Source organism: Bacillus sp. F19, from assembly GCA_023823795.1.
In the GTDB taxonomy this organism is placed as follows: domain Bacteria; phylum Bacillota; class Bacilli; order Bacillales; family Bacillaceae; genus Bacillus_P.
On the sequence record CP085711.1, the window covers coordinates 1 to 115,343 of the forward strand.

The 115,343-nt window shown below is 38.0% G+C and carries 80 protein-coding genes and 8 pseudogenes; 75 read left to right on the top strand and 13 right to left on the bottom strand.

Annotation, left to right across the window (positions count from 1 at the left end; all coding sequences use genetic code 11):
- On the top strand, positions 1-582 hold the full coding sequence (locus tag LIT25_26050) for a DUF4256 domain-containing protein (GenBank protein ID USK36612.1): 582 nt from the start codon (positions 1-3) through the stop codon (positions 580-582).
- Positions 583-801: 219 nt separating this feature from the next.
- Here LIT25_26050 and LIT25_26055 read toward each other — a convergent pair whose 3' ends face one another.
- The gene (locus LIT25_26055; GenBank protein USK36613.1) at positions 802-2,721 is read right to left on the bottom strand and encodes an acetyltransferase; all 1,920 of its coding nucleotides are present in this window, start codon (positions 2,719-2,721) and stop codon (positions 802-804) included.
- 368 nt (positions 2,722-3,089) lie between these two features.
- Between LIT25_26055 and LIT25_26060 the strand changes: the two genes are divergently transcribed.
- The 6 genes from LIT25_26060 (at position 3,090) to LIT25_26085 (ending at position 9,069) form a co-directional block, all read left to right on the top strand.
- Positions 3,090-3,587 (top strand): RNA polymerase sigma factor, encoded by a 498-nt coding sequence (locus LIT25_26060; GenBank protein ID USK36614.1) that lies wholly within the window; start codon positions 3,090-3,092, stop codon positions 3,585-3,587.
- Positions 3,587-4,444 carry a DUF3298 and DUF4163 domain-containing protein gene (locus tag LIT25_26065; protein ID USK36615.1) on the top strand — a complete coding sequence of 286 codons (858 nt, stop codon included), beginning with the start codon at positions 3,587-3,589 and terminating at the stop codon, positions 4,442-4,444. Before LIT25_26060 ends, LIT25_26065 begins: the two co-directional genes overlap by 1 nt.
- A gap of 784 nt (positions 4,445-5,228) precedes the next feature.
- Positions 5,229-7,844, top strand: coding sequence for a phosphoenolpyruvate synthase (ppsA, locus tag LIT25_26070; GenBank protein ID USK36616.1), 2,616 nt, complete (start codon positions 5,229-5,231; stop codon positions 7,842-7,844).
- Positions 7,845-7,976: 132 nt separating this feature from the next.
- The gene (locus LIT25_26075) at positions 7,977-8,204 is read left to right on the top strand and encodes a hypothetical protein (protein USK36617.1); all 228 of its coding nucleotides are present in this window, start codon (positions 7,977-7,979) and stop codon (positions 8,202-8,204) included.
- A 160-nt stretch (positions 8,205-8,364) separates the two neighbouring features.
- Positions 8,365-8,490 carry a TfoX/Sxy family protein gene (locus LIT25_26080; protein USK36618.1) on the top strand — a complete coding sequence of 42 codons (126 nt, stop codon included), beginning with the start codon at positions 8,365-8,367 and terminating at the stop codon, positions 8,488-8,490.
- Between the two features lie 408 nt (positions 8,491-8,898).
- The gene (locus LIT25_26085) at positions 8,899-9,069 is read left to right on the top strand and encodes a hypothetical protein (protein ID USK36619.1); all 171 of its coding nucleotides are present in this window, start codon (positions 8,899-8,901) and stop codon (positions 9,067-9,069) included.
- Between the two features lie 370 nt (positions 9,070-9,439).
- Here LIT25_26085 and LIT25_26090 read toward each other — a convergent pair.
- Positions 9,440-10,590 (bottom strand): IS3 family transposase gene (locus LIT25_26090; protein USK36620.1). Its coding sequence is split into 2 segments (ribosomal slippage): positions 9,440-10,353 and positions 10,353-10,590, totalling 1,152 coding nucleotides; the frame shifts between segments, so codons are not numbered across the junction.
- A gap of 611 nt (positions 10,591-11,201) precedes the next feature.
- Positions 11,202-12,158, bottom strand: coding sequence for a DUF6528 family protein (locus LIT25_26095; GenBank protein ID USK36766.1), 957 nt, complete (start codon positions 12,156-12,158; stop codon positions 11,202-11,204).
- Positions 12,159-12,553: 395 nt separating this feature from the next.
- Between LIT25_26095 and LIT25_26100 the strand changes: the two are divergent.
- The 5 genes and pseudogenes from LIT25_26100 to LIT25_26120 all read left to right on the top strand — a co-directional run bounded on the left by LIT25_26100 (position 12,554) and on the right by LIT25_26120 (position 15,619).
- Positions 12,554-13,068, top strand: a pseudogene (locus LIT25_26100) (MerR family transcriptional regulator).
- Entirely contained in the window at positions 13,068-13,529 is a 462-nt protein-coding gene (locus LIT25_26105) for an SRPBCC family protein (protein ID USK36621.1), read from the top strand. Before LIT25_26100 ends, LIT25_26105 begins: the two are co-directional and overlap by 1 nt.
- A 46-nt stretch (positions 13,530-13,575) precedes the next feature.
- Complete coding sequence (locus tag LIT25_26110; protein ID USK36622.1) at positions 13,576-14,049, top strand: SRPBCC family protein; 474 nt, start codon at positions 13,576-13,578, stop codon at positions 14,047-14,049.
- Between the two features lie 370 nt (positions 14,050-14,419).
- Positions 14,420-14,503: pseudogene (locus tag LIT25_26115) on the top strand (DinB family protein).
- 495 nt (positions 14,504-14,998) lie between these two features.
- The gene (locus tag LIT25_26120; GenBank protein USK36623.1) at positions 14,999-15,619 is read left to right on the top strand and encodes a class I SAM-dependent methyltransferase; all 621 of its coding nucleotides are present in this window, start codon (positions 14,999-15,001) and stop codon (positions 15,617-15,619) included.
- A gap of 377 nt (positions 15,620-15,996) precedes the next feature.
- Here the strand turns inward: LIT25_26120 and LIT25_26125 are convergent.
- Positions 15,997-16,276: pseudogene (locus LIT25_26125) on the bottom strand (recombinase family protein).
- A gap of 190 nt (positions 16,277-16,466) precedes the next feature.
- Between LIT25_26125 and LIT25_26130 the strand changes: the two are divergent.
- The 3 genes from LIT25_26130 to LIT25_26140 all read left to right on the top strand — a co-directional run bounded on the left by LIT25_26130 (position 16,467) and on the right by LIT25_26140 (position 18,661).
- Positions 16,467-17,696, top strand: coding sequence for an aminopeptidase (locus LIT25_26130; GenBank protein USK36624.1), 1,230 nt, complete (start codon positions 16,467-16,469; stop codon positions 17,694-17,696).
- A 250-nt stretch (positions 17,697-17,946) separates the two neighbouring features.
- Positions 17,947-18,324, top strand: coding sequence for an enoyl-CoA hydratase (locus tag LIT25_26135; protein ID USK36625.1), 378 nt, complete (start codon positions 17,947-17,949; stop codon positions 18,322-18,324).
- Between the two features lie 190 nt (positions 18,325-18,514).
- Positions 18,515-18,661: a hypothetical protein gene (locus tag LIT25_26140; protein ID USK36626.1), complete on the top strand. Its 147-nt coding sequence runs from the start codon at positions 18,515-18,517 to the stop codon at positions 18,659-18,661.
- A gap of 127 nt (positions 18,662-18,788) precedes the next feature.
- Here LIT25_26140 and LIT25_26145 read toward each other — a convergent pair whose 3' ends face one another.
- Entirely contained in the window at positions 18,789-20,030 is a 1,242-nt protein-coding gene (locus tag LIT25_26145; protein ID USK36767.1) for a chloride channel protein, read from the bottom strand.
- Between the two features lie 1,248 nt (positions 20,031-21,278).
- Here LIT25_26145 and LIT25_26150 point away from each other — a divergent pair.
- The 3 genes and pseudogenes from LIT25_26150 (at position 21,279) to fabZ (ending at position 24,479) form a co-directional block, all read left to right on the top strand.
- Complete coding sequence (locus LIT25_26150) at positions 21,279-22,979, top strand: pyruvate oxidase (protein ID USK36627.1); 1,701 nt, start codon at positions 21,279-21,281, stop codon at positions 22,977-22,979.
- A gap of 648 nt (positions 22,980-23,627) precedes the next feature.
- Positions 23,628-23,798: pseudogene (locus LIT25_26155) on the top strand (amino acid permease).
- A gap of 255 nt (positions 23,799-24,053) precedes the next feature.
- On the top strand, positions 24,054-24,479 hold the full coding sequence (fabZ, locus tag LIT25_26160) for a 3-hydroxyacyl-ACP dehydratase FabZ (GenBank protein ID USK36768.1): 426 nt from the start codon (positions 24,054-24,056) through the stop codon (positions 24,477-24,479).
- A gap of 759 nt (positions 24,480-25,238) precedes the next feature.
- Here fabZ and LIT25_26165 read toward each other — a convergent pair.
- Together LIT25_26165 and LIT25_26170 are read right to left on the bottom strand one after the other, a co-directional pair.
- Positions 25,239-26,366, bottom strand: a complete 1,128-nt coding sequence (locus LIT25_26165; GenBank protein ID USK36628.1) for an IS110 family transposase — start codon at positions 26,364-26,366, stop codon at positions 25,239-25,241.
- A 406-nt stretch (positions 26,367-26,772) separates the two neighbouring features.
- Positions 26,773-27,285, bottom strand: a complete 513-nt coding sequence (locus LIT25_26170; GenBank protein ID USK36629.1) for a DUF3189 family protein — start codon at positions 27,283-27,285, stop codon at positions 26,773-26,775.
- 427 nt (positions 27,286-27,712) lie between these two features.
- On the opposite strand from LIT25_26170, the gene LIT25_26175 reads away from it, so the two are divergent.
- The 5 genes from LIT25_26175 to LIT25_26195 all read left to right on the top strand — a co-directional run bounded on the left by LIT25_26175 (position 27,713) and on the right by LIT25_26195 (position 32,938).
- Entirely contained in the window at positions 27,713-27,991 is a 279-nt protein-coding gene (locus LIT25_26175) for a hypothetical protein (protein USK36630.1), read from the top strand.
- Positions 27,992-28,714: 723 nt separating this feature from the next.
- A complete protein-coding gene (locus LIT25_26180) occupies positions 28,715-29,248 on the top strand; it encodes a YhcN/YlaJ family sporulation lipoprotein (GenBank protein ID USK36631.1) in 534 nt (177 codons plus the stop codon).
- Between the two features lie 383 nt (positions 29,249-29,631).
- On the top strand, positions 29,632-30,717 hold the full coding sequence (locus tag LIT25_26185) for an endospore germination permease (GenBank protein ID USK36632.1): 1,086 nt from the start codon (positions 29,632-29,634) through the stop codon (positions 30,715-30,717).
- A 296-nt stretch (positions 30,718-31,013) separates the two neighbouring features.
- Positions 31,014-31,262 carry a LytTR family transcriptional regulator DNA-binding domain-containing protein gene (locus LIT25_26190; GenBank protein ID USK36633.1) on the top strand — a complete coding sequence of 83 codons (249 nt, stop codon included), beginning with the start codon at positions 31,014-31,016 and terminating at the stop codon, positions 31,260-31,262.
- Positions 31,263-31,534: 272 nt separating this feature from the next.
- Positions 31,535-32,938, top strand: coding sequence for an IS4 family transposase (locus LIT25_26195; protein USK36634.1), 1,404 nt, complete (start codon positions 31,535-31,537; stop codon positions 32,936-32,938).
- A 159-nt stretch (positions 32,939-33,097) separates the two neighbouring features.
- Here LIT25_26195 and LIT25_26200 read toward each other — a convergent pair whose 3' ends face one another.
- Positions 33,098-33,808 carry a DUF421 domain-containing protein gene (locus LIT25_26200; protein USK36635.1) on the bottom strand — a complete coding sequence of 237 codons (711 nt, stop codon included), beginning with the start codon at positions 33,806-33,808 and terminating at the stop codon, positions 33,098-33,100.
- 33 nt (positions 33,809-33,841) lie between these two features.
- Here LIT25_26200 and LIT25_26205 point away from each other — a divergent pair.
- The 4 genes and pseudogenes from LIT25_26205 to LIT25_26220 all read left to right on the top strand — a co-directional run bounded on the left by LIT25_26205 (position 33,842) and on the right by LIT25_26220 (position 35,954).
- Positions 33,842-34,063: pseudogene (locus tag LIT25_26205) on the top strand (DUF2238 domain-containing protein).
- A 204-nt stretch (positions 34,064-34,267) separates the two neighbouring features.
- Complete coding sequence (locus LIT25_26210) at positions 34,268-35,128, top strand: substrate-binding domain-containing protein (protein ID USK36636.1); 861 nt, start codon at positions 34,268-34,270, stop codon at positions 35,126-35,128.
- Entirely contained in the window at positions 35,109-35,435 is a 327-nt protein-coding gene (locus tag LIT25_26215; GenBank protein USK36637.1) for a hypothetical protein, read from the top strand. The genes LIT25_26210 and LIT25_26215 overlap by 20 nt, the downstream gene beginning before the upstream one ends.
- Before the next feature lie 47 nt (positions 35,436-35,482).
- A pseudogene (locus LIT25_26220) lies at positions 35,483-35,954 on the top strand (DDE-type integrase/transposase/recombinase).
- An 87-nt stretch (positions 35,955-36,041) separates the two neighbouring features.
- Here LIT25_26220 and LIT25_26225 read toward each other — a convergent pair.
- The gene (locus LIT25_26225; GenBank protein ID USK36638.1) at positions 36,042-37,286 is read right to left on the bottom strand and encodes a helix-turn-helix domain-containing protein; all 1,245 of its coding nucleotides are present in this window, start codon (positions 37,284-37,286) and stop codon (positions 36,042-36,044) included.
- Between the two features lie 770 nt (positions 37,287-38,056).
- On the opposite strand from LIT25_26225, the gene LIT25_26230 reads away from it, so the two are divergent.
- The 12 genes from LIT25_26230 (at position 38,057) to LIT25_26285 (ending at position 59,991) form a co-directional block, all read left to right on the top strand.
- Positions 38,057-38,590: a hypothetical protein gene (locus LIT25_26230; GenBank protein USK36639.1), complete on the top strand. Its 534-nt coding sequence runs from the start codon at positions 38,057-38,059 to the stop codon at positions 38,588-38,590.
- A gap of 116 nt (positions 38,591-38,706) precedes the next feature.
- A complete protein-coding gene (locus tag LIT25_26235) occupies positions 38,707-45,474 on the top strand; it encodes a S8 family serine peptidase (GenBank protein ID USK36640.1) in 6,768 nt (2,255 codons plus the stop codon).
- A 464-nt stretch (positions 45,475-45,938) separates the two neighbouring features.
- Positions 45,939-46,496 (top strand): S8 family serine peptidase, encoded by a 558-nt coding sequence (locus tag LIT25_26240; GenBank protein USK36641.1) that lies wholly within the window; start codon positions 45,939-45,941, stop codon positions 46,494-46,496.
- A gap of 635 nt (positions 46,497-47,131) precedes the next feature.
- A complete protein-coding gene (radC, locus tag LIT25_26245; GenBank protein ID USK36642.1) occupies positions 47,132-47,584 on the top strand; it encodes a DNA repair protein RadC in 453 nt (150 codons plus the stop codon).
- Between the two features lie 205 nt (positions 47,585-47,789).
- The gene (locus tag LIT25_26250; GenBank protein ID USK36643.1) at positions 47,790-48,308 is read left to right on the top strand and encodes a hypothetical protein; all 519 of its coding nucleotides are present in this window, start codon (positions 47,790-47,792) and stop codon (positions 48,306-48,308) included.
- A gap of 208 nt (positions 48,309-48,516) precedes the next feature.
- A complete protein-coding gene (locus LIT25_26255; protein USK36644.1) occupies positions 48,517-49,518 on the top strand; it encodes a sugar-binding protein in 1,002 nt (333 codons plus the stop codon).
- The gene (locus LIT25_26260) at positions 49,499-50,947 is read left to right on the top strand and encodes a histidine kinase (GenBank protein ID USK36645.1); all 1,449 of its coding nucleotides are present in this window, start codon (positions 49,499-49,501) and stop codon (positions 50,945-50,947) included. The genes LIT25_26255 and LIT25_26260 overlap by 20 nt, the downstream gene beginning before the upstream one ends.
- Complete coding sequence (locus LIT25_26265) at positions 50,928-52,343, top strand: response regulator (GenBank protein ID USK36646.1); 1,416 nt, start codon at positions 50,928-50,930, stop codon at positions 52,341-52,343. Before LIT25_26260 ends, LIT25_26265 begins: the two co-directional genes overlap by 20 nt.
- A 156-nt stretch (positions 52,344-52,499) precedes the next feature.
- Positions 52,500-53,777, top strand: a complete 1,278-nt coding sequence (locus LIT25_26270; protein ID USK36647.1) for an ABC transporter substrate-binding protein — start codon at positions 52,500-52,502, stop codon at positions 53,775-53,777.
- Between the two features lie 66 nt (positions 53,778-53,843).
- Entirely contained in the window at positions 53,844-54,824 is a 981-nt protein-coding gene (locus LIT25_26275; GenBank protein ID USK36648.1) for a sugar ABC transporter permease, read from the top strand.
- The gene (locus tag LIT25_26280; GenBank protein USK36649.1) at positions 54,821-55,642 is read left to right on the top strand and encodes a carbohydrate ABC transporter permease; all 822 of its coding nucleotides are present in this window, start codon (positions 54,821-54,823) and stop codon (positions 55,640-55,642) included. Before LIT25_26275 ends, LIT25_26280 begins: the two co-directional genes overlap by 4 nt.
- A gap of 689 nt (positions 55,643-56,331) precedes the next feature.
- The gene (locus LIT25_26285) at positions 56,332-59,991 is read left to right on the top strand and encodes a glycoside hydrolase family 92 protein (GenBank protein USK36650.1); all 3,660 of its coding nucleotides are present in this window, start codon (positions 56,332-56,334) and stop codon (positions 59,989-59,991) included.
- Between the two features lie 536 nt (positions 59,992-60,527).
- Here the strand turns inward: LIT25_26285 and LIT25_26290 are convergent.
- Positions 60,528-61,538, bottom strand: coding sequence for a LacI family transcriptional regulator (locus LIT25_26290; protein USK36651.1), 1,011 nt, complete (start codon positions 61,536-61,538; stop codon positions 60,528-60,530).
- Positions 61,539-61,976: 438 nt separating this feature from the next.
- Between LIT25_26290 and LIT25_26295 the strand changes: the two genes are divergently transcribed.
- The 17 genes and pseudogenes from LIT25_26295 to LIT25_26375 all read left to right on the top strand — a co-directional run bounded on the left by LIT25_26295 (position 61,977) and on the right by LIT25_26375 (position 83,827).
- Positions 61,977-65,507, top strand: a complete 3,531-nt coding sequence (locus LIT25_26295) for a glycoside hydrolase N-terminal domain-containing protein (GenBank protein ID USK36652.1) — start codon at positions 61,977-61,979, stop codon at positions 65,505-65,507.
- 214 nt (positions 65,508-65,721) lie between these two features.
- Positions 65,722-68,268: a discoidin domain-containing protein gene (locus LIT25_26300; protein ID USK36653.1), complete on the top strand. Its 2,547-nt coding sequence runs from the start codon at positions 65,722-65,724 to the stop codon at positions 68,266-68,268.
- A gap of 639 nt (positions 68,269-68,907) precedes the next feature.
- Positions 68,908-70,410, top strand: coding sequence for a sugar ABC transporter ATP-binding protein (locus LIT25_26305; protein USK36654.1), 1,503 nt, complete (start codon positions 68,908-68,910; stop codon positions 70,408-70,410).
- Positions 70,411-70,438: 28 nt separating this feature from the next.
- Positions 70,439-71,428 carry an ABC transporter permease gene (locus LIT25_26310; protein USK36655.1) on the top strand — a complete coding sequence of 330 codons (990 nt, stop codon included), beginning with the start codon at positions 70,439-70,441 and terminating at the stop codon, positions 71,426-71,428.
- Positions 71,429-71,496: 68 nt separating this feature from the next.
- Positions 71,497-72,483 carry an ABC transporter substrate-binding protein gene (locus LIT25_26315; GenBank protein USK36656.1) on the top strand — a complete coding sequence of 329 codons (987 nt, stop codon included), beginning with the start codon at positions 71,497-71,499 and terminating at the stop codon, positions 72,481-72,483.
- Positions 72,484-72,561: 78 nt separating this feature from the next.
- Positions 72,562-73,392 (top strand): amidohydrolase family protein, encoded by an 831-nt coding sequence (locus LIT25_26320; protein USK36657.1) that lies wholly within the window; start codon positions 72,562-72,564, stop codon positions 73,390-73,392.
- A gap of 35 nt (positions 73,393-73,427) precedes the next feature.
- Positions 73,428-74,240, top strand: coding sequence for an SDR family oxidoreductase (locus LIT25_26325; GenBank protein ID USK36658.1), 813 nt, complete (start codon positions 73,428-73,430; stop codon positions 74,238-74,240).
- A gap of 16 nt (positions 74,241-74,256) precedes the next feature.
- A complete protein-coding gene (locus tag LIT25_26330) occupies positions 74,257-74,592 on the top strand; it encodes a UxaA family hydrolase (protein ID USK36659.1) in 336 nt (111 codons plus the stop codon).
- Complete coding sequence (locus tag LIT25_26335) at positions 74,589-75,749, top strand: UxaA family hydrolase (GenBank protein USK36660.1); 1,161 nt, start codon at positions 74,589-74,591, stop codon at positions 75,747-75,749. Before LIT25_26330 ends, LIT25_26335 begins: the two co-directional genes overlap by 4 nt.
- Positions 75,750-75,797: 48 nt before the next feature.
- Positions 75,798-76,571, top strand: a complete 774-nt coding sequence (locus LIT25_26340; GenBank protein ID USK36661.1) for a glucose 1-dehydrogenase — start codon at positions 75,798-75,800, stop codon at positions 76,569-76,571.
- Between the two features lie 37 nt (positions 76,572-76,608).
- Positions 76,609-77,538, top strand: coding sequence for a fumarylacetoacetate hydrolase family protein (locus tag LIT25_26345; GenBank protein USK36662.1), 930 nt, complete (start codon positions 76,609-76,611; stop codon positions 77,536-77,538).
- 113 nt (positions 77,539-77,651) lie between these two features.
- Positions 77,652-78,083 (top strand): L-fucose mutarotase, encoded by a 432-nt coding sequence (gene fucU, locus LIT25_26350; GenBank protein USK36663.1) that lies wholly within the window; start codon positions 77,652-77,654, stop codon positions 78,081-78,083.
- Between the two features lie 119 nt (positions 78,084-78,202).
- Positions 78,203-78,906 (top strand): annotated as a pseudogene (locus LIT25_26355) (fumarylacetoacetate hydrolase family protein).
- Positions 78,907-79,902: 996 nt separating this feature from the next.
- Positions 79,903-81,270, top strand: coding sequence for a beta-propeller fold lactonase family protein (locus LIT25_26360; GenBank protein USK36664.1), 1,368 nt, complete (start codon positions 79,903-79,905; stop codon positions 81,268-81,270).
- A gap of 567 nt (positions 81,271-81,837) precedes the next feature.
- Positions 81,838-82,020, top strand: coding sequence for a hypothetical protein (locus LIT25_26365; protein USK36665.1), 183 nt, complete (start codon positions 81,838-81,840; stop codon positions 82,018-82,020).
- Between the two features lie 178 nt (positions 82,021-82,198).
- Positions 82,199-83,431 (top strand): NO-inducible flavohemoprotein, encoded by a 1,233-nt coding sequence (gene hmpA / locus LIT25_26370; GenBank protein USK36666.1) that lies wholly within the window; start codon positions 82,199-82,201, stop codon positions 83,429-83,431.
- Between the two features lie 166 nt (positions 83,432-83,597).
- Positions 83,598-83,827: pseudogene (locus tag LIT25_26375) on the top strand (phospholipase D-like domain-containing protein).
- Positions 83,828-84,084: 257 nt separating this feature from the next.
- Here LIT25_26375 and LIT25_26380 read toward each other — a convergent pair.
- Positions 84,085-84,735 (bottom strand): 2OG-Fe(II) oxygenase, encoded by a 651-nt coding sequence (locus LIT25_26380; protein USK36667.1) that lies wholly within the window; start codon positions 84,733-84,735, stop codon positions 84,085-84,087.
- Between the two features lie 481 nt (positions 84,736-85,216).
- Between LIT25_26380 and LIT25_26385 the strand changes: the two genes are divergently transcribed.
- The 5 genes from LIT25_26385 (at position 85,217) to LIT25_26405 (ending at position 93,200) form a co-directional block, all read left to right on the top strand.
- Entirely contained in the window at positions 85,217-89,275 is a 4,059-nt protein-coding gene (locus LIT25_26385; GenBank protein ID USK36668.1) for a S8 family serine peptidase, read from the top strand.
- A gap of 387 nt (positions 89,276-89,662) precedes the next feature.
- Positions 89,663-90,838 carry an 8-amino-7-oxononanoate synthase gene (gene bioF, locus LIT25_26390; protein USK36769.1) on the top strand — a complete coding sequence of 392 codons (1,176 nt, stop codon included), beginning with the start codon at positions 89,663-89,665 and terminating at the stop codon, positions 90,836-90,838.
- Entirely contained in the window at positions 90,838-91,578 is a 741-nt protein-coding gene (locus LIT25_26395; protein ID USK36669.1) for an alpha/beta hydrolase, read from the top strand. Before bioF ends, LIT25_26395 begins: the two co-directional genes overlap by 1 nt.
- Positions 91,571-92,386, top strand: a complete 816-nt coding sequence (gene bioC / locus LIT25_26400) for a malonyl-ACP O-methyltransferase BioC (GenBank protein ID USK36670.1) — start codon at positions 91,571-91,573, stop codon at positions 92,384-92,386. Before LIT25_26395 ends, bioC begins: the two co-directional genes overlap by 8 nt.
- Before the next feature lie 262 nt (positions 92,387-92,648).
- A complete protein-coding gene (locus tag LIT25_26405) occupies positions 92,649-93,200 on the top strand; it encodes a dihydrofolate reductase family protein (protein ID USK36671.1) in 552 nt (183 codons plus the stop codon).
- Positions 93,201-93,728: 528 nt separating this feature from the next.
- Here LIT25_26405 and LIT25_26410 read toward each other — a convergent pair.
- A complete protein-coding gene (locus LIT25_26410) occupies positions 93,729-95,342 on the bottom strand; it encodes an alkaline phosphatase D family protein (GenBank protein ID USK36672.1) in 1,614 nt (537 codons plus the stop codon).
- A 565-nt stretch (positions 95,343-95,907) separates the two neighbouring features.
- Here LIT25_26410 and LIT25_26415 point away from each other — a divergent pair.
- From LIT25_26415 to LIT25_26450, 8 genes are all read left to right on the top strand, one after another.
- Positions 95,908-96,771, top strand: coding sequence for a hypothetical protein (locus LIT25_26415; GenBank protein ID USK36673.1), 864 nt, complete (start codon positions 95,908-95,910; stop codon positions 96,769-96,771).
- A gap of 38 nt (positions 96,772-96,809) precedes the next feature.
- Positions 96,810-97,829, top strand: coding sequence for a hypothetical protein (locus LIT25_26420; protein USK36674.1), 1,020 nt, complete (start codon positions 96,810-96,812; stop codon positions 97,827-97,829).
- A 276-nt stretch (positions 97,830-98,105) separates the two neighbouring features.
- Positions 98,106-98,654 (top strand): DinB family protein, encoded by a 549-nt coding sequence (locus LIT25_26425; protein ID USK36770.1) that lies wholly within the window; start codon positions 98,106-98,108, stop codon positions 98,652-98,654.
- 287 nt (positions 98,655-98,941) lie between these two features.
- Positions 98,942-99,724 (top strand): DeoR/GlpR family DNA-binding transcription regulator, encoded by a 783-nt coding sequence (locus LIT25_26430; GenBank protein USK36675.1) that lies wholly within the window; start codon positions 98,942-98,944, stop codon positions 99,722-99,724.
- 324 nt (positions 99,725-100,048) lie between these two features.
- The gene (locus tag LIT25_26435) at positions 100,049-100,213 is read left to right on the top strand and encodes a hypothetical protein (GenBank protein USK36676.1); all 165 of its coding nucleotides are present in this window, start codon (positions 100,049-100,051) and stop codon (positions 100,211-100,213) included.
- Positions 100,195-103,563, top strand: coding sequence for a metallophosphoesterase (locus LIT25_26440; protein ID USK36677.1), 3,369 nt, complete (start codon positions 100,195-100,197; stop codon positions 103,561-103,563). Before LIT25_26435 ends, LIT25_26440 begins: the two co-directional genes overlap by 19 nt.
- A 409-nt stretch (positions 103,564-103,972) precedes the next feature.
- Positions 103,973-104,932, top strand: a complete 960-nt coding sequence (locus LIT25_26445; protein ID USK36678.1) for an L-lactate dehydrogenase — start codon at positions 103,973-103,975, stop codon at positions 104,930-104,932.
- 28 nt (positions 104,933-104,960) lie between these two features.
- Entirely contained in the window at positions 104,961-106,586 is a 1,626-nt protein-coding gene (locus LIT25_26450) for an L-lactate permease (protein ID USK36679.1), read from the top strand.
- A gap of 16 nt (positions 106,587-106,602) precedes the next feature.
- Here LIT25_26450 and LIT25_26455 read toward each other — a convergent pair whose 3' ends face one another.
- Entirely contained in the window at positions 106,603-106,812 is a 210-nt protein-coding gene (locus LIT25_26455; GenBank protein ID USK36771.1) for a hypothetical protein, read from the bottom strand.
- Between the two features lie 1,178 nt (positions 106,813-107,990).
- Here LIT25_26455 and LIT25_26460 point away from each other — a divergent pair.
- The 6 genes from LIT25_26460 (at position 107,991) to LIT25_26485 (ending at position 115,134) form a co-directional block, all read left to right on the top strand.
- Complete coding sequence (locus tag LIT25_26460) at positions 107,991-109,394, top strand: hypothetical protein (protein USK36680.1); 1,404 nt, start codon at positions 107,991-107,993, stop codon at positions 109,392-109,394.
- A gap of 355 nt (positions 109,395-109,749) precedes the next feature.
- The gene (locus LIT25_26465; protein USK36681.1) at positions 109,750-110,496 is read left to right on the top strand and encodes a GntR family transcriptional regulator; all 747 of its coding nucleotides are present in this window, start codon (positions 109,750-109,752) and stop codon (positions 110,494-110,496) included.
- A 153-nt stretch (positions 110,497-110,649) separates the two neighbouring features.
- Positions 110,650-110,874, top strand: a complete 225-nt coding sequence (locus tag LIT25_26470) for a hypothetical protein (GenBank protein USK36682.1) — start codon at positions 110,650-110,652, stop codon at positions 110,872-110,874.
- A complete protein-coding gene (locus tag LIT25_26475) occupies positions 110,874-110,960 on the top strand; it encodes a hypothetical protein (protein USK36772.1) in 87 nt (28 codons plus the stop codon). Before LIT25_26470 ends, LIT25_26475 begins: the two co-directional genes overlap by 1 nt.
- A gap of 463 nt (positions 110,961-111,423) precedes the next feature.
- A complete protein-coding gene (locus LIT25_26480; GenBank protein USK36683.1) occupies positions 111,424-114,627 on the top strand; it encodes a carbohydrate-binding protein in 3,204 nt (1,067 codons plus the stop codon).
- Positions 114,628-114,642: 15 nt separating this feature from the next.
- The gene (locus LIT25_26485; GenBank protein USK36684.1) at positions 114,643-115,134 is read left to right on the top strand and encodes a hypothetical protein; all 492 of its coding nucleotides are present in this window, start codon (positions 114,643-114,645) and stop codon (positions 115,132-115,134) included.
- Positions 115,135-115,343: the final 209 nt, after the last annotated feature.

Here is a 115,343-nt window from a genome sequence, read left to right on the forward strand (position 1 = left end):
ATGACAAAGAGAAGTAACATCAGCAATAAAAAGGAGTTGTCACTAGAACAACGTGAAGAATTACTCAGAGCATTGAAAGCCCGTTTTGAGAAAAACATGCACCGCCATAAAGGTCTTGAATGGGCTAAAATCCAAGCAAAGCTGGATGCTAATACTGAAAAACTGTGGTCGCTCAATGAAATGGAAAGAACTGGAGGTGAACCGGATGTTGTTGGTCATGATAAAAAGAATGGCGAATACATTTTTTATGATTGTTCAGCGGAAAGTCCTAAAGGTCGCAGAAGTGTTTGTTACGACCGTGAAGGGTTGGAGTCAAGAAAAAAACATAAACCAGAAAATAACGCTATTGATATGGCAACTGCCATGGGCATTGAACTATTAACGGAAGAACAATATCGAGCGTTGCAGAAACTTGAAAATTTCGATATGAAAACGTCGAGTTGGGTGCAAACACCCTCTGATATTAGAGAACTCGGAGGTGCCCTTTTTTGCGATTGTCGCTTCGGGCACGTCTTCGTGTATCACAATGGAGCAGAATCCTACTATGCCGCCAGGGGTTTTCGTGGCTCGCTAAGGGTCTAAATTTTGCACAGACAGCTAAATTTGAATTTGAGAACGGATCACCTAAGGAAAAGCTTTAATTTCATTCTTCAACTATCGGGCGCTTTAATTAAATAAGGATTATAGAAATGATCAAATTTATAAAAGAATGATTCAATTGAATATATTAAGAGCATGTTTTGTTTTCAAAACACGCTCTTTCTTTTTGTTCAGGTTTATTAGTATCAATTTGATCAACCATTATTCTAAAGCTATATGAATGATGGATTGGTTGATGAGGTCTGTTAAGGTTTCAATTCCTTTTGGCAACAAATGGACACCGTCTTCTGCAAAATATTCTGGGTGGTCAATAGCTTCGGAATGCCAATCAACCAACGTAACATTCTCATACTCTTGAGATTTTTTATATAATGCTTGATTCACTTTGCCTTCCCATGAGCGCGGTACACGTGTATTGACTAAATAAATATGAGCCTGCGAGAAAGCACTGAGTAATGTGTCCATTTGATGATTAGTAAAATAACCATTTGTTCCCAGTTGAATGATGACTGCTTTATCCGGATGATTAAAATCTGCATAACCAGGGGCTAACTTGATAGCTTGTGAAACTTGTCTTCCAATTTTTGCATCAATCGTTATGTCAGGAAATAATTTTTGCAAGCTTGGAGCAATATCTATCATAACAGAATCTCCAATGGCCAGTATTCCCGTATACGGTTGATTTAGAGGTATATCATTTGTATCATTTTTCTCCTTTTGGGGTGTTTCTTTGTTCTGTTCGGTTCCTGGTTTAAATTCTTCGCCATGATCTTGATCGGAAGGATTTTTCTCAGATGCAGTGCTTTCCTGATTCGTATCGGTATCTTTACTGCCAGAAGACGCTTCACCATTTATTTTTACTTTAGCTGGATATGACGCCATTGCATCCTTTTGTTCTTCACCTTTTACCACACCCGTGATCCCGGTAATAAACACCAGAAGGACTAAAGGGATGAGCCCCGTTAATATTTTTCTGCCAAAAGAAAAGCTTCTCCACTTTATCCTATTGATGACAAAGCACCTCAGAAAAAATGATCGGAATCCATGTTTTCGAATCGGCATTTCAATAATACGATAAGACAGTTCCGCAATGATGAATGTAATGGCTAGTTGCAAACCGACACGCCAGTATGCAGGATTTCCTATTTCATAACCGGGAGTGCTCAACACGATCACTGGGTAATGCCAAAGGTAGATTCCGTAAGATCTTGTACCTATCCAGCGTAGAGGTTTCCAGGCGAGTAATTTCCCTAAAAAGCTTGCCGGATGACAAACACAAGCGATCAGGATCGCAGAATTCATACAAATCAGTAACATGCCTCCGTTGTACAAAAACACCTGATATTCATCTACAAACAATACGCAAAAAATGAAGATGACCAATGAAATGATACTTGTTATATTCAGTGAATTGTGAAGCTTGACAGAAAGCTTTTTGGACGAGAGTCTCTTCATTGGCCAAACAAGAGCCAACCAGCAGCCAATTAACAGTTCAAATGAACGGGTATCGGTTCCATAGTAAACACGACTCGGATCTGTCCCGGGTTCATAGAGCAGACCCATTAACATGGCAGAACAGATTGCACCGCTAAAGACATAAATCGCAAACTTGCTTTGCTTATTACATATGTAAAGACCAATTGCCAACACAATCGGCCAAATGATATAAAATTGCTCCTCTATTGCTAATGACCATAAATTCTTCAATGGTGAAGGGGAGCTAAAACTATCAAAATATGAAACTTCATGAAAGATAAACCACCAATTGCTTGTATAAAAAATAGAAGAGATTGCATCTCCTCTTACAGTATGAAGAAGTTCTCTGTTAAATAACGTCACCCAAACGATAGTAACCAAAATCATGAAATAGGCTGCCGGAAGTAGACGCTGCATCCGTCCAATCCAAAAATCACGCAAATTAATTGTAAATCGCTGTCCTTGTGCCGGCAACATGATAGACGTGATTAAGTATCCTGATAAAACAAAAAAGATATTTACTCCGAGGAACCCTCCTCTAGCCCAACTGAAGTTAAGATGGTAAGCAATAACAAATAGTACAGCTAAAGCTCTAAGTCCATCCAATCCATGGATATAACGGTGATTTTGTGTATTGCCTGACATAGTTTATTCCTCCAATAATCTGTACTGCTCCTCATGGTTGTCATGGTATTTAAAATTATGGGAGAGGAGCAAAAATCATTCCCATGAATAGACGTGACCATCCAATCATTTAGTTTCATAAAAATAGATAAAAAAATAATAATAACATACATTATTTTTTTGAAAGCAAACTTTATTATATTATTCAACATAGTTTGTTTAAAGAAATAGAATAGGGTGGTCTAATTGTCAAACCCAGAATTAAATTATTTTTAAGGTGGTCCGAATTCTGAAATATGCGAATGAAACTTTTTAATGACGTTTCTTCGTCTAAACTTCGAACAGCTTATAAAAATAAAGTATTTTGCAAAAAGGGGCTCTTTGAACTAATGAAGAAAAAAGATGTGAATGAACTATTCGTCACCTGTATAAATGATCACAAAGAGGATTTTTATCGTTTGGCGTTCAGTTATGTAAAAAATCAAGAGGATGCATTGGATATCGTCCAGGAATCAATAAAAAAAGCACTTATTTCTATTGAAACGATTCAAAAATCTGGATCGATCAAAAGTTGGTTTTATAAAATTGTCGTTCGTACGTCGATTGATTTTTTAAGAAAACAAAAGAAAATCACCTTTGTGGATGATCAAACGATTGAATTTTTAAGTCATGGAAAAATAGATGCATACAATGACATTGATCTTTTCAATGCTTTGAATGAATTACCCACTCAGTACAAAACCGTTATTATTCTTCGCTTTTTTGAAGATTTAAAATTGGAGGAAATCTCGGAAATTATGGATGAAAATATTAATACAGTGAAAACACGGCTTTACAGGGGATTAAAATTATTACGCATCATCATTACTGAGGAGGAATTAATATAATGGACAAGAAATTGGAAGCTTTAAGAAAAGAATATAAGAATACACCTATCCCAGATGAATTGGATTTCATCGTGAAAAAAGCCCTCAAGCAAAAAAAGAAAAGAAATGTGAACATGATGCAGCGTCTTGTTGGGGTCGGAGCAGCGGTGCTGATATTCATCACAGGAGTTAATGCGAGTCCAAACCTTGCAAATGCCTTATCAGAAGTGCCTATTGTTGGCTCGCTCGTTAAGGTGTTGACTTTTACAGAATTTAAAGTAGATGAGGGAACAGCCAAAACGGAAATAAAAGTACCTGCGATTACGAACATGGAAAATAAAACATTAGAATCCACCTTGAACAAAAAATACCTGGAAGCAAGTAAAAAACTGTACAATGATTTTATGGCGAAAATAGAGGAAGTAAAGAAGAATGGCGGAGGTCATTTGGGTGTAGAAAGCGGTTATGATGTCAAAACCGACAATGATCAAATTCTTGCTGTGGGCAGATATGTTGTAAGCACGGTGAATTCTTACTCAGAATATACCTATGATACGATCGACAAGAAACATGAACTTTTGATAACCTTGCCGAGTTTATTTAAAGATGATAGCTATATGAACCTGATAAACGAAAATATAAAGGAACAGATGAGGCGTCAAATGGAAAGAGACCCCGACAAGTTTTATTGGTTGGATGATGAAATGGGCTTTAAAACCATTGCCAAAGACCAAAGCTTTTATATTAACGATATAGGAAAACTTGTTATCGTATTTAATAAATACGAAGTCGCGCCAGGCTATATGGGCGTTTGTGAATTTACCATTCCGACCGATGTGATTGCCAATGTATTAGCCAGTAAAGAATATATCAAATAGCAGAATTATAACAAAAAATCAGGGTTTGATGCCCTGATTTTTCGTTAGTTAGGACAAATTAAAGGGCGCAATTCTTAAACAAGGAACTGTACCTTTTTTATCGTAATGAATTACTTATTACATATTTGACTGAAACTATGACAAAAAAAATAATCTGTTCATGCAAAGTATTAAAAGCGTCGTCTAAACAGTTCAGGATAAAATAAAACTAGACCGTCTGAATCCACCTCAATAATGGATTCAAATGGGGTAAAGTTTTCATTCCAATAAGAAGTAAATGTTTAATTTAACTATTCAACAATCGGGCGCTTTAAAGAGGTAACGAAAAAAGCCCAATTTCTTAATATTAATACTAAGAAATTGGGCTTTTTAATATTGGAATTTCTTAACGTTGTAAATCCGTATTTTCCTGACGCTACACTAGATGATTGGATATTTGGATATCATTTTTTGTGAGTCATTTGTCTTGTAAAATGGGGTTTTTCTTCCTTTGAATTTGCAACAATTATGGTCGTGTAAATACATTGATAAAAATGAGAAACTGTGGTATATTTATATAGTTACACCGATTATTTATTTTTTTATAAATTATCCCTATTTTAATTATACATCATAAAATCCTTTTCAGTCAACCCCTATTTTTATTTTTTTAAAGGAGTGTTTGACATGAACAAGGAACTTCGCCAGAAGCAAGAACGAGTGAACAGCGTAATTGGTTGATCAGATGAACAATTTTTGTCATATGATTCGTCTTGGTATTGAGCGATAAATGGGAGGGAAAGAAATGAAACCATATGTACTAGAGTTTCGGGAGATCGATAAAACGAGACAAATGGTGGTCGGTGGCAAAGGGATAAATTTGGGCGAATGTTCGAGGATTGAAGGAATACTTGTACCAGAGGGATTTTGTGTTACCACTGAGGCATATAAAAGAGTCACTGGGAAAAATGAGGAGCTTCATCAATTACTGGATCAACTAGCAGTTCAAAAAGTGGATGAACGAGAAAGAATTAGTGAAATTAGCAGGAAGATTCGTGAGCTGATTGAGGGGATCGAGATCGAGAAGGGGATCGAAGAAGATATCGATCGATGTCTCTTAACTTTTGGCTTCGAGCATGCATATGCTGTTCGTTCAAGTGCTACAGCCGAGGATCTTCCATTTGCCTCCTTTGCTGGTCAACAGGATACCTATCTAAACATCAAAGGAAAAGATGCAATATTGCGACACATCAGTAAATGTTGGGCTTCCCTATTTACTGATCGCGCAGTAATTTACCGAATCCAAAACGGATTTGATCACAGTCAAGTTTACCTATCCGTTATCATTCAAAGGATGATTTTTCCACAAGCTTCCGGAATACTATTTACAGCTGATCCAGTTACCTCAAACCGAAAGGTGCTGTCGATCGATGCTAGCTTTGGACTGGGTGAGGCGCTTGTCTCTGGCTTAGTGTCTGCGGACAATTATAAAGTGCGGGAAGATAAAATCGTCGATAAGATGATAGCAACCAAAAAATTGGCTATCTATGGACTAAAAGAAGGCGGAACAGAGACACAGCAGATCGATCCTGATCAGCAAAAGACTCAAACACTTACTGAACAACAAATTTTACAACTAGCACGCATAGGAAGACAGATCGAAGCTTATTTTGGTTGCCCACAAGATATCGAATGGTGTTTGGTTGATGATACATTTTATATTGTCCAGAGTCGGCCAATCACTACTTTATACCCGATCCCTGAAGCGAATGATGAAGAAAATCACGTTTACGTATCTGTCGGTCATCAACAAATGATGACCGATCCCATGAAACCACTGGGATTGTCTTTTTTCCTGTTAACAACAAATGCACCCATGCGTAAAGCTGGTGGAAGGTTATTTGTTGATATCACGCATAATCTGGCTTCGCCTGTCAGCAGAAAAACGATAATAGATACCTTGGGAAAATCCGATCCGCTCATAAAAGACGCACTCATGACCATCGTAGAGCGAGAAGATTTTATAAAATCGTCACCAGATGGTAAAAAAGTACCGGGTCCCAGTAAAAGCAATAAAGGTATATCGTCTTCGGGTTTTCAAGCACAAATCGAAAACGATCCGACAATCGTTTCTGATTTGATTAAGACTAGTCAAACATCGATAGAAGAGTTAAAACAAAACATCCAAACGAAATCAGGAGCGGATTTATTTGATTTTATTCTAGAAGATATCCAGCAATTAAAGAAGATTTTATTTGACCCACAAGGTTTTGGTGTGATTATGGCTGCTATGGATGCTTCATCATGGATCAATGAAAAAATGAACAAATGGTTAGGTGAAAAAAACGTAGCAGATAAGCTTTCTCAATCTGTACCAAACAATATTACTTCGGAAATGGGTCTGGCGCTATTGGATGTCGCAGATGTGATTCGTCCTTATCCAGAATTAATTGAATATTTACAACATGTAAAAGATGATAACTTTTTGGATGAACTGATTAAGTTTGATGGTGGACAGGAAACCCAAGACGCTATCTATGCTTATCTCAACAAATACGGAATGCGATGTGCTGGAGAAATCGATATTACTAAAACTCGTTGGAGTGAAAAACCAACTACACTTGTCCACATGATTCTCAATAACATCAAAGAATTTGAGCCTAATTCTGGCAATCGGAAATTTGAGCAAGGGCGACAGGAAGCTTGGAAAAAAGAACAAGAGTTATTAGATCGATTGAAGCAATTACCGGATGGTAAACGAAAAGCCAAAGAGACAAAACGAATGATCAGCCTAATACGGAATTTCATCGGTTATCGTGAATATCCAAAATACTTCATGATTAATCGCTACTTCGTTTATAAGCAGGCTTTACTGAAAGAAGCCGAACAACTCGTACAAGCCAGCGTTATTCATGAAAAAGAAGATATATACTATCTCACTTTTGAAGAACTTCACGAAGTCGTACGTACAAACAAACTGGATTACCAGATCATCAGCAAACGAAAAGACGAATACAAATTATATGAAAAACTAACTCCCCCACGTGTTATCACGTCTGATGGTGAAATTATTGCTGGTGAGTACAAACGAGAAAATCTCCCAGCCGAAGCTATTTTAGGTCTGCCTGTTTCTTCCGGAGTTATAGAGGGACGAGCACGTGTCATCTTAAACATGGAAGATACTGATTTAGAAGATGGAGATATATTAGTCACCTCCTTTACTGACCCTGGCTGGACACCATTATTTGTATCCATAAAAGGTCTAGTCACCGAAGTTGGTGGACTGATGACCCATGGAGCAGTTATCGCACGTGAATATGGCTTACCAGCAGTTGTCGGTGTGGAAAATGCTACGAAGATGATCAAGGATGGACAAAGGATCAGGGTGAATGGAACAGAAGGGTATATAGAAATACTATAATTCTTTACATTTAAATCATAAAAGAAGAGAATGCGAATTAGGAGAATCATTGACATCATGGTGCTTTACGGTCTATGTTAAGAACCCTGTCACTAGGACATATAAGGGGGAAGTGACTGAAGATCGATATTAATGTCTGTTAAGATTATCTTGAAATCGAGTCTTCTGTTAAAGGGCGCGTTTATTGAAGAACGCGTCTTTATTGATCCTGGTTGGACGCCATTATTTACTTCAGTGGTTGGACTCATAACAGAAGTCGGTGGAATGATTACTCACGGCTCCGTGGTTGCACGTGAATACGGTATTCCAGCAGTTGTTGGAATCGAAAAAGCAACGGAAATTATTAAAGATGGTGAATAAATACGAGTGGATGGAACTAATGGCTTCGTGCAAATATTGGACGGTGGTTCAAGTGAATAAATCAGTTATCTTTTTGGGGTTGCGTTAGACAGAATAACAGGAGTCGTTTGGTCACCAAATATTCTGGTTCTTCAAATAGGAAGAAGGAGAGTGATTGAACATGGATATTCAAGACGCAGTGAATATCGGGCATCGATTAGGGTCAGATTTACGGCAGGCCGGAATCAAGACTTTTGAAGAGCTTCAAAAAATAGGATTTCGTGAAGCATGTCGTTACGGGCTGTAGCGCCAGATAGAGACTGCACCCATTCGCTGCTTGCATTAGCAGGAGCAATTGAGGGTGTCCGTTGGACCCAGCTCCCGGTCGAAGTACGCAAGAGAGTAAAAATAGACGCGCTTAATGGGAATTTTGGAAAGCGATAATACATTGTTTTCATACATTCCACCCTCCAAATCAAAAGGTTGGCTCGGTTATGAAGAATAAAATTTATCATATGCCAGGGCAGCAGTATTATAATGTGGCAAAAGAGGAAGAGATGTTTTGTAGTAAGGAAGAGGCACAAAAAGCCGGGTATAGGCCTAGTAAGCGATAAAAGTATGAAAAACGCTTAGATTCGTTCAAGCGTTTTTTTATCGGAGTTTTCTAATAAAATCATGGCGAAATTCCAATACTAATAAAAAAGAGGTGATTTTAGTGGGAAAATGGAATAAACAGGCGGCATCGAATAATAATTTGCCATCAAACACAATCCGGTCATCTGAACTCCTGTTAGGTAAAAAAGCAGACCATGAATTTTCAGAGGAGCTGTCCGATGGCGCAGAAAGAAATCGAAACATTCAGACACTTAATAACAGTCCTAAATAGAAAAAGCTGATGCAACGGTGGCGATGAAATAATCGTCACCATGAACTTATTTTTGATGGCACAGTACATGATAAAGACACTTCGCTTCCAATTGGAATACCACTAATCTCATGTATTACTCTTTATGGCAAAATTAGAAAACTTAGTGAAAAGGATATCGATATTAAGGTTAAGTTAAGACATCTTGGCTACGGTACCTCTATTAATATAGGATGCATTCCCAAAGTGTGTTTATAAATTCTTATTAGAAGAATTTCCAGTCGGGCCACATATAAAATGCCTTATAAATAATATAGTTTATTAAATTATGACATTCATAGAGTGTCTTTTTGGATTTGAGTCAATATTTTGGACACTAAAAAGTTAAATCTTAAGCTGTATTCCTAATTCGATCTTCAATGGCTTGTGGGGTTTGATAGCCTAAGCTGCTGTGAATTCTTTTTCGGTTATACCAACCTTCAATGAATTGGAACATTGCTAATTTAGCTGTTTGATAGTCTAGATATTGTACGTGGTTGACTTCTTCCTTTTTTAATAAAGCATGAAAGGATTCAATACAGGCATTATCGTACGGGCAACCTTTCTGACTAAAGGATTGCTTAATATGATGGTTTTGGATATGTTGAGTAAACTCACTGCTTGTATATTGTGAGCCAAGATCTGTATGAAGAACTAAGCCCTCCGAGGGCTTTTGTGAAATGTGTGCGTTATTGAAAGCTTTTATGACCAGTTCTGTCGTCATTGAACGAGAAAATGAATACCCTACTATTTTCTTAGAATGAAGGTCCAATACCGAAGCTAAATAACACCATCCGTCTTTTAACGTGTGGATATACGTAATATCTGCTACCCATTTCTCATTAATGGTCTGAGTAGTGAAGTCTCGTTTTAGCAAATTATCCAATTGAATAACCTTTTCTATAGATGTATAGGGACGGTATTTTTTCTTAGTAATAGATCGAATTCTTGCCTTGCTCATTAAACGTTGAACACGCTTTAGACTTAGGGAAAACCCTTTGGTTAATAAGCTTTCATGAATCTTTGGAGCCCCATATCGTCCCTTGCTTTCCAGGTAAATGAGATGAATTTCCTTCGTGAGTTCTTGGTTTTCCTGTTCGCGATTTGATACGACTATTTGAAGGGACTGATAATGGCTGCTTCTTGGGATTTCTAGTATTTCACACATCCTCTGTACGGGGTATTGTTTCTTGTGTTCCTCAATAAATTCGGTAAGATCTGTCTCGGTTACTTTTTCGCGAATATGGCCATAGCCTTTTTTAAGATTTCAACTTCTTGCTTTAACCGAAGGTTTTCCTTCTGTATGGCGGCTAATTCCTTTGGAGTCATGGACTCTTCCCCTAAACCGATTGGAGTAAATTCTTTAACCCATTTATAAATGGTAACTTCTGATACGCCATATTCGCCGCTTAATTCTCTGACCGAATCACCCGAGTGATAAAGATCTACTATAGTCTTCTTGAATTCATTATTATATTTTTTACCTGTATTCTTACGTTCCAAGACGGACACATCCTCTCAAAAATCATTGTAAGGACTTAACTAAAAAGTGTCCATGAAACTATACTAACTCCATTTTTTATGTTTATTTTTTGATTAATTGTTCTTTGTAAAGTAATGGCAGTTAATTGAAGTTTATTACTCTATAAATAAACCATAATTAACAAATTAGATTTTCTCCTAATGAAATGGGTAACTTTAATTAGACAGACTTCCTCTTGTTCAACTAATGCATAAATGCACAAAAATGAACCTCCCTATAAAAGGAAAGTCCCTGGAATTGAATAATATATTTCATAATAAAAACCTCATTTAGATGCGTTACGGTAAAGCGTATCACAAGTTAAGCAAATAACAGCTTATGTATTTCCTTGTTATTCAGCAATCGGGCTCTATTATGCAATAACTAGATCAGATTTATACGACTTTATTGTTATATTTTTAAGTGTAGTGAAGTATTAATTTTAACCCCGTCCTGAAATCAGAACGGGGTTATGCATGTTTAAGGTTCTAAAATTAGATAACTTTATTGTCACTTTTCACAAATTCCTTCTTAACTGCTTCAGACTCCCTTTGTAATTATTTTGGTACCGACTGACAGCTTCGACTTGAACTTACTGATAATTTGGATTCCAGATACGCGCCTTATAAAAAGAACCACCCTTTAGTACACGCTTGTCTGATGGCAAGTAAAAATCAACGGTATCTGTAGTCCAGGAATATTTCGTGCCTGCCCTAGGCACTGCCAATACGACCTGACCTGAAGGCTGATTGCCTATGCTTTTGACAGATTTGCGACTAATCTCGCTGGCTCCCTCGTAATCTTCTAACCAAGCATTAGTCGACTTGCTGTATTGATAGACTTTCGTGTTCGAAGTTACCCACATTTTATCGGTGTCTCCATATACGGGAGACAAGTCATGCCCACCGAAAGTTGGAATACTGCTCCTGCTAATCTCTTCCAGTTGTGGATCTTCAGGTGTGCCTTTCACTTTGAGTGAAACCAAGTAGAGGTCACCCAACGCCCACAGTACTTCCCGTTCTGGATCCCATAATACGCCATGTGCACCTTGAAGATAATACTCGGTATACTTGGAAGAATCCGGTCCTTGTGAAGCAGTATAGACCCTAACAAAGTTCCCGTGACTTGATGCAGCAGCAATGTTTCCATCCGGCAACAGCTCCGCGGCATGCGGGTTGCCTCCTACATTGTGTCCCCATACCCGTTTTCCTGAAGGATATTTCACCATCGCTACCAATCCAGCTGAATCCGTCACAAGCATATATTTTCCGCCATTTTCCCCTTTACGGAGCTTTACACCGCTTGGTGTTCCCCATGCTGACGTCAGTTCTTCGAATCCGTTTTCTATAGTCGGAGCCCAAGACCATTTCAAGGCGTTTTTGTCGTTCCAATCACTCTTTTTCGTGTCGAAAACGAGAATTTGATCAGATTCTTGATCCGTAACCGCTACCCAATAATCGCTTTGCTTGTTATCCTCGGCATAAGCTTGTCCATAATTGGCACCGGACATGACCACTGATATACTTATCACTACCGCTACAACCAACACCAACTTTTTCCAATAATTGATCAACCATCATCTCTCCCTTTTCCTATTATGCTTTTATTTGGTATTCTCCCTGATGATACTCCGCCTTTGTTAAACGCATGTAAATACAGTCTAAATAATTTACAAATTCTGATTTTTCGAAGTAGCTGCAAACGAATTGAGCTACCGAGGACTTGAGTTTAAGAACGGGGGATATGCGGCAACTCCTTTTCATATTCAACAATAGGGCCATTTTCTTGAATAAGACTTCCAATCAAAAGTGAAAAATGGGATTTAGACTATAATTTTCTGATATTTCGAATTTCTAATATAAAAATAAAAAAACACTTGAACCTTACGTCGCGTAATGGGGTATCGTAAAGTTACCGGTAAAAATAATCGCGCGAAATGAGAGGATGACCATTAGACGCACAAAATATTGGAAAGTTGGAGATCTAGCAAAATTAACTGGATTAACGATTCGAACGTTACGATATTATGATCAAATCTGTTTGTTTCGCCATCCGGATATTCTGAATTCGGACACAGGTTGTATGTCGAAAATGACATTCTACGTTTACAGCAAATTCTTACGTTAAAAGACCTGGGTTTATCGCTCGACGAGATTAAATCTATTCTGGCTGATGACGATTACGATCCATTCGAAGTTGTTAAACTCCAGATAGATCGCCTTAAAGAAAACATCAGAAACCAGCAGAAGCTTTTAAAAGAATTACAAAATGTATCAAGCCTTATGCGAATGGAAGAACCTGTGACGGTTGAAGATTTTACACAACTATTAAGAATGATGAAAAAGAATCATGAAAACTATTTCACTGAACGGCGGAGAAGTATGGAACGCCACTTCGACCTGCTTGGGAACTTCCTTATCAAGCATCCTAATCAACCAGACCAGAGGAGGAAAAAATAATGAAGAAACGCTTTGTAACTCACGATACTTTTACGATTGAAAAGAATTATAATGTTTCACCTGAACGAGTGTTCACAGCCTGGTTGGACTCTGAAGAAAAGGCCCAGTGGTTTCAAAAGGCTGAGGAATTTGATTTTCGAGTCGACGGACGTGAGCGTAATATAGGTGGACCTCCAGGGGGACCAGTATTCACCCAAGATGCACGGTATTTAGAAATCGTTCCTGACCAGCGTATCGTCTATTCCTACACGATGGATATGGATGAAACACGGGTATCCGTATCCGTAACAACGGTAGAATTCAAGCCTGCAGAAGACGGGACCCAGTTGATTTTCACAGAGCAGGGTGCTTTTCTCGACGGTCATGATTCACCAGCCGATCGTTTACACGGAACGAAATTTTTGCTAGACAAACTTGGCGAGTATCTACAGAAAGAGTCAACAGTGGAGAAAAATCAATGACGAATGCTATGCAAGTCAAAGTCAAATTCATTTAAGAGGGGTGGACATGAACCAAAACAACGCAACAAACAAAATCGCAACGCAAGTAGGTGAACGCGAGATTGTGATCACCCGCGTATTTGATGCTCCACGCGATCTTGTGTTTGATGCCTGGACGAAAGAGGAGCACCTGTCGAAGTGGTGGGGACCTCGAGGTTTTACGACGACTTTTCAGAAGTTTGATATGAAACCGGGCGGTACATGGCAGTTTATCATGCACGGTCCTGATGGCGTTGATTATCCCAATACCAACGTCTTTGTCGCGGTCGTTAAACCCGAGCGAATCGTCATCAAACATGCTGTGTTTCCCCATTTTCTGGCGACAGCAATCTTTGAGGATCTGGATGGTATGACCAAACTCACTTATAGCACAGTTTTTGAAGAAAATGCCGCTGTATTCGATAAGGTGAAAACATATGCCGTCCCAGGTGCCGAACAGACCATGGATCGTCTTGAGGAGCATCTGGCAAGTATGTCTTAAAAGTAAGAGGCCAGCCTCGTATGGATGCCCCCGGTATCAGCTCGCTATAAAACGTCGATAAAACTTGACGTCTGGATGCTTCGGTAGTTGGTATCTTGTATCTGGGGTACCGCCAGGGTACCGCCAGCAAAACGCGGATTTACAACGTTAAGGATATTCCAGCATTAAAAATCCCAATCTCTCAGTGATATAAATGAGAAATTGGGATTTAATTATTCAACAAATGCGCCTAGTATTGGAAGTGTTAAAGAATATAAATTATCAAACCAACAAGTTAAAGATATTTCTAACTTAATAGCACTACATGGAACCGGCTGGGGGCTATTAGTAGCATTAGCAAAAAAATTCGCAAAAAGTCCTACATTAAATTCATCATAGAGGACAAATGACAATTCTTATGCGTCAGGCAGGTTTAGTTGTTCCAGGTCTTTATGGTCCATCAAAAGAGGAGTGAACTCAGATAGGCATGGAAGCAAATTAATTGAGGGTAACTAATAAAACAGGTATACAGTTCTTTTTTTGTTTAACTATTAGGTAGCATTCCTTTTAGAAAGAATAAGTAATTTTAACATTAATGGTAATGATCTTCAGCAATCGGGCGCTTATATCCTTTTTAATAGAATAAAAGGTTGAGTTAATCACCTAATTTTGAAATAATTGGTATTAAGCAATCGGCCATATAATGGAGTAAAAAATTAATCGTATTATATTGTTTATGTCGCTTTTATATACATATCCTACAAATCAGAACAGGATTTATCGGATTTCTGAATGATTATCTTGATATTATTCCATTATACCAGATAATATAAGTCAATACTTTTGTCTTAAAATAGTTTGAAAGGTCATGCTATTTTAAATGTAGGCAAGACAAAGAGGCTTGAGAAAACTCGAATGATTTTATAAAAAAACAACCATAATAAAAATAGGGATAAAAGGTGTGTAGCTAATGAACAAAGATAAGATCATTAGAACTTTTGATAAACAAGCAAAAATATATGAAAAGAGAAGAAGAAAACGGTCAGAAAGAAAATGGCGAGAAAAATTACTCTCATCTGCAAGAGGGAAAGTGCTGGAGGTAGCTGTTGGTGCGGGAGCAAACTTTCATTTTTATCCTCAAGGAGTAGAAGTGACAGCAATTGACTTCAGTGAGGGAATGTTAAAGAAAGCAAAAGAAGCTGCGATTGAAGAAGGTATAGAAGCCCAATTTATCCTTTCTGATGTTGAATCCCTTTCGTTTGAGGATAATTCATTTGATACGGTTATCTCTACATTATCGCTGTGTGGATATGAAGATCCTATGAAAATATTAAATTCATTTAATAAGTGGTGTAAACCTGACGGACAAATTCTTTTATTAGAACATGGAAAAAGCTCAAACTCTATGATTGGATACTTTCAAACGATGCTTAATCCACTTAATAGAAAGGTCGCAGGCTGCTATTTAAATCGTGATATGCTTCACATCGTTGAACACTCTAACATTCACATTGAGAGGATGGAACATTATCTGACTGGTGCGGTTCATTTAGTTTGGGCAAAACCGAATAAGCATATTTCAATACAATGATGTTATGGAAACATTGAACATAATGAAAAGAAATTAAGGCATTACACTGTAGTAATCATAACTGCTCAATAAAGAATAATTAGAGTTGTATTTGAACGAAAGGCTAGTAAGTTGTTATTCCATAAACAAGTGAAAGGATAATCCAACAGCTAGGTCTGGAACCGATAGGGAATTGATGTGTTTATTCAAGAATCGGGCGATTATCCAAAACAATGGATAGCGCCTTATTTAATGTAATAAAGTATAGAGTAAATCCTTTGATTTTGAGATGAATAATTTTCAAATAGGGGCAAAGGGAGCTAAGCTACGATATACCGCAAAGTAGCCTACAAAAAATGTATACATCTAAACCTCGCTGAATTCAACGAGGTTCTTCGTTAGCTGCTTTGGTTCACTTTTCGATATAAGGTCATTCGGGAAATTCCGGCTTTTTCAGTCGCTTCAGAGATCGTGGCTCCTTGATTAATTAGATATAGAGCATAATCAACCTTCTCTTGATCCACTTTAGGTCTTCCTAATGTTTTTCCTCGTCTTTTGGCTGCTACAATACCCTCTCTTGTTCTCTCAGCAATTAGATCTCGTTCAAACTGTGCAATTCCTGCAAATTAAAGTGAATAACATTTTTCCATGCGCGGACTTTGTATCGAGCCAAGCTTCGCATTTTTGTTAAGTAAGAAGCATGAGGCACCTGTTGGATTAAATTAAAGTTTGATCAAAGTTATTACGCTAACGGGTGAAGGTTATTTCAAGAAGGATGTATGCCACTTTTGTCGAAATTCAAACAATAGAGAAACAATTAAATGGTATTTAAGTGAAATAATCAATAGGTTACATAAGGGGTGTTCAAATGAAAGATTTCTATATAAATTTAGATAGGTACGCTGAATTGGCAGTTAAGGTTGGAGTTAACATCCAAAAAGGGCAGACGCTGGTTATTAAAACTACACTCAACTCAATTGAATTGGTTCGGTTAATTGTTAATAAAGCCTATGAGGCTGGAGCAGGAGACGTTGTAGTGGACTGGAGAGACGATATTGTTGATAGAATGCGTTTTGAGATGGCAAATGAAGAGGTATTTAAAACCTTATCATACTGGTATGCTAGAGAGAAAGAAGAACTAGCTGAAAAAGGAGCAGCTTTTATGCATATCGACTCTTCAAGCCCCGATTTTTTAAAGGGTATTCCAGTAGAAAGAGTTTCAAATTTTAATAAGGCTAAGGGAAAAGCAATGTATCCATATAGTCGATATGTACAGAAAGATAAGATTAGCTGGACGATGATAGCCAGTCCATCTGCTGATTGGGCTGCGAAAGTGTTCCCTGATGCTCCGAAAGAAAAACAGGTTGATTTATTATGGGATGCAATTTTTAGAGCAACTCGCTCAAATTTAGAGGATCCTGTTAAAGCATGGAAAGAACATGTTGAAAACCTACAAGAAAAAACTACTTATCTAAATAAAAAACGATATAAAATGTTGGTTTATGAAGCACCCGGTACTGAACTAACCGTGGAGCTTCCAAAAGGGCATGTCTGGATTGGAGCAAGGAACATAAACCCAGAAGGAATTGAGTTTATCTCAAATATCCCGGTTGAGGAAGTTTATACTGCTCCTCTTAAGACGGGTGTAAATGGATATGTCACCAGCACTAAGCCTCTTAGTTATGGTGGTAATATTATTGACGATTTCACTCTTACCTTTGAAAATGGAAGGATTATTAGTGTTGAGGCTAAAAAGGGGGAGGAGATTTTGAAAAACCTCATTGCAACTGATGAAGGATCTTCTTATCTCGGTGAAGTGGCCCTTGTTCCCTTTAACTCACCTATTTCTCAGTCAAATGTTTTGTTCTTTAAAACGCTATTTGATGAAAATGCTTCGAACCACCTTGCTATTGGCAGCCCATATTCAATTTGTCTTGAAGGTGGTAAAACAATGACCTCAGAGGAGCTTGTGAAGAATGGGTTCAATGAGAGTACAACACATGTTGATTTTATGATTGGTTCTGCTGATATGGACATCGACGGTATAACTTCTGACGGAACAAGAGAAGCAATTTTCCGTAAAGGAAACTGGGCATAGGTAACAATCAACACCTAGTTTAGAAATTTCTTATGGAACTAAAGGGTGTGACAATTGAAGATGTTTACAGATGGTATGAACTATTATGCATCTATATTAGATGAATAATATTGATGTAACGGGGATGATTGTTCAATTAGTTCAGTCTCTTTTTTACTAACAGGGCAGGGTAGATTAATATGGTTTTTATTGTTGTAATATTCACATTGTTATTAACCATACAGTATAAAACATTCAGGGGGAGATTTATATGCCATTAAAAGTAGGAGATATAATTACGTTTGAACGGACTTTTACAGTAAGGGATGTTGAATTATTTACTGAGATTTCAGGTGATGAAGGGATTCATCATATAACCCCAGATGAACAGGGAAGACTTGTAATTCAAGGGTTATTAACGGCAACTCTGCCAACAAAAGTAGCTGGAGATAATAACGTACTGGCTCGTAGTACGAATTTTGAGTTTTTAAGACCTGTGTTTACGGGAGATACAATAATATGTGAAGTTAAAATTGAAAAATACGAAATGCAAGAAAATAATAGAACAGCTTTTATTGCATCCTTTTTATGTAAAAATCAGAATGAAAAAGAAGTATTGAAAGGGGATGTTTCAGGAGTAATACTTTAAATTCTTTAAACTTTCTTCAACTAGTGCGTTAGTGAAAGAAGAATTTAGTCATTTTAGGGCTGAAGCCAACTTTTAGTTATTCCATTAAAGGGCGCTTATCCAGTATGGAGAGACCCAGTTAAGTGAGACAAGGAAAAAGCACCCCCTGAAACGTATTAGTAAACTAAACGATTTTGGAGGTGTTTTTCTTATGGGGAAAATAGTTCATTACCCTGAAGAAATTAACAAAATTTCAATATTGATTGTTGAAGACGATACAGATATAAGTAATATGATTTGTGATTTATTGGAGCAAAATGAATATGGCTCAAAGACTGCTTACTCATTGGGCACCTGAATGAGGTACTCAAACAGCTCACATGACAACTTCACGACCTCAAAACGGCTGAATGAAGTACTCAAAATACCGATTTAACAGTTTCTTTACTGTGTTGTTAAATTAATAGCAACTGCTTTTTATCCAGCTATTCTGCATTTGCGACAGAATCGTTATTTATTCGCATATGATTAGGGAGTGGAAACGCACTACCAATGAACGCTGCGCCAAGCATTGGTAATAATAAATTAATTGGGAAGAACATCAGTAATAATACTATAGCGGCGATTGGTTTCTGTAATGCGTAGCTTAAAATAGCGGTCGTCACAAGCGCTACAGAAGCAGTTGCATCCAACGGTACGACAGTAGCGATGGCATATCCGATACTTATACCAGCAAATATAATCGGAAAAAGATGTCCACCACGCCAGCCTGTAGTTAAACAAAATGCCGTTGTACATAATTTTAAAATGCCCACAATAAGCAGCAGCCAAAATGATATTTCTGTCCACTCATGCACTAATTCTTCTATTTCGTGAGCTCCTGAAAACATTGTATATGGGAATAAAGTTCCTACAATCCCTAAAAGAATACCACCTATAATCCCTAATGTCAGTTTATATTCTTTAAAAGGATGCACCACTTTTTCCAATATATATTCTATTTTGAAATAAAAATAACCTAAACCAGCTCCTATACAAACAAGGGGAAGAAAGGCAATCCACTCATTGAGTGCAAAAGTCCCTTTCTCGAAATTAACAATAAAGGATCCACGATTATCTAACTTACTAAGCCATATAAAAACAAGAAAACCAGCAAAAGTAGTAGCAAGATATAAATTAGTCTTATTTCTTTTAGAAATTTCAGCAATTCGGTCTTTTTCATTTTCATTTGGGGCTAAGTAACCAAATAGCGGAGCATTAAAAATAACGCTTAAAGTAGCACCTATCCCGGCTTCTGTTAGTTCTCGTACTCCTTTTAAAGTAAATGTAAAGCGATCCCCGATCCACGTACAAAGTCCACCTATAATCCCAACGAGTGCTGCTTCCGGTCCTAGGCTTGCGCCAAATATTAAAGCGATCATAGCCGTTAACGTAGATTGATGCACAAAACGGTACTCAATTCTACCTGTCTCCTTAAATTCAGACATTACCTCTGGCATTAAACGCGGGTATGTACCTAAGTACTTCTGTGCCAGTCCGATAAGAATACCACCAATCGTTGTTACACAAATTGTGTAATAAGTTGGTGATGCTAATTCTTCAGGTACATAGTCCCAAATAAACCAAATCCCAACATTTACTAAAGATAAAAATAACCAGGCCGTAGCACCAACTATAGAACCTAGAAACATACCGTACATGATGAATAAATAGTGCCTGCCTCTCATAATAGTCACTCTTTATGCCTCCTTCATATTCTGTTATAAAAAAATTAGGGATTCTGATACGAAAATAATTGGATAAATAATTCAATATATGAATATTATCTTTTAAAGAGAACTATTTATTCGAAAAATATTCCTTAAATCCCACCTTCATTGTTAAACCTTTCTAACTTTACATCTTTTTTTTATATAATACTAGATTCAAATAAACTGAAATTCCAATAAAGGAAAACGTTTTAGGCACTCGTATATATTGTCTAAAACGTCTTAATAAATGTATCTTTGAGGTGTTGTTAATAAATAAACAAACAAGACCATGTAAATGTAATTATACTACTATGAATGTGTAAATAGGAGCATATCAATAATCATATTTATTAGATTTTGGATGCATAACCTCTTCTATCCCTTTTTCTATTACCATTCTAGCGAAAAGGTAGTATACTATGTTTTTTAGATAAGGAATTTGGGTGGGGGATACAAGGTGAGTAAGATAAAAGTAGAAAACATCTCTTCACCAAACTTCATGGAAATATATGAATTTGTGAAAATGCACATTTAGTAATCTTGTGTAAAAAAGACAGTCTATGCCCTCGCTGACGGGGGCTTTGCGCTCTCGTTTAGTCACAGTAGAATCTCCTTTTATCGTTGTTTACGTTAGTCTACTTGACCTTAAAATAATTGTCTAACTTAGTGTAGCCGATTCATGATAAAACGGTGGAAGAAGAGAGTTTCTGCACCCAGGCCGAGTATATAGCTGCCGGTTACAGAAATCAATAAGATAGAAATTGCTAGGTAACTTTGAATGAAGGTTTTTTGAAGGTATCAGAAAAGGAGTTCTTGCTGATTAATTTTTGCTGGATAGTCGCAAATGACTATCCACTTTTTTGTTGATGTTTATGTTTTTTTAAAGCGGTCTTTTCTATTTTTCAGTAACGTCTAATATTCATCGATTTGTGAAAAATGATTACAATTCTTAAGGCTGCTTGTTTCACCATCATTTTATTTTGACATCCACAATGTCATAAAAGTTCAGTCTTATCTCAGCATCTAGTTCATCTTGAATGACCACTTTTTTTGCGTAGCGGAGTTTAGCCTTATTTCTAGTGACTCTTAATAAAATTGTATGCAGATTCGTTCTGGGTATTTTTAGAATAATTTATAGTCAATAACCCTAATGCCTCATAAATAAATGATTTTATAACATATTGGAAACAATACCAACTAGTAAAACAGCTAGGAGGTATATTTATGTTTAGAGCATCTGCGGGTGACTATATGATGGATCTTTTGATAGATTGGGGAGTAGATCATATATATGGAATGCCAGGGGACTCGATAAATACTTTAATTGAGTCCATAAGAAAGGTAAAAGACCAAATAAATTTTATACAGGTTAGGCACGAAGAAGCTGGCGCATTAGCAGCAGCAGCCTATGCAAAATTAACAGGTAAGCTGGGTGTGTGTATGGGGATTGCTGGACCTGGTGCAATCCATTTATTAAATGGACTTTATGATGCAAAACTAGATAAAGCTCCAGTTTTAGCCATTGTAGGACAAGTAGAAACAGATTTAATGGGAACAGATTTCTTTCAGGAAATCGATTTGGCCAACCTGTTTAAGGATGTTGCCGTATACAGTCAAATGGTTATGTCAGCTGAACAACTCCCAGCTGTATTAAATCAGGCAATAAGAACAGCTTATGATAAAAAAGGCGTCTCCGTTCTTATCATTCCTGATGATATACCAAAGTTTGAAGTTGAGAGACATGCTCGACAAACAAGTTCTTTTTATGTTCAGCCAAATATACTTCCTCAAGAAAAAGATGTAAAGAAAGCAATTGAAATCTTAAATGAAGCAAAACGACCTGTTATTTTAGCAGGAAAAGGAGCTAGAGGTGCAAGTCAATCTCTCCTTACATTTGCTGAAAAAATGAAAGCGCCAATTGTTCTTAGTCTACCCGGTAAAGGTGTTATTCCAGATGAACATCCTTTTTGTTTAGGAGGACTTGGGTTAATTGGTACCAAACCAGCAACTTTGGCAATGGAAGAAGCTGATACGTTAATTATGATTGGCACATCTTTCCCATTTACAGGATATCTACCTAAAAATGCAAAAACCATACAGTTAGACAATGACCCATCTCAGATCGGAAAACGTTATGCCGTTGATGTTGGACTTGCAGGTGATTCTTATCAAACTTTACATAATCTCATTACCTTGGTTGAAAATCATAATGATGGTTCATTTCTTAATGAATGTCAGGCAAATTTAAATGAGTGGCGGCAAAAATTACATGAGCAGGAACAAGACGATTCTATACCAATTAAACCTCAGCGTGTCATTCGTGCCCTGCAGAAAGTTGCGGATGATGATGCCATTCTTTCAGTCGATGTAGGGAATGTTACTGTATGGATGGCTCGCCATTTCAACATGTTAAATCAAAGGTTTGTCATCTCAAGCTGGCTAGCAACATTAGGGTGCGGCTTACCTGGAGCAATTGCTGGAAAGATCGCTTATCCGGATAAACAGGTATTTGCAATTTGTGGGGATGGCGGTTTCCAAATGATGATGAATGACTTTGTCACCGCTGTAAAATATGATCTTCCACTAGTAGTAATTGTTCTTAATAATCATAAAATTGCAATGATTAAATTCGAACAGGAAGTTATGGGCAATGCTGAATTTGGTACCGATTTACATAACCCAGATTTTGCCCGATATGCTGATATTTGCGGAGGAATAGGATATCATGTAGAACACCCAGAGGAATTACTACCTGTATTGAAAAAAGCGATATCTGCAAATAAACCATGTATTGTTGATGTTATTGTGGATGCAAGTGAAGCACCATTACCTGCAAAAGTAACATTTGGACAGGCCAAAGGTTATGCCCGTCACATGCTAAAAGAATTGTTTCAGGAAGGAACAATCCATAAGCCACCACTCTAAAACCAAAAAAGAGAGAAACATACAAAAGAGCTCCTTCCTTTTTGATTTCCATAAGATAAAAATATAAGTAGTCCATCTTCTCTATGTAGATGGCCACTGTAACAAAACGGGGTAAAACCAAATTTCAACAGGGAAAAGATAAAACCTTGTCAAAAGGCTGTTGGAAAGAAGTATTTAACGGCCGCATAAAAAGGATATAAGCATATAACCTATCCATATATACAATAGTCTAAAACTGAGTAGCAATTGAATTAGTCATTTACTAAGAGTGAAAAGAAGCTATATGGAAAGTTTCCATTTAGCTTCTAATTTACTTATTTATGTTGCTTTTATTTTTGATTTGTTTTGCATATAGGGGTAGTGACAGGTGTGACAGGGTGAAACAAAAAAGGAGCATTCTTTACTCCTGTTTCCCCCATGTATGCTACTTTGCGGTCTATGACACGAACCCTGTCACTACCCCTAAGATAAGCTAACAATGTTAAATATGTTGTTTTTAACTTTATTGTATACAACAACATATATATCATCATATGTGTTGTTGTATTTGTATGTTTTTAGTACCGCGGTTGGCCTAAGCCCATCGTCTCTTTTAGGGGACGATGGGCTTTTTTGTATACTTGCACCAAAGATTAGGAGGCTAAATGTATGAGTAACAAACAAGGAAGTTTAATACGAACCATGACATCACTCCATATTATGATGATGGCGCTGGGAGGAGCTATAGGTGCAGGGTTATTTAAAGGAAGCAGCACAGCCATCGATATGGCAGGCCCGGCAGTAATTATTGCGTATCTGGTTGGAGGAATCATATTGCTTTTAGTTTGTTTTGCATTTTAAAATTCATAGTAGGGCTTCCTCCTTAAGACTTTGAGTCAGATTGGACTATATACTCGTATCTTACTGAGGGGCTCTACTTTTTTCAAACCTGATATTTAACGATCTACAGGAATGCTAACGAAGCACTTTAGTAAAAGAAGATGATAAGTTTTAGTACCAACTAATAATACCAGGTGTTAAAATGAGGTAGATATATTTTAATAAAATATAATATTGGTAATGGGGGCTTTAATGTTGTTTGATACTCAAAAAATTAAAGATATTATTAAACATCGCTATCCATTTCTTTTAGTGGATAGAATTCTAGAATTAGATGAGGGAAAAAGAGCAGTTGGTACTAAAAATGTGACAGCTAATGAAGCTTTTTTAAATGGGCATTTTCCTGATTATCCAGTTATGCCAGGTGTGTTAATTGTAGAAGCTTTAGCTCAAGTAAGTGCAGTTGTAATGCTTACGAAAGAAGGAAATCAAGGGCGATTGGGGCTTTTAGCAGGAATAGATAAATGTCGTTTTAAACAGCTAGTAAGACCAGGAGATCAACTCCGTCTTGAAGTTGAAATCACTCGTTTAAAAGGTCCTATCGGGAAAGGAAAAGGTATCGCCACTGTTGATGGAGAATTAGTTTGCGAGACAGAACTAATATTTGCATTTGGTGATTAACCTACCGATTGAATCCAAAATAGTTAACTTTGGTTTTTCAACAAACGTGGACGTTTTTTGAAAAGAGTACATATTTTATATGCATTTTTCTAAGTCTTTTTTTAAAAGCCAAAAATCCCTGTTTATCGAACCAAAACAGGGATTTTTCTACTTACAATAATGATCGCTAGTTTCTTTAAGCACTACACTACGTTTAAAAAATAATAAAGTTGTTTAAAAAACGCCAGTCATGCAATTCAACGATCGGGCCATATTCTGGAGTAGAAAAGCAATTAGGTGGTTCATCTCGAAATGTATGTTATTCCATTGATATGAACGAAACTGTCAACCCACCACACACAAATGTTTTTAAATGGTGTTTGATTCAGCAATGAATAGAGTTATTCCTTGTTCAACTTACAAACCAAATATCCTTTCGGATTTAGCTTGTCAAGGGCGCACTTTCCCTTGATAAGCTAAATCCGAAATGGGTACAATCCTAAAAGTTGAATAAGGAAAACCTTAAAAACTTGGCACGAAGGCAAAAACGTTGACGGTGGTATACAAACTGATATGCGTGGGTTGGGTACCACATTTCACTACATCCGTCACGGAGCTGCCTCTGACTAAAGGCGCACGTTCGGTTCTTAGAACCTAGTGCATAATGGAACATGAGGGTTCTCCTTCCCGGGAGTTTGCCTTCGAGCCAAATCTTCAATTTTCAATCACAAAGATATTATTCGATAAAAAATTTATAACATAGTTTAATTTTTAATCTACTTAAGCAACATTCAAATCAATTACTTGCTTATCCTCAATGGCACAACCGATAGCCCAAATAAATCCAAGTAATTCTCTGGCAACAGCAACAACAGCTACTTTTCCGCCTTTTCCTTTAGCAGAGATGCGATGATATTTCATATGAAGACGGTGTTGAGCCTTCCAAGCAATACGTTTTGCCTCTGGATCTTGACCTTCTTGACGTTTAAGCAATTCTCCTTTAAGAGATGGCCGATGGCGATAAGACCAACAAACTTCTACTATTGAACGACGAATTTGGGAGTTTCCGGTTTTAGTAATTGAACCTTGCCAACGACTAGATCCACTCGAGTATTCTTTAGGGACGAGACCAGCATATGACATCAGTTGTCTTGGATTTGAAAAGCGAGAGAATTGTCCAATTTCAGCTACTAATGTAACAGCAGTTACTTCTGCGACTCCTCTTAATGTTTGGAGCGCTTGAATGACGGGAGCATGTTCACTTTGAATGGCTTCTTCATGTATTTGAGCTTCTAGTCGTTTCATACGCTCCTCAACTTCATAAATGGCATGGAGATATTCTTGAAAAACAATACGCTGAGAAGCTCTTTCAAATGTTAATCGTTTTAACCATTCACGATGTTTTACGGACCAATTTCGAACTCCTTGCGGAGGACGTATTTCATGGCGAAGTAAGAGGTGAACAAGTCTCTGGCGAGAACTTTGTAAATCCTCTCGAGCATCATGACGAGCACGGATTAAATCTCTCAATGCTTCATGATCTTCATCTGGAACCCATACAGAAGTAAGCTCTCCAGCACGAAGTAGCTGAGCTAATCTAGTAGAATCCCTTTTATCTGTTTTGACGCGATCGCCCGAACGCTTTGGGATAAGAGAGGGTGCAACAACCATACATTCAATGTCCATAGATAGAAGTAATCGATAAATTCCATACCCAGTAGGTCCTGCTTCATAACAAACAAGTAGATTTTCATGATTTCCTAACTTTTTCATTAGTTTGCGAATATCTTCTGGTTTATTTTGAATAGTTCCATGAAATCTAGGTTCACCACGGCCAGGGTCAGCAATCGCAACAGCAATAGTATCTTTAGATACGTCTAAACCAACAAATTTTTGAACATCCTTCATAATAACGGCTCCTTTTCGTGTGTAGCTCTACACTCGGTTTTTTATTTTGGTAGTAACATTATGACCAAGTGCAACCTACGTTAAGCGATGGGAGCCGTTTCGTTCATTATGACTAAAGTGCAGTTTAACGGAGTAAGCGGATTCAGAAGTTATTCCACATAAAGGCCATATTCTTGAATAAAAAAAGGAATTATTAGGAGGTAAATTTGAAATTAAAAAGGATGTTACTTAGTTCAGTTAATGGATGATGTTCAGTTGAACATTGATATGCATTTGACCCTTCATTAGAAGGGGTGTGGGCCACGAAAAAAATAATTTCGTCTAGAACGAGGTGTGGAAACCTTTCCACTATAAGTTTTAAAAAGATTTGCTATGTATGGAAATCTTTTTTTACTATATTGTAGTATTACTTAAACATTTCATTTTCTAAAATAATCACGTTTTCATTGAAAGGAGTTTTACCAACGTGTTTCGTGTTTTCAACTAACCGAAAAACATTATCACAGCATTGTTTGGCACCTTTTACTAATAACGGTACACCTATAAAATCAATTTTCAATCCTCTAGAGAAAAATCCCCCAAATGACATAACAATTGGAACAGTTGGTGATGTATTTGAGAAAACTATTTTTTCATTAATATGAAATTTATTTTGTAGTAGTAAAGTCAATTCTTTTAATGCTGGAACAACAAGCTTGTCTCTTTTCCGTCCAATTGTATACACAGAGTTGCCATCTTCATCGTTCCCGTGAAAAATAAGTTTTCCAAAATCCTCTTTCGTTAGTTGGTTGAAATATTTTACATTTAATATTTCTTCCGAAGTCAGTGTTCTTTCTGATTGAGGTAATTGTTTTAAATGATATGCGGCAGCCAAAGCCGTGGTATGTGTACCACCATAATCATTATAAATATAAATCATAGGAAATCATCCTTTATTATTTTATCTATTTTTATTATGAGTATTATTCCTTTAACGATTCGGTTTTCGTAAACTAATTTTGAAAGAGTTTAAAGACTTTGGAGTCCTAATATATCCCCTTTATGTCCCTATGGTGGGCTGACAGAGAAATTCCAAAATTCAGTGTTTTTTAGTGTTTTTACGATACATTATAGGACGGCTTTCCTCGTTACTTAAAGAAAAAAAGTAAATAATACATAGCGAGAAACGAATTTGGATAGTTAGTTTGCAAACCCTTTTGTACGGAACCTTATTTACAGGTTGGAAAAAATGTAAATAAATCCCTTTGTAGCTATAGGTAGTTGATAAGAAGGTCGTAAAATAACCTAATATATTATCTCGGTAGTTCTTGATGAACATCTATTTCACTTGTAGCAGACACCTCACTGTGTTCAAAAGTTGGGAAGGCAAAGCAGCTATTCAATTTCTAAAGTTAGAATCCTTGCCACATGAACTTGTAGAGTATACGGATGAAGAGCTCTTACTTTACCTAAGACAAGTGGTAAAACGCAGTATAGGCTTGAAGAAGATACGAGCACTTAAAGAAGCAGCCAATCGTTCGATTGGTATTCGACAAGGGTCAAATATGGCGAAATTAGAGATGAGAGCTTTACTAGAGAAGTATGAATTTATTCAATTAAAATTTGATCTATTTGCCTGTATATAACTTTTATAATCTATAAATCAATAAATCAATAAATAAATAAAAAACAAAAAGATGGTAATATTGGCATCTCGGGAAGATAAAAAAGAACTCATTATCGAAAATGCTGTAGGTGTCCGTTTATTGCGTCCTTATTTCATACTTAAAGATCGCACCTTATATGGAAAAAGGTGTTTTTCCTTTATTGGGATACTTCTGACGAACTAGAACAAGACAAGAACTCCAATAATTAATGACCATAAAAAGGACATTTTTCCTCCTCCTTTTAATTTTTAAAAGCATAATCGTATAAGTCTTCAAGCATTTCTTAATATATTGCTTTTATGAAGCTTATTTATTCTGCCGTTACTGTATATTTCCCTCCGTATTAAAAATTATCCGACATAGAAAGGCGAATAAAAGATGCAAATAAAAGAATTATTTTTAGAATAACAAGGTACTTTTTTGTTAGTAGCCAACACGAGCTAAACCCCACATATTGATTACAAATAGTTATTATAGTGATTAAAATACAGCGTTTTTTTTCGATGTTTGCCTTAGCTTGATGGGCATGTGGTAGGACCCCTGTAAGATCAGAAACAGCAATTATTGAAATAAAATTAATTTCGTTTATTCCCCGTGAAAACTAGGGCAGTATCCATAGCGATTATAAAGTTCTTTTTTTATGAATATTCCCGGAAATTCAGCAGATAGTACTAGGGTATATACTTTAAAGGAGTGACTAACATGAAATACACATTTTTAACAAGCGCCTTGATTGCTCTATTCCTAACCGGCTGCGGGGTAAGTGATAATAATGATAATGGAAAAAATGTAGGAATGAATACTCGAAGCGATAAAAATAATGCCATGGACAATACCTTGAATGTAAATGACAGAAACGGGGACAACAATTACAATACCAGGCAATTAAGCAATGGTGACGATGATAATAAAATGCGCGTGGCTGATGAAGTAGCAAATCGGCTAGAGGACATGGAGGATGTAGACGGTGCCTCTGTCATTATTACAGATAATAACGCATATGTCGCCGTGAATCTGACAAATGACAAGAACCTGACAAATGACTTAGAAAAGAGAATTGTTGATCATGTAAAAAAACATGATGAAGGTGTAGACAACGTTTATGTCTCTGCGAATCCTGACTTTGTTAAAAGTATGAATGAATATGCCAACGATATTCAAAATGGAAAGCCGATTGGCGGACTATTTGATGAGTTTGGTGATATGGTACAAAGAATGTTCCCGGATGCCAAATAAAAGAGCTTAAAATCTCTGTTTATAATCGACTTGAGCTCATATTGCATAGGTTCACTATCGGATCAATATCGATACAAATTGATAAAACTGGGTCTCTCCACTACATATTACAGAAAGAATAGCGTTTTTTTTGTTTTTGGGGTAATGATTTACCCTAGCTTGATGGGCATGTGGCGGTACCCCTATAATACGAAAGGGCGCGTTTCCATAGGACGTGTCCTTTTAATTTGATCCATTTTATGGAATACTGCTTATTTAGCTATAGGGTATATTGTGTAATATAGTATTAAACAATTCTATTTAGGAAAATATTAAAAGATAAGAATTAATTAAAAGCCTAATATTGACTGGATTATTAATGTTAAATACGGAAGGAATAAAAAATGTTGGAAAAAGGTAAAATATCACCTCGTCAATTTTCAATACTGGTAACTTTCTTTACGGTAGGTGGGAGCATCTTATTTGTCCCAACTTTGACTTTCTATGCAAAACAAGATGCATGGATTGCATATCTACTTGGGGCAGGAATTGGACTATTGTTTGTATTATTAAATAATACCCTTGGCAGTATTTTTCCTAATATGACCATAGCGGAATATAGCGAAGTTATCTTAGGGAAATGGCTTGGGAAAATCGTTTCTTTACTGTATTTTATTTATTTTTTCATTATCTGTGTTCATTTTCTTAGACAGATGGGGAATTTTCTAACAACCCACATTTTGAATGAAACTCCGATTGTAACAATCCATATTATCTTTTTCATTGTTGTTATCATGGGTGTCCGTCTTGGACTTGAAACTTTAGCACGGGGATCTGAAATTTTTCTTCCTTGGATTACATTGCTTTTTTTTGTTTTCATTGTTTCTCTTGTTCCTCAGATGAAGTTTAATCATTTACAGCCTTTATTAGAAAATAAATTATTATACACTGTTTACTTATCGATCGATTCTCCTTACACGCAACTAGTAACATTCTTAATGATATTCCCTTATGTTAACCAAATAAAAAAAGCTGAAAAATCCTTTTACTTTGGAACACTGAGTGGGTTCATTATTTTATTTTTAATATTAATAGTATCTATATTAGTTCTTGGAGCCGATCATTCAGCAAGGCAAATTTACCCAAGCTATTCTCTAGCAAAAAAAATCAATGTAGGGAATTTTATACAACGAATTGAAGCAGTGATAATGATCATTTGGTTAGTAACGTTATATTACAAGGTAACTATTATCTTTTATGCAGCAACTTTATGTCTTGGGCAAATATTAAAATTAAAGGATCATCGCCCTCTGACTTTTCCTCTAGGAATGGTTATTGTTGTCTATTCAATTGTATCTTATCCGAATATAATTTCTTATAGTGAGTTTGCTAATACTACATTGGGACCTTTAACTATTACTTTTGGACTGATTCTGCCACTGTTATTATTAGTAATTGGTAAATATCGATTTAGTTGGAAACACCAATAATGTTTAGAGACAAAATAAACAAATGTTAAACAGCGATTTAAATTGAGGACACAATAAGTTTGCTCACTACTGTTATGGAAAAATGATTGTATGTAATAAAGATAGTAAATAAATCAATATTCCGCAATATCTGCCAGTACAAGTTGTGATTTTTCCCAGAAAAGGGTGGGTTAGTTAAAGAAGAATTAAGTAATTTTAGGATTCCAGGTCATATTTTAGTTATTCCATTATAGGGGTCCAGGTATCTTTCCGAGAAAAACATACGCTAAGGTTTTGTTCAGAAAACCAGGTTTTACTTGGAAGGTGCTGAACCCATAAATTGTAATGATAATTTAGGGGTATTAGAGCAAGTCTTAGGTTCCAAAGGGTTTTACAGAACTCATCAGTCTTACCTTGTGCCATTAAGCAAGATTGAGGAAATTCTACCTGATAACTACATGAAATCATATAACTTAAAACTGAAAAATTGTCCTGCAAAAATTGAGGTTAGCAGGACCAAGTATAAGGAACTGAAGAAAGAATTACAGAAAATACTCTACAATTAAAAGGGTTTGTCCAATAATTTAATTTATTGGACAAACCCCATCGCCATCAAGTTAAGAAATGCATTCTTCCCCAAAACGAAAAAAATGAGCTAAATTCTATAAATAACTGTAGAGATATAAAATTTTCGTTTTGGGGATATTTCAAAATCTTAGCTTGATGGGTATGTGGGCGGTACCCCATCGCTATCAAGCTAACAAAACAAAATACCCCCTAAAATGAAAAAAATACGCTATTCTTTCTGTAGACTCATAGGAAAGGATGGCGTTTTTGTATGTCTATTTCTGTATCTGATGAATTACAACTATTTGCTCAAGAAATTCAAAACTTCTTATCTCCAAATTTCTTACGAGATCTTGCTAGAGATGTTGTTTTTGTACAACGAACCAGTAAGTACCAAGCAAAAGATTTAGTCGCTTTATGTGTATGGATGAGTCAAAATGTCGCTAAAACCTCTTTAACTCAGTTATGTAGCTGTTTAGAAGCATCAACAGAAGTGCTCATCAGTCCTGAGGGACTGAATCAACGATTTAATGCCACAGCCGTGCAATTTCTACAACAAGTGTTAGCCGAACTTCTCAACCAAAAGTTATCTTCAACTAAGCTGCTCACTTCTCCATACACTTCTATTTTCAAGCGTATTCGTATCCTAGATTCAACTGCATTTCAACTTCACGATGTATTTTCATCTGTTTATCCAGGTGCAGGAGGATGCAGTCATACAGCGGGGGTGAAGATTCAGCTTGAGTATGATCTATTAAGTGGACAGTTCCTACATATTCATACAGGTCCAGGTAAACAACATGATCGAACCTATGGTTCTCTGTGTGTCCCAACTGTGACAGCGAATGATTTATGTATCCGTGATTTAGGTTATTTTCACTTGAAAGATCTTCAACATATACAAGATAAAAAGGCTTACTATATCTCTCGTATTAAATCAAATACACGTATTTATCAAAAAAATCCCAACCCTGATTATTTTCAAGATGGAAGAATCAAGAAAGGTACAGAGTATATACAGATAGATATGGAGGTCTTAATGAACTCACTTCAACCAGGACAAACATGCGAAATATCCGACGCTTATGTAGGAATGACTGATAAAGTACCAACTCGTGTGATTGTTCATCGGCTAACAAAAGAACAACAACAAAAACGATTACAAGATCAAACTGTAAGAGAAAAAAAGAAAGGAATGAAGTATTCTCCTCGTAGTAAACGACTCAGTGGTATCAATGTATATATGACAAACACTCCTACAGATATTGTCCCGATGGGACAAGTACATGATTGGTACTCTTTACGTTGGCAAATCGAAATTTTATTTAAAACGTGGAAATCATTCTTTCAAATTCATCAGTGTAAAAAGATAAAACCAGAAAGATGGGAGTGCCATTTGTATGGACAATTGATTGCCATTCTACTCTGTTCTTCTATCATGTTTCAAATGCGGCAATTACTTCTTATGAAAAAGAAACGAGAACTGAGTGAGTATAAGGCCCTTCTTTTCCAAGCTATACAGAAAGACACCCAAGAGCTATCAAAGGTTCTACTTCGCCTGTTCAACCTCCTACAGCAAAACGGGCGAAAATCTCATCGATATGAGAAGAAAACAGTCTTTGATATATTAGGTGTCGTTTACAATTGTACCATGTCTGATAATCAAGCGGCTTAATTCAAAAAAGGAAACCCGTTAGGGTTTATTTCGTATGCAAATCTTTAAAGCATCTACATATAGACTTTCAAAAAAAGAAACAATCTTGCTTATCATTGACGTTACATGAGCTTAGCTTGATAGCGATGTGGGCGGTACCCCTAAAAGATAATAATCGTCTCATTCTTGATCAATTGGAGACTGCAAATGGTCATTATATGTATCAAGGTAAAGTTGTCCATTTGCACCTAAAACTCCATAGGTCACGTCGTTTACCCACAAATTGCGCTTCTTTAACTCTTTCTCTAGCCACGAGAGAGTAATTTTATTCTCCTTCAAATTTTTATCAATGATTTTTCCATCCATAATTAATTCAATAGGAAGCCTGTATTCTGGACTGGACGCGATCCATAAATCTTGTCTTGTCACGGTACGATACTGAGGCTTTTTCAATAAAGTTAATGTTCCGTTGATTTCAAGAATAGCAAAAAGAACCTCCTCAATATCAAATACATTTTTTTCTCGTAGTTCTTGATTTAAGTAATCTAAGGTATAACGCATCTTTTTCATGTTATGTTCTAATATTTTTCCATTCTGAATGACAATGGTTGGATCTCCAGCAAAAAACTTACGAGCCTTTTGGCTTTTTAAGCACATATAGGCAATAAGAAAAGTCATACCAACAAAGATACCGAAAGAAAGCAAGAGATGGTAGGCTTTAATATGAATATTAAACGCTAAATTCGCTACAATTGCACCCATTGTGATAGCTATAACGAAATCAAAATAGGTCATTTGAGCAAGAGTTTGTTTACCTAAAAAACGGGTAGTAATTATCAAAATAAAAAATGCTCCGAACGTACGAAGGATGATTTCAATATAATCAGGCATATTCTTCCTCCAGATGAGTCAACTATTTCTTATATCATTATAGTCAGGGTCTTTTTTTATAAACATCCGTTTTTTTGCATACAACTAGAAATATGGTCAGTTATAAATCCAGCAGGATACTTGAACTGGGCATTGGAGGTTAGTCCTGCCATTGTCGGACTAATCATCGTAATTGCAACATACAGTAAACTTCGCCTTACTACTCTCTCTTATATCATTATTGCCATTCTAACGATTTTGATGTTTGTCGGCGGCCTTTAGATTAGCCAAAGGAAGGTCAATTATTCTAGTTATCCAAATATCGAATCTGTATTTTTAAATATCCGAAGTCTAATAAAGAATGCGTCTAGTTTCATTTACATTTAGTAGAATATGGCGCTAATTGACCTTGAATTGAAAGAACGGTGTTTGTATGGCTTTTCAAGGGAATAGAGCAAATAACCATTTTGTAGGTGTTCCTTGAATAGAATAGAAAGCTTGCACTATTCATCTGGAAAGGCATTATCATTGATGAACGGCCACTATTTAAATAAACGTTTGTTTAAAACTAGAAAGCCTTATAAAGCACAGTTCATTGAACAGTTAAAGTTTATGGATAAGACTATTACTGGTAAGGTAGATGGAATCATCATTCAAGGGATTGCTCATTCGAATTTTAACCAGCTCACAAACAAAGCATTCGAAAGGGGGATAGAGATTGTGACTGTTGATACGGATGTCGCTGACAGTGAGCGGAAGGCATTTGTCGGTTCGGATAATTATATGGCAGGAGTACAGGCAGGGAGCGCTAAGATCGAGGACACAAAGGGAGATCAATATGTCGGAATTGTAACAGGAAGATTCGACGCTTTGAACCAACAGCTTCGAATAAAAGGGTTCAAGGATGCAATTAAAAAGGAAAACCGTATAAAACTGGTTGATATTGAAGTATCCAATATTACAAAGAGCGGTGCACTGCAAGCTACATACGATTTATTAAAGAAGCACCCTCATATAAATGCTTTTTATGGGACTAGTGCTCTTGATGGTTCGGGGATTGCCCAAGAAGTGGTCAATCAGTTTAACTTAAAGCAGAGGACGTATATTATTGGTTTTGATATTTTGCCGCAAACACTTCTTCTATTGGAAGAAGGCTCTATAGATGCATCTGTTGTCCAATACCCATATGAAATGGGATATCAATCAGTTGAAGCATTGCTTCATTTGAAAAATGAAGATGAAAGTAAAACACTACATCACACCCTGACTAAGGTAATCCGCCCTACCGACATTCAAGACTTCTATGAGAAGGGAACTGTATATGAAAACCATACGAAGTAAGCTGCTCCTTTCCTTTTTTGCCTTTGTTGTTTTATTCAATGTAGTGTCTGTTACTATTTATTTTAGCAGTCGATCTTTCTTGTTAGAGTATGATGCAAGTTTCGAACGTTTTTTATTAATGAATCAAATTTCGCAAGATTCAAATCTTCTATATGTAAAAACCAATGCTTATGTGGTTGAGAAAAATCAAACTTCCATACAGGAGTTTCATAAGGTCCGTCATTTATTAGAAAGTAGCATAATAAAGCTGGAGACGAATAAAAATGGTTCTGGTGCAAAAACTTCAATAATAGCAATTAATCTCTAAATCTTGGACATACTGATACTTTAATCTTAAAAAAGGTGCGTGATAGTATGGGAAATCAAAATTTATTCAAGTGGAAACATTATCAGCCTGACATGATTTTGTTAACAGTGAGATGGTACCTACGGTACAACTTGAGCTTTCGTAATTTAGTGGAGATGATGGAAGAACGCGGCTTATCGATGGCTCACACAACGGTTATGCGTGCCTCGTGTCATGACGGGCGATAAGAATCCGGCTTATCCTATAGCAATTGAAGAGTTGAAAAAAGAGAAAAGCATACCTGATGGTATGCAACTTAGACAACAGAAGTACTTGAATAACATAGTGGAGCAAGATCATCGCTTTATAAAGAAGCGAGTCTGTTCTATGCTAGGATTAAAAACGTTTCGAACAGCCAAACAAATCATCTGTGGAGTGAAGGTGATGCATATGCTGAAAAAAGGACAACTTCAACAAGGGGTGAAGTCTGTCCAAAGTGAGATTGAATTCATACATAAATTATTTGGAGTAGCCTCATAATTCATAGATGAAAAGGATATTGAGATTCTATGTTTCTAACAGGTCATATTTGCACCAGAACCCTTTTAATAGATTAGATCTATTGTATTAAACAAACGTGTTGTTTTTCCGGAGTCTATTAACTATTGACAGAGCAAACTGATTAGCCCGTTCAACATCTCCTTTTTCTAAATAGTAATCAAACAGCTTAATTTCATAAGTCTCCGTATCATAGCTGTTACCCATATTCTTAAATAACGGATACGCAACTGTCTCTAGATAATGATAGTATTGGTCGGTTAAATTTTGAATCTTAAATATATGCAACTGAAAAAGGTGTAAAACCATTGTATCCTTTAATTTCTTTGCTAATGAAAGACCTTTTTGCGCTACTTTTAGCAACTCTATTTCAGATAGTAAGCCTAACTTTGTAGCAGCATTTAAATATCCTTCTAATGTCACTAGATAATGAGGATGAGAAGGATCACGTAATTTCAAGGATTGACTATAATTTTCGAATGCTTTTTCATAGCATCCGTTCCGAAATTGTTGATAAGCATAATTATGTAGTAGTTTTGATTTTTGATCATTTAAACCAAAGTTGTCGGCCATTTCAATTAATCTTGGGTAGCTAGAATCTTTTGTATCAAAAAATTCTTCATTTTCAACTTGAATCAACATTATCATTTTTGTTTCAACTATTCTATTAAAGCTATTTGCACTATTAAAAAATTGAAGCGCTTTATTAGCATAATGATAGGTTAGTATTTGGGAATTCATAAACATATAGACATAAGCTAAATCATAATAATATTCAGGATTATTATAATAACGTATATTAATTTTCTTTAAATAAGAAATTGCTTGATTAAATTCTCTGTGATAATCAAGATAAAATTTCCCCTTAATATGATATAGCATGTTTTGTTCATATAGCGAAAGTTCTTGCCAACTGTCCATTTCCTCGATCAAGGATTTAGCAATCGTACTTTCTCCAATTAATAAATAATATCTAGTTAGAACTAGTGTGTATGATCGATAAAAATCAGGAATTTTTAAAAACTTGATTCCTTCCAACTTAGTTTTTATGCTTGTTGCTTTTGAATTTAGTTTAAAAATAATGGAATCATGCCAATCTTTTATCAGTAAATCCAAGCCTAAGTATGTATCGATCTCTACCTGCATATCGATTTGTAGTCTTTTAGCTAACAATCCGAGTGTTTTTTCTGATACTTCTGTAATACCACGTTCAATCTTGCTTACATGTGTACTTGAACAAATCTGGTTCCCTAATTCTTCTTGCTTTAATCCTTGAAGTTCACGGTGAAATTTTATAATTTTTCCTTGAATCATAATGCCCTCTCCTTGTTTTCACCTCATTAGAATACTTTTCATGATCTTTCAGTTACTTTATTTATCTTATTTCGTGTACTAATATCGTTGTATTTAATTTTAACAATATTTTTATCGATTTCAATAACATTCACAGTAACTCTTGCTAGTCAAATGTTACCTATCCTCCCAAATTTTTAAAATATATCACACTAAAAAAATGAAAACCACAATTCAAATTCTGATTTTTCTAATCTATTTCTATAAAATCTATCAATTCAATATTATTTATATTCAAGAGAAAACTAGGCCAATAGTCCTTAGATAAACCCCCTTTGCAATATACTAATAAAGTTATTAATATTACTGTTATAGAAGTTGTTTGAAAATTTAGGGAAATGTAATTTTTCCATCATCGAAACCACTTCCAACAGCGCATCAGTGACAGAACCCCAAGTAGATCAAGTATTACACCAATTCACTTTTGAAAAACGAAAAGCGATCCAGAAATAAACGACTAATAATAAAGTAATATTTCTGAATATTGATTAATCGGTGGATTACCTCTCAATTTTACTAGATAGTTGAGAGACTTTAAAAGGCTCATGTTGTAAGACAAATCTGTGTATGAAATGTGAAGTCAAGTCGTTATTGCGATACCTTCACATTTTTACAAATATAGTAGTCTACTATTTATTAGGAAAAGGAGAGGTTGTTTAGTTTCTATGGGGAAAAGAAGAAACAAAAAAATGCTTAGCGTATTAACCGCAAGCTTGGCTTCCTCACTACTTTTGGGAACAAGTACTACGAATTCATTTGCTAATGATGACACCGCTACCGCATCGACTGCTACCCAGACATCCCAGTCGCAGGAGAAAAGCAGGATAGTTGAGACGCACAAGGTCACACTGATCACCGGTGACGTCGTTTATGTAGAAAAACATAGTGATGGATTACTTGTTAACACTCTACTACCAAGGGAGGACGGAACACCAGAATCATATATGACGAAAAGTATTGGTGATGACTATTATTTGATTCCAGATGAAGCTACTCCATTTCTAGCTGCAAACCAGCTGGATGAGGAGCTGTTTAACATCACGAAATTGGTTGAATATGGATATGATGACTCTCATGAGTCGAGTATTCCAATGATTGTAACAGAGGAATCCGGAAAAGTTAATCCATCTGTCAGCGAAGCGGCCGAAGAGGCTGTGACTACTGGAGCAACGGAAAAAGTAGAGCTCCATAGCGTTAATGCCATCGCAGTGAAAACGGACAAAAAGCATGCTAAGAAATTCTGGGAGGCTGTGATAGAAGGCTGAGATAATATAAATATACATTTAAGTGAATAGAGAAAATTCAAAAAACTTAAATGTTCCAAAGGTAAATGAGCAGCAGACTTAAACGGTTGAAATGCTCGAAATGGGGGGGAAGAATTATGAAGAAAAAAGTGATTAAAAGTGTTGCATCATTATCGATAGCCGCTCTTGTAATGTCGAATTTTACTTTCGTTCATGCAGAAGAAAATCAAAATCCGGGACAAGCGCCAATTGTTGCGGAAGACCAAGGTTCTGAAGCAGGAATTAAGGTAAGTAATACTGAAAACTTTCCAAGTTCGTCAGCCATCACTTCAGATGACATGCAAGCCTTAAGGAATAAAGGCGAACAGAGTATCAAAGCACAGTATGAAAGAGAACAGAAAAACCGATTTGCAAAGAAAGACTCGCTAAACGTAGAAGAAGAAACGTATAACCCAGATGACAAGGTTTCTGTTATTGTTCAATTAAAAGGACAAACAGTACCTCAATTGACTGCAAGTCAAGCTGGTGTTACTCCAATGTCAGTAAGTAAGGGGAAAAGTCTTGTAAAAGAAGAAATTCAGTCAACGAAAAATGAAATCATGAGTACCTTAGATCTTGCTAAGTCGGGAAGTAACGGTATCAAGTTTAAGCATGAATTTAATACGGTTATGAAAGGATTTAGTATTAACGATATTAAATACAAAGATTTAGAAAATATAAAATCATTACCTAATGTTAAAGCAGTGACAATCCAACAGAAATTTTATCCTGCTGTAAATCAACAACATGATTTAACGGGGATTAAAAATGTATGGAATGGTTCAGCAGTAGGAAAGCCTACTGGTTACAAAGGTGAAGGTATGCTTATTGCAATCGTTGATACAGGTATCGACTTTACACACGAAGCGTTCCCAGATCCAAAAGACATGAGTAAAACACGAATCAAAACAGGAAAATTTAAACGAGAAGATGGTACAACATCATATAAAGTTGTCGACGGGTACGACTGGGCTGATCAAGATAGTGATGTTATACCACACGTTGAACTTCCAGACTCAAATACAAGTTCACATGGTGTGCACGTAGCAGGTATTGCAGCTGGTTCTGGACCAGTGATTCAAGGGGTTGCGCCAGAAGCACAGCTTATCGCAGAGAAAGTGTTTTCTGATAAGCAACCAGGTGCGTTAACAGAAGATATTATAAAAGGAATCGACCATGCATCCTCATTAGGTGCAGATGTTATTAACATGAGTCTTGGATCATCTTCTTCATTTGATACAAGAAACCCTAACGATCCAGTAGGAATTGCAATTCGAAATGCAACAGATGAAGGTCACATTGTAGTTGTAGCAGCAGGTAATGCTTCAAATGCATATGCTGACCGTTCAGGCGGAATGGGACAAAGCATAAAAATCGGGCAAACACCTGATTTAAATAAAATTGGAACTCCTGGAGTGTATCCGGATTCATTTACGGTTGCAGCAGCAAATAATATCGTAACTAGTCATAAGTATACGTTCTCATCAAATGCTGCTTTAACAGCGGGAGGAACAGTCGGATCTTTCACTGGAGAAGGTCTTGACGATTGGCATTGGAACAATGACACAACGAAAGAATTTGAGTTAGTGTCGTTAGGGAATAACACAGATGGAACGCCAAAAATTGGTCAACTATCTGATTACGATGGTCTTGATGTAACAGGAAAAATCGTCTTAATTCAACGTGGTACGTTAAACTTGACAACAAAAGTTGTGAATGCACAGAAAAAAGGTGCTGCAGGGGTCATCATTTATAACCAACCAAATAAAGCACCGCTTGATAATCCAGTTGGATTTGGATTAATTCCATATACGTTTATCAGCAATGAAGATGGAGTGAAGTTGGAAGATGCCTATAAAAAGCTAAACAGCGGCGGTATAGGTCCAGGGCCAGGACCAGGATCATATGCAGCAACTCCAAAACCAGTTAAATTTACGATTACAAATGATAAATTAGGGTCAGGCTTTAGAGAATCAAATGCAGGTCAGCCAACAGACTTCACAAGTTGGGGAACAACAAGTGATTTATTGTTAAAACCTGAAGTAATGGCACCTGGACATGCGATTTATTCATCTGTACGTGTCGCTGCAGATAAACATAATACGTATGAAAACCAAGATGGCACGTCAATGGCAGCTCCATACGTTGCGGGAGCGGTTGCAGATGTTATGCAAGGGTTAATCGCAAAGGGTTATCCAACTGGTACAAGAGCATTTGCCCAATTAACTAAAAATTTAATCATGAACACTGCGATTCCAGCAAAAAGAGATTATATAAATGAGGAAAATGGAGCAGACCGTCAAGATTACATGACTGAGTACCAACCAAGACGCCAAGGCGCAGGGATGATTCGACCAGATTTAGCGTTGAAATCACCAGTTGTTGTATCAGGCAAAGATGGTAAAGGAAGCATTAGTTTAAAAGAAATTGGCAATACGGCGACATTCACATTAACGGCTCAAAATCTTTCGAATAAAGAGGTTACGTACAAAGTAAACGGTACAGTAATGACTGATTATTTAAAAGATGCAGGGAAAGCAAATTCGGATAATATTCGTAGTCGTTATCTAGAAGATGCAAAATTAACAGTTGATCAAAAGGAAATTACGATTCCGGCAAATTCAAATAAACGAGTGGAAGTAACCGTTTCACTTGCTGATTCAACTGTCAAAAATACGTTTGTCGAAGGATATGTGTATTTAACACCAACTGACGACACTCTTCCAACGTTAAATGTTCCGTATAACGGATTTTATGGTGATTGGAATGAGCCAAGTGTAATTGATAATAAAGATACTAACATTTGGACAGCATCCAACTTAGGTACGCAATTAGCTGTTACAGGTGGAGGCAATTATTTCACCTATCAAGAACTATTTGGTCAACCAACTTCACCAGCACAAATCGCACTAGGAGATAAATACTATGTAATTCCTAGAGGTCTTTACCCAGTTCCAGCACTTGCGTTACTACGAAGTGTACGCAATCTAAAAGTGGATGTTGTCGATAAAGATCATAATGTTGTCACTCATTTATCAGATAGCAACTGGCTTTCAAAAGGTGACCCTTATACAAATGGCATGCCATTAAGGCTTGCACCAGACTGGACTTGGTATGGATGGAATGAAGCAGTTCCAGTTCCAGATGGACAATATTATTTTGCGATTACAGCAACGCCAGACGGGCCGAATCCAAAACCGCAAAAGACAATGTATATGCCAATGTATATAGATACAGCTGCACCAAAGATGAATGTTGTTCGTTCAGCAGGTTATGATGAAAAAACAAAGCCTGAAACAACGGATACAGGGAGCTATACAGTTCGATGGACGATGAATGACGGAGACGCTGGTAATGTTGGCGGCAATGTGTACATGGCACTTAATGGGTCTGAACAATTTAGCTATAAAGAAAACGTGAAACAAAATGCAGATGGTTCATATGAATTAAAAGTACCTGGCTTAGTAGAAGGTTTAAATATTATCCATGTAGCACCAGTTGATAAAGCTGGTAATATGGGAGAAGCTCATGTAATTATTGTCAATAAAACAAGTAAACATGCTTGGATTGATTTATCAACTGCAACATTAAATGACAATCCTCCAAGTATGGCATGGGAAGCGAACGTTAAACCAGGTGACACCTTTAATTTGAATTTCAATGCTGTTGGAAGTGCTGATAGTGTGAAAAGTATTCAGGCAGTCATATTAAGAAATTACAATGATCATAGTACAATCGTTGGAGAACCAATCGATATTGATATGACACAAAATGTCACACAAAAACCATACTTCGGTATCTATAAGGAGTTTTCAGTTAAAGGGAAAGTAACCATCCCATCGACAACGCCAAAAGGTAAATATGGTGTGAAATATTTTCTAATGGCAGAAGGTGAAAAATGGACGGATCCAGGAGTTCCGGCGGTTGGTATTCAGACATATCTGGATACAGATGCACCAACCATTACGTCATTAAATACAACTTCCATGAAAGCTTTTGTGAAAAACGATGGGGATCCTGTCTCGTTAATGCTGAACGCTTCTGCAGGAGATTTAATCAGTAATTCAAGAGGATTTAAAGTCGAGTTTTCAGTTGATGGCGGCGCACCAAAATCAATGGGAGCGAATTCAAACAACAGTACATTAACTCAAACATTCAGATACCCTGTTGTGTTACCAAGTGCGACTGGTGATGATACACAAGATACTCATACGATTAAATTAATCGCAACCGATACATTAGGAAATGTAAGTGAATATCCATTTACTGTAAAATTAGCTTCAAGTAAAGTAACTCTAAATTATACATTAAATGGACAAAGCAAGACACAAGATATCGCAATTCAAAAAGTTCAGAGTTCAAGTCAAACAGCATCGATTACGATGAAAGAGTCATTGAGCAGTGCAAAAATTTATGATGCAAATAAGGTATTTTATTCGGAACAAGGAGAACCAATAATTAGTGGTTACATTCAAACGCCAAATGGGAATTTAAATAGTACGGACCCAGTACTTGCTCCAATTTTATTACTTGGAAATCCTAATAATAGAGTATCAAGCACAAGCATCGGTTATACAAAAACCGGGATTACATCATGGAATATTCCAGCAGATAGTTATTATTTCCAAAATCAACCAACTGGATACAATGATATTGGGGCTACCCCTCAAGGAGATAGTACGTTCCCGATTACGATGGTTGACTTTTTAGGAAATGAAACAAAAATTGATGTTAAGATTCATAAAAATGCTTATATTCCAAAAATCAAATTTGATAACGGGATTATTGATCATGAAAATAATGATACAGTTACACTCTTTACGTACGATTCAACATATACATTAAAAGGAACTGTAACGGCTTCTCAAGACCGATTCTGGGCTGTAATGCATGATTGGAATCGTTCAATAAACGGCGAAAAAGCAACATTCAAAAATTTATTTGATAATAATTCAGCTTGGAGAGAGAATCCAGTAGATAATCCAGCTACTATGGATATACCACAAGGCTATGAAATGGACACGGGTGTAAGAACATTTAGCTTCGATACAGGTGAACTACAACCAGGCGCTAACTTCTTTGAAATTGATGGTGGAAGTATCGTTGGTAGTAACCCAGCGCATGCAATGGCTGGTATTCATCCACTTGTAAAAAACATTATTGTATATCGTTTGGGTTCATCTGAAGGAGCAGACCAACCGTTAGCAACCAAAGCGGCAAATGCATTAACATGGGATCGCATTAAAGGAGAAAACAAACATCAATCATTATTAGTAACAAATTTAGCATTATCAACTTTTGATGAAGCAAATCATGCAATCATCAGTTGGAATAGTAGCAATACAGATGTAATTAAAAATGACGGAACTGTCATTCGACCAGATCAAGATACAAGTGTGACACTGATTGCGACAGCAACAGTTGGTGGTTCAACTGCAGTGAAAACATTCAATGTAACAGTTGCAGGAAAAGAAACGAATGATGATATTGCAGCAAATGAAGATTCTTCTAATATCACGTGGAATATAATACGTGGAGAAAACATTGATCTAAACGATCTGAATAGTGCATTATCACTACCTAAGTTCGGTTCAAATGGATCAAGAATTGAATGGACTTCTGATGATGTAAAACATGTCACAAATCAAGGACGTGTGTACAAACCGTTGTTTGATGAAGATGATGCACATGTAGAACTTGTTGCCAAAATTACACGTAATACAACAACTGTATACAAAACGTTTAACGTAACGGTTCTAAAAGATACAGAAAATAAAGAGCGAACAATTTTACTTCGAGCATATCATTCGCTTTTAGGAACGGATTTACTAGGTGACAATAAATTATCAACAGAAATTACAAAAGATTTAGTATTACCAACAAGCTATGGAAACGATGGTGTATCAATTACATGGATATCTACTAATCCAGATGTGATTTCTCCTGATGGAAAGGTGACTAGACCATCACAAAATACAGGAGTCTCTTTAACTGCAATCTTCCGTTTAGGTGATGAAGGTATTGCAAATGAATATTCCTTCTATGTACGAAGTGAGGATACAGACACTTCAGCAGTTGTAGAAGCAGCAAAAGGTTCTCTTGTGTGGAATGCGATTAAGAAAGAAAATACAGATCAAAATGCTGTAACAACGAATCTAAACTTACCAACAACAGGTAATTATGATACGACAATTTCATGGTCTTCAAGTGATCCAAAAATTATCTCGACAGATGGAAAGGTAAACCGCCAAAAAGCTAAAAAGCCAGGAGGACGTCAAGTTACGTTAACTGCTACGATCACTAAGGGAACTTCAAGCGTTACAAGAGTATTTGATTTAACTGTTGTAAATATCGTTGATCGTACAGCTCCAAAAGCACCATTCATCAATAATATCGATGATAATGACCTTTCAATCAGTGGTAAGACTGAAGCGAATGCAGCTGTTATTGTAAAAAATAAAACGAAGGTAATTGGAACAGGAACAGCAGATTCAAATGGAGTTTATCGTATTAAATTAGTTAAACAAAAAGCAGGTACAATTTTAACAGTATATGCTAAAGATGAAGTAGGAAATCAAAGTACTCCATCTAAAACTACAGTTTTAGATCGTACAGCGCCAGCTAAACCGATTATTTCAAGTGTGAAAGTAACAACTAAAGAAATTCAAGTACAAGGAAAAGCTGAAGCAAATGCAACGGTTGTTGTACAAATCGGCAAGAAAGTAGTAAAAGTAAAAGTAGCAAGTAACGGTACTTTTGGAGTAAATTTACCAAAACAAAAAGGTAAATGGACTATTACTGCATACGCGATTGATAAAGCAGGTAATATAGGTGTTAAGGTAACAAAAACTGTTACAATCAAGTAATAAGTTTAATGGTGTTATAACGAGGCGAATTCCCTGATATAACCACTATTCAAACAAATTAAAAAAAGGCTGGGACCATATCTCGATTTTAAAAATCGAGATATACCCAGCTTTTATTTTTATTCAATTTAATTGTTTTTTCACATATGTAGATAACATAAAGTTGCTTCCATGTAAGTCAGTATTAAGCGCCTAAATAAATTAGGTGCTTTTCTGATCTCGAGGAGGATGATGTTGCTAGGTTGTCATCCACTTGGAATGAGTATATCAACATAGTGGGCCGTTATTCGTTTATCCTTCCTGATGAAATCAGAGATGGTCGATTACGCCCTTTAACATACTAGGAAAAGGACATAACGGAATCTTATCTCTTTTTCATGATAGGATTCCGTTATGTCCGCTAATGCTTATTGCGTGATTTGGTTCCATTGCTACACAAACCCCAAGGATATCATTCTATTCCAATGTTCTCTCTAAATTATGAACAAGGAACAGCAATCAAAGGGAAATTAACTTCCGGCAATGGCACATTCCATTTTGGTGATGCGAGTCAAGTAATAACAAGAGGGGATGTATTAGCTGACTTCATCTCTCGTGGTCCATCCCGAGTATTGTATGATATTAAACCGGAAGTAACCGCACCTGGAGTTTCAGTATTATCGACTGTACCGTCCTATGTGCATGGACCCGATCAAATAGGGAATTATCAATACGCCTACGAGCGCCTATCCGGTACATCAATGGCGGCTCCTAACGTTTCAGGCGTGGCCGCGCTGTTATTACAAGCCGATCCGAAGGCCACACCATCTGAAGTGAAAGAAAAACTGATGAATACAGCTGATCCGTTAAATGGGGACTATAGTGTATTTGAAGTCGGGGCAGGACAAGTTGATCCGTACGAAGCGGTTCATTCTCAAACTCGAATCGAAGTAGTCGATAAGACGGAAGGAAAATATGATAAAAAAGGAAATCTAAAGACCATAAAAGAAGACACGGGAGCGATCAGCTTAGGCTTATTTTAAAAGCAATTTATTTTGGCGGCGGCACGACAGACTGATCAGAAAGGGAAATCTTCTTTCTGTCATGCTGTACGTGTCGTTTCGGCATTAAATGATCCGATAACCACGGTCTGTAGGAAAACACCAACATTCCGTAGGTTCCTGTCCCATTTGCGGTCAGCCGCCATACCGAACGAGCCGAAAACATGAAAGCCAGAAAATGACGGGATAAAAGCATATTAGATTGCAGGGTAAGCAGCCATTTACGGCTGCTTTTTCATTGTTCTTTTCCCTTTTGAATCCAAATCGTAAAACAGCGCAAGCCGACTACTTTTCCAGCCGGCAGGTACCCGAACCTTTCCGACAGGAAACGAAGACGGCGAGTCAATCGATCAAGGGGCAAAAAACTTTTTTATTAAAATCGCTTTCGCAACATAAAAAACTTTTTATGCTAATCCCTTGACCGATTGCCTATACGTGTTTTTCGTTCTCCTTGCAAAAGGGGAAAAATCATCCCCCTTTGGGGAACATCAGCGCTTCGGCTTCAAAAGGGACAACCCAAGATTAAAAAGAAAAGGAGGAAATGAAACAACCTTAAAAACATTCAAGAAAAAAGGAAAAGCAATATCCAAAATCATTATTACAAAGGAGAATGAAGAATGACTTTAGAATCTATTTTTGAAGTAGTGCGAATCAGACAGGAAATCAGGGAAGCAAAAGAAGTTTTTGCCGCATACAAGATAACTTCTCCAATGGATGCAGAGAAGCTTGCGGCATCCTATATTGCAGATGAGGACAGAGAGGTATTTCTCGTCATGATGCTTAATACAAAAAATGAGGTAATAGGGCTACACCGTGCACACGTGGGAAGTTTAAATGCAAGTGTTGTTCATCCAAGAGAAGTGATGAAATCAGCTATTTTAAACAACGCGGCATCTATTATCGTCAGTCATCAGCATCCCTCCGGTGACCCAACACCAAGCATGGAAGATATAAAAGTTACAAGGAGAATTGCTGATGCAGGGAAGACCTTAGGAATAGCGCTTCTTGACCATATCATTGTAACCCATAAAGGAAACCATATAAGCTTGAAAGAAAAAGGCTATCTATAAGATTTAGAGCAAAGGGGCATAGCCCCTTTGTTTATATAAAATTAAAGATTAAAGATTATGAATAAATTTATAATCCTATACGAATGGAAGAAAAACATTCGTTTTTTCAAGTATTAGATACAGGCATCGAGCCTGTTATTGGCTGTTGCCGCAGCTCAATCCAAATTTATTAACCATGTTTAATCCCTTAAGGAGGAGAACAAGAATGAATAAGAAAACATGTCCATATTGCGGAAGTAACATTAAAAAAATGAATGAATTTCAGTATTACTGCGGGTTCTGTGATATGAGAGTGAATTCAAATAGGGCAATGCAGAACAATGAAAGACTGGAAGTGAGGGTGAGTGAATTTGTAGCCGATCATTATATTGATAAGAACACTCCAGAATTAATGAATTTTTCAACTTACGAGCTTTTGTATATGTTAAAGTTTATCAGAAAAGAAAGAAGCGATATGTATCATCATATGAAAATTTTCCATCTGGCTGGTGAACAGGATGACACAGAGCGATATGAAGAGATAGAAAAAGAGACCGGCCGAAATTATATATATTTGTCCAAAAAAATGTTTGTTGTTGAAAATATCATTAGACTGAGATTAGGATATATACCTGTAAAAATAACAGAAACGTATTTGGTTAAGTATTTAGAAAACATAAAGAATGATAAAAAGGGCCCCATGATTATTCGCACAGAGCACGTTAAAAAGAATGGAAAAAAATGAGTAATCGATATTAAAAATTATGACTTTCCATAATATATGTGAAGAGCCTTTTTGTATTGCAATTATCAATTCTGCGTAATTAGATTTCAGAATTTAAATGAATATAAATTGGTTAAGCCTTTATATAGCAACGTTTAACGAAGGTATTATAAAATAGTTAATAGTTTTAAAATTTTAAAAAATATGAATATATTTACTAGGTGATGAAATGAAGTTCAAACGTTGGTTTTATCTTCTATTATTTCTGCTATTTATGATCAATCTCTTCTTAATGCTTGTTTACGGCAAAAAAACATTTGAAGCCCAAGATCGGGTGAAACCACCTCATCAATATGACTATCATTTCGCTTTAATATCGGAAGAAGTAGATAATGAATACTGGAGGTTAATAGAAAAAGGAGCAAAAGATGCAGCTGAAAAATACAATGTTTATTTGGAATATCTAGGCCCTAAACAGGCTGATAACATTGAACAGTTAAAGTTTATGGATAAGACTATTACTGGTAAGGTAGATGGAATCATCATTCAAGGGATTGCTCATTCGAATTTTAACCAGCTCACAAACAAAGCATTCGAAAGGGGGATAGAGATTGTGACTGTTGATACGGATGTCGCTGACAGTGAGCGGAAGGCATTTGTCGGTTCGGATAATTATATGGCAGGAGTACAGGCAGGGAGCGCTATGATCGAGGACACAAAGGGAGATCAATATGTCGGAATTGTAACAGGAAGATTCGACGCTTTGAACCAACAGCTTCGAATAAAAGGGTTCAAGGATGCAATTAAAAAGGAAAACCGTATAAAACTGGTTGATATTGAAGTATCCAATATTACAAAGAGCGGTGCACTGCAAGCTACATACGATTTATTAAAGAAGCACCCTCATATAAATGCTTTTTATGGGACTAGTGCTCTTGATGGTTCGGGGATTGCCCAAGTGGTCAATCAGTTTAACTTAAAGCAGAGGACGTATATTATTGGTTTTGATATTTTGCCGCAAACACTTCTTCTATTGGAAGAAGGCTCTATAGATGCATCTGTTGTCCAATACCCATATGAAATGGGATATCAATCAGTTGAAGCATTGCTTCATTTGAAAAATGAAGATGAAAGTAAAACACTACATCACACCATGACTAGGGTAATCCACCCTACCGACATTCAAGACTTCTATGAGAAGGGAACTGTATATGAAAACCATACGAAGTAAGCTGCTCCTTTCCTTTTTTGCCTTTGTTGTTTTATTCAATGTAGTGTCTGTTTCTATTTATTTTAGCAGTCGATCTTTCTTGTTAGAGTATGATGCAAGTTTCGAACGTTTTTTATTAATGAATCAAATTTCGCAAGATTCAAATCTTCTATATGAAAAAACCAATGCTTATGTGGTTGAGAAAAATCAAACTTCCATACAGGAGTTTCATAAGGTCCGTCATTTATTAGAAAGTAGCATAATAAAGCTGGAGACGAATAAAAATAGCCTAGATCCCATCCAACTTCAGAAGTATATCAATACCATCAAGAATTTTGTATTAGAATGTGAGATGACGGTCGGATTTGTCATTCGTGATGACATTGTCCAATATACGAAACATCTGAGAGAAGCACGAAAGACTTCCACTTATTTACAAGAGACGACTATGTCTCTAATTGATTTAGAGTTAACAGACTATCAATCTTTCTTTGCAGGAATGGAACAACGAAATGAATCATTCAAGTGGTTTACCTTTTTTCTGTTTAATACTACTGTCTTGCTGGCCATTTCTTTTGCAATATGGTTTTCAAAGGGCATTAACCGTCCGATTCAAAGCCTATCTAGAGCTGCCAATGAAATTTCTGCTGGAAAGTTTGATGGTCAAGCCGTTGACATTGAATCCAATGATGAGTTAAAGCTCCTCGGAAATACGTTTAATACAATGCGTGACAATATCCGTCAGTACATCATTGAAATGGAAGAGAAATCAGAGCTTGACAGGTTGTTTAAAGAATTGGAACTAAAGCATCTGCAAAATCAGATTAATCCCCACTTTCTATTTAATACTTTGAATACGGTTTCAAGGATGGCGTATCTCGAAAATGCAGAAGATACATCACGTTTGATAGATTCTGTCTCTTCTTTATTACGGTATAGTTTAGGCGATAATAAAAAATCCGTATTGTTAAGGGCAGAGGTAGATGCCGTCACCGATTATTTTTATATCCAGCAAACCCGATTTGGTGATCGGATTACCTTTCATAAGCATGTAGAGGATACATGTTTAGATATTGAAATCCCGAGACTATCCTTACAGCCCCTAGTTGAAAACTCCTTCATTCATGGGGTGGAGGGTAAAGAAGAAGGAGGGGAAATATCTCTTCACGTATATAAAGAGGAACAGAACACAGTTGTAGAGATAAGGGACAATGGCGCAGGAATGTCAGGGGAACAGATTCATTCTTTGTTAACCTTTTCATCCAGTGGACATCAACTTCCTCACGTTGGTCATTCTACAGGTATCGGTCTAATTAATGTGGTTCGACGGCTTCAGCTGTTTTATCAATATGACCATGTTATAGAGATCTTATCAGCGCCTGGGAAAGGAACATCTATAAAATTACTGTTGCCAAAGGAGGGGAAGTTATATGAACGTAGTGATCGCTGATGATGAAATGCTAGAACGCAAGGCAATGAGAATGTTTCTAGAAAAAAATTTCAGTAATATTAAAGTGGCAGGAGAGGCTTCAAACGGGAGAGAGGCAATTGAATTAGCAGAGCGTCTTCAGCCTGATTTTATGTTAATGGACATTAAAATGCCAGGTATTGATGGAATTGAGGCCATTCGACAGATACGGAAAAGGCAGATGAACATCAAATTCATCTTGGTTTCAGCTTATGATTCTTTTGAATATGCCAAAGAGGCAATGAAAGAGGGTGTCAAAGAATATATTTTGAAGCCGGGAAAGAAAGAAGAAACAATGGAAGCGATATCAAGAGTCTGTGATGAAATAATAAACGAGAGAGCAGTCTCAGACCAAAAAGAAGAGTATATGTATTTTGCTCAGGAAAACTTCCTCTTAAAGATTCTCCAATATGATGTGAGGGAGGAATTTCTGACACAGCAAAGGCAGCTGTATCCGGACATGCAAAGCGGTTTTTTCTTTGTCGCAGATCTAGGGGATTGTGGGGATGACGATTTATTTCAGCAGTTGCTGAAACGTTATTCGCCGTATCCGCATATTACTGTTTACTATGGCCAAAAGTATGTAACCCTATTTATTAGTCCAAAAGAACATCCCAAGACGGAAGCGCTCGTTTTAGCGAAGAAAATCGTATCCGCCATCACAACAAGGATCTGGATTGGCATAGGTTATCCTTATTCAAAAGTGGAGCAACTTCCCTATTCATATCAGGAGGCTTTACAAACTCTTCGCGCATTGAAAAAAGACAACCGAAGTCTATATTGTCTTCCTTTTGCTAAGAAAGAAGAGTTAATTGAGGAATTAGAAGAATTGTTTTTCTGTGTTTTTCAGGGGGAAATACCCTCAGCCCTTTCAATTGTTCAACAGCTTCTAGGAAAAATGGAACAGAACGAGTTGTATATAAAAATCAGAGAAAGGCTTGTACGGGAAGGCATTTCGATATCGATCCATCAACTTTCTTTTCCGCAAACAGAAGTCGAATGGAAGGAATTTATACAAAATCTCTGTATGAAGGTATTGGAGTTTTATCATTCAAATAATCCGATTGAAAAAGCTAAAAAATATATCGATTTGTACTACCAAGAACCAATCACCCTGGAACAGGTTGCTGATCATGTAAAACTAAGTCCTACCTATTTTACAAAGCTTTTTAAGGAAACATCCCAAACGACTTTTATAGATTATCTCACTGAGGCTCGACTTGCCAAAGCAAGACAATTATTAAATGAAAATACATATAGTTTGAAAGAGATAAGCCACATGATTGGCTACAAGGATCCAAACTACTTTAGCAGGGTATTTAAAAAACACTACCTGATTTCGCCGAAGCAATTTAATAAGCAGCATTCTGGTGACTGAAGCAGAAGTTAGCAGAGTATTTAAGTTAGGGGGTTCAGACCCTAAAAAAGTACAGAAAATCATAATAAAATGCAGAAAATTCTATCTGTATTGGCTAGAATCTTTTTTTATAATATAACTGTAAACGGTTTCATTTAAACGGAGGGGGAATAAAGCTTGAAAAAGAGGATATGGTTATCTATATTATTGGCGTTTTCTTTGATTCTTTCTGCCTGCAGTTCATCAAAGAGCGCAGGGGATGGCGAAGATAAAAAGGATTCAGGTAAAATGGAAATATTTAGCTGGTGGACCGGAGCCGGTGAAGAAGATGGATTAAAAGCACTAATAAAGCTTTTCGAAGAGAAATACCCAGATGTTCCGATTGAAAATGCAGCCGTTGCAGGCGGTGCCGGAACGAATGCTAAAGCGGTCCTGGCAAGCCGGATGCAAGGAAATGATCCTCCTGCAACCTTCCAGATCCATGGCGGAGCCGAGTTGAATGAAGGATGGGTAAAGGCCGACAAAATGGAACCAATCGATGATCTATATGAAAAAGAAGGATTAAAGGACAAGTTTCCACAAGATTTAATAGATATGGTTAGCAAGGATGGTAAGATTTACTCCGTTCCTGTTAATATTCATCGCGGAAATGTTCTATGGTACAACAAAAAGGTATTTGAAGAAAATGGCCTCCAAGCCCCGACTACTTTTAACGAGTTTTTTGAAGTGGCAGATAAGTTAAAAGCAAAGGGTATCACTCCGTTAGCGTTGGGTGATAAAGAGTCTTGGACAGCAACCCATTTATTTGAAACTGTATTGCTAGGCAAGCTTGGAGCCGAGGAATACACCAAACTTTGGAAGGGTGAACTTGCACTTGACGACAAAAAAGTAGTCGAGGCTGTTGAAACGTTCAAGAAAATGCTTTCATACATCAACGAAGACCATAGCTCACGGAACTGGCAAGATGCCTCCCAATTAGTGGCAAATGGAGAAGCAGCTATGAATGTCATGGGCGACTGGGCAAAAGGTTACTTTGTGAATGACTTGAAGCTCAAAGTCAATGAAGACTTTGGATATATTACAACACCTGAAACAGAAGGGCAATTCATGGTTGTCACTGATACGTTTGGGCTTCCAAAAGGTGTTAAGAATCCGGATGATGTGAAGAAATTCCTTGCTGTATTAGGCTCTGTGGAAGGCCAGGACGCCTTTAACCCGTTAAAAGGTTCAATTCCTGCCCGTACGGATGCAGACGTTTCTAAATATGATCAGTATGGAAAGGATACGATTGAAGATTTTAAAGAAGCAAAATTGGCTGCAAGCTTGGCCCATGGCTCAGCAGCACCTGAGGGCTATCTGACCAAAGTCAATCAGGCGGTCAATATTTTTGTTACACAGAAAGATGTGAAGGGGTTTGTGGAAACCCTAACAGCAGCTTCTTCTGAATTGAAATAACCATCAAAAAGAGGATGAGATTTTTTGCTTCCTCTTTTCTTTTTTCTCATTAAAGGAGGCAGAGAGATGGAGCAGCCCATCATCAAACAAACCCAAACGACCGGAACGTCCATTGGACTATACAGCAAAAGAAAGAAAAAGCTAACGAAAGACCATCTTCTAGCCATTGCATTTATCTTGCCATCTATTCTTTTCATTACAGTCTTCGTATACGGATTCATCAGCTGGACGGGTTATGTATCACTCAGTAATTGGAATTCTCTCGTTCCGGATTTCTCATTAGCAGGATTCAAAAACTATCAATTTTTATTTAACGATTTCCGTTTTCAGGCTGATTTGCGCAATACTATTGTTTTTACCGTCTTATTCATTGCAGCAATCATATTTATTGGTCAGTTCCTTGCGGTTTTATTAGATCAAAAAATCAAGGGAGAATCGCTCTTCCGGAATATCTTTTTCTTCCCCATGGCATTATCTTTCGTCGTAACAGGAGTCGTGTGGCAATGGTTGTTGAATCCTTCGACAGGAGTCAACCTCTTTTTGACAAAAATCGGGCTTGATTCAAGATGGTATACCGATACGAATATATTAGCCGGATTTAAATGGGGGAAAATCGAATTTGGGATCCCTGTCGCTATTATTGCTGTAGTCATTGCGGCAGTATGGCAGATGACAGGGTTCTCGGTTGCAATGTATTTAGCAGGTCTTAGAGGAATTTCTGATGAGATTAGAGAGGCTGCGAGAATGGACGGTGCTACGGAATTTCAAATTTACCGTAAAATCATTCTGCCTTTGCTTCGGCCTATTACGGTAAGTGTTGTCATCATCATGGCCCATATTTCGTTGAAAATATTTGACCTGATATATGCGATGACTGGTTCAGGGGCAAACTTTGTCACAGATGTTCCCGGTGTTTACATGTTTGAGACGACCTTCCGAGGAAACTATTATGCAAATGGTGCAGCGATCGCCATCGTTATGCTTATTTCGGTAGCTATCTTTATTGTTCCTTATCTGATCTCCAGTAGAAAGGGGGATTCCAAATGACAATTAGAACCTTTACCAAACCGTTGTTATATTTTATGTTAGTCGGAATCAGCCTTTTATTCCTGATGCCAGTCTATGTCATGATCGTGACCAGTTTGAAGCCTTTGGACCAAGTCACCTTGACAGAGATGTGGAAGCTGCCTGCAACACTTGATTTCAGCAGTTATTCTGTGGCGTTTACTAAGCTTGCACCTAACCTATTGAACTCTTTTTATCTCGTCATTCCAGCCACGCTTTTATCGGCACTTTTGGGATCTTTGAATGGCTATATTTTATCCAAATGGAAGTTCAAAGGCGCAGACACTGTATTTACATTAATTCTATTTGGGATGTTTATTCCCTACCAAAGCATCCTAATTCCGATGATTCAATTCCTGCGGGAAATTGGATTGTACAATACCATCGCGGGACTCGTTTTTGTACACGTGGTTTATGGGATCCCAATAACCACTCTTATGTTCCGAAACTTCTATGCTAGCATTCCAGACGAAATGATAGAATCAGCCAAGATTGACGGAGCGGGGTTTATCCGGATTTTCCGTTATATCATGATTCCACTTTCGATTACTGGATTTGTCGTGGTCGCCATCTGGCAGTTCACGAACATCTGGAATGAGTTCTTGTTTGCCGTGACTATCACGACTTCCAGCCAACAGCCGATCATGGTCGCCCTTCAGAATTTATCAGGAAGCCAAATCGTTCAATGGAATGTACAAATGGCTGGGGCACTGCTCGCTGCCCTTCCCACCCTATTAGTCTATATTTTCTTAGGGAAGTTTTTTGTAAAGGGATTACTTGCGGGATCAGTAAAAGGGTGACAGGTATTTAAGATGACTGGCCAAATGCAGGCCTGTTAGCTCTAAATAATCACAAAGGTATAGAGGGAGGTGCAATAACTTTTTCATTGCTGTTTTGAATAATAATCTAATTGGAGGTGTGAATTAATTGAACAAAAAAAAACGTTAAGAAAGGTTTATATGTTCTGACCTGCTCAGCTTTACTGGCAGGAATCTTATATAATCCGACTGCTCAGAAGGTTTCTGCCGGATCACAAACAAAAACTGCAACCGACTTCTTCACGTCATTTGAAGAAGAGAATCCACAGCCGACCTGGAAAAATCAAGTAGAAACCGATGCAAAAGGAAAAAAGATGTCTTCAGGTATCGATGGCAACATTCAATATGATGGCATTTAGGGGGATAACACATAAAGTGGTGAAAGAAAAGAGCTAGCAGTGAATGTGAAAATTAATCAACAAGCTGCTTACAGTGATGACGCATATGTGGTATTCGAGCTGTTTAAGGGCAATAGATCAATGATGATCAATGAAATCCCTATTCATCAAAGTACGATGGAAGTCACTCAGTATCTTAATACAAGGTTAAAGTATTTGTGTTCCAACAGTGACATTCCTGTCCATTTGGCAGAACACTCGTGCTTAAGTAAAAGATAGAACTATAGGTGAATAAAAGATTCATAATTAATGAAATTGGGAGGACAGATTAAAATGGGAAAAAAGCTTTTATCCATGTTTATGATCGTATTGATTCTATTGACTATGATGGAACCATTATCGTCGGACTCCGTTATGGCGGTATCCGAATCCCATCCGCAGGAATCAAAGACCACGAATGTGGCTTTGAATGCGAAGGCGACAGCCAGCGGTCAATGTAATGAATATGAAAATCCTAGTTTTGCCGTGGATGGCAGAACCGATACGAAGTGGTGTGACAATTCCGGTACTGCTCAGAAATGGCTAGAGTTGGATTTGGGCAAAGAATACAACATTAACCAATGGGTTGTACAAAATGCTTGTATTGGTGAATCAAAAAATTGTCCTTACTGGAATACCAATTCATTTCGTTTGCAGATGAGTGAAGACGGAAAGACCTGGGAAGATATCGATGTTGTAAAGGATAACTATCAGACAATCGTTGACAGATACGTCCCTACGTTTAAAGGTCGTTATATTAGGCTCTATCTAGATAAACCTTCCACTCAAGACTCAAACGCTAGGATTTACGAGTTAGAATTGTATGGCACAGATGTAGAACAAACGCCTGCTTATCCGGAGATTAACAAAAAACCTGTAGATTATGTCGATCCATTTATCAACACATTAGGCGATAATGGCCAGACGAATCCTGGTCCAACAACGCCGTTCGGTCTAGTATCATTGGGACCGGATTCCGATGGTGGGGCATTTAGTGGATATTATTATCAAGATAAATATCTGAAAGGGTTTTCACACCTTCGATTCAGCGGTGTCGGCTGCAGCGGTGCAGGTGGAAATATCTTGATGAAGCCTGGGATCGGTTCGTTTACGAATGACAGCAAAAAATATAAAGAGAAGTACGACAAAAACAGTGAGGAAGCATCACCTGGCTATTATAAAGTGAAACTTGAATCCGACATTGAAGTGGAACTGACTGCTTCGAAGCGTGTAGGATTCCATAAATATAAGTTTCCTAAATCACAAGATGGGTATGTGCTAATTGATCTAGCAAACTCATATGCAGGGATGCTAGATGCTAGTCTTAAGGTTGAAAATAACAATGAAATATCAGGCTATATTACAGGAAAAAATGTATGTGGTCATGGCTACTATAAAATGTATTATTCTATTCAGTTTGATCAAGATTTCGACTCCTATCAGTCTTGGTCTGGCGATGCTGTCGGAGACGATGAGAGTCGCAGCGGCACAAAGATTGGGGTATTTGCAAAATTTGACACAAACAAAAATCAGGAGATAAAAGCAAAAGTTGGTCTTTCTCCAATTAGTGTAGAAGAGGCAAAATATGAAAGAGATCATGATATTCCGAATTGGAATTTTGACCAGCAACGGAGCAAAACGAGAAAAATTTGGAGTAAGCTTCTAAACAAGGTGGAAATCACCGACAACGATGAGGAAAACAAGACGATTTTCTATACGCAGCTGTATCACTCCTTCCTTCACCCAAATAATGTCACAAGCTCAAAAGGCGAGTTCCGAGCGGCAAGGGATGAGAATACGATTCGCAGCACCTCTGAGTTTGGCAAGGACTTTGAATATTACTCAGGCTGGACGACATGGGATGATTTTAGGAAATACTCCTTGTATTCAATACTTGCTCCTCAGGAGTTTGATAATATTGTGAAATCTATGGTGGATGTATATAAGACTAGGGGCTCCTATGTCCAGTGGGGGCAAGGGTACTGGCCAAGTCCGACTGTACGGAATGAATTTAACGGTGCGGTAATCCTTGATGCTTATACAAAAGGATTTGATGATTTCGACGCGTATACGGCTCTTCAAGGGATGGCTGTCGATACAGATCATTATGTTCCTAATAAAGTATCCGGAGCACTAGAGAAAGCATACAGTGCTTATTACCCGATGAAGCTAGCTTCTCTTCTTGGAGACAAGGCAACCTATTTGAAATACCGGGAAATTGCGTTGTCTTATCAGGATCTCTGGAACCCAACACAGAAGGATGACCAACAAAATGTACGAGGATTTTTTACGCCGAATGCAGAAACAGTTGCAAGCGTTTCAAAGATCAATGAATTTGCTTATCAAGGAAATCTGTGGCATTACCGATGGTTCGTTCCGCATGATGTCCAAGGTCTGGCCAAACTAAGGGGGAGCTCTGAAAAGTTAGCTGATGACCTAGAGTATTTCTTTGAAATTGATGAATATATGGCAATCAACGAACCGGATATTCAAGCGCCGTATATGTTTAATTATTTGGGCAAGCCTTATTTAACCCAGAAATATGTGAGAGAATACACGACGGAAGTAGTTACACAAAAGTACCATAACCATGGATTGTATGCTTTGCCGATCAAATCACGTGTATACCGTGCTGATCCAGAGGGGTATTTGCCTTCGATGGATGATGATGCCGGGGCAATGTCTTCCTGGTTCGTGTATAGCGCAATGGGGTTATTCCCTGGAAATCCCGGAGACCCTTACTATATGATCGGTTCGCCTATCTTCTCTGAAATGACATTGCATCTTGAGAAAGGGAAGTCATTTACGATAAAGGCAAACGATGTATCTAGTAAAAATCGCTATATTCAAGAGGCGAAGCTGAACCGGAAAAGCTTTGATCAGGCATGGATCAGCTACGAGGATATTATGAAAGGCGGAAAACTAGAATTCCAAATGGGCTCAACCCCGAACAAAGAATGGGGAGCTGATCCAAGTAAAACTCCTCCTTCTACGGATTTCACAAAAGAGGTCATTCTTAAATTGAACAGCATCACAGTACCTGCACCGGTAAAAGTGGCCATCGGAACGGCGAAGACAGCGGAAGCTCTTGGATTACCCGAAAAAATAGCCCTTGTAACCGATGGGGGAAATGTGGATGCCAGTGTGAATTGGGATGTAAATAGTGCAAGCTACGATCCAACTGCCACGACGGCGCAGACCTTCACGGTAACAGGAAAAGTAACTCTGCCTATTGGAGTCACAAACCCGAACAGCGTTCCATTGACAACAAGCATTAGCGTATCTGCAAAGCCTGCTGAACTAGTAGCCCACTGGAAGTTCGATGAAGGCTCCGGTACAACCGTCGGCGATTCTTCAGGCAACAGCAACACCGGAACTCTGGTTAACAACCCGACTTGGACCGATTCGGGCAAAGGCGGAGCGCTTGCTTTCAGCGGCGGCTCAAGGGCCGAGTTCAACTCTTCGGCAACTTTGAATAAAACAGGTGACGAGTCCGTGTCGTTGTGGTTCAAGACTTCTCAGCCTGCAACCGGCAACGCGAACCTTTTCCGTCAAGATAAGCGTTTCACGGCTCTTCAGTTGACAAGCGGGGGTCAAGCTCGCGTGGCCTATTGGCCCAATGCTTCATCCAGTTATAAAGCGCTGGCGTTTCCATGGACCTACAACGATAACAAATGGCATCATTATGTGGCTTCCTACGATCATTCAACTGGGCTGAAGATTTATGTCGACGGTAACTTAGTGGCAAGCAATACAACGAATCTCGGACCGCTTCCGACTGTGACGAATAAAATCGTGCTGGGAGCCAACGAATCCGGCGGGGAAGCTTACAATGGACTGCTGGACGACGTTCGCGTATTTGACCTCGCGTTGACTCAGGACGAAGTAAGGCAATTGAGTGATCAACAACCGCCAACGACAACGGACAATGCGCCAAGCGGCTCGGTCAATTAAGATGTCACTGTAACCTTAAGCGCGAGCGATAACGAATCGGGTGTAGCCAATACTTACTACACGGTAAACGATGGCGCTGAGCAAACGGGAACTTCCATCGTATTGTCAGAAGAAGGCGTGCATAAGCTTGTATATTGGAGTGTAGACAAAGCAGGCAACGTGGAACGGGCACAAACAGTATCCGTTAGCATCGATAAGACCGCGCCGGAGGTCGAGGTGACTGTACCGGGAGACAACAGCATTTATGAAGATTCCGGGGATTTGACGCTTAAGTTTGCATTGACGGATAACTTGTCGGTCCCGGCTTTCCCCAGGAAGCCATGTCACTCGCTTTGCATTGTTCCCAATTTATTAAGGTTGCACCGGAGATCTCCAACTTTGTTCTCCTTATTATGGTGATTGGGCTTATGACAGCCGGAAGGGTAGGCGTGAGCCGAAAGAAATGTTTATATTTTGATATTAAATAAAAGAGATGGAATATGACTCAATCATAAACCATCTCTTTTTTACTTGAAAGCTTTATTCACAAACATTTTTTAGAGTTTCTGTGACGATTTTCTAATCAGCACTTGCGGCGGAAGAATCACTTTTTGCTTTTCTTTAGGACCGTTGCCTTCAATTCTTTCAATAAGAAGTTGGATACCAATATAGCCGAAATTATAGGCAGGCTGTGAAGCTACGGTCAAAAACGGATTAAAGTCAGGTATCGGATCAGGATCATCAAAACAAACGATTGCGATATCTTTAGGTACATGAATATTTAACTCACGAAGGCTTTTAATTGTATCGATCGCAATAAAGTTGTTTGCAGCAAAAATCGCAGTCGGTTTTTCATCATCTGGCAGAGACATCATCTTCTTAATAAGTGGATATGCATCATTCTGCATGAAAGAAAGATTTGCCAAAAGTTTTTTATTTGGTTTTATCCCGGCGAGTTGCAATGTTTCGATAAAAGCTTTTTCCCTTGCACGAGCAGTTGAAACATTGGACGGTCCATTGATTAATGCAATTCTGGAATGTCCCTCGTCGATTAAGTGCTCGATTAATTTTCGTGTTCCTTGATAGTTATCTCCAAGTACAAGATCACAATCTATTTCCGGGATCTCCCTGTCAATTAAAACAAACGGTATTTTATTTTTGATAAGTGTTCTAAGATTTTTTTTCGACTCATCCCCTGAAGGAGCTATTAAAACCCCATCGACTCCTGCTGAAAGAAGCATTTTAACATATTCCGATTCTTTTCCCAAGCTTTCATCACTATTACTAAGAAGGAGGCGATAGCCCATTTGTTTTGCCTTATCCTCCGCACCGCGTGCCACCTTTGTGTAAAAAGGATTTGTAATATCCGTGATGATCAAGGAAAGTATTTTCGTTTCTTTTAAAATTAAACTTCTTGCTGCATTATTTGGAATATAGTTGAGTTCCTCTATAACTTTTTCAACGTTTTTTCTTGTCTTTTCACTAATTTTTCCAGAGTTGTTGATTACTCTGGATACTGTCATTGGAGAAACGTTAGCCTTTTTAGCGATATCATAAATGGTAACCATGTGAATGATCCTTTCTAAATCTGAGTTTTCCTATTATTAATATAGTTTATAATCAGGGTGACATCAATATTTAACATGTTATCGATAACTCACTTTAATCTGTTTATTACTTCGTTATATCCTCTTGGCACGGCTTTCTTTTTTTAAAATTCCTTAGTGTTGAAAAGTGATTAAAAAAATTGATTGACATCAAAACAAACATTTGTTAATTTTGTGTTATCGATAACATACAGAAAAGTCAGAAAAATATTATTTGCAATGTTTGTACCATAGTTGTTGCTTGAAAAGGTTTTCACTCATTCCTTGAATTCGCAACTACTCTTTTTATTGTACAAAAGTCAGATATGAGGGGGTATTTTGAATGAAATAGTTTGATAGATGTATTACATTTTTGGCATATTTATCACTAGTTTAAGTACAAAAGGAGGAAGTTTTAATTTGGCTAAGAAACATCCGATAAAGTTACTATTGTCCTCGAGTCTTTTTTTCATTCTTTCACTTATACTGATTTTTAGTAGTGTAGTTGACACAATTTCTAATGTCAAAGCAAAAGAAGAAAAGGGAAGTGAAGCTTCTTCAATGAACGGCATTACATATACCGGAAAAGCAGGACCACCAGATTCCGACCTTGCATTATGGTACCGACAGCCAGCTGTGAATTGGGAAAAAGAAGCTTTACCAATCGGAAACGGCTATATGGGTGCAATGATTTTCGGTGGTGTAAACCAAGAACACATCCAATTCAATGAAAAAACGCTTTGGACAGGAGGTCCAGGTGAGTGGGAAGGTTATACAGGAGGTAACTGGGCAGAACAAAATCTAGAGCCGTTGGCCAAGATTCGCCGTCTGATTGAGCATGAAAAATGGGGTGAAGCTGATCAGGCGGCATATGGTCTCATGAACACTGATCGTGCATTTGGTGCGTATCAAAATTTTGGAGATATTTACCTTGATTTTGATTCTCCATCAAAAGTGGAAAACTACCGCCGTGAGCTTGACCTGAAGAATGGTGTTGCACGAGTTACTTACACAGTGGACGGTGTAACCTATAAACGAGAATATTTCGCTAGTTACCCTGACAAAGTGGTAGTAATGCATTTAACAGCAAGTGAACGCGGGAAATTGAGTTTTGCCACCCATTTAACATCACCGCACAAGGATACAAACGTTACTGCTTCTGACGGAAGATTACAATTGACGGGCAGTTTAAGCAATAAGATGAACTTTGAGTCACAATTGCAGGTAATGAACGAGGGAGGCTCACTAGAAACTGGTGCTGACAAAGTCAATGTACAAAATGCCGACGCTGTTACAATTATTTTGACTGCGGGTACGGACTACGAGCATAAATACCCGACATATAAGCGGGAACATCCGCATACCCGTGTAACGGCAAACCTTGATGCTGCATCGGTAAAATCCTATAATACACTACTTAGCGCTCATGAAGAGGACTATCATGAGTTATTCAATAGAGTCGAACTCAATATTGGCCAAAAACAGCCCCAAGTCCCAACTGATGAGCTGTTAAAGTCCTATACAGGCAATAAACAAGACAGTCAAAGTCGAGCTCTTGAAAACATCTTCTTTCAGTATGGACGGTACCTGCTAATTAGCTCATCCCGAACAGGTTCATTGCCAGCTAATTTACAGGGTGTTTGGAATAACTCAACTAAGCCGCCATGGAGTTCAGACTACCATGTGAACATTAACTTGCAGATGAATTACTGGCCAGCGGAAGTAACAAACCTTAGTGAAACGACCCTTCCATTGTTCGATTACATCGATAAAATGCAGGAAAGAGGAAGTGAAACCGCGCGAATCCATTTCGGAGCGGACGGATGGGTAACCCATAATGAAATGAACATATTCGACCATACAGGGCCGAAGAATTGGTGGTCGTCATTCTACTTTCCTGAGGCCGCAGCGTGGCTGACTCAACATTTATGGGAACATTATGCCTTTACGAAAGATGAAAAGTTTCTTAAGGAAACAGCTTATCCAATCATGAAAGACGCTGCAGAGTTCTGGATCGATAACCTTGTTGTTGATCCTAAAGACGGAAAACTTATCGCCACACCAAGCTACTCACCTGAACAAGGTTCATATTCCGGCGGAGCATCTATGTCACAACAGATTATTTGGGATTTGTTCACAAACACGCTCGAAGCGAGTGAGATTTTACACGCAGACAAGAAATTCCGTGAACAGTTGAACGAGATGAAACAGAAGCTCGATCCAGGTTTACGGATAGGCTCGTGGGGACAATTGCAAGAATGGAAACAAGACTGGGATGACCCGAACAATACACATAGACATGTGTCACACTTGTTTGCATTGCATCCGGGCCGACAAATTTCCCCGTTAACTATGCCTGAATATGCTGAGGCTGCAAAGGTGTCACTTACTGCCCGTGGTGATGGGGGTACGGGATGGAGTAAAGCATGGAAAATCAACTTCTGGGCACGTCTCCTGGATGGTAACCACTCACACAAAATGCTTTCTGAACAGTTAAAGCACAGTACGTTGACTAACCTGTTTGACACCCATCCGCCGTTTCAAATTGATGGGAACTTCGGGGCAACCTCAGGAGTTGCCGAGATGCTTCTTCAAAGCCATATGGGGATAATTCATTTACTTCCTGCACTACCAGATGCATGGGAGGACGGAAGTTATAAAGGGCTCCGTGCACGAGGCGGATTCACTGTCGATGCAAACTGGAAAGGTGGTCAACCAACAGAGATTTTACTGACATCAGATAAGGGGAACGAAGCAAAAATCAAAAGCTCAATCTTTGATGGTCCGTTTTCCATCAATCGGGTAGGGGACAACAAAAAGGTACAATACGAACTAGATGGAAACACCATTACCTTTCAAACAGAACCCGGAAAAACGTATAAAATTGAATCGCTCTTAAGCGTTGAACTTGATGCACCGGAAAGCACGACAGCAGGTGAAACGGTACCGGCCAAGGTGACATTAACCAATTATGGTACCGAAAAAAGTCCTTCGGGAGAGCTGAAGTTCGTTACCCCGGAAGGCTGGAATGTTGAACCGGCTAAAATAAGCTTTCCGAGCATAAAGCCGGGAGATTCTTACACAACTGAGGTAAGAATAGGAGTAGCTTTGAATGCGACATCGAATAAATATGAGATCAAGGCAGTCGCAAATGTCGAGAATGGCTTTGTTAAAGCTTCCAAGGAAATTGATGTACGGTCTGCGGTAGAGATTGTTCAAGTGTCTGTAGTTCCGAAGTCGATTCCTAAAGAAGGGGGATCAGCCTCAATTCAGGCTATAGTGAAGAATAACCGTTCTATTACTACTAATGGGAAGCTCAAGATAAATGCCCCTGACGGCTGGACGATCAAACCGAATGAGCAATCTTTTGAGCTCTCTGTCAATTCGGAGGATATTTTCACTTTTGAAGCAATCCCTCCGTCTAATTTTACTGGAGCTGAGGAATTGAATGTCTCGGCACTGATCGAAGACACGCAGGTTGCTTCATACAAGGTGTCAGTCATTGTAGGTGGTGCCTATCTCAGTGATTTGGAATGGACAAAATCTGTCAACGGTTGGGGACCTGTAGAAAGAGACATGAGCAACAATGAACAACCTGCTGGAGACGGAAAGCCAATTACCTTGAACGGAAAAGTCTATAAAAAAGGACTCGGTGTTCATGCTGCATCAGAAATTGTGTATGATATTGGCGGTGATTACTCGCGTTTCACCTCAGAAGTTGGAATAGACGATGAGATGGGAGACGACACTTCTGCGAGTGTGGTATTCCAAGTTTGGGGAGATGAAAATAAGCTTTATGACAGTGGTCTAATGAAGGCTGCTTCCGAAACGAAGAAAGTTGATATCAGTGTGGAAGGAATACAACAACTAAAACTGATCGTAACAGATGGTGGAAATGGCAATGGAGCCGATCATGCTGATTGGGCAGACGCATGGTTGAGTAGTAATTAACAATGTACATGTTAAACAATATCAGTTTTCGATACGGAGCAGAATCTACAAATGCGTAAAGAGAGTGTAAATTGTTTAGACCCGAATTAATAGTTCCTGTAGGTTATCAAGAAACGCAAAGATAATAGTGTTTATCAAAAAAAAAATCGGAAAATTATGAATATAATTTGGTGATGGCAAACGAAAATAGGTAAATAAGGATAGGGGCGAATAAATGAATAAGAATGTGCTGCAAAGTATAGTATTCTCTGCTTTGGTCGTATTGTTGATATTATTTCAATCGAATGAAAGTATTGAAGCAAAAGGAAATAATCCCTCCGTTATCAACGTTACTGACTTCGGAGCTGTTCCTAATTCTGGTCAAGACGCAGGTATTGCTGTTCAAAAGGCAATAGCAGCAGCAGCAAAGGTTCAGGGGCCAGTTATCTTAAATTTTCCGAAAGGGAAATATGATTTTTATCCTGAAGGCGCTATCAAAAAACCATACTTCATCTCAAATACTGCTTCTGAAGCTCAAAATTCAGATGTAACAAAAACAATTGGCATTTTATTAAAAGGTATAAAAGACGTAACAATTGAGGGAAACGGCTCACTTTTTCTATTTCATGGTAAGATGACCTCGGTTATTGTTGATGAAAGTGAAAATATTAAATTTCAGAATGTTCATGTCGATTATTCACGTCCGACAACTTCTGAGATGGAGGTACAAGAGGTTGGTAATGATTATTTAATTGCAAAGATTCACGAAGATTCTTTATATAAAATTGAAAATAAAAAAATCGTTTGGGTAAGCGAGCAGGCTCAAAGCGGTAAACCTTATTGGACATATACTTCGGGGAATGCTCAAGTGTATGAACCTAAAGAGGATACACTGCGCAGGACATGGAACCCAGGTTATACGGCAAGTCTCGTTGAAGAAATAGAACCATTTTTGCTTAAGTTTCACTATAAAAATAAGCCTGACGCTAAGGTTGGACAAATTTTTACCATGCGCGAGGATGTAAGAGACCAAGTAGGAGTATTTATTAATAAAAGTAAAGATGTCACCTTAGAAAAAGTCGGCATGCATTATATGCACGGTTTGGGAGTTGTGTCCCAATACAGCGATAATTTAACAATCGATACTGTCGATTTTGCACCGCGTGCAGAAACCGGCAGGATTATTGCCAGCTTTGCTGACTTCTTGCATGTTTCTGGTAGTCGGGGATTAGTAAAAGTCATAAATAGCCATTTCTCAGGAGCGAATGATGATGCAATCAATGTTCACGGCACACATTTACGAATAGTAGATCAGCCAGCTCCAAACCAGATTGTTGTTCGGTTTATGCATCATCAAACATATGGATTTGATGCTTTTAACCCTGGTGATAAAATTGCATTTATCCATTGGGATAAACTAACAGAGTTCGGCAATGCAACAGTAAGTGAAGTTGAAAAGAAAAGTCCAAGGGAAATACTACTTACTTTGGATCAACCCGTTCCTGAAGGAATTCAATCGAAGGATGTTGTAGAGAATGTTACCTGGGCACCTGAAGTAGAAATTCACAATAACCGTATTGAACATATACCGACAAGGGGAATTTTAGTTACGACACGGAAAAAAGTAGTGATTGAAGATAATGTATTTTTCCGCCCGCAAATGAGCTCTATTTTAATAGCGGATGATGCGGGCAGCTGGTTTGAGTCCGGAATGGTAAAGAATGTAACGGTCCGTGGTAATAAATTTATTGAGGGTGGGAATCCTGTTATACTTATTCATCCGGAAAATAGTGTAGTAGATTGGAAGAATCCGGTTCATCAACATATTCGCATTGAAGATAATATTTTTAAAATGTCTAATGACATGACAGTCGATGTCAAAAGTACGAAAGGATTTAGTTTCGTAAACAACCAGATCATCTCTAAAGAAGTAAATATGAAGTTTAATGGAAGTAGAAACATTAACATTGCGGGAAATACCTTTGCAGAAGAGGGTGTAAAGAAGTCTATAACACTAAATAATTCTTTTAGAAAAACGTTTAATATTGATGAAAAGCAAGGTTTTAAGATTGTTGATAATGATGAATTGGCATCGGCGAAATTAACGTCACGAATTTTTGAGCTCGATAGATCAAAAATGTCCGTAACTGCAACAAGTTTTCAAGCCAACCCATCGGGTAATTCTCCGGATAATGTGTTAGATGGGAATAACTCTACGATTTGGCATAGTCAATGGGATCCTTATTTAAAACTTCCTCAATCTATTACAATCAATTTAGGAGGAACTTATAATATTGACCGTTTGCGTTATTTACCTCGTAATGATGGTGGATTAAATGGAATTATTAAGGAATACAACGTATATGTTAGTACAGACGGAAAAGATTTTAGTAAAGTAGCAGATGGCAGATGGGAAAATACAGCTGCAGAGAAAGATACTAAATTTCCCCCGGTTAAAGCATCATTTGTTAGGTTGGAAGCTCTCGAAGGCCACGGTGGTTGGGCATCAGCTGCAGAAATTAATATTGAAAAAGAAAGAGTAATCTTTCCTGGAGACCAAATACCATTGGAATTGTTTGTGATGAAAAAAGATGGCCAGTCTCAAGATTTAAAAAATGTAAAAATTGTTTATTCCAGTGATAATAATTCTGTAGCAACGGTTGATAATAAAGGAGTGATCACCGCTGTTAGTAGTGGTGCCGCGAATATAAAGGTTATGGTAACAAAGAACGGAATAACAGTTGAAGATACTTTTCCTGTTACGATAACCAATATTGAGTAAGAGTAAGGCTCACAATCTTTCAATTAAAGCTTCTTGCTGATATGAAAAAAGCATGTGGAACAGTCGGTTAATATTAAGGGTTTTGTGAAACATCTTAACAATAAAGCGTTTGAAAATCATGTGCCTGAGAAGGCTCGTGCAGATCTTACAGAAGATGCAACTCTATAATAGAACGTTGGAACGCTTTGGAACACTTTGGAACACTTTGGAACACCTAACGAACCGATCAGAAAGATTGAATTTTAAGCACTAAATCATTCGTCAAGGGGGCACTTACTTGAAAAAAGTAGGTGTCCTTTTATTTATCTTTTAATTATGTTGACGGACAGATAAGGGTTCCATTTATGTTTAATAAGTTAAGAACTCATTCCCTAAAGGAGCGATTAAAACCCATATCTACTCTGTAACTATAGAAACCTAAGCCTTATATCCACATCTAATGATTACCATATCTGGCACCTTCCTCAAAATCTATTTTTCTATAATTAATATGTGTATAAACAGGTTGACATTAATAAATAATCATGATATTTTTATGTTATCGATAACATACATAATATTCAATAAATTCTAACATCATTGTAGTTTGTCAGGATTAATAGTGGTAAACGAAAAAATGCAACGAAGGCTGGTGGTGAAATGCGTTCTAGTTTGCTCAGAATGGAAGGTATCGACAAAGGGTTTCCGGGAGTTCAAGCTCTATCCAATGTGCGGCTCGAATTAGAAGCAGGTGAGGTGCTCGCACTTATTGGTGAAAATGGAGCCGGAAAATCGACTCTTATGAAGATCCTTACCGGTATTTATCAAAAAGATGCAGGGAAAATAGTTTATCAAGGTAAGGAAGCAGATATTCCGAATACAAAAACAGCACAAGACTTAGGCATCAGTATTATTCACCAAGAACTCAATCTAATGCCTGATCTAACGGTTGCACAGAACATTTTTATCGGACGAGAGCCAAGAAAAGCATTTAATTTATTTATAAATGACAACGAACTTAATAAGAAGGCACAGCAATTATTTGATCAAATGAATCTGAACCTTGATCCTTGTGCATTCGTTTCTGAACTAACGGTGGCAAAGCAGCAAATGGTCGAAATAGCAAAAGCGCTTTCCTTTCATTCAAAAGTATTGATTATGGATGAACCTACTGCAGCCTTAACCGACTCTGAGATAGAGACGCTATTTAAAATCATCAACCAGCTTCGGAAAAATGGCGTAGGCATTATCTACATTTCTCACCGCATGGAAGAGCTGAAACGAATTTCCGATCGAATTACGGTTATGCGGGACGGAAGCTATGTCGATACGGTAATAACCAAGGATGTTTCGATCGACAAGATTATTTCGATGATGGTGGGCAGGGAAATCGATCAAAATTCAAAACCTATTGTAGAAAAGGTAAGCAGCACAAAGGTTCTTGAAGTAAAGAATATAAATCGAGGTTCCATTCTTAAAGATGTCAGCTTTCATTTAAATAAGGGGGAGATTCTCGGTTTTGCGGGACTTATGGGTGCCGGCCGTACAGAGGTAGCACGCGCACTTTTTGGTGCAGACCGTATTGATTCAGGAGAAATATACATACAAGGAGAAAAAGTACGAATAAAAAGTCCACATGATGCGGTACGGTGTGGGATCGGGTACCTTTCAGAAGATCGCAAGCGGTTCGGTTTGATGGTAGAAATGGATGTGAAAACAAATATAGCCATTGCCTCGCTTAATGAATTCAGACAACCTTTTGGATGGACGAAGGATTCCGAGATTGCCACTGTTTCAGAAGAAATGGTGAAAATGTTAAGAGTTAAGACACCAAGTATCAATCAGCAAGTGAAGTTCCTTTCAGGTGGAAATCAGCAGAAGGTTGTTATCAGTAAATGGTTAATACGTGACTGTGATATTTTGATTTTTGACGAGCCTACTCGGGGAATCGACGTTGGAGCGAAGGGCGAAATTTATAAACTCCTAAATGAGTTAGCGGCACAAGGTAAATCAATTATCATGATTTCCTCGGAGCTGCCTGAAATTCTTCGTATGAGCCATCGTATTATTGTCATGTGCGAAGGAAGAATCACTGGTGATATCAGTTTTGAAAACGCTTCACAGGAAACGATCATGAAGTATGCAACGCAACGTATAAGCTAGTTTCTAATAAACAATTGGAGGGAGCAAAATGAAGGTAGAATCAGCGAACTTGCCATTGAAGAAAAAAATACCGATAAAATCTGGGGCATTTCAGCAGTTATTGGCGTTTGCAAGCTTAATCATTCTTATTCTTTTCTTTTCTATTTCATCAAGTAATTTTTTTCAATTTTCTAATATTATTGGAATTCTGCTTTCAACTGCAGTGATCGGAATCCTAGCTTTAGGTGCCACATTTGTCATCATTACGGGGGGCATTGATTTATCTGTAGGGACTGTAATGACAATGTGTTCAGTCATGTCCGGTGTATTTATCACTTCCTGGGGATTGCCCATGCCTTTGGGGGTATTGGGAGGAATCTTAACAGGAGCCATTTCCGGTTTATTAGCCGGATTAGCTGTAGCCAAGCTGAAAATCCCTCCGTTTATTGCAACGTTAGCGATGATGATGATTGCAAAGGGATTGGCTTTAGTTATTTCTGAAACAAAGCCGATTTATTTTACGGCTAGTCCCGGGTTCTCTAAGATTTCTACAGGTTCCATTGTTGCCGGGTTTGAAATTCCAAATGCCGTTTTAATCTTTTTTGGAATGGCAGTACTTGGTGGTTTAATCTTAAACAAAACGATTATTGGAAGATATACCTTTGCTCTAGGCAGTAATGAGGAAGCTACTCGTCTTTCAGGTGTAAACGTGAATTTCTGGAAAGTGATTATTTACACGATAGCCGGTGTTTTTACAGGTGTTGCAGGCATTTTAATGGCTTCTCGATTAAACTCTGCTCAACCGGCACTTGGAATGGGGTATGAGTTGGAAGCGATTGCAGCCGTTGTCATTGGTGGAACATCTCTTAGCGGTGGAAAAGGAACCATTTTAGGTACGGTAATTGGCGCTTTAATTATGAGTGTTTTGACAAATGGATTACGTATCCTTTCAGTTCCACAAGAATGGCAAACCGTTGTTGTTGGATTTGTTGTTCTTTTAGCTGTTTATGCCGATATCCTGCGTCGGAAAAAGGCATAAAAATTTCACTAGTGGTACTAGCTCAAATAGGAGCTATATACATTATTAACCTTAAGGGGGAGAAGGATTTGAAAAAAAGGCTATCAATTTTAATGCTTTTAGTGTTTCTTGTTGCAACCGTGCTAAATGCATGCTCGTCCTCTGAAAAAACAGAGGGAGAATCATCAGGTGGAGGAAAGAGTGACAAAATCTATATTCCGGTTGTTTCAAAAGGGTTCCAGCACCAATTCTGGCAAGCTGTAAAACAAGGTGCTGAAAAAGCAGCTGAAGAATTCGATGTTGAAGTAACTTTCGAAGGTCCTGAGAGCGAATCACAAGTGGATAAACAAATCGAGATGTTGCGAGCTGCCCTTGATAAAAGTCCTGATGCTATTGGTTTTGCAGCACTTGATAGCCAGGCGGCAATTCCTCTTCTTGAAGAAGCGAAACAAAAAGATATTCCAGTAATAGCGTTTGACTCTGGGGTGGAAAGTGATATACCAGTAGCTACTGCTGCTACCGACAACGGAGCAGCTTCCGCTCATGCAGCAGATAAGATGGCAGAGTTAATTGGAGAAAAAGGAAAAATTGCTTTAATTGTACACGATCAAACGAGCCGTACCGGTATTGACCGTCGTGACGGATTTGTCAATCAAATTAATGATAAATATCCGGATATTGAAATCGTTGATATCCAATATGGCGGCGGTGACCACCTAAAATCGACTGACCTTGCAAAAGCAATCATGCAGGCTCATCCAGATTTAAAAGGAATTTTTGGTTCCAATGAAGGTTCTGCCATTGGTGTTGTAAATGCTGTGAAAGAGATGAAAAAAGAAGGCGACCTTGTAGTAATTGGTTACGATTCCGGAAAACAACAAATCGAAGCAATTAAGAGCGGTCTTATGGCAGGTGCAATCACTCAAAATCCGATTGGTATCGGCTATGAAACAGTGAAAGCAGCCGTTCAAGCGAAAAAAGGCGAAAAGATTGAAAAGAATATCGATACTGGGTTCTTCTGGTACGATAAAAACAATATTGATAGTGAAGAAATCAAGGCTGTCCTTTATGAATAAAATCATGGGGTTTCTCAGAATAAGCTGTCTCTAATTATCACCAAAAATTAATTACCATTTTACGAAAGGGGTGCTGATATGAGAATTGACTCACACCAACACTTTTGGACACTTTATCGAGGAGATTACGGTTGGTTAACCCCTGAATTGAAAGTTTTATTTCGCGATTATTTACCTGGAGATTTACTTGTTCATCTAAAGGAAAATCAATTCGATCAAACGATTCTGGTCCAGGCTGCCCCTACATTAGCCGAAACAGAATATTTATTAAGGCTGTATGAACAGAATGATTTTATTGCCGGTGTTGTCGGTTGGTTGAATTTGGAATCAGCTAATTTTGAAAAAGAGTATAAGAGACTTAAAAGTCATAAAGGATTTGTCGGAATAAGGCCAATGTTACAGGATTTAGAAGATGATCAGTGGATTCTGCGTCCTGAAGTTAATAACAACATTCAGTTGTTGGTGGATGATGATTTTCCAATTGACATTTTGGTTTTTCCGCGACATCTTCCTTACATTATTAGACTGTTAAAAATATTTCCGAATTTAAGAGCTGTTATTAACCATATTGCAAAACCTGACATCGCCAATGGCATTCTGGAACCTTGGAAGGATCATATGGCTGAAATAGCCCTTTACGAAAAAGTGATGTGTAAATGTTCAGGAATGATAACGGAAGCAAAACAACCATTTTCTTCCTCCGATATACAACCATATGTCCAACATATTATCAGTGTATTTAGTGCGGAGAAGGTAATGTTTGGGAGCGATTGGCCTGTATGTCTATTAGCTGGAGACTATAAACAAGTTTATGAAACATTAAAAGAAACATTGCCAGAGAACTTATCAAGAAACGACTTACAAGGCATTTTTGGTAAAAATGCCGCTAGATTTTATAAGCTGCACTAAGATGAGGCAGGCAACGAATGCTAGGAGGATTAAGAATGAGATTACACAATAAAGTAGCCATCATCACTGGCGGCGCTAGTGGAATCGGAGAGACATCTGCACAATTGTTTGCTTCAGAAGGAGCAAAAGTGATCATTGCTGACATTGATCAAGAAAAAATAGATCGGTTAGTTGAAAACATACAAAGCAAAGGATATCAGGCACATGGCGTGAAGTGTGACGTTTCCAATGAATTTGACGTTAAACAGTTAATGACCAGTGCAGTCAATTCATTCGGTAAGATTGATATTCTTTTTAATAATGCCGGAACTATATTACCTAAGAAGCTGCAGGAGATCACGAGTGATGAGTGGGATAACCTTTTTGAAATTAATGTAAAAAGCATGTATCTAACCATCAAATATGCGATCGATTATCTCAGAAATTGTAAAGGAAGCATTATCAATATGGCTTCAATGACAGGAGTGGTTGGTCAGCAATATAACACCGCTTATTCCGCGACGAAAGGGGCGGTCATTGCCTTAACAAAAGCAATGGCAATTGATTTTGCACCTAATGAAGTAAGAGTCAATGCAATAAGTCCAGCGGGGGTAAGAACGCCTTTATTCGAAACCTGGTTACAAAAACAGGAGAATCCGGAACGGGCACGAGAAGCGCAAGATCGTTCACATTTGTTAGGCAGGACGGCCTCATCGTTAGAAATTGCAAACGTTGCATTATTTCTTGCCAGTGATGATTCATCTTTCGTGACAGGTGAAAATATTGTAGTTGATGGTGGTGCAACGATCGGCTATGCTGCGGGTCCGAAACCGGAATGGGATCATGTACAGCTTGAAAAAAATCAGTAATAGTGAGGTGTAAACAATGGAAGAATATTCATTTGAAGCAGGTGTACATTGCATTGTTATGGACGCAAAGGATAATGTAGCAACTTTGCTTCGTGACGTGAAAGCAGGAGAAAAAATTTCATATAGCGTAAACGGAGTCCAGTCTACATTAACTTTTCTTCAAGATGTGAAATCTGGTCATAAAGCAGCGCTTTGCCAGATTCTCAAGGGGGAACACGTTATTAAGTACGGTGAATCAATCGGTGCTGCGACTGAGTTTATTGATGAAGGAGAACATGTCCATATCCATAATATTGAAGGCATTAGAGGACGGGGAGATCGTAAAACAGAACAGGAGGTGAAATCAAAATGACAATAATTAAAGGATATCGAAGACCGGACGGAAAAGCAGGTGTACGAAACCATGTTTTATTAATGCCGACTGTTGTTTGTGCAAATCAGGTAGTAAACAGAATCGGGCAACAAGTACCGGGAACTGTCGCGATTCCCCATCAACATGGTTGCAGCCAGGTCGGTGATGATAAGGAGAGGACACATCAAGTACTTGTAGGTATGGGGAAAAATCCGAATGTCGGAGCTGTTCTAGTCGTCAGCCTTGGATGCGAAGTAATGGATGCGGAGCAAATTCGCGATGAAATAAGAGAGACAGGAAAGCCTGTCATCTGGTTGGACATACAAGATGAGGGAGGATCAGTAAAAACCATTCAAAAAGGGATAGAGGCTGCTCGAGAACTTGTCCTGCAAGTTCAACAAACCCTTCAAGAAGACATTCATTTATCTGAACTCATTGTAGGAGTGAAGTGCGGTGGATCAGATGCAACATCCGGGTTATGCAGCAATCCTGCTTTAGGAAAAGCGTCGGATCTAGTCATTGGCGAAGGTGGAAGCATCGTGATGGGAGAGACAACTGAAATTATCGGTGCAGAACATATTGTAGCGGAAAAAGCAGTCTCCGAAGACATCCGTAACAAACTATATTCATGTGTCGAGAAGTTTGAAAAAGAAATCGAACGTATGGGAGTCGATATGCGAGGCGGCAACCCAAGCCCTGGAAATATCGAGGGTGGACTCTCGAGCATTGAAGAGAAATCGTTAGGATGCATTAGTAAAGCAGGGACTTCACCATTGCAAGGTGTAGTGGAATACGCAGAACCTATCCCTGGCAGAGGGTTTTATTTTATGGATTCGCCGGGTAATGATATTGAATGTGTTTCTGGCATGGCAGCAGCAGGAGTACACATTGTTTGTTTTACAACAGGGCTCGGGACCCCAACCGGAAACCCAATCGTTCCCGTTATTAAAATTACTGGAAACCAGCTAACAGGAAAACGCATGGAAGATAATATTGATATAGATACAAGCACTGTGCTGCTAGGGAAAGAAACGTTAGAACAAGCTGGAAAACATATTTTTGATGAAATTGTCAATGTGGCATCCGGCAGCTTAACAAAAGCAGAAATTCTTGGTCATCAAGAATTCAGTATCAATCGAATCGGCATTAGTTTATAAGATTTCTATGTTCCTAGAAATAGATGTGTAATGAAAGGTGTGGATGTTATGAGATTAAAGGGGAAAATTTGTCTAATCACGGGGGCTGGTTCTGGCATAGGTAAAAGCACAGCACTTCTTTTTGCAAAAGAAGGTGCCGTTGTGGTTGTAAATGATATCAATGAAAATGATGGAAATCAGACAGTACATGAAATTACTCAATTAGGCACAGAAGCACTTTTCATTAATGCTGATGTAACTGATTCCTTCTCGGTCAAAGAAATGATCCAACAAGTCATCGAAAAATACTCTAGAATTGATGTGCTTTTCAACAATGTTGGTATTAGCGGAGTAGGCCAACTGCATGAAATTGAACCCGAAGACTGGGATAAAGTGATCAATGTCAATATTAAAGGTGTTTATTTGCCGAGTAAATACGCCTTGCCCTATATGATGAACAGAAAAAACGGCTCTATTATTAACATGTCATCATGTATTGCTGAAATTGGTCTGGCGCGAAGAGCATCATATGCCACGACAAAAGGAGCCGTTTTAGCACTTACAAAATCAATGCAAGTAGATTACGCTCCTTACAATATTCGTGTGAATGCATTGTTGCCTGGAACGATTCTCACTCCTTTCGTGGAAAACTATTTAAAAACATCTTACGACAATCCAGACGAAGCAATTGAACAAATCAAAACCCGTCAATTAAGCGGTGAACTTGGAAGGCCGGAAGATGTTGCAAACGCTGCACTATTTTTAGCTTCTGATGAATCTAAGTTTATGATGGGATCTCCACTTTATGTTGATGGCGGTGTCGTCTTTGGTAAGAATGCATAAAAGAATAGAGCATAATAGATTAAGAGGAGGAGTATAGTTGAAACTTTTAACTTTTGTAAAGGATGGGAAGCCATCACTTGGTGTGAAAACAACCTACGGGATCGTTGATGTGGAAGCTGTTTTATCCAATATTGGAGGCGATGACATACCATCAAACGTGATGGAAGTTATAGAAGGCGGACTGCCAGCATTGTCTGCATTAGAAAGTTTTGTAACTGGTCTTGAAATTTCTGGGGATGTTTCATATGTCTTGGATGAAAATGATATACAATGGGGGCCATGTGTCACACATCCAAATAAAATCATTTGTGTTGGACTTAACTACCGAAAGCATGCGGATGAAACAAATGCACCTTATCCTGAAGTACCGATCCTTTTTAACAAGTTTAATAATACATTGACAGGTCATCATTGTCAGATAGCCGTGCCAAAAGTGACTGAAAAGCTTGACTATGAAGTAGAGCTGGGTGTTGTTATTGGAACGAAGGCAAAAGATGTTTCACAAGATAACGCTCTTGATTATGTTTTTGGGTATTGTACTGTAAATGATTTGTCTGCAAGAGATTTGCAGCTTAAGACCCCTCAATGGCTGCTTGGTAAAACATGTGATGACTTTAGTCCAATGGGTCCGTATTTGGTCACTGCTGATGAAGTCGGAGATCCGCAAAACTTACGTTTAAAGACAATTGTCAATGGGGAAGTACGTCAAAATTCGGCTACGGCAGATATGATTTTTTCTGTTTCCGAAATTGTAAGTTATATTTCCAAACATATGACCCTAGTTCCCGGTGATATCATTTTAACAGGTACTCCTGAAGGAGTTGTGTTAGGGTTGCCGGAAGAAAAACAAGTTTATTTAAAGCCTGGTGATGTTGTGACGGTTGAAGTAGAAAAACTAGGTGCATTAACAAATACATTTGTTCCAGAAAAGGTACTGGATAAAGAATTGAATAGGATATGTGTGTGAATCGCCATTATCCTATTTTACACAAATTCTTTTAATGAAAATATAGAAAACAAAAGCTTTCCGCAGGATTGGCGTAAAGCCTAATTCTTTTTTTGAGGAAAAGAGGTATGTTTATGTTGAAGGGTATTCCGTTCATACTGTCCCCTGAACTAATAAAAATCCTTATGGAGATGGGACATGGTGATGAAATAGTGTTCGCAGATGGGAATTTTCCTGCTGCAAGCTGTGCACAAAGAATCGTAAGAGCTGACGGTCATGATATTCCGAAATTGTTAGATGCCACACTAAAATTTTTTCCGCTCGATACATATGTAGAAAAACCAGTATCTTTAATGGAAGTAGTACCAGGAGACAACACGAAGCCAGTAATCTGGGAAGAATACAGAATTATCGTAAAGAAACATGATGAATCTTTTACAGACTTTGATATGGTAGAAAGATTTGCTTTTTATGAACGAGCAAAAAAGGCATATACCATAGTTGCTACGAGTGAAAAGGCGACTTATGCAAACATCATTCTTAAAAAAGGTGTAGTAAGGGAATAGAGGTTTTACAACAGAAATTAAAAAAATGTGGTTCTGGTGTAAGATCATCGCTTTATAAGTTTCTGCATTTTAACAGATCATTTTTGCACCAGAACAATTATTTATGTTTTTTGCAACATAATGCAGATGAAACCGGTGCACCATACCCACAAGTACCCATTCTCTTTAATAAATTTAATAATACATTAACAGGGCATAAAAACGATATCGCCATTCCAAGAGTAACGGAAAAACTCGATTGTGAAGTGGAATTGGGAGTTGTTATAGGTAAGAAGGCCAAATATGTTTCAAAAACAGAGGCGCTGGATTATGTGTTGGCAATTGTACCGCAAATGATTTGTTTGCAAGAGATCTTCAGCTTAAAACACCTCAGTGGCTGCTAGGAAAACCATGTGATGATTTTAGTCCTGTCGGACCATATTTGGTTACTTCAGATGAAGTAGAAGATCCTCAAAAGCTAGCTCTAAAGACAATCGTAAATGGAGATTTTAATCAAGAACAACAAAGAAAATGGCATGAAAAGAATAATATTAAGACCCAATCTTGGAGTCCATTAGCTCGAGCAAATGAAGTCTTACAAAATAACATTATTCAGCAAATAGCCTACGATCATAACAAGTCTATTTCACAAGTTATTTTACGTTGGCATTATCAACTTGGGGCCATTGTAATTCCTAAATCTTCATCTCCTGCAAGAAAACTTGAGAATATTTCAATTTTTGACTTTTCTCTAGATGAAGGAGAAATGAGTCTTATTTCAGGATTAACTCGTTCTGATGGCCGGATTAACAATCAAGATCCTGCTATATATGAAGAATTTTAAACTATTAGGATGTTTCTCCTTTATAGAAACCTGGTGGATTCACGGGAAAAGGTTCAACAGATCCCCAAAGACAAAAACAATATGACTTAAGAGATATAGCTTTAGAATGATCGGATGAAAGCAAACAATAGTTTAGGAAAGATTAAACTTAGAAAAAAAGATTGGTAAGATTACGAGGGCACTGAAAAAAGTCCGTTTAATGCGAAAAGAAGCTAAACACCTACTACATATAGGTTGTTAGCTTCTTTTACTGTCTGGAAATCTTCGATAGTATACGCATCAGACAGGAAATCAGAGATGCATCTGTTCCGTTTGCTCGGTGCAGAATTTGAACCACTTGCCGAATCTCACCTTAGATTTACTGTGATTAGTGCAAAAATTTTAGTTTTCAACCTCGATATATCGAGTGAATTATTGGCTTATAAAGAAGATCAATATGACGCGGAAGAGGGTACTTTACTGAAGGGTTGCCTTCAAAGGAAGATTTAATAAAACAGTATTGGAAAAGTATGAATTCAATCGATGAGTTTTTAAAACACAAGCCATTTATGAACCCTGAATGTCGAAATTAAGTAGCTAAAATAGAGAAGGACAAACTGAACCATTTGATTCGTTCGTATTATTTTCAATAATATTCGAACCGATCTGTCCATCTATACGTTTACTTAGAACGAAGGGATAAAAATTCAGACATGATTATAAAAGGAGGGAATCAAAAAATATGTGAGATATTTACAGAAACCCAAAGTTTTAATTAGGAACTAAATTACGATCAGGGTGAAAAAAGGAATCAATCGAAACCATCTATAAACAATTACAAACCGTAATAGAGGAATGATTTATATTGGGGTACGAATTCTTGGTTAAATGAAGGTATTTTGTCTATGGTTGGTGATTACTGATGTCCTGTTTACCTGTTGTACTTGCGTGGTGCTATGGAACTTATTCGCGTGTCTTTATATCTGTTATATAAAAATTATCCATCGAGGTGAAGAAATGTTTAAAAAAATGAAATTTAATAGTGTATTGATTGCAGTTTTAATGTTTGTTGTTATTCTTCCGAATACTATTTTTGCCTCATCTGCTGAGCACAAAAGCCCTGTGGCAGAGGAGAGCTTCGATGGCAGCATCACCAACAACTCTCTTGTCATAAGTCCCGACGAGCAGATTGCGATTGTTTCAGATAGTCGCGAGCAATCCATCCGTATCTATGACCTTGCTAAAGGCACTTTACGTAAGGAAATCGATGGCTTTGTCACACCGAGGAACATCGTGTTCGTTGACGGTGGCTCAGAGTTCGTCGTCTCGGACAGCACGCTCGGAACTTTGCGCTTCTACAACGCAAAAAGCCTAACCTTAAAGGATGAAATCGTGATCGGTCCAGGTGCATTCGGTACCGCTGTCAGCCCTGATGGAAAGACGCTGTATGTGAACAATCAGGCGCACAGTTCTGTAACCATCGTGGATCTTGAGAAACGCAAACCAACTGCGGTCATCACCGGTTTCGCTCAACCGCGCCAAGGTATTAAAGTCTCTCCAGACGGACGATATGTGTTTGTGACGAACTTTAAGGGAGATAAGGTGTCCGTACTTGATGCGGCCACTAAGAACATCATACGTGAGATTACCGGTTTCTCTATGATTCGTGGAATCTCCGTAACTGCCGATGGTGGTACATTGTATGCCGCAAACAGCGGTCGTGACAGTATTTCCGTGGTGGACACCTCTCAAGGACAAATCGTCAACGAGGTAAAAGTTGGACGTGAGCCATACGGTGCAGCCCTATCGCCTGATGGCACCCTGCTTTTCGCAAGCAGCAAGGCGGACAATACTATCGATGTGATCAACGTCTCTGATAACCGTGTGATTAAAACAATCAGCGGTTTCACAGAACCCCGGCAAGCCATTGTCTTTAGCCGGGATGGAGAACGCGCTTACGTCCTTAATCGTGATCTCTCCATCGCCCGTGTGGATGTAAAAACCTTTTCCATCACCGATACGATCCGTGATGAGTCAAACAAATATAAGCTTCAAGTGTTAAAATCGGACGGAATCGGAAAATATTTAGCAGACGATCAAGGAATGACACTTTATTACTTCACAAAGGATGCATCGGGAGTAAGTAATTGTAAGGATAAATGTCTTGAAATTTGGCCTCCATTCCATGCAGAAAATATGGTGGCTCCTAATGGATTTAACAAAAGCGACTTTGGAACCATCACAAGAGAAGATGGGCAGAAGCAAACAATGTATAAAGGCCACCCTCTTTATTACTTTTTTAAAGATAAGCAGGTCGGTGATATAAATGGACAAGGCGTAAATAATGTCTGGTTTGTTTTGGACAAAAAGATTTTTGAGAAATAAGCAATAGCCTCAAGTGACATAACCGGTATAAGCAAAAACGGTTCTGATGCAAAAAGAATCATATAGCAAAATCAGCAGCCATTCGGCTGCTTCAGAGTGTAGACAAACCCTATTTTCTAATATCATATTGTTGAAATAGGGTTTTTTCTTTCGTTTTATTCGTATATTTAGATGTCTTTTTGTAAAAAGACCACAATATCTTGTGCCTGACTTTTGGTATAAAAATAGCTGTCGACTTTGTCGACAGCCTGCAGCAGCCATTCGGCTGCTTTTTATTTTGTTTTTTTCCACCCTTTTGCGCTGCGAATCGTACAAGTACGCAATACGAGCTAACCTTTCAGCAGCCTGAGCCTCCGCCCTTCACATGCTGAAAGCTAAGTCGGATGTCAGCCAGTCAAGGGGCAAAAAACTTTTTGATTACCACTTCGTACCATCAAAAAACTTTTTGTGCATATCCCTTGACCGTCTGCCTATGCTGCTTGTTCGTTCTCCATGTTAAAAGGGGGAAAATCATCTCCTTTAGGGAAATGACTCGCTCACAGCGCAAAAACAAGGGAGGAAAAACCAATGGCAAAAACAAAAAGTAAAGCACTAGAGGAAATCAAAGACCAATTAGATCAAGGGATTCAAGAACTGATGACGAGTGAGAAGTTTCACAAGTGGCTGCAATTCCTTTCTAGTTTCCATAGCTACAATTTTATTTCCGGCTTCTTTGCTTACAGGTTGGTTATGGCAGATATTTGGCGCTGAAGTTTCATTCTTTATAAATGGGATCATAGCAAGTTCAGTAGGCAAGATTTAACTTGTTCTGTGGTGAGATAAAATTGGTAGAAATGCTTTTCAGTAAAGAAATTGTTGTTTATTGGTAAAATTGTTGGGGCATGTTAGTAAAATCCTAGAAAAATTAAACATGGAAGGATGCATTAATATGCTTGATGAAAAAACCATTTATATTGTACAATCAACCGCCCCTGTTTTAAAAGAGCATAGTAAAGAAATAGGAAAACGATTTTACAAGCTATTATTTGAAAAAGTTCCTGACTTACTTAACGTCTTCAATCAAACGAATCAAAAAAGAGGTCTCCAGCAGGAAGCATTAGGATATGCAGTTTATGCAGCTGGAGAATACATTACAAATCTGGATGCTATTAAACCAGTTATTGAAAGGATTTCTCAGAAACATCGTGCCATTGGAATAAAACCTGAACAATATCCAGTTGTAGGTGAAACGTTACTTCAAGCAGTAAAAGATGTCCTTGGTGATAATGCAACAGATGAAATTATTGAAGCGTGGGGTAAAGCATATGGATATATATCAGACGCTTTTATTAGTCTTGAGAAAAAACTTTATGAAGAAACAGAACAACAACCAGGAGGCTGGGAAGGATATCGGACTTTTTATGTAGATAAGAAAGTAAAGGAAAGTGATGAGGTCACATCATTTTATTTAAAGCCCAAAGACGGAGAAGCTATAACTTCGTATAAAGCTGGTCAATATCTTACGATTAGGGCAGAAATCCCTGGAGAGAAATACACGCATATTCGTCATTACAGCCTATCTGAAGCACCTGGTAATGATTATTATCGTATCAGCGTTAAGCGTGAAGATGAGCATGGAAATTCTCCAGATGGAATTGTTTCAAACTATCTACATAATCAGATTCAATCTGGTGATGCACTTCAATTTTCCGCACCTGCTGGTGATTTTGTTTTCAACAATGATAATGTACCAATTGTGCTGATTAGTGGAGGAATTGGGATTACTCCTTTATTAAGCATGTTAAATGCAATCGTAGAAGAAAAAGCATCACGTCAAGTTACGTTCATTCATGCTACAAGTAACAGCAAAACACATGCTTTTAAAGAACATGTGAAGCAATTAGAAAACAACTACGAAAATGTAAAGTCATTTGTTTGTTATAATTCACCAACTGAAGAGGATAAAAAAGCAAAAAGCTATGATAAAGAAGGTCATATTGACTTGGACTTCCTGCAATCCATACTCGCTACAAAAGAAGCTGATTTTTATTTCTGCGGTCCAATTCCGTTTATGGAAGCGATTATTAAAGCCTTAAATGAATGGGAAGTTCCGAAAGAACATATACACTACGAGGTTTTTCGTCCAGTGGCAATGTTGGGAGAAGAAGATATGAACCTGTGAATGATGGTGAAACGAGTCAACATATGATGTTGACTTTTTTTACATTTCTACACGGTCATGTGTCATTAAAACTAAGGTCTTGTTCAAATACCATGAAAATAAGTTTCTTCAAGATTAGAAAAATGACAATACTCAATCGTTAAAAAAAAGAGGAGAGCGTTAAACTGGAGTCCAGATCTACCAGTACGACAAAGGGATGTTGCGTGCGAAAGGATGATCATAGATGAGGAAATTGCAGAAGTAGGCGCAGCAAACTATGATATGAGAAGTTTTCGTCTGAATTATGAGGTGTGTGAAGTCTTGTACAGTGCTGATGTGGCAAGGGAACTCACACAGCAATTAGAGCGTGATCTTACTGATTCTTTACCCTTAAGAATTGAAGACTTGCTGCAATGATCACTAAAAGAGAGAATTATTGAGAAGGTGCACGCCTGCTTTCTCCATTATTATAAATTAGTATATCTATAATTAGATTTAAAAAATTATCTTTGTATAAAAATATAAAATGGAGTAAATCCGTGTTAGAAGAACTATTAGCACGGTTTTTTATTTATGATGAAATACAGTACAAAAAGAGGTAATACTAGAAGCTAGGATTTTAATAATACTTATAATTTATATATAGTGGTGGTGAACATCTATCAAGGAGCAGACTATTTTTGTCTTCTCATCCATTGTGTTGCAACCCATTTTTCTCCAGTTGTAATTGGCGCTCCACCATGTAAAGTTAGTTCGTTTACGTTTTTATCGTTATAGAAATATTCGAAATACACCGCCATCCCTTTTTGTGGGGATACTGAAAAATTCAGTTTAGGAAAAAAAGTTTCTCCCCCATGCTCCACATCATTTAAGTACATGACGATTGTGCTAATTCTATTATTTTTTGTTGCTTTACTTGTAGATGTAAAAAAATCAAAATGAGCTTTATACTCTTGACCAGGAGTATATTTAAGAATTTGAATACCATCCCCATGTTCAATGGGTATATTCATAATAGATGATAATCTTTTTTCAATTTTGGTAATGATGTCATTTTCATTTTCTTGAAAAAACATACTACTACTTGTTCTTATCTCATTTACTTCGTGTGTAACTCCGATTTTAGAACGATGCATTTTGTCTTTTGACAATCTAATTAGTTCGTCACATTCTTCGTCACTCAAAACATTTCCTAAAATTACTATTAGTGGTTCTTCTAATCTAGCAATTATATTAATTTCTCTATCTTCTGTTTTGATTTTATTTCCAATGTGATTAAAAATAGTAAGTTCTTTACTATTTGATTTTTTACTATCAATTGTCAACTTTCATCGACCCCTTAAAAGATTTAATTTTCAGAATGATTAATTTGTATTGTTTCTGTAAGCGGTTATCTAAATTATATCATGAACCTCCCGTTATATAACTGTTCCTTATTCAGCTAACAACCGAGATTTGTTTTTAAGAATTCAAAAAAGAGTTCTTTTAGGACAAGAAACATACTAAGGTTATATAAGTTCGTAGGACAACTCTCCTATTTTTTACAATATTTAGAAAATATAAAAGAATATAGTTAATTATGTTGAATAATAATAAGAGTTAATTTTAAGAATGAGGTGATATGATACTTACATTAAAACTTTTAAGTCTTAAATTATATTTTAAGGAGGTAATAGAATGGGAAATTCCTCGTAAATAATAGTCCTATAAATAAATAGGGTAACCTTATGGAAAAAAGAAGGGAGTGTGCCTGCCTAAAAGTCTGAATATTCAGTTTTAAAAAATACTATACGAGGAGGAACTAGAGTGAGAAGTAGGTGGAGAGTCCGTTTATGGTCAATGTTTATGTCAAGTGTGATGCTGATTTCGATCATGCTGCCAGCATCTTCTTTTGCTGAAGAGAATTATTCAAGAAATAAAATTTCTGTCGATGATAGCTCAAACAAAATAAACAAAAGGCTAATGAAGGAATTTAAAAAGAAGGAATACACCACATTTATCGTCATGATGCAAGAGCAAACCAATACATCGAAAATCGCAAAGGAAGCAGAAAAGCAATCTAAACAACAGAAACTCTCCTCAGTAAAATCTCTTCATGCTAAAAGATCTGCAGTGGTATCTGCACTACGAACAAATGCAATAGAAACTCAACAACAGGTTAAAACAATATTACGTAAAGAGAAAATGGCAAAGCGAGTAAAGGAGTATGAGTCCTATTATATCGTTAATGCATTAGCTGTTACTGGAAAAAAGGAAACAGTAGAAAAACTCGCTGAATTACCAGAAGTAAAAAGTATCATTCCAAATGGAGTTCAAAAGCTTTCACCAATCGTACCTAATCAAGAGAAAGGAGCAGTGAGTACAGAAGCTGAGATTGCAGAGGAAGATGATCCAAGTGTAGAATGGAATATTTCACATATTGGTGCTCCAAAGGTTTGGGAAAAAGGGATTAATGGAACGGGTACTGTTGTGGCTAGTATTGACAGTGGCGTTGATTGGCGTCATCCAGCATTGCAGGCAAAATATCGTGGTTACAACCCCGAAACCCCAACAAAAGGTTCCCATGAATTTAATTGGTATGATCCCGTCTATAAAATTGGAGAACCTGTAGATTCAGTAGGACATGGGACACATACAATGGGCACTATTGTCGGGCAAGAGCCTGATGGAAAAAACAAAATTGGTGTAGCTCCAGGAGCGAAGTGGATCTCGGTTCGTGCATTTACCTCCGAGGGAGGGGAAGATCGCCATATTTTAGCAGCTGGCGAATGGGTGTTAGCTCCGAAGGATAAAGATGGACAGCCACATCCAGAGATGGCCCCAGATGTTATTAATAATTCATGGGGAGGTAATCCAGAGTACAATGAATGGTTCCGCCCAATGGTTCAAGCGTGGATTAATGCGGGGATCGTACCTGTATTTTCAGCAGGGAATTCATCCATCTTTATGGCAAATGGACCAGGAACCATTTCTGCACCAGGGAATTATCCTGAAGGAATAGCGGTTGGAGCAACCGATAGTGTGGATAAAATCGCTTCCTTTTCGTTCAGAGGACCATCACCATATGGTGAAATCAAGCCTGACTTAACAGCACCTGGAGTTTCAATCCGTTCGTCGACACCTAGAGGCAATTATGAAGGGGGATGGAATGGAACATCAATGGCTGCCCCACATGTAAGTGGAGCCGTTCTCTTGTTGCGCCAGATTAATAGTCAAATGACAGTAGAACAAATAAAAGAGCTGCTTACATTTACAAGTACCCCTAAAACCGATGAACAATACACAGAAACACCGAATCATACATACGGTCATGGTGTGTTAAATGTAGAAGCAGCAGTCAATTCGGTCATCAACGGTCTTGGAGAAATTCATGGACAGATTAAGCAAGATGGCATAGATACGGAGCCTCCAACATTGGAGTTTGACGAGCAAAAAACGATGTATTTAGGAACAGACCAGCATTTGTTTATTCGAGTAAAGGACAATGTAAGTGTAAATAGCGTCACATTAAAGGTCCGCCAAGACGGTCAGAAGGATTGGGCAACCTTAAAGGCTAATCGTACATCTGGTAACCATCAGGATGGAGTGTATGAAGCTGTAATTGAAAAAGATCAATTAATTGGATCTAAGCTTCGTTACTATTGGATTATTGAAGATTTTAGTGGGAACTTAATACAAAGTGATGTCGTCGATGCATCTATTTCTGAAGGATTGACCGTTGGATATAGGGAAAATTTTGAATCCTATCCATCTGGATGGTTCTCTTACGGCCGCCATAATGAGTGGCAATGGGGTGAACCGACATATGGCCCTGAAAAAGCAGCATCTGGAACAAAAGTTTATGCGACCAATTTACGAGGAACCTATAGTACCGGAGCCAATATGACATTGCAAATGCCTCCTATTCTTGTTCCAAAGGAAGGTGCATTTATTTTATTTAAGCAATGGTACAACATGAGTTATTTTGACGATCTAGGAAGTGTATTAGTTTCAACAGACCAAAAATCATGGAAATCATTGGCTGAGATTAAGAGCGGAAAAAAAGAGTGGCACGATCAATTTGTTGATCTTTCTAATTATGCAGGACAAAAAGTGTATGTTGCATTTAATTTAAAAATTGAAGGCTCAGTTGGGATTGAAGGCTGGTATATTGATGATCTTCGTCTTCTTTCGAGCGGGAATTTTACAGAGGAATTGCAGAAAACAATCCAAACTTCTGAGCGAAAGAAGAATTCGCTTCTATCCAAAGAAACAATCGAATTACCGAAAGAGAGCATAGAGTATCCATTGGAGAGTCAGTCAATTAATGATGCAGAAGTATCAGGACTACCGTTAAATGCAACTGTATCTGTCTTAGAAACGGGGCGTACTGTTACAGCAAGTCCTGAAAATGGAGAATATAAATTACTCCATCCAAAAGGTTCGTACACAGTCAAAGCTGAAGCCTACGGATTTGCTTCTAATACACAAGCCATTACAGTCGATAAAGACTCTAGGACTGAAGTGGATTTTACACTTGATCCATTACCAAAAGGAACAATCCAAGGAACGATCACTGATCAAAAAACGGGTAATCCAGTTAAAGGTGCAACAGTGATGGTCCTTGAAGATGCAGCCATTAAACCGGCTATCACAGATGAAAATGGAAATTATTCGCTTGGAGTCTATGAAGGAAACTATACTTTGTATATTTTTGCTAAAGGATATCACAGCTATAAGATAGCAGCAGAGGTAAAACCGAAAAATACACTTGAAACCAATGGAGCTTTGCAACCGTTTATTGGCACAGCGAGTGAAATTGCCTATGATGATGGAACAGCTGAAACCTCTTTTGCATTTCCAACGGCAGGAAATGCGTGGTCCGTAAAAATGACAGTCCCAGATGGAAAAGAAGCGGCTATTCTTGGCGCCAATATACGTTTCTGGAACACGTTATGGCCGCGTCCGGGTGGTACGAAGATTGAAATCGCCATCTATGACTCTGCTGGAAAAAATGGAATGCCGGGGAATCGGTTAGCTGGACCAGTAAAAGCCGACGCAAAAAGAGATCAAACCGTCTGGACACATGTGGATTTATCCGATTTAGGAGTGGTCGTGGATGATGATTTTTATATCATATATTTCCAAGCAGAAGATTACCCATATGCACCGGCAATTGCCACGGATAAAAACAGTGCATGGAAGGGACAAAGCTATCAATTTTTAAAGGGAGATCAGTGGTATCAAACTCCAAAAAATGAAGGAAACTATATGATCCGTGCCAATGTGTCTATTTATGATAAGGATGCACCACCTATTGAAGACATTTTGACAATTGATACTCCTATAGATGGAAGTAAAACAAATCAAGAAACAGTGACGGTTAAAGGGAAGGTGCAAATGCAAGATCTTAAAGCAGTAGAAGTAAATGGACAAAATGCAATTGTGAATGAGGATGGGTCCTTTGAAGCAAACCTCTCCATCCATGAAGGAGAAAATGAAATAAAAGTAATCGCAAGAACTGGAAGTGGCAGGGAGCTGACAAAGTCTGTAAAAGTGTTTGCAAAATTAACTGCTCCGGTCATTCAAAAACTTAAGCCAGATAAGGATGCATCATTCAAGGCAGGACAAACTGTAAAAATAGAATTTGAAAGTGAACCTAAATTAAAGGCGACCTTTACCATTCAAATTCCAGGACTAGAAGACGCTAGATTAACTGACATACAAATGGAAGAAGTTAAAAAAGGCTACTATGTTGGTTATTGGGAAGTTCCAACAGATATACTGGCAAGGGGAGCAACGATTGAAGTCAAGGCTGTAGATGATTTTGGAAATGAAACAAGGAAACCAGCTTCTGGAAAACTATTTATCAATACGAGAATGTAAACTATTATAGTAAAAGGAAGACTCGTCTAATAGACGAGTCTTTCTGTGTTTAATTTATGCTATTTATAATACTAAAAAGACTGCGATTTTAAGTTTTGCACTCTAAAACGGAACCCGTTAGTCTAGCATTCCTCTTTTTTTCGATATCAAAATCCTCATTAATGGCTTTACTCCAGAAAAGGGCGCAATTCTACACCAGAAATTGTGTTGTTTCTTTATGTTAGGGTGCCATTGTAAAACAACGCATCCTTTTTCAATGTGATTCTATTTATTTGGCAGATGAATTCCTTTGTATCTTATGTTAACCTAAAATAAAAACCAGTTAACAATTAAATTGTGTCAATCTATGTTGATAATGGGGGGATGGTTTTGATAGACCAGGAGAAAATGCATTGGGAAAAAGAGATCAAGGTAGAGTTAGCCCTTCTCGAGGAACTCTCACAGAAACGTCAGCTCGTTACGACTGAATCGGCTGTTCAGCCTTGGATTAAACGCAATGGAAAAAACATGTTGAACCTTGCGTCCAATGATTACTTAGGGTTCGCTGGAGATGAACGTCTAAAAAAAGCTATGGTGGATGCAGTTAAAATTCATGGTGCGGGCTCAACAGCATCCCGTTTGATTGTCGGTAATCATTTGCTTTATGAACAAACCGAAACCGCTCTTGTTAATTGGAAAAAGTCAGAAGCGGGACTTATTATCAATAGCGGTTATACAGCTAATCTAGGGATTATTTCATCACTTGCTGGACGCGGTGATTATGTTTTTAGCGACAAACTCAATCATGCCAGTATTATAGACGGTATACTCTTAAGCCGCGCCAAGAACCAGCGATATCGCCATAATGATTTAAAGCATTTAGAGTCGTTGTTGCAACAAGTCCCTATTGAAAAAAGAAAGCTGATAGTGACGGACTCTCTTTTTAGTATGGATGGTGATTTCGCTAATCTGTCCGGGCTGGTTCAGTTAAAAAAGAAGTATAACGCCATCTTAATGGTGGATGAAGCCCATTCAAGCGGAATATATGGTGAAAATGGCGAAGGTTATAGTCGTCAATTGAATCTTCAACAGGAAATAGACATTCAGATGGGTACGTTCAGCAAAGCGCTAGGATCGTTTGGTGCATATGTGGTCGGAAAAAAGTGGCTTATTGATTATTTAACAAATAAAATGCGAAGTCTCATCTTTACAACAGGGCTTCCACCAGCAATCCTCGGTTCGGCAAAAGCTTCTATTGAACTTGTTCAATCAGAATCAGAGAGACGAGAGCTGCTGAAATCACATGCGGCCTATGTGAGGGCTGCACTTGCTGACTCAGGATTTAATCTTTGTGGGAGCGAATCTCAAATTATTCCGATTATGATTGGTAAAAACGATAAAGCCATGGAGTTTGGGGCTGCTTTACAAGACGAAGGAATCGCTGCTATTCCTGTACGCCCGCCTTCTGTTCCGGAAAATGAAGCGAGAATTCGCATTACCGTTACTGCTCTACATCAAAAAGAAAATCTGGATTGGGCTTTAGACAGAATTGTGGTCCTAGGGAAAAGGATGGGAATTATTTAGTGAAGAAACCGCATCTTATCATGCTGCCGGGCTGGGGAATGGAGAAAGCAGTATTTCAAACGATAACAAAGCCTCTTGCAGAAATTGCCCAACTTTCCTTTGTGGAATGGAGAAACATTAGGAACACAGGCCATTTTAAAGAACGTATAAAAGAAACAGTACTCTTGATTAACGAACCTGTTTATATTCTAGGCTGGTCATTGGGTTCAATTGCTGCTTTAGAATTTGCAGCAGAGAATAATGGACTTGTAAAAGAACTTATACTCATTAGTGCAACAAGCCATTTTACGGCAGCTGCAGACGATCCAATTGGGTGGCAGCCACGTGTTGTTGAACGAATGAAAAAGCAGTTGAGACGAAATAAAGAAAAAATACTTTTAGATTTCTATGAAGTGATGTTTTCAAAATCGGAAAAGGAAGAATTTTCAACATTTACGAACCTCATCATACATGATTTTCAAGGAGATGATCTGGATTCCCTATGTACAGGGCTAGACTATCTGGCAGAAACCAATGTTAGAGAAAGCTTATCAAAGATAAAGGCGAATAGTTTATTGATTCATGGAACAGAAGATGCAATTTGTCCTTCAGAAGGGTCTTTATATATTAAGGAACAAATGAACGAAAAAGCCAAACGATATCTACTGCAAAACGCAGGGCATATCCCGTTTTTTACAAGATCAAGTGAATGTATGCGGTTGATTACACAATTTATACAAAGGAATGATCAGGATGATTAATAAACAGCTCTTACGGAAACGGTTCAGTGATAATGCAAAGACTTATGATCAGTATGCGAAGGTACAAAAAAAGATGGCCAATCAATTAATAAGTTCACTCCCAAAGTCAGATGATTTTATTAAAATACTTGAGATTGGTTGTGGATCAGGTTATTTGACTCAGTTAGTATGTAAAGCTTTTCCGAATGCAAGTATTACAGCTGTTGATCTCGCACCAGGTATGATTGAAATTGCGAAGAAAAGGGTGTTTTTGGAGCGAATTACTTTTTTATGCGGAGATATTGAAGAAATGGATTTCTCTCATAGCTTTGATATCATTATTTCAAATGCAACATTCCAATGGCTGAACTATCCTCAAAACGTCATTAAAAAGATGTATGGACTGCTTAATCAGGAAGGAACTCTTTCATTTTCAACCTTTGGAAAAGAAACCTTTCAAGAGCTTCATACTTCTTATAAAAAGGCGAAAGAGAAGTTCCAGATTGAAAATGCCAGCAGTCCGGGACAGGAGTTTTACAGTGCTGACGATCTTGTCGACCTTTGTGAAAGTAACTTACCTCCATCTTATGAAGTATTCGTTGAGAAATTTTATGAGCGAGAGTATTTTCATGATGTTCATGAATTCTTTACATCGGTCAGAAAAATTGGGGCAAATAATAGTAACAAAGCCAATTCCCTGCAGCGCCCATCTTTTATCAAAGAATTGATAAAGCAATACGAAACAAGTTTCCGTGATGAAAAGGGAGTAAAAGCAACCTATGATTGTTTGTTCTTAACCATTTTGAAAAAGGGGCATCAAATTGATTAAGAAATTAATTGCTCAGCAAAGAATCGGGGATACTAATCATTCAGCAATCGGGGGCTTATCCGGAACAAGGTAAGCTTCCTTTTTTATGAAAATAATTATTGAGTTAACTGTTTGATTTTGAAATAATTGGTACTAAGCAAACGGGCCATTTAATGGAATAAAGTTTTTTGAGTTAACTGGGCAGATTGATTAACAAGAAAAGGAAATTGAACTGGTTTTGTAGAATTAACTAGGCAATTCATTTTCTTGGAGGAATGACTGAATGGCAGAATTAATTTATCATGTTGCAGTTTCATTAGATAACTTTATTGCGGATCAAGGTATGATAGATGGGAATATTAATCAATCTCTCTTTTTATTTGATGGGGATCATGTCCCGGACTTTTTATCAGATATTCAGCATTACGAAGCAGTGTTGATGGGCGGAAAAACATATGAGTTTGGATTTCAATTCGGTGCTAAACCGGGTGAACCTGGCTATAAGGGCATAAAACATTACATATTTTCAAACTCCATGCAGTTTGAGTCGAACGAGGAAGTCGAACTTATTAAAGGAGATGCTATTGGGTTTATTAAGGATCTCAAACAGCAAGGGACCGGTAAAATTTGGCTATGCGGGGGCGGAGAATTGGCTGGGTCGTTGCTTAAACATAAACTCATTGATCAATTAGTGCTGAAGGTTAATCCAATTATAGTCGGTGAAGGTATTTCTCTATTCGGCAGCATAAAGCCATGTCTTAAATTAAGGTTAGTGGATATGAAACAGTATTCTAATGGAGTCGTCAAACCCACTTACAATATTATTTATACTTAGGAAGATTTTGGAGTACCCATGTTTTTAATATAAAATAAAGTTTCATCCAATTGTTCAATTATAGGGCGCGATTGTTGAACAAGAAGTAAAAGGGTGATACATATTATACATAACTAATATGTATCACTCTTTGTTTTTTATGACTTTTTACGATTTAGGTCTTGATAAAACCTTTTTGATCAATCCGTAGTGCTGCTGCATAATAATCTTAAATTCACAAAAAAACTGTCGTGTATTCGTGTATATTAATAAAGCAAAAACAATCCCGGGAGTGTCGAACAATAAAAATCACAGTGTATAAATAAACAAAACAGCCTTTAATCCTACCAGGCTGTTTTGAGAATCAAAAATTCTTACAAATTTAGGGATCTTAGAAGTCAGAAAATAAAGAGTACCAAAAATATAAATTAATATTAGTACTAGACATCTCGAAACATTAACATCCACTCTTTACTTTTTATTACTATATATGTTTTTATTATATATCCCTAACTAACATATCGATACCGGTAGTAGATCTGACTAATTTTAAACTTTCTGTAGACCCGGCCGATTGTTCTCGACAACAAAACTAGCACGTGTACTGATTGGCGCATCAGGTTTTGTAACGTAAGGAACGACTCTGAAGTCGGTAAGCCATCTCTCTTGCGTAAGGTTGCATCTTACATAGCCTCGCTGAGAGTTGTGAAATTTCATGTGAGGGTTTGCAGCTAACCATTCCTCTCCCAATTTGTCCATGTCGGCTCCGTCTTTCCCAGAAGTAATCGAGGTACCAAGAAATTCGGTTCCTATAGTAGCTGAGTTAGGATCATCAAAATTTTCCTTCAGTTCTGCAGCGAAGTTCCGATGTGCATCTCCCGTCAACACAACAAGGTTTTTGACTTTGCGTTCTATAATCTCGGAAAAGAGGCGCTTTCTGGCTCCCGCATAACCATCCCAAAGATCATTACCTATTTTCATAATAGGACCGGAATCGTGATCAGCCTGGGCCATGATAATTTGTTGGGCTAAGACATTCCAAGTAGCGATTGAGTTCCCAAGGTTATTTAACAGCCAACGCTCTTGCTCTTGTCCCAGCATAGTGCGATTCGGATCCATCGTTTCCTCAGTTGGTGAGCTAGTTTTTATCTGGTCGTCGCGGTACTGACGGGTGTCAAGTACATTGAATTGAGCTAAATTGCCGTAGGTTAGTTTACGGTAAAGCAACATGTCAGGTCCGTTTGGAAGAGATGTACTTCTTAGAGGTAAGTTTTCATAGAATGCTTGATAAGCAGCGCCTCTTTGTGCTAAAAAGTCTTCACGTGAAACTCCATATTCTGAAATATCGTCTGCGTAATTATTTTCCACTTCGTGGTCGTCCCCTGTTACTACCCATGGAAAATTAGCATGTGCTGCCTGAAGATCTGGGTCGGTTTTAAATAGAGAGTACCTAAGACGATACTGGCTCAACGTAACAGTTTGATTGTTGTGAACTGGTGGAAGAGATACATTTCTTACCCCTCCTGTCGGACCTATTTTATGCTCGTAAATGTAGTCTCCGAGGAAAAACACAAGATCTAACTCTTCTTGTGCCATGTGTTTATATGCGGTGTAGAAGCCTTCATACCATGCCTGACAAGAAGCGAATGCGAAAGATAAAGATTTTACCTGAGCACCGAAAGATGGAGCAGTCTTTGTTCTTCCTACAGTGCTTATTTCCTGTCCTGATTTAAATCTATACCAGTAGTAGCAGGCTGGTTTCAGTCCTCTGACCTCGACATGAACTGAGTGGGCAAGTTCCGGCAAAGCTAAAGCCGTTCCTCGTTTAACAACATTTCTGAACATCTCATCCTCAGCTACCTCCCAATGAACGGGAACATTATGGTCTAGCATCCCACCCAGGCCATCCTCAGCTAGTGGCTCAGGGGCAAGTCTAGTCCACAACACAACGCTGTCGGGTAAGGGATCTCCTGATGCAACACCAAGTTTAAATGGATAATCTTTAAACGTTGGTTCTTTAGAAGTAGCCAATACAGTATCTACAGGCATCAAGCTAAGAGCAACCAACGATGCAAAAGTTCCTCCTGAATACTTAATAAAACGTCTTCTGCTCATGTTTCCTTGATCAGGTACATATAGAGTTTTTTCTTTCTTATAAAACATGAATGTTCCTCCTTCGTTTATTAAACTTTTAATCCATGGCTTGTCTCCTTTTACCACATGTATTATTTTATTGATATATTTTTAAATTCAATTTGGGATAGTTTAAATATTTTGTAAAAATTTATATTATTTTGTAAATTATTGTTCTATTGTTAAAAATTTACCTTTATTTTTATTGTAGATTTGAAATTTTAAAAGTTTGATAATTTATAAAAAAGATTGATAATTTAAAACAAATTTTGATAAAACCCTGTTTTAATATAGGGTTTTTCTTTTAACCCTTAAACCCCAGCTGTATTGGTTCAATTAAAGGTCCAGATAATGGAATAACAGTTAGTTAATTACATGTCAATAGAGTTGAGTTTGGAAAAAAACAAATAGAGTTTAAAATCGTATACGATTTTAATCTCTATTTATCTTTGACAGTAATGGTTAGGGAGCTAGGCCAAAGTGGTCTATATATAAGCAAAGATTTACATTTTTATTATTCATACCTACAAAAACTACTAACCTCTTTGGAATAATATAGTTGAGTAATTGCCAAACATTGAAAGGAGGTGAAGTGATGTACGTGCGTATCGTAGTGTTTCTTCCTTTACTATTCCTGTTGGCTGTATTTATGCCGTCTATGGCATTTGCGGAAAATGGGGTCAATCAGACCGAAGTAAATGGGAAAGATGTTCAGAAAGCTAATGTTCAGAAAGTTGATGTTCAGAAAGCTGATGTTCAGAAAGCTAATGTTCAACAATCGACAAAAATAAACGATATAAGTGACAAAGCGAAGGAACAGTCTTCTAATGTGAATAAAAGTAAGAATGTTAACGCTTCTGTTAAAAATCAAGGCAAACCAAATGATTTACCTGACCAAGCAAATGACAAAGCAAAAGAAGCGGTCCATAAAGTAGTTCAAAACCAGGAAAAAGAAAAGAAACCAGATCCATCCCCACAAAAACGAAAGGGAACGGATTCTTTAAGTCAAAAAGGTGAAAAAACGAAAAAAAGAAACCTTTTACCAATAAAGGAACCTGTCTCGGATCGGAATAAAGAGCCTCATTATGTTGAGGAAGTTTATTCAAACAACGAGAGTAATTCTAATACTGAGAAAGTTGAATCCACTATTTCCAATAACGTTTCGAAAGAAGTGGAAAGTTCAAAGGAAGAATTGCCAATTCCATTACCAAATAAGAAGGTATGGGAGCTACATATTTTCCAAGTTCAACAATCCATTAAAACTCCTTTTGGTTTATCAAATGATTATAAAGGGAGCAATAAGATCAAAATGGATTTTTTGAATGATTATACAGGTCAATTGGGAGTTAGATTTAAAGAACCTTTTGTTTTGCGTCAACATGTTTATCGTAACCAATGGGTAAACGCGCCGCCAGCACCACCACCGAAATTTGCTCTTTCTTTCTTAAGTACTATATAAAATTAAAATTTATTAAGATATGAAGGAGCGAAATAAAAATGAAAATCAATTTATTAAACGGTAAAACTGTTGTAAAAACTTTAATTTTAGCGGGTGCACTTTCTATTGGATTCGGTGTTCAAATGAGCGAAGCGGCAGAAAAAGACAGTAAGGAAATGAACAATGCCAAGGTTGAACATAAAGTCCAAGCTAAAAAGAAAGTGGAAGTGAAAGAAAAAGTTAAAGTTGAAAAAGAAGTAGAAGTGAAAGAAAAAGCTGAAAAAGAAGTGAAAGTAAATCCATCTGCAGAAAATAAAGCAAACTCAATGGCAAGCGAAAGAGCTAGCGAGCAAGCAAAAGCAAACGCATCAGCTAATTCAGCAGTACATTTTTCAAGTAATGAAGAAGTAACAGAAGAAGAAGCGACTGAAGAAGAAGCAACAGAAGAAGAAGCGGCTAAAGAAGAAGAAGCTGCAGAAGAAGAAGCTGCAGAAAATAAAGCAAACTCAATGGCAAGTGAAAGAGCTAGCGAGCAAGCAAAAGCAAACGCATCAGCTAATTCAGCAGTACATTTTTCAAATAATGAAGAAGTAACAGAAGAAGAAGCGACAGAAGAAGAAGCGACAGAAGAAGAAGCAACAGAAGAAGAAGCTGCAGAAAATAAAGCAAACTCAATGGCAAGCGAAAGAGCTAGCGAGCAAGCAAAAGCAAACGCATCAGCTAATTCAGCAGTACACTTTTCAAATAATGAAGAAGTAACAGAAGAAGAAGCGACTGAAGAAGAAGCAACAGAAGAAGAAGCAACAGAAGAAGAAGCAACAGAAGAAGCAACAGAAGAAGAAGCGGCTGAAGAAGAAGCAACGGAAGAAACAGTAAATCCTTCTGCTGAAAACAAGCTAAATGCTATGGCAAGTGTAAATGCTAGCGAGCAAGCTAAAATACATGCTTCTTCTAACTCTGCTGTTCTTGCTGGTTTAGAAGAAGAGGTAGTAGAAGAAGAGGTAGTAGAAGAAGAAGTAGCAGAAGAAGTAGCAGTAGTAGAAGAAGTAGTAGTAGAAGAAGTAACAACTGAAGAATAAGGGTGGTGCTACACCCCCGATAGTTGTCGTAAAGCTCTGTGGAGAGTAATCTCCGCAGGGTTTTTTTGATCGTTAAGAAAGTATATATTGGCAGCGATGAAGTGATACCGGAATAGTAGCCAATTTTAAAAAGTAAGAATAAGTTATTTTCTATCATTTTAAATCTTCCTTATTCCAGAAAAGGGCGCTTATCCAGCCTAGCAGTAGACGATAAAAAAGGAAATATGTAGTAGTAAATAGAACTATAACTTTAGAGAAGGAGATGAGGCTATGGATATGGATCGTTTATTTTTAATTGAAAAGATGCCCAACTTGAGCTTAGAATTTTCGAGATTAGTTTCTATGATGAATTATGCACGATTTACAACGCTGCGAGATGTTTCCGATTTAAGTGTGAAGGAGCTAGATTTCTTATCTTACGATCATGCAAATTCGATTGGGATGCTTCTGTTACATATGGCTGCGGTAGAAGTCGCCTATCAGGTTCACACATTTGAAAATCGTGAGCTTACGGTTGATGAGCTATCCATTTGGGAACCCGCATTACAGCTTGGAGAATTGGGGAGAGAGAAAATAAAAAACTATCCTATTGAATTTTACTTGGAGAAGCTGCATACTGTGCGTCATAATACATTACAGAGATTTCAAACACTTCCTGATGAATGGCTATACACTACAACACCATTTTGGTACGACAAGCCTGCTAATAATTATTTTAAATGGTTTCACGTATTTGAAGACGAAATCAGCCATCGCGGGCAAATACGCATAATCAAAAATTGCTACAAAAGCAGACCGAATAAAGAGAAAATTGACAGCATATGAGCTGTCAATTTTTCAATCTATACCGATTTATACTGGCTACAACCCAGCCTTTTGGTTATTTCTTCATTTTTCCAAAAATTATGTTCATTCAAACATATCTTATTTATATTGGATAGTTTTGTAGAAAAATACTGAGAAAGCTTGTATGTACGTATACACATGTAAAAACTTTACAAAAATCTCACATGAGTTAGGTTGTGAACTTATGCGAATTTGTGTTATTTATAGAATAAGTAAAAAAATTAAGAAATACCAAATTTGCCTAATAACTAAAGCAGGTGAAAATATTGTTAGCTCATGAGCGTCATGAAAATATAATGGAATGCTTACGAAAAAATAAGTCTGTCAAGGTGTCTTCGATCACAAAAACGTTTGGTGTGTCTACCGAAACAGTCCGCAGGGATTTTGAATATCTCGAGAAAGAAGGGTATATAAGAAGGGTGCGCGGTGGAGCGGTTTTAGATAATGCGAACAGTCAAGAAATCAATTTCTCATTGCGGGAAACCAAAAATATTGAGGAAAAGATGGAAATAGCGAAGATTGCTGCACATTATGTTACAGAAGGACAATCCATTGCATTAGATGTCAGCACAACAAATACCGAATTGGCGAAAGAATTAAAAAGCAGGTTTCAAAGACTTACCATTTTAACAAATTCCTTAATCATTGCCAAAGAACTTTCAGAAATGCCTCATTATACGATTTTGATGCCGGGGGGAGTGCTAAGGAATGAAGAGTTGTGCATCGTAGGTCAGACCGCGGAGGAGTTTTTCAAAGGATTTCATATCGATACATTTTTTATGAGTATCAGCGGCATTTCGTTGACGGAAGGACTAACGGATTACGGATTAGGTGAATACCAAGTAAAAATGAAGATGCTGGGGAATTCTCGAAATTGTATTGTCTTAGCAGACAGCAGCAAATTTGATGTTGCATCCTTATTGAAGGTTTGCCAGTTTGATAGGATTGACCGTATTATTTCTGATTCAAACCTATCCGAAAAGGTACTGCAGAAATATAAAAAAGAAGGTATTGAAATTGTGAATAAGATTAATTTGAAGGAAAAGTAGCCGTCTACTTTCCTTTTTTTTATGTGTTTTTTAAACTCAGTTTATCTCATTTCAGCTTCTCTCCTCAAATTTCAAGTAGCAAAGTAAATCTTTTATTTTTTGCAGCCAGGAAAATAAAATCCACCATCAGCTATTTATGTGCAATTGTGTGTTTTTGTGTGATTTTTCATAAAAAACAACAATAATTTACACGATATTTACAGAAAATCAATAATGATTGTGTATTATTTGTTTATACAATAGGTAATTTGTGTGAGTATGTTATATTTTATGCTGTTTTGAGGTGGCGTCTATTGTCATGTATTCCCCCTATTCTAGGAGGTGATGTTTCAAAATATCGGCGTACCAGGATTAAAGCACCATTTCAGTTTAATGAGAGCAGTAGAAGGAGAAAATCAAGGTTCCAATATTGGACTCGAAAGGGGGATTTCCGTGACGAAAAATCTCCTCTCATCCCGATCGATGGGAGGATGCCCGCCATCTTTGTAAAGCGGGGCGACCTTCTTCAGCACAATGGAGTCGTCGACATGATCGATATAATCAATATTCCGCATCAAAGTTTCGCTGCGGTTTTGTTTTTTACTCAATTTTACAAGCTTTTTGAACAGACTCTTAAAATACTTAAAATATGGAGGTTTTCTGTAATGAAAAGAATTTTATCTATTACCCTCGCATTCACGATGATATTCGTTATGTTATCGACCACCGCAGACGCACTTACAAACAAGTCGGACGACAATATCGTCAAAATCGACAATATGCAGCCGGTTTACGGTCAAACGATCACCGCCAGTGTAATCATGGATGATGATTCAATGGGCAAAAATCTAACATTTCAATGGCAAGTACAGGAATCACGTATAAGCAATAAATATATTAATGTCAAATCGGGTGGTACATCCAAAAGCTACACCGTAACGTTAAATGATATTGGTAAAAAATTACGCGTTGTAGTTGGTTTACCATCAAATGGTGACAGAAAAACTTCATTGCCCACGAACGCAGTATTAAATGCCAATCCCCTTATTGCATCGATGAAATTCGACAATAATTTAAAGGACGATGCAAATCAAGAGAACTTGGAAGGGAAAGGAAATTATAGTTATGTAGACGGTGTATTACCCGGGACCAAAGCTCTGCACTTAGAAAGCGGAGACGGCAATTATGTCGGTACGACGCATAGCTTGAATTTTGGTAATGACAGTTTTACCACATCCTTCTGGTATAAGGGTGACACTAACAATAATCAGGTCATATTATCAAACAAGGATTTTACTAAGAGCTCTAACGAAGGCTGGGCGATTTATACATCAGCCAATTCGGTCAATATGAATTTAGGATTCCCGACCACATCAGTAAAATTTGGGCGCGACACGTTTAATGCTTCCGATTGGCGTTACGTGACATTTGTTGTAGACAGAGATAAAATGCTCGGATCGTTGTATATTGATGGTTACAAAATGACTGAAACTTCGCTTGGAATCGGAACTTTAGATACATCGAACCCATTAAATATAGGTAGCGACGGATTGGGCAAACATGGCGGTAATTCATTCGATATAGCTGATCTGAATGTTTGGAAAGGTGCATTTAGCAGTGATGTAGTTCAAGCTAATTATAATAGTTACGCTGTAAATAAAGTAGATATGAACGCACTTAACGACACAATATCAGAAGCAAATACAATAATAGCAGACGGTCTCGGCAAAGGCTTCAGCCAAACCGATTTTGATCATTTGAAAAAGGTTTTGAATACGGCAACTACGGTTGCAACAACGCAAAAAGTAAAATTATATACACAGGAAACCATCAATTATTACGTACGTGAACTAAAAAACGCCTTATTCATCTATCAAAAAAGCAATAAAACATTAACTCCCGCCGGTTTAAATATGATTGTGGACAGCGACCCGGAAATCAGTGGTAATCCCGCAACACACGCACGCATTGAAAAAGATTACAGAACAGAACTGAGACTATTCCCACAGGCCGACGTACTCTTTATTCCTGGCGACGTTACCGGCGGTAACAAAGCTGAGGAATATGTGTGGATGAAGCACCTGACAGACGTACACAATAAACTTAAAAGTGAGGGACTGTTTGACAATACGAAGCTTTATATGGTAAGAGGCAACCATGATATGGCCGGCTCCCAAAATTTAATACCTATCGGTTCGGCGGGCGCGTGGAACGAGTCAACGAATTCATACGATAACAATTTCTATAACGATGCTTATAGGGTAAAGGTAAAAGGATATAATTTTGTGGGTTTTGACGGAAATTTTAACAACAGCAATACGGTGGGAAAAACCAACAATTTCCTCGACCAAATTAAAAAAGAAGAGGATTACGATCCAACCAAACCGATATTTGTATCTTCTCACTACCCTATAAGCGGAACCGCGTGGGGATCGGCATGGAGCAGCGCGGGAAGTAATGCTGTAGGTAAATATATTGCTGACAATAACTTTTCGCAGGTGGTATATATGTCAGGTCATACGCAATACGACCCGACCGACGAACGTTCTCACTATCAAGGTGCGGCTACGTATCTCGACAGCGGTGCGAGTTCATATTCCAGTTATATTGATAACGGTCCGTACGGCGGATATATAGAAGGCTCGTATATCAACTACCATACCACACCCCGCATCGCGAATTTCATAGAGGTTTACGGTTCAAAAATGATCATCAAACAGTATAATTTAAGTACAGATGAATATGTAGGGACACCTTCTGTAAAAGTCGTTGGTGAAGGCAAAGATGCCTTTACCTATAGCAGGAGCGATATAAGAGAACTCATAGCTCCGCAGTTTGAAGAGGGTATTACGGTCGATTCCTACAAAAACAACGAACTTGCTTTTACAATAAAGCAAGCAAATGACAATGTGCGCGTTTTGGAATATAATATTCAGCTTATCAACAAGCTCACGGGGAAAGTGGACAAATCGTTTAACAGCCTGTCGCTTCCGCTAGACAAACCATTCGATGAATACAGACATTATAAGTTTACAGATTTGTCGCCGACTACTCCATATATACTCAGGGTATTCGCCGACGATTCCATGTATAACCGTTCGTCGCAGGACATTGACATTGAGGCTCAAAGTTTTAATTTAAACAGCATCACTGCGCCTGCTGACATAACAGAGGTGACAATCGGAACGGCGAAGACAGCGGACGCCCTTGGATTGCCAAAGACAGTATCCTTGGTTTCCGATCTAGAAAACAGGGTGGATGCCGATGTGACATGGAATGTAGATGCTTCAAACTATGATCCCACTGTAAAGACAGCACAGACCTTTACTGTAAATGGAACTGTAACTTTGCCAACTGGGGTGAAAAATCCCAATAACGTGCCTTTGACAACAAGCATTAAAGTAACGGTTAATAAGATCCCAGCGTGGACCGCCGCAGTTACCGCTTCATCGTATTTCAATGACAATTATTCTCCCGACAAAGCGTTCGATGGCATCATAGGGCAATCGGGTAGTAGCGAATGGGCGTCCAAGGGAGAACAGAATCCATGGATCCAGCTGAATTGGGAAACGAATCAAACGTTCAACAAGATTATCTTTCATGATCGGCCCAATTTAGCTGACTGGGCGCCCGGCGGAACGCTTACCTTTAGCGACGGAAGCACTGTGACGGTTTCAGGAATCCCGAATGACGGGAGCGCTTATTCTGTAACTTTCCCTGACAAGACGGTGACATGGGTCAAATTCCAGGTATCCGGTGGAAGCGGACCAAATGTCGGCTTGTCGGAAATGAAAATTTTCGCGCCGGTGCTTCCGGCTGCGGAGACTAGCGTCCATGAAACAGAAACTGTAAAGAATTAGCTTCTAACTTAAAAGAATTTATTGTATTGAATTCTGAATTTGAAGATGAGATTGATGAGGATTAATAAATAAGAATTTCCAATACTAGCTAATAAAAAACTTATTCGTTATTCAATTAAATGGCGTAGTTTGTGCCGATATTTGGATATTATTTAGATGAATTGAAAATTAAAAAAGCTAGGAAGCCATTTACCTAGCTTATACAGACTCCATGGGGAATTGTGGATAGGATTAACATATAATTTATTCTCCTATAAATCTCTAAAGGCTAATCACTCACTTGTGATTCAGCCTTTTTTTTGAAAATGGATTGTAATATGGAAAAAAGTGATGTACTATTAGATTGTGAAATATTTCACAAACTATATTTCCTTTTTTGCAAACTTAATGAGATGAAAGGATGAAACTTATGACAAAAGAAAAAGTAAGCCGTGTCGCATTAATTGGAACAGGATTTGTAGGATCAAGCTACGCCTTTGCTCTTATGAACCAGGGAATTGTAGATGAGTTGATTATGATTGATGTAAATAAAGAAAAAGCAATTGGTGATGTGATGGATTTGAATCATGGGAAAGTATTCGCCCCAGATCCAACAAATATTCGATTTGGAGAGTATGAAGATTGTGAAGATGTAGATTTAGTTGTTATTTGTGCAGGAGCGAACCAAAAACCAGGAGAAACACGCCTTGATCTTGTGGATAAAAATCTGAAGATATTTAAAAAAATTGTTGAGCATGTCATGGCTAGTGGATTTGATGGCATCTTTCTTGTTGCAACCAATCCCGTTGACATCTTAACATACGCTACATGGCATTATAGTGGGTTACCAAAAGAACGAGTTATTGGATCTGGTACCATTCTTGATACAGCTCGTTTCCGTTTCCTGCTAGGAGATTACTTTAATGTCGCACCGAAAAATGTGCATGCGTATATCATCGGAGAACACGGTGACAGCGAGCTACCTGTTTATAGTTCTGCAGACGTGGGTGGTATTCCCGTTTTGAAAATGATTGAACGCCAAGAACACTATAAAAAAGAAGACTTAGATGAGATTTTTATTAATGTACGTGATGCAGCCTACAAAATCATCGAAGGTAAAGGTGCTACTTACTACGGCATCGCCATGGGACTTGTGCGAATTACAAAAGCCATTCTCCATAATGAAAATAGCGTGTTAACTGTCTCTGCTCATCTGGATGGCCAGTATGGTGAAAAGCATGTGTACATGGGTGTTCCTGCAATCATTAATCGTAATGGGATCCGAGAAATTGTCGAATTAGAACTCAATCAAGAAGAACAACAAAAATTCCAACACAGTGCATATGTCTTAAAAGACATTTTGGCGCCTTATTTTGAAGAAGTAAAATAATTACTTTAAATAGAAAGAAGGAAGCATCATGTGGATTCAAGACTATAATCCATTGAATAACACGTACTTATCAGCCTTGGTTGCTGCCCTTCCTGTCATATTCTTTCTTTTGGGTCTGACTGTATTCAAAATGAAGGGTATTATCGCAGCCCTTCTTACACTAATCATTAGCATAGGTGTATCGGCATTTTTATTCCAGATGCCATTTTCAAAAGCAATTGCTGCAGTCTTACATGGGATTGCAAATGGTTTGTGGCCAATCGGCTACATCGTGATCATGGCAGTTTGGCTCTATAAAATTGCCGTTAAAACAGGGAAATTTGACGTGATTCGAGGAAGTATCGCAAATATCTCTCAAGACCAACGACTTCAGGTATTACTGATCGGCTTTAGTTTCAATGCCTTTTTAGAAGGGGCAGCCGGTTTTGGTGTTCCAATAGCCATTTCTGCTGCCTTACTAACAGAACTTGGGTTCCGTCCATTGAAAGCTGCGATGCTTTGTTTAATCGCAAATGCTGCGTCTGGTGCATTTGGTGCAATTGGAATTCCTGTTATCGTCGGTGCGCAAATGGGGAATATGGCACCAATCGATTTATCCCGGACACTGGCTTGGACACTGCCTTTTATCTCATTTATTGTTCCATTTTTACTTGTCTTTATCCTCGACAAATGGAAAGGCATAAAAGAAACGTTACCAGCTTTACTTGTCGTGAGTGGAACATATACAGTTCTTCAAACATTCACTATTATCTTTTTAGGGCCAGAGCTAGCAAACATTATTTCTGCTCTTATGAGTATGGCCGTTCTTGCACTTTTCTTAAATAAATGGCAGCCTAAAAATATCTATCGTGAAAATCCTGACGAAGAGGCGGGCGTACAGCAAAGCTACTCTCTTAAAGAAACTATTCTTGCTTGGTCTCCGTTTTACATTTTGACAGGAATGATTACGATCTGGAGTCTTCCAGCTTTCAAAGCTCTCTTTTTAGAAGGAGGTCTCCTCTATAAAACAACATTACTGTTACCGATTCCTGGATTAGACGGTCAAATCGTGAAAGTACCACCTATTGCTGTGGCAGAAACACCATTAGCTGCAATCTTTAAACTGGACTTGATTTCTGCAACAGGTACGGCGATTTTCTTAGCAGTTATGTTAACAGGTATGTTTAGTAAAGGAATTACTTTAAAACAAGGCTTTAAGAGCTTAGGAGATACTCTGAAAGAACTTTGGATCCCTGTTTTAACCATCTGTTTCATTATGGGATTTGCCAATCTTTCAAACTATGCAGGCCTTTCTTCTTCAATCGGTCTTTCACTCGCAAAAACAGGCGACATCTTTCCATTATTTTCTCCTGTTCTTGGATGGATTGGCGTATTTATCACTGGCTCTGTTGTAAGCAACAATGCCTTATTTGGAAATCTTCAAGTCGTGACAGGTACACAGATTGGCACAAGTTCTTCTCTCCTTCTTGCAGCCAACACAAGTGGTGGGGTGATGGCCAAACTGATCTCACCACAATCTATTGCCATTGCAACAGCAGCCGTACAAGAAACGGGTCAAGAATCCACATTACTTAGAATGACAATCATATATAGTCTGGCGCTGCTTGTCCTCATCAGCATATGGACTTATCTTTTATCTCTTTTTGGCATCTAATAGAATGTAACGCCCTCTATAGATAGAGTAAGAAAAATAGGTCGTGAAAGCCACGCCCTATTTTTTGTGATACAGTTCGAATTGTGAGAAATTCTTCTTCACTTAAGAATATCTTGCTTAATATAACCGTAATGATTGGTTCTATGGAGGCAGCAGCACTAGTGTAAGAAACATTGGTGTAGAGCAGAGAGGCAAAAAAGCTTAGCGGGGCTATTGCTGTGAATATTCCAGCTCCAAAATAACATAAGTTTGGAGACCTGAAATTTTCTTTTCAAAGTTTCCTTTATCCGTTTTCTGTAAGATTCCATTATCATTAATGCTTAAATCCATCTTCTACCTATTTGAATATCCTTCTGATATATTTGTATTTGGGGCACTACCTTACGGCCACTATTTAATTAAACGTTTGTTTAGAACTTATAAGTATAAAAATGAGGATTCTTTTTCCCTATGAAGCACAGTTAGACTTCTTTTCCTTTTAAAAGCTATTTCGGCGGCAGCACAACAGACTGATCAGAAAGGGGAAAACTTCTTTCTGTCATGGTGTACGTGTCGCTTCGGCATTAAATGATCTGAAAAACACTAACATTCCGTAGGTTCCTGTCCCATTTGCGGTCAGCCGCCATACCGAACGAGTCGAAAGCATGAATACCAGAAAATGACGAGATAAAAGAATATTAGATTGCAGGGTAAGCAGCCATTTACGGCTGCTTTTTCATTGTTCTTTTCCCTTTTGAATCCGAATCGTAAAACAGCGTAAGCCGACTACTTTTCCAGCCGGCAGGTACCCGAACCTTTCCGACAGGAAACGAAGACGGCGAGTCAATCGATCAAGGGCAAAAAACTTTTTTATTAAAATCGCTTTCGCAACATAAAAAACTTTTTATGCTAATCCCTTGACCGACTGCCTATACGTGTTTTTCGTTCTCCTTGCAAAAGTGGAAAAATCATCCCCCTTTGGGGAACATCAGCGCTTCGGCTTCAAAAGGGACAACCCATGATTAAAAAGAAAAGGAGGAAAAGAAAAAACCTTAAAAATAGGAAAAGAAAATCCAAAAATCATAATTACAAAGGAGAATGACTTTAGAATCTATTTTTCCCTAAATTTATTTCGTAAGCCAATAAAAGGAGGACTAAAAAATGTTCGCCTGAAACAGTGGTTGATTTTATTTAACATTTATCAACGGAAACGGAAATACATGGATTGTTATTCATATTTCCTGACTGAATTGTTAATCATATATGAATCTATTGTTTTTTGTAAAATTTTGTTAAGTTTAGGTAAATGATATTTATAGTCTAGTATAAAGCAATATAATGAAACTGTTCTGATTTTGGCAGTCCTACTTATTTCATCAAAAGGAGAATAAAAAAATGAAGATAAAAAAATTACTTATAGTTGGTTTGGCAGCAACTACGATTGCAAATGTGGGGGCAACACAACAAGCTAGTGCTTCTATGGTAACTCCATCGTCTATTACTGATAGCAAAGAATTTGATAAGCTTCATTCTAAACTGCTAGATCATCGAAAAAATGCTCCTCTTATGATTACAGCACACCGTGGGCAGCACCGTGAATACCCGGAAAACTCGCTGGGGGCAATTAAAGAGGCGATCAAGGACGGCGCTGAAATCGTCGAAATCGACGTTATGCTGACAGCGGACGGGGTACCTGTCTTAATGCATGACACAACTGTGGACCGAACCACCAACGGAACAGGAAAGGTTAGTGATTTCACTCTGGCAGAAATTAAGGAGCTCCGCCTAAAAGAAGGTTTTGGTGGACAAACGGCTAAGTTAACGGACTACACGGTTCCCACTTTGGAGGAAGCTATGCTTGCAGTCAAGAATCGTGCTATCGTAAACCTTGATAAAGGCTGGCCAATCCGTGAGCAAATGTACGACGTGCTTGTCAAAACGGATACTGTTGATCATGGATTGTTCAAGGGAAGCCCAAATGTGGCAGAAGCGGCAGAATTTATGGCAAAGGATCCGGAAATTCTGTATATGCACATTATTAATGATGGCACTCCTAACACTGCTGACACAGTAGACACATTCCCAGGACGCCAGCCAGTAGCATATGAGGTCATTTTTAATGATTTAAATGATCCACAAATTCAACCGGAGAAAATAAAACAAATTCAGAAAAACAGCAGGGTTTTTGTCAACGTCATGTGGTATGGCCTTGCCGGGAGATATACAGATGAGGCATCACTGCGGGATGTAAATCTTGGATGGAAAGCTGTAACGGACCTTGGTGCGAACATTATGCAAACCGACAATGTCGAGGCGATGGATTACTGGCGCGACGGACGTAATATGAAGTTCTGGGATGCGCAAGAAGGAAATCGAACCGTCCGTGTTGGGGCAGAGGACTATCTACCAGGTGGACAGGGTGTCGGTTATTATGATATTGATCCAAACTACAATGACCCTTCAAGATTTTTTGACTGGATTGATGTCGCTGACAGAACTGGTGCGATCGTTGTAAAATCAAACGAGGCGGGGGAATGGGCTAAATATGAAGTGAACATTCCGAAATCAGGTTTGTATAAAATCTCAGGTCGCGTGTCTGGGACTGCGAAAGTTACTCCAATTTTTTATCCAACGGGTAAAATCAGATTAGAATGGGATGGAGATTTTAGCGAGGAGATAGAAGTGGTAAACACTACGGGTTCCGATATTTATGCACTTCAAGAATTTGAGTATAGATATCTGGAACAAGGAACTCATTCCTACACTGTCCATATCACTGAACGTGGTTCTTATCAAATGGACTACATCCAGTTTGATTTGCAGAAATAACCTCCCATTTGTGGTTAAAGAGTGAGTCATAATAAAAAGATTTTCAAGTTGCTTCAAAGCTCTGAAGCAACTTTCTTCTATATTAAATTTTCATTTGAATTTTGTTGAATTAAACTGCCCAGAACTTTCCATAGTAAAGGAGTGCTGATTAGCTCCTGATATCATGTAATGCGCCCGTTCTTGATACATCGTTAGGCTCAAAATTACGTATAATAAGTAAAGAATTGCAGCAGTGCCTTTCTGAATGTTTCAGTGAGACACTTTCTCTTTATTTTACTAGAGCTGAAAATTATCGTATATTAGGGAAGAAAAGAATGTAAAAAGCATTTGATGTTTGGAAGGGAGTTTGCAGAAAATGAAACTGGATACAAGTAAAGAGGCGGCACCCCTCTATATTCAGGTGAAGAATGATATCAAGAAGAAAATCGAAAACAAGGTTTGGAATCCAGGTGATAAAATTCCTTCTGAATTAGAGCTTTGTAAAACCTATGACGTCAGTAGAATTACTGTTAGGGAAGCCATCAATGAATTAGTTTGGGAAGAGTACTTAGTTAGAAAAAGACCGACAGGTACTTTTGTATTAGATCAAAACGAGCAGTTTGAAGAAAAAAATAACCATTATACGTATGTTAGAGGCTTCACTTTTGAAATGAATGAACTAGGAAAAGAAGCAACTACTAAAAAAGCAAAGATATCAATAGTCCAAGCAGACCAACATGTTGCGAAGCAATTAAATATTTCTGCAGGGGAAAATGTATATGAGATAAGACGGGTACGAGGTACCGAAGATAATGTAATGGTCTATTTTAAAACGTTTATTAAAACAACTGTTATTTTACCAACAGACCCAAAGGATTATTATGGATCGTTATCCAAAATGTTAAATGAAAAAGGTATTCACATTTCGAAGATTAAAGAATATCTAGAAGCAGTAAAGCCAACGGAAGAAGTAATAGGGGAATTAAATATTGCAGAAGATACTCCAGTCCTAAAACGGGTAAGAAAATCTTTTTGTAAAGATATTGATTTTGCAGAATATACAGAATGCTATTTTATTGGAGACCAATATCGTTATTATATTGACATTAATTCGACCATTTAAGGAGAAATTCTAAAATTTCAAAAAAGTATTGCAATAGATAATTTTTGTGGGGGATTCTATTGTCATAACATTTGATGTTAAATATCTTTTTTTCTTTAGTGGAAATATTATAGTTTTTAATATCATAACATTATGTCAATAAGGAGGGCGAACATGTCTAAATATGATAAAGCTACTGAAATAGTTATATCCAATTATGATCAAGATGCTTGGGAAGGATATAGCAAAATCGTATCTGTTCTATCTAATGAATTGAAAACGATTTTATCAAAGAAAATGTTCCGAATGGCAAAGAAAATATTGAATTACAAAAGATCTGAGACGGTTTCTTCCCAGGGTTCCTATCCCTTTTTGCAGTCCTATTTTGCCGGTATTTAATTTCCAAGAAAAAGTATAGTGGGACAAAAGTTCTGCTCATATTAGTAGCTATTACAATTGTGGGTGTTCTATTAAATGTGTTTTAAGCAATTTTAGATCAGGATGATATTCAGGCCTGACAGGGTAAGTTTGTTATTTTGAATATTCGTTAAATCCTGTCTACACAGGATTTGAATTTTGAATTATATAGCTATAACAATATATCAATATTACAAAATATTTACGTTGTATTTACACTCTGTTAAAATGTGTCACTTACTATTAAGCGGATAAGCAAATTTGATTCTGGAGGGGGTGGAAATCTTATAGCAAGAGTTGTATAGGATCAATGCTTACGAATTTAGCTCAAAAACTTTACGACGAGGGAGGGACAACAAGATTCGACGTTAACGGGGTTTCGCCTTCAAAACGCGAATTTTTCCAGCTAAGCGATCAAGTAATATAAAATCCTGATTTTCACTCCCTCTAAGGGACCCCTTAACGGGCTAAGCAAAATGACAAACGGCCATTTCATATTGAGTATTACAAAGAATAACAGGAGGTTTAATTATGCTATTTCTTAAAAGGTTAAAAATTCTAACACTAACGATGATAGCTATTCTAGTAGGCCTTAGTGCTGTGCCTTTTCAGGGAAAAAGCTATGCAGAAGGGACAGAAAACACTACGGAAGAACCTATCTTCAGCTTCATGTCCATGTCGGACACGCATAGCGATACGGGTAAAACGGCTAAAGCTGTAACGGATGCTAAAAATAATAATGCCAGTGCAATCGTTTTAGTCGGGGATATAACCAATCTCGGGGATAGCGGTGAATATGACGCCATAAGAAATGCTATCGATTCTGTAAAAGATCATCCGCCGGTGCATTATACAATGGGAAATCATGAGTATGATTGGCAGTCGGATTATAATGTAGCGAAGAACAGATTTATAGAAAAAGCAGAAATACCAGAAAAGAAGGTGTATTACCACCGGGAAATACAAGGCTATGATTTCCTATTTTTAGGGTTTGATAAGAAACCGGACAATATCTCGTATATGTCCGACGAACAGTTAGCCTGGCTGGAAAGCACGCTTGCTGAAAATGCTGAACCGGACAAGCCGATTTTTGTGTTCACGCATAATCCTATTTACCAGACCGTATCCAAGTCATATTCTGATAATTATTATCCAAATACGGTACAGGAACAGAAGTTCAGAAATATCCTTGAAAAATATCCACAGGCTATTTTAACAACAGGACATCTTCACGACGATACTAAGATACAAGGCAACATGTACACCAATAGATTCACTGCATTAAGAGACGGTGCCGTTTTAAATAGTCAAGCTATGATGTTTGATGTATATAAAGACAAGGTGCATATAAAGGGAAGGGATGTAACTACACAAAAAACCATATGGGAAGGTACTATGAGTCTGCACCCGAATACAACCGGCATGTATGAAGCCGAGGATAGTGTGTTCGCATATGCAACATCTGGCGACGACATAAATCTGTCCGGCGGCAAGTATGTGAATATGAACCATGGAAGCGCATATATCGAGTCGCTCAAGGTTGACGGAGCTTCTGGCGGCAATAAAATATTGAAAATAAGGTATGCTACCGATGCTGCCAATGTTACCAAGGGATTATATGTAAATGGAGCCAAAGTACAGACGCTCAGCTTTCCGACTACCGGAAGCACGAGCTCGTATAACGAATTGGCGGTACCTGTTGAGCTGAATCAGGGTCCAAATAACAAGATCGTCATAAAAAGCGATGGCAACGCAGCAGGCGTGAACATAGATAAATTCCAAATTATGGATAGTAATGATCCCAGCACGATGTGGGGATATAACGGCAATGGCAACGACAGTATCAAGAATGGGTTTAATGCAACTTTGCATGGAAGTGCTGCCTATGATACGACGGATAAAATGGAAGGTTCCGCTTCGCTCAGCCTGAACGGTGCTGACGGTAATTATGCAAGTGCAGATCTTGTATCCACAAAAACAAACAATGTAACGCTAACAGCTTGGGTGAAGTGGAATGGTGCAACCTCAGGATCTCAACAAATATTGTCCAACGGAGATGGCCGTACCAATGGATATTCAATCGTGCTGGATCATGACCAAGGCGATAAGGTTTCCATTGCGGTCAACGGGCAGACGATCCTTGGATCGCAGACTGCATTGACTCCAGGACAATGGACCAATATTACTGCGGCAAGAAAAAGCGGCACCTGGAAGCTTTATATCAATGGCAACAGCGTACCAGTAACCGATAACAATACAACTCCTGCCACACCTACAACGGGAACGTATATCGGTGCAGACAGTAGAGGCCAACAAAGCTTCAATGGACGTATTGATGCAGTAAGGGTTTACAATCAAGCATTGTCTACAGATCAGATCATGGCAATTGCCAACGAGACTTCTAACGTTAAGTTGCAAAGCATCGAAATAACTAAACTGCCAAAAAAGTTGAATTACTTGCGGGGAGAACAATATCTTAATCTAGAAGGGCTGGTTGTGGCAGGCACTTACAGCGATGGAACAACAAAAGTGGAGAACGTAAAGGCTGATCATATTACCGGCTTTGATAGTACCACTCTTAAAAAAGAATTGCCAATTACTGTGACTCTAGGTGGAAAGACGGCCAGCTTTAATGTGAATATTTTAGATGTAATGCCTGGTTCAGCATTGGTGCCAGGAAGGATAGAAGGTGCAAACTACAATTCGAAAAGACCGGGTTCTATACTTAATAGTGCTCCGACTAATGATGGCGATCCCGCATGGGTAGTGGGTGCTTTAGAAAAAGGCGACTGGATGGAATATCACGTAGATGTGGCAAAATCGGGATTCTATCAATTAAATTACAAGGTGGCATCAGGAATACAAACGGGAGAGATTGAATTCCAGGTAGATGGAGTACCTCAAACGAGAACCTCATTCTCAACCGGGGGTTGGAACAGGTATGTCATTAAATCCGAAACGGTCGCACTGAGTGAAGGCTCTCATAAAATAAGGCTGAATGTAAATGCAGCTTATTGGCTTCTTCGCTGGTTTGAATTGATAGAGGTTCAAGAAAAAAAATTGAACAGCATCACTGCGCCTGCTGACATAACAGACGTGGCAATCGGATCGGCGAAGACAGCGGCAGCTCTTGGATTGCCTGCTAAAGTAGCCCTTGTAACCGATGGGGGAAATGTGGATGCCAGTGTGAATTGGGATGTAAATAGTGCAAGCTACGATCCAACTGCCACGACGGTGCAGACCTTCACGGTAACAGGAAAAGTAACTCTGCCTATTGGAGTCACAAACCCGAATAGCGTTCCATTGACAACAAGCATTAGAGTAACTGTTAATAAGATCCCAGCGTGGAACGCTACAGTTACCTCTTCATCGTCTTTCAATGCCAGTTATACTCCCGACAAAGTGTTTGATGGCATAGGGCAAGCGGTTAATGGCGAATGGGCCTCCAAGGGAGAACAGAATCCATGGATCCAGGTGAATTGGACGACGAATCAAACGTTCAACAAGATTATCTTCTATGATCGGCCCAATTTAGCTGACTGGGCGTCCGGCGGAACGCTTACCTTTAGCGACGGAAGCACTTTGACGGTTTCAGGAATCCCGAATGACGGGAGCGCTTATTCTGTAACTTTCCCTGACAAGACGGTGACATGGGTCAAATTCCAGGTATCCGGTGGAAGCGGGCCAAATGTCGGTTTGTCGGAAATGAAAATTTTAGCGCCGGTGGATAAGTAAGTTCCTGAGGTCGAGATGACCGTACTGGGAGACAACAGCATTTATAAAGATTCCGTGGATTTGACGCCTAAGTTTGCATTAACCGACAACCTGTCGGGGGTCGATAACAGCAAGACGACGGTGACGCTCGATTCGCATTCTTACCAAATCGGAACGACGATTCCGCTTTATACGCTGCCGCTTGGGCAGCATACGCTTGTTGTACCCTCCAGCGACTTGGCCGGAAACCAGGTAAGCAAAACCGTTCACTTTCAGACAGTAGCCAGCATCGATTCCTTAAAGGCGGTGGTGACACGCTTTGTCGATACCAAATGGATCGACAATGCCGGAATTGCCGATAGCCTGCAGGACAAATTGGCAAACAACGAGCTAAAGGGCTTTGTGAATGAAGTGAAGGCTCAAAGTGGGAAACACATTTCAAGTGAAGCGTCTAAATATTTGCTATGGGACGCTCAATATTCATTGACACAATTACGATTCGCTCAAGGAATTAGATTTAAACTTTGATGAAAAGAGGTCCCGCGGCAAAATATTTGCTGCGGGACGCTCTATATTTAGACCTCAATATTTATTGACACAATTACGATTCGCTCCAAGGGCAATCGGGCCATTATATTAAATAAGAAGTTACATAAAACTCCACTTCTTTATGCAAATAGGGGTCCAGACATTGGCGGTACCCCTTGAAGACGAAATCAGCCATCGCGGGCAAATAC

Bases quoted from the DNA above. Each gene is read 5' to 3' on its own strand.
- LIT25_26050 (USK36612.1), top strand. From the start codon at position 1: ATGACAAAGAGAAGTAACATCAGCAATAAAAAGGAGTTGTCACTAGAA.
- LIT25_26055 (USK36613.1), bottom strand. From the start codon at position 2,721: ATGTCAGGCAATACACAAAATCACCGTTATATCCATGGATTGGATGGA.
- LIT25_26060 (USK36614.1), top strand. From the start codon at position 3,090: ATGAAGAAAAAAGATGTGAATGAACTATTCGTCACCTGTATAAATGAT.
- LIT25_26065 (USK36615.1), top strand. From the start codon at position 3,587: ATGGACAAGAAATTGGAAGCTTTAAGAAAAGAATATAAGAATACACCT.
- ppsA (USK36616.1), top strand. From the start codon at position 5,229: ATGAAACCATATGTACTAGAGTTTCGGGAGATCGATAAAACGAGACAA.
- LIT25_26075 (USK36617.1), top strand. From the start codon at position 7,977: ATGTCTGTTAAGATTATCTTGAAATCGAGTCTTCTGTTAAAGGGCGCG.
- LIT25_26080 (USK36618.1), top strand. From the start codon at position 8,365: ATGGATATTCAAGACGCAGTGAATATCGGGCATCGATTAGGGTCAGAT.
- LIT25_26105 (USK36621.1), top strand. From the start codon at position 13,068: ATGAAGAAACGCTTTGTAACTCACGATACTTTTACGATTGAAAAGAAT.
- LIT25_26110 (USK36622.1), top strand. From the start codon at position 13,576: ATGAACCAAAACAACGCAACAAACAAAATCGCAACGCAAGTAGGTGAA.
- LIT25_26120 (USK36623.1), top strand. From the start codon at position 14,999: ATGAACAAAGATAAGATCATTAGAACTTTTGATAAACAAGCAAAAATA.
- LIT25_26130 (USK36624.1), top strand. From the start codon at position 16,467: ATGAAAGATTTCTATATAAATTTAGATAGGTACGCTGAATTGGCAGTT.
- LIT25_26135 (USK36625.1), top strand. From the start codon at position 17,947: ATGCCATTAAAAGTAGGAGATATAATTACGTTTGAACGGACTTTTACA.
- LIT25_26140 (USK36626.1), top strand. From the start codon at position 18,515: ATGGGGAAAATAGTTCATTACCCTGAAGAAATTAACAAAATTTCAATA.
- LIT25_26145 (USK36767.1), bottom strand. From the start codon at position 20,030: ATGAGAGGCAGGCACTATTTATTCATCATGTACGGTATGTTTCTAGGT.
- LIT25_26150 (USK36627.1), top strand. From the start codon at position 21,279: ATGTTTAGAGCATCTGCGGGTGACTATATGATGGATCTTTTGATAGAT.
- LIT25_26165 (USK36628.1), bottom strand. From the start codon at position 26,366: ATGAAGGATGTTCAAAAATTTGTTGGTTTAGACGTATCTAAAGATACT.
- LIT25_26170 (USK36629.1), bottom strand. From the start codon at position 27,285: ATGATTTATATTTATAATGATTATGGTGGTACACATACCACGGCTTTG.
- LIT25_26180 (USK36631.1), top strand. From the start codon at position 28,715: ATGAAATACACATTTTTAACAAGCGCCTTGATTGCTCTATTCCTAACC.
- LIT25_26185 (USK36632.1), top strand. From the start codon at position 29,632: ATGTTGGAAAAAGGTAAAATATCACCTCGTCAATTTTCAATACTGGTA.
- LIT25_26195 (USK36634.1), top strand. From the start codon at position 31,535: ATGTCTATTTCTGTATCTGATGAATTACAACTATTTGCTCAAGAAATT.
- LIT25_26200 (USK36635.1), bottom strand. From the start codon at position 33,808: ATGCCTGATTATATTGAAATCATCCTTCGTACGTTCGGAGCATTTTTT.
- LIT25_26215 (USK36637.1), top strand. From the start codon at position 35,109: ATGAAAACCATACGAAGTAAGCTGCTCCTTTCCTTTTTTGCCTTTGTT.
- LIT25_26225 (USK36638.1), bottom strand. From the start codon at position 37,286: ATGATTCAAGGAAAAATTATAAAATTTCACCGTGAACTTCAAGGATTA.
- LIT25_26235 (USK36640.1), top strand. From the start codon at position 38,707: ATGAAGAAAAAAGTGATTAAAAGTGTTGCATCATTATCGATAGCCGCT.
- LIT25_26240 (USK36641.1), top strand. From the start codon at position 45,939: ATGTTCTCTCTAAATTATGAACAAGGAACAGCAATCAAAGGGAAATTA.
- radC (USK36642.1), top strand. From the start codon at position 47,132: ATGACTTTAGAATCTATTTTTGAAGTAGTGCGAATCAGACAGGAAATC.
- LIT25_26250 (USK36643.1), top strand. From the start codon at position 47,790: ATGAATAAGAAAACATGTCCATATTGCGGAAGTAACATTAAAAAAATG.
- LIT25_26255 (USK36644.1), top strand. From the start codon at position 48,517: ATGAAGTTCAAACGTTGGTTTTATCTTCTATTATTTCTGCTATTTATG.
- LIT25_26260 (USK36645.1), top strand. From the start codon at position 49,499: ATGAAAACCATACGAAGTAAGCTGCTCCTTTCCTTTTTTGCCTTTGTT.
- LIT25_26265 (USK36646.1), top strand. From the start codon at position 50,928: ATGAACGTAGTGATCGCTGATGATGAAATGCTAGAACGCAAGGCAATG.
- LIT25_26275 (USK36648.1), top strand. From the start codon at position 53,844: ATGGAGCAGCCCATCATCAAACAAACCCAAACGACCGGAACGTCCATT.
- LIT25_26280 (USK36649.1), top strand. From the start codon at position 54,821: ATGACAATTAGAACCTTTACCAAACCGTTGTTATATTTTATGTTAGTC.
- LIT25_26285 (USK36650.1), top strand. From the start codon at position 56,332: ATGGGAAAAAAGCTTTTATCCATGTTTATGATCGTATTGATTCTATTG.
- LIT25_26290 (USK36651.1), bottom strand. From the start codon at position 61,538: ATGGTTACCATTTATGATATCGCTAAAAAGGCTAACGTTTCTCCAATG.
- LIT25_26300 (USK36653.1), top strand. From the start codon at position 65,722: ATGAATAAGAATGTGCTGCAAAGTATAGTATTCTCTGCTTTGGTCGTA.
- LIT25_26305 (USK36654.1), top strand. From the start codon at position 68,908: ATGCGTTCTAGTTTGCTCAGAATGGAAGGTATCGACAAAGGGTTTCCG.
- LIT25_26310 (USK36655.1), top strand. From the start codon at position 70,439: ATGAAGGTAGAATCAGCGAACTTGCCATTGAAGAAAAAAATACCGATA.
- LIT25_26320 (USK36657.1), top strand. From the start codon at position 72,562: ATGAGAATTGACTCACACCAACACTTTTGGACACTTTATCGAGGAGAT.
- LIT25_26325 (USK36658.1), top strand. From the start codon at position 73,428: ATGAGATTACACAATAAAGTAGCCATCATCACTGGCGGCGCTAGTGGA.
- LIT25_26330 (USK36659.1), top strand. From the start codon at position 74,257: ATGGAAGAATATTCATTTGAAGCAGGTGTACATTGCATTGTTATGGAC.
- LIT25_26335 (USK36660.1), top strand. From the start codon at position 74,589: ATGACAATAATTAAAGGATATCGAAGACCGGACGGAAAAGCAGGTGTA.
- LIT25_26340 (USK36661.1), top strand. From the start codon at position 75,798: ATGAGATTAAAGGGGAAAATTTGTCTAATCACGGGGGCTGGTTCTGGC.
- fucU (USK36663.1), top strand. From the start codon at position 77,652: ATGTTGAAGGGTATTCCGTTCATACTGTCCCCTGAACTAATAAAAATC.
- LIT25_26360 (USK36664.1), top strand. From the start codon at position 79,903: ATGTTTAAAAAAATGAAATTTAATAGTGTATTGATTGCAGTTTTAATG.
- LIT25_26365 (USK36665.1), top strand. From the start codon at position 81,838: ATGGCAAAAACAAAAAGTAAAGCACTAGAGGAAATCAAAGACCAATTA.
- hmpA (USK36666.1), top strand. From the start codon at position 82,199: ATGCTTGATGAAAAAACCATTTATATTGTACAATCAACCGCCCCTGTT.
- bioF (USK36769.1), top strand. From the start codon at position 89,663: ATGCATTGGGAAAAAGAGATCAAGGTAGAGTTAGCCCTTCTCGAGGAA.
- bioC (USK36670.1), top strand. From the start codon at position 91,571: ATGATTAATAAACAGCTCTTACGGAAACGGTTCAGTGATAATGCAAAG.
- LIT25_26405 (USK36671.1), top strand. From the start codon at position 92,649: ATGGCAGAATTAATTTATCATGTTGCAGTTTCATTAGATAACTTTATT.
- LIT25_26410 (USK36672.1), bottom strand. From the start codon at position 95,342: ATGTTTTATAAGAAAGAAAAAACTCTATATGTACCTGATCAAGGAAAC.
- LIT25_26415 (USK36673.1), top strand. From the start codon at position 95,908: ATGTACGTGCGTATCGTAGTGTTTCTTCCTTTACTATTCCTGTTGGCT.
- LIT25_26420 (USK36674.1), top strand. From the start codon at position 96,810: ATGAAAATCAATTTATTAAACGGTAAAACTGTTGTAAAAACTTTAATT.
- LIT25_26425 (USK36770.1), top strand. From the start codon at position 98,106: ATGGATCGTTTATTTTTAATTGAAAAGATGCCCAACTTGAGCTTAGAA.
- LIT25_26435 (USK36676.1), top strand. From the start codon at position 100,049: ATGTTTCAAAATATCGGCGTACCAGGATTAAAGCACCATTTCAGTTTA.
- LIT25_26440 (USK36677.1), top strand. From the start codon at position 100,195: ATGCCCGCCATCTTTGTAAAGCGGGGCGACCTTCTTCAGCACAATGGA.
- LIT25_26445 (USK36678.1), top strand. From the start codon at position 103,973: ATGACAAAAGAAAAAGTAAGCCGTGTCGCATTAATTGGAACAGGATTT.
- LIT25_26450 (USK36679.1), top strand. From the start codon at position 104,961: ATGTGGATTCAAGACTATAATCCATTGAATAACACGTACTTATCAGCC.
- LIT25_26465 (USK36681.1), top strand. From the start codon at position 109,750: ATGAAACTGGATACAAGTAAAGAGGCGGCACCCCTCTATATTCAGGTG.
- LIT25_26470 (USK36682.1), top strand. From the start codon at position 110,650: ATGTCTAAATATGATAAAGCTACTGAAATAGTTATATCCAATTATGAT.
- LIT25_26480 (USK36683.1), top strand. From the start codon at position 111,424: ATGCTATTTCTTAAAAGGTTAAAAATTCTAACACTAACGATGATAGCT.
- LIT25_26485 (USK36684.1), top strand. From the start codon at position 114,643: ATGACCGTACTGGGAGACAACAGCATTTATAAAGATTCCGTGGATTTG.